Source organism: Collinsella sp. SGI.178 (assembly GCF_050313495.1).
Classification (GTDB): Bacteria; Actinomycetota; Coriobacteriia; order Coriobacteriales; family Coriobacteriaceae; genus Collinsella.
The window spans coordinates 1-115343 of the sequence record NZ_JBNPLM010000001.1 but is presented as its reverse complement, the minus strand read 5'-3'; the positions used below and the strand labels follow the sequence as shown (position 1 = coordinate 115343).

General features: G+C 61.0%; 82 protein-coding genes and 2 tRNA genes (1 of these 84 running past the window's edge). 61 read left to right on the top strand and 23 right to left on the bottom strand.

Going from position 1 to position 115343, the window contains the following annotated elements; all coding sequences use genetic code 11:
* The 5 genes from ACQRAQ_RS00420 to ACQRAQ_RS00400 all read left to right on the top strand — a co-directional run.
* On the top strand, window positions 1-868 hold the 3' portion of the coding sequence (locus ACQRAQ_RS00420) for a DNA-directed RNA polymerase subunit alpha (protein WP_154516055.1). The gene continues 74 nt to the left of window position 1, outside the view; 868 of the gene's 942 nt are visible here — the last part of the coding sequence; the start codon falls outside the window, past its left edge; its stop codon occupies window positions 866-868.
* Between the two features lie 30 nt (window positions 869-898).
* Window positions 899-1381 (top strand): 50S ribosomal protein L17, encoded by a 483-nt coding sequence (rplQ, locus tag ACQRAQ_RS00415; RefSeq protein WP_427727167.1) that lies wholly within the window; start codon window positions 899-901, stop codon window positions 1379-1381.
* 92 nt (window positions 1382-1473) lie between these two features.
* Window positions 1474-2298, top strand: a complete 825-nt coding sequence (gene truA / locus ACQRAQ_RS00410; RefSeq protein ID WP_427747848.1) for a tRNA pseudouridine(38-40) synthase TruA — start codon at window positions 1474-1476, stop codon at window positions 2296-2298.
* Between the two features lie 35 nt (window positions 2299-2333).
* On the top strand, window positions 2334-3494 hold the full coding sequence (locus ACQRAQ_RS00405; RefSeq protein WP_427793376.1) for a glycosyltransferase: 1161 nt from the start codon (window positions 2334-2336) through the stop codon (window positions 3492-3494).
* Window positions 3495-3626: 132 nt separating this feature from the next.
* Window positions 3627-4064, top strand: a complete 438-nt coding sequence (locus ACQRAQ_RS00400) for an arginine repressor (RefSeq protein ID WP_154516043.1) — start codon at window positions 3627-3629, stop codon at window positions 4062-4064.
* Between the two features lie 172 nt (window positions 4065-4236).
* On the opposite strand, the gene ACQRAQ_RS00395 is transcribed toward ACQRAQ_RS00400, so the two are convergent.
* Complete coding sequence (locus ACQRAQ_RS00395) at window positions 4237-6417, bottom strand: transglycosylase domain-containing protein (RefSeq protein ID WP_427793375.1); 2181 nt, start codon at window positions 6415-6417, stop codon at window positions 4237-4239.
* A gap of 160 nt (window positions 6418-6577) precedes the next feature.
* Here ACQRAQ_RS00395 and ACQRAQ_RS00390 point away from each other — a divergent pair, with 160 nt between their 5' ends.
* From ACQRAQ_RS00390 to ACQRAQ_RS00375, 4 genes are all read left to right on the top strand, one after another.
* Window positions 6578-8536, top strand: coding sequence for a U32 family peptidase (locus tag ACQRAQ_RS00390; protein ID WP_427793373.1), 1959 nt, complete (start codon window positions 6578-6580; stop codon window positions 8534-8536).
* Between the two features lie 96 nt (window positions 8537-8632).
* Window positions 8633-9844 carry a tyrosine--tRNA ligase gene (gene tyrS / locus ACQRAQ_RS00385; protein WP_427793371.1) on the top strand — a complete coding sequence of 404 codons (1212 nt, stop codon included), beginning with the start codon at window positions 8633-8635 and terminating at the stop codon, window positions 9842-9844.
* A 357-nt stretch (window positions 9845-10201) separates the two neighbouring features.
* Window positions 10202-12022, top strand: coding sequence for an adenine deaminase (locus ACQRAQ_RS00380; RefSeq protein ID WP_427793369.1), 1821 nt, complete (start codon window positions 10202-10204; stop codon window positions 12020-12022).
* Window positions 12023-12219: 197 nt separating this feature from the next.
* Complete coding sequence (locus tag ACQRAQ_RS00375; protein WP_427793368.1) at window positions 12220-13014, top strand: Cof-type HAD-IIB family hydrolase; 795 nt, start codon at window positions 12220-12222, stop codon at window positions 13012-13014.
* 118 nt (window positions 13015-13132) lie between these two features.
* Here ACQRAQ_RS00375 and ACQRAQ_RS00370 read toward each other — a convergent pair whose 3' ends face one another.
* The 3 genes from ACQRAQ_RS00370 to ACQRAQ_RS00360 form a co-directional block, all read right to left on the bottom strand.
* Complete coding sequence (locus ACQRAQ_RS00370) at window positions 13133-13975, bottom strand: Cof-type HAD-IIB family hydrolase (protein ID WP_427793367.1); 843 nt, start codon at window positions 13973-13975, stop codon at window positions 13133-13135.
* Between the two features lie 87 nt (window positions 13976-14062).
* Window positions 14063-15481 (bottom strand): citrate synthase, encoded by a 1419-nt coding sequence (locus ACQRAQ_RS00365; protein ID WP_427727403.1) that lies wholly within the window; start codon window positions 15479-15481, stop codon window positions 14063-14065.
* 74 nt (window positions 15482-15555) lie between these two features.
* Window positions 15556-15843 carry an ACT domain-containing protein gene (locus ACQRAQ_RS00360; RefSeq protein WP_006235289.1) on the bottom strand — a complete coding sequence of 96 codons (288 nt, stop codon included), beginning with the start codon at window positions 15841-15843 and terminating at the stop codon, window positions 15556-15558.
* 349 nt (window positions 15844-16192) lie between these two features.
* Here ACQRAQ_RS00360 and rpmE point away from each other — a divergent pair, with 349 nt between their 5' ends.
* The 18 genes from rpmE (at window position 16193) to ACQRAQ_RS00270 (ending at window position 33894) form a co-directional block, all read left to right on the top strand.
* Window positions 16193-16618 (top strand): 50S ribosomal protein L31, encoded by a 426-nt coding sequence (gene rpmE / locus ACQRAQ_RS00355; protein ID WP_154516018.1) that lies wholly within the window; start codon window positions 16193-16195, stop codon window positions 16616-16618.
* Between the two features lie 191 nt (window positions 16619-16809).
* Window positions 16810-17913 carry a hypothetical protein gene (locus ACQRAQ_RS00350; protein WP_427793365.1) on the top strand — a complete coding sequence of 368 codons (1104 nt, stop codon included), beginning with the start codon at window positions 16810-16812 and terminating at the stop codon, window positions 17911-17913.
* Window positions 17900-18172 carry a hypothetical protein gene (locus tag ACQRAQ_RS00345; protein WP_427793364.1) on the top strand — a complete coding sequence of 91 codons (273 nt, stop codon included), beginning with the start codon at window positions 17900-17902 and terminating at the stop codon, window positions 18170-18172. Before ACQRAQ_RS00350 ends, ACQRAQ_RS00345 begins: the two co-directional genes overlap by 14 nt.
* A gap of 156 nt (window positions 18173-18328) precedes the next feature.
* Window positions 18329-21136: a preprotein translocase subunit SecA gene (gene secA, locus ACQRAQ_RS00340; RefSeq protein WP_427793362.1), complete on the top strand. Its 2808-nt coding sequence runs from the start codon at window positions 18329-18331 to the stop codon at window positions 21134-21136.
* On the top strand, window positions 21136-22284 hold the full coding sequence (prfB, locus tag ACQRAQ_RS00335; RefSeq protein ID WP_427717736.1) for a peptide chain release factor 2: 1149 nt from the start codon (window positions 21136-21138) through the stop codon (window positions 22282-22284). Before secA ends, prfB begins: the two co-directional genes overlap by 1 nt.
* 163 nt (window positions 22285-22447) lie before the next feature.
* Window positions 22448-23338, top strand: coding sequence for a YitT family protein (locus tag ACQRAQ_RS00330; protein WP_427793360.1), 891 nt, complete (start codon window positions 22448-22450; stop codon window positions 23336-23338).
* 207 nt (window positions 23339-23545) lie between these two features.
* Window positions 23546-24376 (top strand): transketolase, encoded by an 831-nt coding sequence (locus ACQRAQ_RS00325; protein WP_154516003.1) that lies wholly within the window; start codon window positions 23546-23548, stop codon window positions 24374-24376.
* Window position 24377: 1 nt separating this feature from the next.
* On the top strand, window positions 24378-25319 hold the full coding sequence (locus tag ACQRAQ_RS00320; RefSeq protein WP_427793358.1) for a transketolase family protein: 942 nt from the start codon (window positions 24378-24380) through the stop codon (window positions 25317-25319).
* A gap of 450 nt (window positions 25320-25769) precedes the next feature.
* Complete coding sequence (gene ftsE, locus ACQRAQ_RS00315; protein ID WP_427727416.1) at window positions 25770-26987, top strand: cell division ATP-binding protein FtsE; 1218 nt, start codon at window positions 25770-25772, stop codon at window positions 26985-26987.
* The gene (gene ftsX, locus ACQRAQ_RS00310) at window positions 26974-27894 is read left to right on the top strand and encodes a permease-like cell division protein FtsX (protein WP_154515997.1); all 921 of its coding nucleotides are present in this window, start codon (window positions 26974-26976) and stop codon (window positions 27892-27894) included. Before ftsE ends, ftsX begins: the two co-directional genes overlap by 14 nt.
* Window positions 27895-28162: 268 nt before the next feature.
* Window positions 28163-30298, top strand: a complete 2136-nt coding sequence (locus ACQRAQ_RS00305; RefSeq protein ID WP_427793356.1) for a ribonuclease R family protein — start codon at window positions 28163-28165, stop codon at window positions 30296-30298.
* A 315-nt stretch (window positions 30299-30613) separates the two neighbouring features.
* The gene (locus tag ACQRAQ_RS00300) at window positions 30614-30973 is read left to right on the top strand and encodes an arsenate reductase family protein (RefSeq protein WP_427727422.1); all 360 of its coding nucleotides are present in this window, start codon (window positions 30614-30616) and stop codon (window positions 30971-30973) included.
* A gap of 310 nt (window positions 30974-31283) precedes the next feature.
* Window positions 31284-31357, top strand: a tRNA-Gln gene (locus tag ACQRAQ_RS00295).
* 17 nt (window positions 31358-31374) lie between these two features.
* Window positions 31375-31451, top strand: a tRNA-Glu gene (locus ACQRAQ_RS00290).
* A gap of 95 nt (window positions 31452-31546) precedes the next feature.
* Complete coding sequence (locus tag ACQRAQ_RS00285) at window positions 31547-32464, top strand: hypothetical protein (protein WP_427727424.1); 918 nt, start codon at window positions 31547-31549, stop codon at window positions 32462-32464.
* Window positions 32454-32924, top strand: coding sequence for an SsrA-binding protein SmpB (gene smpB, locus ACQRAQ_RS00280; protein ID WP_006235325.1), 471 nt, complete (start codon window positions 32454-32456; stop codon window positions 32922-32924). The genes ACQRAQ_RS00285 and smpB overlap by 11 nt, the downstream gene beginning before the upstream one ends.
* Before the next feature lie 232 nt (window positions 32925-33156).
* On the top strand, window positions 33157-33660 hold the full coding sequence (locus tag ACQRAQ_RS00275) for a flavin reductase family protein (protein WP_427747711.1): 504 nt from the start codon (window positions 33157-33159) through the stop codon (window positions 33658-33660).
* Between the two features lie 90 nt (window positions 33661-33750).
* Complete coding sequence (locus ACQRAQ_RS00270; RefSeq protein ID WP_035137395.1) at window positions 33751-33894, top strand: rubredoxin-like domain-containing protein; 144 nt, start codon at window positions 33751-33753, stop codon at window positions 33892-33894.
* A gap of 469 nt (window positions 33895-34363) precedes the next feature.
* On the opposite strand, the gene ACQRAQ_RS00265 is transcribed toward ACQRAQ_RS00270, so the two are convergent.
* Window positions 34364-35620, bottom strand: a complete 1257-nt coding sequence (locus ACQRAQ_RS00265; RefSeq protein ID WP_427717762.1) for an Nramp family divalent metal transporter — start codon at window positions 35618-35620, stop codon at window positions 34364-34366.
* A 523-nt stretch (window positions 35621-36143) separates the two neighbouring features.
* Between ACQRAQ_RS00265 and gltB the strand changes: the two genes are divergently transcribed.
* The 5 genes from gltB (at window position 36144) to ACQRAQ_RS00240 (ending at window position 46750) form a co-directional block, all read left to right on the top strand.
* Window positions 36144-40841, top strand: coding sequence for a glutamate synthase large subunit (gene gltB, locus ACQRAQ_RS00260; protein WP_427793354.1), 4698 nt, complete (start codon window positions 36144-36146; stop codon window positions 40839-40841).
* 5 nt (window positions 40842-40846) lie between these two features.
* On the top strand, window positions 40847-42328 hold the full coding sequence (locus ACQRAQ_RS00255; RefSeq protein WP_427793352.1) for a glutamate synthase subunit beta: 1482 nt from the start codon (window positions 40847-40849) through the stop codon (window positions 42326-42328).
* Window positions 42329-42752: 424 nt separating this feature from the next.
* A complete protein-coding gene (locus ACQRAQ_RS00250) occupies window positions 42753-43460 on the top strand; it encodes a hypothetical protein (protein ID WP_427793350.1) in 708 nt (235 codons plus the stop codon).
* A 351-nt stretch (window positions 43461-43811) separates the two neighbouring features.
* Window positions 43812-44888: a hypothetical protein gene (locus ACQRAQ_RS00245; RefSeq protein ID WP_427793349.1), complete on the top strand. Its 1077-nt coding sequence runs from the start codon at window positions 43812-43814 to the stop codon at window positions 44886-44888.
* Window positions 44889-45379: 491 nt separating this feature from the next.
* Window positions 45380-46750: an amidohydrolase family protein gene (locus ACQRAQ_RS00240; protein WP_427793347.1), complete on the top strand. Its 1371-nt coding sequence runs from the start codon at window positions 45380-45382 to the stop codon at window positions 46748-46750.
* A 90-nt stretch (window positions 46751-46840) separates the two neighbouring features.
* Here the strand turns inward: ACQRAQ_RS00240 and ACQRAQ_RS00235 are convergent, their stop codons facing one another.
* The 4 genes from ACQRAQ_RS00235 to ACQRAQ_RS00220 form a co-directional block, all read right to left on the bottom strand.
* A complete protein-coding gene (locus ACQRAQ_RS00235) occupies window positions 46841-47314 on the bottom strand; it encodes a hypothetical protein (protein WP_427793345.1) in 474 nt (157 codons plus the stop codon).
* Window positions 47315-47460: 146 nt separating this feature from the next.
* Complete coding sequence (locus ACQRAQ_RS00230) at window positions 47461-47730, bottom strand: metal-sensing transcriptional repressor (RefSeq protein ID WP_229778266.1); 270 nt, start codon at window positions 47728-47730, stop codon at window positions 47461-47463.
* 51 nt (window positions 47731-47781) lie between these two features.
* Window positions 47782-48003 carry a heavy-metal-associated domain-containing protein gene (locus ACQRAQ_RS00225; RefSeq protein ID WP_427793342.1) on the bottom strand — a complete coding sequence of 74 codons (222 nt, stop codon included), beginning with the start codon at window positions 48001-48003 and terminating at the stop codon, window positions 47782-47784.
* 147 nt (window positions 48004-48150) lie between these two features.
* Window positions 48151-50493 (bottom strand): heavy metal translocating P-type ATPase, encoded by a 2343-nt coding sequence (locus ACQRAQ_RS00220; protein ID WP_427793340.1) that lies wholly within the window; start codon window positions 50491-50493, stop codon window positions 48151-48153.
* A 638-nt stretch (window positions 50494-51131) separates the two neighbouring features.
* On the opposite strand from ACQRAQ_RS00220, the gene ACQRAQ_RS00215 reads away from it, so the two are divergent.
* The 3 genes from ACQRAQ_RS00215 to ACQRAQ_RS00205 all read left to right on the top strand — a co-directional run bounded on the left by ACQRAQ_RS00215 (window position 51132) and on the right by ACQRAQ_RS00205 (window position 55513).
* Window positions 51132-53336, top strand: coding sequence for a DEAD/DEAH box helicase (locus ACQRAQ_RS00215; protein ID WP_427793338.1), 2205 nt, complete (start codon window positions 51132-51134; stop codon window positions 53334-53336).
* A gap of 973 nt (window positions 53337-54309) precedes the next feature.
* Window positions 54310-54513, top strand: coding sequence for a type II toxin-antitoxin system RelB/DinJ family antitoxin (locus tag ACQRAQ_RS00210; protein WP_117734431.1), 204 nt, complete (start codon window positions 54310-54312; stop codon window positions 54511-54513).
* 88 nt (window positions 54514-54601) lie between these two features.
* Window positions 54602-55513, top strand: coding sequence for a CPBP family glutamic-type intramembrane protease (locus ACQRAQ_RS00205; RefSeq protein ID WP_427793337.1), 912 nt, complete (start codon window positions 54602-54604; stop codon window positions 55511-55513).
* Here ACQRAQ_RS00205 and ACQRAQ_RS00200 read toward each other — a convergent pair.
* Complete coding sequence (locus ACQRAQ_RS00200; protein ID WP_427793335.1) at window positions 55510-57654, bottom strand: YgiQ family radical SAM protein; 2145 nt, start codon at window positions 57652-57654, stop codon at window positions 55510-55512. The two genes, ACQRAQ_RS00205 and ACQRAQ_RS00200, sit on opposite strands and share 4 nt — an antisense overlap.
* Before the next feature lie 250 nt (window positions 57655-57904).
* Between ACQRAQ_RS00200 and ACQRAQ_RS00195 the strand changes: the two genes are divergently transcribed.
* The 4 genes from ACQRAQ_RS00195 (at window position 57905) to ACQRAQ_RS00180 (ending at window position 63176) form a co-directional block, all read left to right on the top strand.
* A complete protein-coding gene (locus tag ACQRAQ_RS00195) occupies window positions 57905-58621 on the top strand; it encodes a YoaK family protein (protein WP_154515938.1) in 717 nt (238 codons plus the stop codon).
* A 229-nt stretch (window positions 58622-58850) separates the two neighbouring features.
* Window positions 58851-60017 carry a lactaldehyde reductase gene (fucO, locus tag ACQRAQ_RS00190; protein ID WP_154515935.1) on the top strand — a complete coding sequence of 389 codons (1167 nt, stop codon included), beginning with the start codon at window positions 58851-58853 and terminating at the stop codon, window positions 60015-60017.
* Between the two features lie 604 nt (window positions 60018-60621).
* Complete coding sequence (locus ACQRAQ_RS00185; protein WP_427793333.1) at window positions 60622-61665, top strand: M42 family metallopeptidase; 1044 nt, start codon at window positions 60622-60624, stop codon at window positions 61663-61665.
* Between the two features lie 137 nt (window positions 61666-61802).
* The gene (locus ACQRAQ_RS00180; RefSeq protein WP_427793332.1) at window positions 61803-63176 is read left to right on the top strand and encodes a hypothetical protein; all 1374 of its coding nucleotides are present in this window, start codon (window positions 61803-61805) and stop codon (window positions 63174-63176) included.
* A gap of 8 nt (window positions 63177-63184) precedes the next feature.
* Here ACQRAQ_RS00180 and mnmA read toward each other — a convergent pair whose 3' ends face one another.
* Window positions 63185-64450, bottom strand: a complete 1266-nt coding sequence (gene mnmA, locus ACQRAQ_RS00175) for a tRNA 2-thiouridine(34) synthase MnmA (RefSeq protein WP_427793330.1) — start codon at window positions 64448-64450, stop codon at window positions 63185-63187.
* 18 nt (window positions 64451-64468) lie between these two features.
* Window positions 64469-65407, bottom strand: a complete 939-nt coding sequence (gene cysK, locus ACQRAQ_RS00170; RefSeq protein ID WP_154515926.1) for a cysteine synthase A — start codon at window positions 65405-65407, stop codon at window positions 64469-64471.
* A gap of 252 nt (window positions 65408-65659) precedes the next feature.
* On the opposite strand from cysK, the gene ACQRAQ_RS00165 reads away from it, so the two are divergent.
* Complete coding sequence (locus ACQRAQ_RS00165) at window positions 65660-66088, top strand: RrF2 family transcriptional regulator (RefSeq protein ID WP_154515923.1); 429 nt, start codon at window positions 65660-65662, stop codon at window positions 66086-66088.
* 137 nt (window positions 66089-66225) lie between these two features.
* Here the strand turns inward: ACQRAQ_RS00165 and ACQRAQ_RS00160 are convergent, their stop codons facing one another.
* Window positions 66226-66591 (bottom strand): phage holin family protein, encoded by a 366-nt coding sequence (locus ACQRAQ_RS00160; RefSeq protein ID WP_427717799.1) that lies wholly within the window; start codon window positions 66589-66591, stop codon window positions 66226-66228.
* A 326-nt stretch (window positions 66592-66917) separates the two neighbouring features.
* Here ACQRAQ_RS00160 and ACQRAQ_RS00155 point away from each other — a divergent pair, with 326 nt between their 5' ends.
* The 12 genes from ACQRAQ_RS00155 (at window position 66918) to ACQRAQ_RS00100 (ending at window position 89971) form a co-directional block, all read left to right on the top strand.
* The gene (locus tag ACQRAQ_RS00155) at window positions 66918-67217 is read left to right on the top strand and encodes a YerC/YecD family TrpR-related protein (protein WP_154515917.1); all 300 of its coding nucleotides are present in this window, start codon (window positions 66918-66920) and stop codon (window positions 67215-67217) included.
* Between the two features lie 240 nt (window positions 67218-67457).
* Window positions 67458-70556 carry a PD-(D/E)XK nuclease family protein gene (locus ACQRAQ_RS00150; protein WP_427793328.1) on the top strand — a complete coding sequence of 1033 codons (3099 nt, stop codon included), beginning with the start codon at window positions 67458-67460 and terminating at the stop codon, window positions 70554-70556.
* A gap of 3 nt (window positions 70557-70559) precedes the next feature.
* A complete protein-coding gene (locus ACQRAQ_RS00145) occupies window positions 70560-74183 on the top strand; it encodes a UvrD-helicase domain-containing protein (RefSeq protein ID WP_427793326.1) in 3624 nt (1207 codons plus the stop codon).
* Between the two features lie 263 nt (window positions 74184-74446).
* Window positions 74447-78250, top strand: a complete 3804-nt coding sequence (gene dnaE / locus ACQRAQ_RS00140) for a DNA polymerase III subunit alpha (RefSeq protein WP_427793324.1) — start codon at window positions 74447-74449, stop codon at window positions 78248-78250.
* A 162-nt stretch (window positions 78251-78412) separates the two neighbouring features.
* The gene (locus ACQRAQ_RS00135; protein ID WP_427793322.1) at window positions 78413-81886 is read left to right on the top strand and encodes an SNF2-related protein; all 3474 of its coding nucleotides are present in this window, start codon (window positions 78413-78415) and stop codon (window positions 81884-81886) included.
* Between the two features lie 165 nt (window positions 81887-82051).
* Window positions 82052-82414: a desulfoferrodoxin family protein gene (locus tag ACQRAQ_RS00130; RefSeq protein ID WP_427793320.1), complete on the top strand. Its 363-nt coding sequence runs from the start codon at window positions 82052-82054 to the stop codon at window positions 82412-82414.
* A gap of 117 nt (window positions 82415-82531) precedes the next feature.
* Entirely contained in the window at window positions 82532-84517 is a 1986-nt protein-coding gene (locus tag ACQRAQ_RS00125) for a hypothetical protein (protein ID WP_427793318.1), read from the top strand.
* Window positions 84518-84811: 294 nt separating this feature from the next.
* Entirely contained in the window at window positions 84812-85333 is a 522-nt protein-coding gene (ruvC, locus tag ACQRAQ_RS00120; RefSeq protein ID WP_035137351.1) for a crossover junction endodeoxyribonuclease RuvC, read from the top strand.
* Window positions 85333-85953: a Holliday junction branch migration protein RuvA gene (gene ruvA, locus ACQRAQ_RS00115; protein WP_427793317.1), complete on the top strand. Its 621-nt coding sequence runs from the start codon at window positions 85333-85335 to the stop codon at window positions 85951-85953. The genes ruvC and ruvA overlap by 1 nt, the downstream gene beginning before the upstream one ends.
* Window positions 85953-87020, top strand: a complete 1068-nt coding sequence (gene ruvB, locus ACQRAQ_RS00110; RefSeq protein ID WP_427793316.1) for a Holliday junction branch migration DNA helicase RuvB — start codon at window positions 85953-85955, stop codon at window positions 87018-87020. The genes ruvA and ruvB overlap by 1 nt, the downstream gene beginning before the upstream one ends.
* A gap of 146 nt (window positions 87021-87166) precedes the next feature.
* On the top strand, window positions 87167-88834 hold the full coding sequence (locus ACQRAQ_RS00105) for a formate--tetrahydrofolate ligase (protein ID WP_427717820.1): 1668 nt from the start codon (window positions 87167-87169) through the stop codon (window positions 88832-88834).
* A 180-nt stretch (window positions 88835-89014) separates the two neighbouring features.
* Window positions 89015-89971 carry a hypothetical protein gene (locus ACQRAQ_RS00100; protein ID WP_427793314.1) on the top strand — a complete coding sequence of 319 codons (957 nt, stop codon included), beginning with the start codon at window positions 89015-89017 and terminating at the stop codon, window positions 89969-89971.
* 18 nt (window positions 89972-89989) lie between these two features.
* On the opposite strand, the gene ACQRAQ_RS00095 is transcribed toward ACQRAQ_RS00100, so the two are convergent.
* The gene (locus tag ACQRAQ_RS00095; protein ID WP_427793312.1) at window positions 89990-91171 is read right to left on the bottom strand and encodes a cation diffusion facilitator family transporter; all 1182 of its coding nucleotides are present in this window, start codon (window positions 91169-91171) and stop codon (window positions 89990-89992) included.
* 218 nt (window positions 91172-91389) lie between these two features.
* Here ACQRAQ_RS00095 and ACQRAQ_RS00090 point away from each other — a divergent pair, with 218 nt between their 5' ends.
* Window positions 91390-92727, top strand: a complete 1338-nt coding sequence (locus ACQRAQ_RS00090) for a hypothetical protein (protein ID WP_427793311.1) — start codon at window positions 91390-91392, stop codon at window positions 92725-92727.
* A 222-nt stretch (window positions 92728-92949) separates the two neighbouring features.
* On the opposite strand, the gene ACQRAQ_RS00085 is transcribed toward ACQRAQ_RS00090, so the two are convergent.
* From ACQRAQ_RS00085 to ACQRAQ_RS00060, 6 genes are all read right to left on the bottom strand, one after another.
* Complete coding sequence (locus ACQRAQ_RS00085; RefSeq protein WP_427793310.1) at window positions 92950-93132, bottom strand: hypothetical protein; 183 nt, start codon at window positions 93130-93132, stop codon at window positions 92950-92952.
* 157 nt (window positions 93133-93289) lie between these two features.
* A complete protein-coding gene (locus ACQRAQ_RS00080; protein ID WP_427793308.1) occupies window positions 93290-93469 on the bottom strand; it encodes a hypothetical protein in 180 nt (59 codons plus the stop codon).
* A gap of 48 nt (window positions 93470-93517) precedes the next feature.
* Complete coding sequence (locus ACQRAQ_RS00075) at window positions 93518-93709, bottom strand: hypothetical protein (protein WP_427793306.1); 192 nt, start codon at window positions 93707-93709, stop codon at window positions 93518-93520.
* Between the two features lie 207 nt (window positions 93710-93916).
* Window positions 93917-94135, bottom strand: coding sequence for a hypothetical protein (locus ACQRAQ_RS00070; RefSeq protein ID WP_427793305.1), 219 nt, complete (start codon window positions 94133-94135; stop codon window positions 93917-93919).
* A 29-nt stretch (window positions 94136-94164) separates the two neighbouring features.
* Window positions 94165-94953: an ADP-ribosylglycohydrolase family protein gene (locus tag ACQRAQ_RS00065; RefSeq protein ID WP_427793303.1), complete on the bottom strand. Its 789-nt coding sequence runs from the start codon at window positions 94951-94953 to the stop codon at window positions 94165-94167.
* Between the two features lie 142 nt (window positions 94954-95095).
* A complete protein-coding gene (locus ACQRAQ_RS00060; RefSeq protein WP_427793302.1) occupies window positions 95096-95548 on the bottom strand; it encodes a helix-turn-helix domain-containing protein in 453 nt (150 codons plus the stop codon).
* Between the two features lie 197 nt (window positions 95549-95745).
* Here ACQRAQ_RS00060 and ACQRAQ_RS00055 point away from each other — a divergent pair, with 197 nt between their 5' ends.
* Complete coding sequence (locus ACQRAQ_RS00055; RefSeq protein ID WP_427793300.1) at window positions 95746-95982, top strand: hypothetical protein; 237 nt, start codon at window positions 95746-95748, stop codon at window positions 95980-95982.
* 127 nt (window positions 95983-96109) lie between these two features.
* On the opposite strand, the gene ACQRAQ_RS00050 is transcribed toward ACQRAQ_RS00055, so the two are convergent.
* From ACQRAQ_RS00050 to ACQRAQ_RS00040, 3 genes are all read right to left on the bottom strand, one after another.
* A complete protein-coding gene (locus ACQRAQ_RS00050) occupies window positions 96110-98563 on the bottom strand; it encodes a phosphatidylinositol-specific phospholipase C (RefSeq protein WP_427793298.1) in 2454 nt (817 codons plus the stop codon).
* Between the two features lie 298 nt (window positions 98564-98861).
* Window positions 98862-99455: a hypothetical protein gene (locus tag ACQRAQ_RS00045; protein WP_427793297.1), complete on the bottom strand. Its 594-nt coding sequence runs from the start codon at window positions 99453-99455 to the stop codon at window positions 98862-98864.
* 356 nt (window positions 99456-99811) lie between these two features.
* Window positions 99812-101302: an InlB B-repeat-containing protein gene (locus ACQRAQ_RS00040; protein WP_427793296.1), complete on the bottom strand. Its 1491-nt coding sequence runs from the start codon at window positions 101300-101302 to the stop codon at window positions 99812-99814.
* A 449-nt stretch (window positions 101303-101751) separates the two neighbouring features.
* Between ACQRAQ_RS00040 and ACQRAQ_RS00035 the strand changes: the two genes are divergently transcribed.
* The 7 genes from ACQRAQ_RS00035 to ACQRAQ_RS00005 all read left to right on the top strand — a co-directional run bounded on the left by ACQRAQ_RS00035 (window position 101752) and on the right by ACQRAQ_RS00005 (window position 115282).
* Complete coding sequence (locus ACQRAQ_RS00035; RefSeq protein ID WP_427793294.1) at window positions 101752-102384, top strand: cyclodeaminase/cyclohydrolase family protein; 633 nt, start codon at window positions 101752-101754, stop codon at window positions 102382-102384.
* Between the two features lie 2 nt (window positions 102385-102386).
* Entirely contained in the window at window positions 102387-103241 is an 855-nt protein-coding gene (locus ACQRAQ_RS00030; RefSeq protein ID WP_427793293.1) for a bifunctional 5,10-methylenetetrahydrofolate dehydrogenase/5,10-methenyltetrahydrofolate cyclohydrolase, read from the top strand.
* Window positions 103242-103340: 99 nt separating this feature from the next.
* Complete coding sequence (locus ACQRAQ_RS00025; protein ID WP_427793292.1) at window positions 103341-104864, top strand: C69 family dipeptidase; 1524 nt, start codon at window positions 103341-103343, stop codon at window positions 104862-104864.
* A gap of 147 nt (window positions 104865-105011) precedes the next feature.
* A complete protein-coding gene (locus tag ACQRAQ_RS00020; protein WP_154515830.1) occupies window positions 105012-105428 on the top strand; it encodes a hypothetical protein in 417 nt (138 codons plus the stop codon).
* 8 nt (window positions 105429-105436) lie between these two features.
* Window positions 105437-107200: an ABC1 kinase family protein gene (locus ACQRAQ_RS00015; protein ID WP_427793291.1), complete on the top strand. Its 1764-nt coding sequence runs from the start codon at window positions 105437-105439 to the stop codon at window positions 107198-107200.
* Between the two features lie 666 nt (window positions 107201-107866).
* Window positions 107867-114382, top strand: a complete 6516-nt coding sequence (locus ACQRAQ_RS00010; RefSeq protein WP_427793289.1) for an InlB B-repeat-containing protein — start codon at window positions 107867-107869, stop codon at window positions 114380-114382.
* A gap of 9 nt (window positions 114383-114391) precedes the next feature.
* Complete coding sequence (locus tag ACQRAQ_RS00005; protein WP_427793288.1) at window positions 114392-115282, top strand: DUF4430 domain-containing protein; 891 nt, start codon at window positions 114392-114394, stop codon at window positions 115280-115282.
* The last annotated feature ends 61 nt before the right edge of the window (window positions 115283-115343 follow it).

Genomic DNA, 115343 nt, shown 5'->3' with positions numbered 1-115343 from the left:
GCTCGAGCGCGGTTACGGTGATACGCTGGGCAACTCCCTGCGTCGCGTTCTTCTGTCCTCGCTCGAGGGTGCCGCCGTCGAGGCTATTCAGATCGATGGTGCGCAGCACGAGTTCATGACCATCCCTAACATGGTCGAGGATGTCACTGACATCGTCCTGAATGTCAAGGGTCTTGTCTTCAGGGCTCTCGGCACGACCGACGAGGCGACCGCCACCATCTCGGTTGACGGCCCCTGCGAGGTCACCGGTGCGGACTTCTTTATTCCGTCCGAGTTTGAGTTGGTCAACCCCGAGCAGCACATCGCTACGCTCACCGAGGGTGGCCATCTCACCATGAGCATGCGCATCGGCTATGGCCGCGGCTATGTCTCTGGCGAGGCCAACAAGCGCGACAACGATCCCATCGGTGTGATCCACGTCGACTCGCTGTACTCGCCGGTATCCCGTTGCGCCAAGCTCGTTGAGGCTTGCCGTGTCGGTCAGCACACCGACTACGACCGCCTTGTCCTCGAGATCGAGACCAACGGCTCCATCGCCCCGCGCGACGCCGTGGTCCAGGCTGCCAATATCATCAACCAGCATATGGCTGCCTTTATGAACCTTGCCGAGACCCCCGAGGTCGAGGAGGAGGTTTCGATCTTCGCTCCCGAGGTCACCAACGACAACGCCGAGCTGGACAAGCAGATCGAGGATCTGGACCTTTCTGTCCGTTCCTACAACTGCCTTAAGCGTGCCAGCATTCACTCGGTCCGTCAGCTCGTTGAGTTCTCGGAGAACGATCTTCTGAACATCCGCAACTTCGGTGTTAAGTCGATCGAGGAAGTGAAGGACAAGCTTGAGTCCATGGGCCTGAGCCTGAAGGCTTAATGCTTCGCATATTTGAGGAGAAACTAGACCATGCGTCACAACGTTAAGAAGGGCCTGAAGCTCGGCACCGATGCGAGCCACACCAAGGCCATGAAGAAGAGCCTGGCCAAGGCCCTCTTCGAGAACGACCGCATCAAGACCACCGAGACCCGCGCTAAGGCGCTGCGTTCGGTTGTCGAGCCGATCATCACCTGGGCCAAGAAGGGCGACCTGCACTCTCGTCGTCTGGCTATCGCCAAGCTCGGCGATAAGCAGCTCGTTGCCGAGATCTTCGACAAGGCTGCTCAGGGCATGTGGCAGGATCGCAACGGCGGTTACACCCGCATCATGAAGCTCGGTACCCGTAAGGGCGACAACGCTCCCATCGTTATCATGGAGCTCGTCACCGAGCCTTGCACGCCCAAGGCCAAGAAGGCTGCTCCGGCCCCCAAGAAGGCCGCTGCTCCCAAGAAGGTCGAGGCTGTCGAGGAGACCGCTGCCGAGGAGGCTCCTGCTGAGGAGACCGCTGAGTAGACAATTCGTCTGCATAGGCTATATTCGAGGGGTACGTTCGCGTACCCCTCTTTTTTTGTCGCGATATCGTTGTTTGTTTGTTGGGAGCGCCCATGACCGCGCCGTCTGATTTCAATTTGACTCCAGAGCTCGATGCCACGTTGGTGTTTCGTGTTGCCTATGACGGCTCGTCCTATAGCGGATTTGCCGAGCAGCCAGGGCAGACGACGGTTGCCGGAGAGCTGCGTCTTGCCATAGAGACGCTCTTGCGCCGCTCAGTCGATTTGACGTGTGCCGGGCGCACCGATGCAGGGGTGCATGCGGTGGCCCAATACATCAGCGTGCCCGTTACGGACGCAGAGCTCGCTTTAACGCGCCGCAGGTGGCTGCGAGCTATGGATGCGCTGCTGCCCAAAGATATCGCCGTTAATGAGGTCTACAAGGCCCGTAAGGGCTTTTCTGCGCGTTTTGACGCACGTTCTCGGACCTATACCTACCGCATTGCCGATCGCGATGCGCGTCCGGTGCTATCGCGTGGTGCGGTATGGTGGCATCGTTATCCTTTGGACGTGGATGCGATGGCAGCCGCCTGCCCAGCGCTTTTGGGCGAACAGGACTTTAAGAGCTTTTGTAAGGTCGCTTCTGCCGTGGGCAAGCCAACGCATCGTTGCGTGATGCGTGCCGAGTTTGGCCACGAGGTCGCCTTTGGCGAGGATATCCTCACGTTTACCATCGAGGGCAATGCGTTTTTGCATTCGATGGTGCGCACCATCGTGGGAACGCTCGTCGAGATCGGCATGCATCGCCGCGATCCCGAGTGGATGCGCGAGGTGATTGACGCTTGCGATCGTACTGCTGCGGGTCCCACGGCGCCGGCGTGCGGCCTTACCTTTATGGGCGTAGATTATGACCCCGGCGAGCTCGTCGCGCTCGAATAGGGGAGAAGCGAGAGCCATCTAAGTATGCTGCTCGTGTGGGCGAGCCGTGTGCAACATCTGTTCTTGGCGTGCAGCGCATCAGGCGACTCATTGCGTTTATTGCCGGGGTGTACCATGAACGGCAGTTGATTATTGTTGTCGAGAGGATGGATAACTTGCTTCGACGTGGCTCGCTTCCGCGACTTTCGGTGATCCTTGTTGTGGAGGGTTCGCCCAGCTACGCGATGCGCGCACTCGAAAGCGTCCAAAACCAAGACCTCTACGATATGCAGATTGTCGTTGCATGTCGCAACGCTGCGCCGGGCGTTCGTCATTCGCTCGATGTTGCCGCGGGCAGAGATATTCACATCGATTTGATAGACGTTGACGATCCGTCGAGCGGAGCTTGCCTTCGCGAGGGTTTTGCCGCTTCGCGCGGGGCCCACATTATCGCAATGAGCGCCGATGAGTGGTTTGCGCCGCACGCGTTTTTGGCAATGCTCGATGTCGCTTGTGAGACCTCGGCAGATATCGTATTTCCCTCGGTGTCGCTCGATCGCTACGATACGCATCGGGAACGCCATTCTCGTATGTTGGACGCGCAATCCATTGCCCTTGCCGACGATGGAGACCGGGCTTTAGGCCTGGCCAAGCTGGTCGAGAGCGGTCTGGTTTGTCAACATTCCGGCGTGATGTATGAACGCTCCCTGTTTGAGTTGTCTCTGCAGCATGCCGAGTCGTATCGTGCGATCGCCTTTTTGGCGCCTGCCCTTTCGCATGCGGAACGCGTATTTGGGTGCGCCGAAGCTTGTTTCCATACGGCCGCGCCATCGGTTGCGGATTCATTCGACCCCACCATGTTCTCGCGACTTTCCGACGACGCCAAGGCGCTTGAAGAGCTTTGCGTGCCATTTGACGCAATAGATGACGATAACCATCTAAAGCTGGCCTGCCAACGGTTTTACTATGGCCGCTTGGTTGCTTGTATCGAGAATTTGTGCCTGAGCCCCCATGGGGTGTCTTCAATTGAGCGCACGGCACGATTGCGTGATATGCTCAACGACGTGCGGACCCGCCAGATGGCGGTGGCCCTTAAGGGAGAGCGCCGAGGCCTTGGGCTTTTGTTTGGGCCGATTGCCAACGTTAAGCCTATGCGCTGCGTTATGTATGCGCATCTGGCTGCTTTTTTGAACAGAACGGGCGCAAGGATAGCCTAGCTGTGTCATATTCGAAAATAATTTGCATAGAATTGTTTCGAAATGCGTTCTTATTCACAAATAGCCTCAAATAGCGCTAAACTATTCAATCACTGATAGATTGTCTTCGCCATCTATGGAGTGAGGTTTTATATGGCTAAAAAACGCAACGGGCGCCAGGATGCCATCAGAGATATCGTGCGCAATAAAGACGTGCGTACGCAGCGCGTGCTGGTGGACGAACTCCGCGCCATGGGCTTTGATTGCACGCAGGCGACGGTTTCGCGTGACATCGCCGATATGGGGCTGCGCAAACTGCCCGAGGGCATCTATGTTCTGGCTGAGGACCTGCACCTGCAGCGCATGGTCTCCGAGCTGGTTACCGGTGTGTTGCGCACCGACAACCTGGTTATGATTAAGGCTCAGCCCGGCACCGCCTCGGGCATTGCCGCGGCTGTCGATGCGGCCGAGCTGCCCGATGTGCTCGGATCGCTTGCCGGCAATGACACGATTTTGGTTATCGCTCAGACTGCCGAGGATGGCGAACGCCTCGAAGCGCTGATTAACAAGCTCAGCGCCGCGCGTAAATAGCTTTACGCGCGTATACAACGCCAGCTAAGACGGTGGAAATACAGGGGCGTCGGTTTTGAGCCGACGCCCTATTTGTGACGGTGCTATCGTGGCATCTCGATTGCGCGCGATATGCCATGTATGTCCCAGCAAAAAGCGCCCGAGCATTTGAGCTGCTCGGGCGCTTTGCTATCTACTGACCTGTGGAGGGATCGGGGGTCGGGCTAGGGCTGGGATCGGGGGTCGGGCCAGGGTCGGGGCTGGGGCTGGGATCGGGGCTGGGGCTGGGGTCGGGAGTAGGGGTGGTACTGCCGCCATCGCCTTCGCCGCCGGTGTTGCCGCCCTCGTTGCCGCTCCCGCCGGTGGTCTCCGTCTCTTCTTCCTCGTCTTCGTCCTTATCCTCGTCCTCTTCCTTCTTCTTGTTGTTTGTGCCGTAGAACTTCCAGACGTTATTGTTCTTGTACGTGGGAGCCGTTCCGGTCGGGAACTCCTCGCGCTCGGCGCCCGCAAGAACGGTGTTCATGAACTTCTTAAAGACGGGCAGGTTGGTGCTGTCGCCCAGCAGGTCCGAACCGTACTTTTGGATGGGAATCTCGCCTGCGGAATAACCGGTCCACAGGGCGCATGCCAGTTGCGGCGTGTAGCCGCAGAACCACAGGTTGGTGGTGTTGTCAGTGGTGCCCGTCTTGCCGGCATAGGGCTGGTTGACGCTCAGCGCGCCGGCGGCACCCGTGCCGCTGCCCTGCATGACGCCGGATAGAACGTCGGTAACCGCGGCAGCCTCACCTTCGGTGAGCACCCGCGTGGGATTGTCGGTGTGCTGGTACAGAACCGAGCCGGTACGCGAGTCGATCTCGGTGATGGCGATCGGCTGGCGATAATAGCCGCCGTTGGCAAAAGCGGCGTAGGCCGATGCCATCTCGAGCGGTGAGATGGACCCGGTGCCGAGCGTCATGACGGGAACGTCCTCGATATTGTCCTTGGCGGGATCGATGCCGAGCTTTTTGACGAGCGACATGATCTTGTCATTGCCGATGGCTTCGGCCACCTGAATATAGCCGGTGTTGGATGAGTATGCCGTTGCCTGCTTAAGCGTGATGTTGCCATAGCTCTGGTTGCCATAGTTTTGCACCTCGGTCGTGGTGCCCTTGGCCTTGAGTGGCGAGTTGCAGTTGAGAATGACGTTGGGGTTCATGCCGTTTTGGATGGCAGTTGCCAGCGTAAAGGCCTTAAACGTGGAGCCCACGGGGCGCTTTGCCGTAGCGTGGTTCACGTGATTCTCGTCGGCGTTGTAGTCGTAGCCGCCCACCATGCACTTGATGTAGCCGGTCTTGGGGTCAACGACAACCATGCCCATGTCCAGGCCATCGAGCGAAAGCGTGTCGAGCTGGGCGCGCACAGCCTCCTCGGCCACCTGCTGCATGGTGGGGTCGATGGTGGTCTTAACAGTCAGGCCACCCTTAAAGAGCACGTCGGTGGAGAACTCCTGCTCGAGCAGCTGCTTAACGTAGGAGACAAAGTAGGGCTGTGAGTATACGTCGACACCGCTGCCCGAGATCTCGGTCACGTTGAGGGTGATGGGCTCAGCCTGCGCGGCATCGTGCTCTTCCTGCGTGATGTGGCCCAGGCGCAGCATGTTGTCGAGCACCTTATTGCGGCGGGAAAGCGCCAGGTCGGGATTGACCGTGGGGTCGTACTGTGAGGGCGAGTTGGGCAGACCGATGAGCAGCGCGGCCTCGCTCAGGGTGAGGTCGGAAGCACTCTTGGAGAGGTAGGTCTCGGCGGCGGCCTCGATGCCATAGGCGCCGTGGCCATAGTAAATGGTGTTGAGGTACATCATGAGGATCTCGTCTTTGGAGTACATGTCCTCCATCTTGATGGCGATATAGGCCTCGCGCACCTTACGCTCGATGGTCGAGTCGAACTGCTCCTCCTGCAGGATGGTGTTGCGCACCAGCTGCTGGGTGATGGTCGAGGCTCCTTCGTGGCCGCCGGCAAGGGTTGCCACCGAGGCACGCGCGATGCCCAAGAGGTCGATGCCGCCGTGCTCGTAGAAACGCTCGTCCTCGACGTCGATCGTGCCCTGCAGGACGTACGGAGAGACCTGGTCCTTGGTGATGGACTTGCGGTTTTGGGTATAGAAGCTGGCGATCTTGTTGCCGTTGCAGTCAACAATCTCGGTGGGCTCGCTGACCAGATAGGCGTTGGCGTCGGTGTAGTCGGGCAGGTCGGACAGCCAGCGGTTGACGTTGCCGATCATACCGATGCCAAATGCTATGCCCGCGATGAGCAAAAAGCCCAAAAGCGAAAGCAGGATGACGGGCAGAGCGTGCGTCTTAGAGCGACCGTGTCCCTGTCGTTGGCGAGGACCCATATGTTGACCTCCAAGTATGTCGTGCCAGGCGGCGGGTGTGCGTCGGGCAGGATGGACATAAGTTATTACACGATAAACCAATCGAGCCGCGCGAAGCCTCGTGTATGCTGGTTGACGGCAATTAACAGAGCGATTGCATACCTTGGTAAGGAGTTTGCCGATGGCGATTTGGGCGACTGAGCCTAGCAGACAATGCGGGAATGGGACGCCAACATCGGGTCTGGCACTGCCCGAGCTGTTGGCTCCGGCTGGCGGGCTCAATCAGATGCTCGCCGCGATCGCGGCAGGTGCCGATGCCATTTATGCCGGGTTGAGCGGATTTAACGCCCGCGTGAGTGCGCACGGGTTTAGTGATGACGAATTTGCGCGCGGGTGTGCCGTGGCGCACGCCCATGGTGTGCGCGTGTACGTGACGCTCAACGTATTCGTGTTCGACGACGAGCTGTCCGAAGCCGTGGCACTGGGGGCACATGCGCATGCGCTGGGCGCCGATGCACTGATCGTGGCAGATGCGGGCCTAGCCCGCGCGCTGCATGCGGCAATTCCGGGGGTCGAGATTCATCTGTCCACCCAAGCGGGCGTCCATAGCAAGGGGGCCGTGCGTTTGGCGGCTGACGAGCTGGGGGTCGAGCGCGTGACGACGGCGCGCGAGCTGACCGTGGCAGAGATTGCGACGCTCTGCGCTACCGGTGTGCCCATCGAGGTGTTCTGCCATGGCGCCATATGCATTGGCTATTCGGGCGCGTGCGAGTTTTCGGCCCTGCGGCGCGGACGGTCGGCGATGCGTGGCGACTGCACGCAGCCGTGCCGCCTGGCATACGATTTGGTGGATGAGGCTGGGGAGGGCGTCGTTGCCGTCGAAGGCGATCGTCTGCTCTGCCCGCGTGACTATCTGGGCATTGCTCATTTACCCGAGCTTGTTGCTGCCGGGGTGGCGTCGCTCAAGATCGAGGGGCGTATGAAGAACCCCGACTACGTCTACAACGTGGTGCGGGCGTGGCGCCGGGCGCTCGATATGCTGCGTGATGGCGCGTGGGATCCCGATGCCGTGCGGGCGCTCGAACGTGAGCTGGGAAGGTCGTTTAACCGCGGGTTTACCGACGCGTATCTGCGAGGCCGCTCGGGCGCGGAGCTTATGAGTTTTGAACGCGCGATCAACCAGGGCGTGCGTGTGGGCCGTTTGGTTGCCGTGGGACACGAGGAAGTGACCGTCGAGCTCGATGCCGCCGTGGCGGCGGGCGATACGCTCGAGATCAGGTTTTACCCGGGCGCCGACGCGCGTCCCGATGTACCTAAACGCTGGCCGCAAGTTCCCTGCCCGGTGGATGCCGAGGCGGGGGAGCGCATCGTTGTCCATTGCAAGCGCAAGGTCGACGCAGGCTGCGAAGTGTATCTGATTCGCAGCGCTGGTGTGCTTGAGCAAACGGCGGCGGCACTGGAGCGCATGCGGGCCGAGGCCGATGCGGTCGTGCTTGCGAAACGCGCTGTCGAGACGCTGCCGTTTGCGGGCGTTCTGATGGATAGCGGAACGCAGCCGGAAGAACCTGCAGAGTCTGTCGCCGCTCGCTTGGTCTTTGCCTGGCAGCTGATGGACCAGGACCCGAACGAAGAGCTCGACTTGTCCGATGCGACTGTTGTGCTCGACGAGGTCTGCCGTGTGGGCGATATCGAGCGTACTCGGTCGCTCATGCAGCGCGCCGGCCGCATCGTCTGTCGTAATCTGGGACAAGTGGCGATAGCTCGCGAACTGCGCGTCGTCTTTGACGTGGCAGCGCCGGTGTTCTGTGCGAACCGGGCAACGCTCGCCTGGTTGCGGGGGCTTGGGGCGCAGCGCGTGTTTTTGCCTGCCGAACTTGTCGCTCACGATGCGAAACGCGTTGCCGAGCTTGCCGCCTGTCCTGGCGTCCTGGGCCCCGTCGATACCGATCGTCCCGAGCTCATGGTGTGCGAGCACTGCCTGCTGACCGCCGAGGGCATCTGTGCCACCGATGCGACGGGACAGGCCTGTTGCCGCGACTGCTTGCGTCGCCGGCAGACGCGCTATCTGGTCGATCGTGACGGTACACGTCTGCCAGTTGCCATCGACGCATGCGGCAGGACGAGGATTTTCCTGTCGTAGGTGCCGCGTCGCGTCAGTTTGTTATCATATGAGAGTTTATGGACTTCCAGCACCGCCGTTTTCGGCGAGGGTGCTATAGCAAAAGGAGGATACCCAATGCTGTCTGTTGACGAGCAAATGCGTATCATCACCTCGGGCGCCGCGAAGATCGTCCCCGAGGCCGACCTTCGTAAGAAGCTTGAGAAGGGTGAGCCCCTCAACATCAAGCTCGGCGTCGATCCCACCAGCCCCGACCTGCACCTGGGCCACGCCGTGCCCCTGCGCAAGATGCGCCAGTTCCAGGACCTGGGCCACAACGTCACCCTGATCATCGGCAACGGTACCGCACTGATCGGCGACCCCTCGGGCAAGAACTCCACCCGCCCGCAGCTTTCTCAGGAGCAGATCGAGGCCAACGCCGAGACTTACGTGAGCCAGGCCATGAAGATCTTGGACCCCGAGAAGACCACCATCGTGCACAACGGCGACTGGATCTTGTCGATGGACCTGGCCGGTCTGCTGCAGGTGTGCTCCAAGTTCACCGTCGCCCGCATTCTTGAGCGCGATGACTTTACCAAGCGCTATCAGTCCCAGACGCCGATCGCCCTGCACGAGTTCCTGTATCCCGTGATGCAGGCATACGATTCGGTCATGATCAAGGCTGACGTGGAGATGGGCGGCACCGACCAGCTTTTCAACCTGCTCGCCGGCCGTGAGCTCATGGAGAAGATGGGCATGGAGCCGCAGATCGCGCTCACCATGCCGCTGCTCGAGGGCACCGATGGCGTCCGTAAGATGTCCAAGTCCTATGGCAACTACATCGGTCTGACCGACGCGCCCAAGGATATGTTCGGCAAGACCATGTCCATCCCCGACGAGATGATCGGCAAGTACTACCGCCTGGCGAGCTCGCTCACCCCGGCCGAGGTCGACAAGATCGACGCTGCCCTGGCCGATGGCTCTGCCGATCCCTATGAGCTCAAGCGCGCTCTGGGCCGCGACCTGTGCGACACCTACCACGGCGCCGGTGCCGGCGACGAGGCTCAGGCCGAGTTCGACCGCGTGTTCAAGGAGGGCCAGCTCGCCGACTTCCCCGAGAAGCATGTTGAGCTGACCGTAAACGACGATGGCCAGATTTACCTTGCCGGCCTGCTCAAGGACCTGGGTCTTTCGGCCAGCGCCGGTCAGGCCCGCCGCGACATTGACGGCGGCGGTGTCAAGATCAACGGCAAGGCCGTGGCTCCCAAGAGCTACAACATCGACCCCAGTACCCTCAAGCTGGGCGACACCCTCTCCGTGGGCAAGCGCAAGGGCTTCAAGTTGATTTAGTTACGCGGTTTTACCAAACCGCGTAACAGCTCGACGCTGCGCGGGCTCCAGAGCGACAACTTGTCATTCAAAGAGGACGGCATGACCAGAAGGTCTATGCCGTCCTCTTTTCATGCCAATTTGTTCGCTCTGGAGTCCGCTCGCTGTCCGTCCTCCACCTACGGCGTTGTCCCGGTTGGCACTTAGGAACGTTTCTTTTTGGTGCAAAGCAGCCTGTCCCCATTGCGCCAAGTGGTGTGTGCCGTTAAGCAGAGGGGCGTATTGCTGGCCCATCGTTTGGGAATACAATGGCTATTGGCTTGCTGCGGTGAAGGTCTGTCCGCTCCGCAGCTTTTTTCTACGGTTAAAGGAGTATGTATGTCCGTTGAGGTCATGAGGTCTGTGATCGATGCCGCCGAGGGCCGCGTGCCCGTCGACACGCTGTTTGCCAACGCACAGATCGTTGATGTGTACGGTCAGCGCGTGGCGCCCGGTAGCGTCGCCGTCAAGGACGGCGTGATCGTCGGTGTTCTCTACGATGGTCGAGATGACGCTGCTGGCACGTACGAGGCAGCTGAGGTCATCGACTGTCAGGGTCGCTATCTCGCACCCGGTTTTATTGACGGACACTTGCATATCGAGTCTTCGAACATCCGCCCTGCCGAGTATGCGCGCATGGCGGCGACGCGAGGCACCACCACCGCTATTGCCGACAGCCACGAGATCGCTAACGTTTCCGGCCTAGACGGCCTGCGCTTTATGATTGAGGACGGTTGTCGCGCGCCCATCTCCATCAAGTACATGATGCCTTCGTGCGTGCCCGCACTGCCCGACGAGCAGGCCGGTGCCGTCATCACTGCTGCCGATATGCAGGCGTTTTTTGCCGAGCATCCGGGCGACGTCTTTGGTCTGGGCGAAATGATGAACCTGCCGGGTGTCTTTATGGCCGACCCCGAGACCTGTGCTCGCATCGATGCTGCCAACCAGACGCCGTCCAAGCAGGTTGACGGTCATGCTCCGCTTGTTGCCGGCAAGGATCTCAACGCCTATGCCGCGGCGGGTATTATCGCCGACCACGAGTCGACGATTCCCGAGGAAGCGCTCGACAAGCTATCCCGCGGCATGTATGTCATGCTGCGCGAGGGCACCTGCAGCCATGACCTTGCCAACCTGTCGCCTATGCTGCTGGAAAACCCCGCCCGTGCTCGCCGCTGCTGCTTTGCGACCGACGACCGCGCTCCCTCCGACGCGCTTTCGACCGGCATGATCGACAACGCCTGCCGCGTGGCCATCGAGGCCGGCATCGACCCGGTGGTCGCCATCTCCATGGCGTCCCTTTCCACGGCCGAGGCCTTTGGCCTGGACCACGGTTGCCGCGATCCGCATGAGCTCCGCGGCGCCATCGCTCCGGGCAAGCGTGCCGACCTGCTGGTGCTCAACGATCTGACGTTTGCCACGGCCCCGCATCGCGTATATGCCGCCGGTGCTCTGGTGGCGCAGGATGGCACCTTTGTGGGCGAGATCGCACCCGAGATGGCTGAGGTTGCAGCCCTTGCCGACGAGCTGCGCGCCTCTGTTAAGCTGCCGAAGCTTTCGCTCGACGTTTTCGACTATGCCTTTAAGCCGGGCGAGGCTGTGATTGACGTGGTGCCGGGTAAGGCCATCACGGGTATGGTTCGCCCCGAGAGCGCCGAGGGCCTGCGCCGCATTATGCTGATTGAGCGCCATGGCCGCGGCGTGTCGCTGCAAGCCGAGGGCGTCGACGGTGACGGCCCCGCTGGCCTGGGCCTGGTCGGCAAGCATATCGGTCGCGGCTGGGTGCGCGGTTTCACCATCACCGGTGGTGCCATTGCCTCCACGATCGGCCACGACTCGCACAACGTGTGCGTGGTGGGCGACAACGCCGCCGATATGATGGCTGCTGTTGAGGCCGTGGGCCAGGGCGGTCACGTGCTGGTGCGCAACGGCGAGGTCGTGGCGCGCATTTCGCTGGCGCTCGGTGGCCTGATGAGCGAGGGCACGGCCGAGGATGTCGCGGCGCAGCACGACGACTTTATGGTCAAGGCGCGCGCCATGGGTATTGAGCCGCCGCTCGATCCCATCATGGGCATCATCTTCCTGCCCCTGCCGGTCATCCCGACGCTCCGCATCCGCCCCGAGGGCATGTTCGACGTCACGACCTTCACCTACGCCGACTAATCATCGGGACGTTCTTAAACGACTAGCCGTCGGGGTGGCGTGTCGCCTGACGCCGCGACCGTGGGCTCTCTGGCGCGCGTGAGCTATTTGCCAGGTCTATGTAACGTTTATGACTGCGGGGTCTTATTTGAGCTCCCTTTGGGTACGTTGGAATCGGATACACGTTTGATTCCAGCAAGCCCGAAGGGAGCTTTTCTATGTTTAAGCTGATTGCATCCGATATGGACGGCACGTTGCTTGATGAGAATAGCCAGGTACCGCCCGAGACATATGAGCTGATTGAGGCCCTGCGCGAGCATGGCGTGCATTTTGCCGCGTCGTCAGGCCGCCGCTACGATCGCCTGTGCGAGTTCTTTGCGCCCGTTCGCGACAAAATGGACTTTGTCGCAGCTAACGGTGCCCAGGTCTACGCCGACGGCAAAATGGTAGGCCGTGAGGTGTATTCGCACCTGGCGATTCGAAAGCTAGCCCAGGCCGTCGCGACGTTTCCCAATCTGCATCTTGCACTCTTTGACCGAACCAAGTCCTTCTTGCTCGATGACGAGAGTAAGTTCGTGCGCGAGGTGGATAAGGACCTTCCCAATGCTGAGCGCATTTGGGAGCTGCCCGATCCCAGCGTAAATATCATCAAGGCGAGTATCTTTTGCGATGATGGTGCCGTTATGGACAGCGCTTACGTACTGCAGCGCGAGCTCGGCCAGTTCTTTACCTTTGCGCCTTCGGGCAACGCGTGGATCGATGCCATGCAGCCCGGCGTGTCGAAGGCCTCTGGCATCGCGCAGCTCGCGGAGCATTACGGCATTGGGCGCGATGAGATCATGGCATTTGGCGACTCGATGAACGACTACGAGATCATTCGCTTTGTCGGCACGGGCTGCGCGATGGAAAACGCGCGCCCCGCGCTCAAGGCGGTTGCTGATCGCGTCGTAGGCTGCAACAGCGACCACGCCGTTCAGCAGGAGCTCCGTCGCGTGCTGGAGAGTCTCGCCTAATTCGGCAGATGGGGACAGTCCTTGCAGCGCCCCGCGAAGAGTGCCCCCAACGACTACTGTGACCAGGGTAGCTAAAAAAGCCCCGTCCCAAATTAGCTACCCTGCCGGGTTGCTGCTGCTAGGCGAGGGCGGCCATGATGGCGCGGGCGACGCCGTCGTGGTCGTTGTCGTATTCGGTGATGGCGCCGGCGGCTTCGCGGTCCTCGGGCTCGGCATTGATCATCGCCGTACCGTGGCCCGCTACCTGCAGCATGGGGATGTCGTTGATGTTGTCGCCGAACGCCCAGGCGTCGGCGAGAGGCTCGCCCAGATGCTCACATAGCCAAGCCAATGCCGTTCCCTTGGTGGCGCCCCCGCCCATGACCTCGATATTCATGGCGTACGAACGCGTGACCTCAATGCCTTCGAGCGTGTCGAGCGCCGCCACGATAGCATCGCGGTCGGCTGAGTCGTGCCAGTACATGGCGATGCGTTCGAGCACCTCGACCTCGTCAATTTTGCTGTCGATATCCATGTCGATCGGCGTTCGCGTGCGCTTGAGCGATGCCGCGATGTGAGGATCTCCGCCGCAGAATTCGTCCAGGCGCGTGTAGAGCGAGCGGGGGAGGAAGCACTGCCCGTCCGCGAAGATATCGAAGGTCACATCGTGGCCGGCGGCAATGCTATGGACGCGGTGGGCGATGGCGCGGTCGAGCGGTCGGCTCAATATGCACGTGGCGCGTGAGGCATCGGTGGGCACATCCTCGTCGAGCTGCCAGACGCTAGCACCATTGGCGCAGACCGCGTAGTGCACGGCGGGATGGGCGAGGATGGCCTCAAAGACGCCCGAAAGCGGACGCCCCGTGCACGGTACAAACTCAATGCCGCGACGTGCGAGCTCGTCGAGCATCGCCCAGGTGGCGTCGCTCATCTGCTTGTCACTCGTCAACAGTGTTCCATCCATATCGGAAAAAACAATCATTCGATACAGCCCTTTCTGCTGGCATAAAAAGCGTGGCCGAGGGCGGTGATGCCCTGGCCACGCTCGTGTTCTATAACGGTGCGCGTCCTAACGGTCGGCGAGTGGCTTGTACTCCAGTGGCTCGATCACCGGACGGTATGCCGGGCGAATAATACGGTGTGCGCAGAAGAGCTCTTCCATGCGGTGTGCCGACCAGCCTGCCATGCGGGCCACGGCGAACATCGGCGTAAAGAGCGTCTCGGGTACGCCGAGCATCTTGTAGATAAAGCCCGTGTACAGGTCAATATTGGCGCAGATAGGCTTGGTCATGCCGTGGTCGCGCATGACCTGGGGCGCCAGGCGCTCGATGCGCTCGATCAGCGCGAATTCCTCGCCCAGATCTTTCTTGGCGGCGAGCGAACGTGCGTAGTGGCGGCAGACCTCGGCGCGCGGGTCGCTGAGCGTGTAGACGGCGTGTCCCATGCCGTAGATGAGCCCCGTGCCGTCAAAGGCCTGCTTGTCGAGAATCTTGCTCAGATATGCAGCGACCTCGTCATCGTCTTCCCAGTTGGAAACATGCGCGCGAATGTCCTCGTGCATGGATACGACCTTGGCGTTGGCACCGCCGTGACGCGGGCCCTTGAGCGAGCCGATAGCCGCGGCGTAGGCGGAATACGGGTCGGTGGCCGAAGACGACAGCACGCGGCAGGCGAAGGTGGAGTTGTTGCCGCCGCCGTGCTCGGCGTGGAGCATGAGCATCACGTCGAGCAGCATGGCCTCGTCGCGGGTGAACGCCATGCCGCCGCGCAGGACCTGCAGGATGGTCTCGGCGGTGGAGAGACCGGGCGTGGGGTGCGGCACGTGCATCTCCGAACCGTGGCACTTTGCGATCGATGCCATGTGCGCAAAAGCGGCGATGCGGGGCAGACGTGCCAGCATGGAAATGGCAACGTCGATCTCGTGCTCGGGTGTGATTACATCGGGCTCGGCATCGAAGGCATAGAGCAGCAACACGGCGCGCTGGAGCACGTTCATGATGCTCGAGGATACCGTGGTCATGGGGAACACGCGGACGTATTCGTCGCTCAGGTGCCTAAAAGCACCCAGGCGTTCGCAAAAACCGTCAAGCTCTTCCTTGGTGGGCAGAGAGCCCGTGATGAGCAGGTAGGCGACTTCTTCGTAGCCGTAGCGGTTCTCGGCCTGGGCATTGTTGACCAGATCTTCGATGCTGTAGCCACGAAGCGTGAGCTTACCCTGATCGGGCACAGCCTTTCCGTCGACCTTGTTGTAACCATGCACATCCGAGATGCGAGTGAGGCCTGCAACCACACCCGAGCCATCTGCATTGCGCAGGCCGCGCTTGACATCGTGCTCGACAAACAGCTCCTCGTCATAAGGGTCGGTCGGCAGGCCGTAGTATAGATTTTCGCTTTCGGGCGAAATCTGGCGGCTTGCTTCGTAGTCCAAGACCAGGCGGCTCAGGTGGTCGTCGAAGCGGTAATAGATTTTCTTGGCGTCGTAGGCCATGCGCGCTCCTCTCCGGGCTATGTGGCGACGTTGCGCCTGGGCGCACGTTGGGCCGTCGTCACGCAGCCTGTTCGCTACAGGCGGTACATAAAGTTAAAGACGTCCTCGCGCTGGATGGACACGTTGACGCCCGAAAGCTCGCCGGCCTCGGCCAGGGCCTTCTGCAGCTCGGCGAAGTCGAGCTTGGACTCGGCGGTGTCGGCCAGCATGGTCATGGTGAAGATGTCCTCGATAATGGACTGCGTAATGTCGCGGATGTCGACATTGGCTTCGCCCAGGACGCGGGTGACGCCGGCGACAATGCCGGGGCGGTTCTTGCCAAGGACGGTGATGACGATACGGGAGGACGAGATCTCGGCCATGGGAAACCCTTTCGCGTGTTAGCGGCGCGCGGCGGCGCTCCGCTACGGTACAGTGTTCATCATTGTACCTGTCCCGTGCAAAAAGGGGCACCTTTGCTGCGGCGTTACACGTCTGCAACATGGAGCGCTTGTCTCGTAGGGTGTATTTTTGGCACCCTGGACAGCTCGGGCGGCTCTGTTGGCGCCGCGATCGGGCAGATTCGCCTGTGCACTCCGGCGTAAAGACCGTGAACCTTTTGTGGGACGCTCGACGCCGTGGTAACATAGCCGAGTTTGTTGTCTTGGTCGGAAACCAAGACGCCTTATGCGCTGATCGGTAACCAGCGCCTGACCAATAAGGAGTCCTACCATGAAGCAGGGTATCCATCCCCAGTATGTCGAGTGCACGGTGACGTGCTCCTGCGGCAACACCTTCAAGACGCACGCTACCGTGTCCGAGATGAGGGTCGAGCTTTGCAACGAGTGCCACCCGTTCTACACCGGCCAGCAGAAGTTCGTCGACACCGGTGGACGCGTCCAGCGCTTCGCCGACAAGTTCGGTGGCGCCGCTGCCGCCCAGCTCAAGAAGGCCGAGGAGGCCAAGGCTGCCAAGGCCGCCAAGGCTGCTGAGGCCGAGGCCGCTCGCAAGGCCGCCGCTGAGGCTAAGGCTGCCGAGAAGGCCAAGCGTGCCGCTAAGTTTGCCGAGGAGGCTGCCAAGCAGGCCGCCGAGGCTCCCGCAGAGGCTCCCGTCGAGGAGGCCGCTGCCGAGGCCGAGACCACCGAGGCTGCTGAGTAAATAGCTCGCCGAGGAATCGCTCGCATTCATGGCAAAAGGGCCGTGCATCCAATTGGGTGCACGGCCCTTTTCTTATCGACGCAAAGTAGCACGTCCTCTTTGCACCGAACGGTGGGGATTTTTCGTTTGCCCAGATAAAACCTGCCAAAATAAACCTGTCCCTTTTTGGCAGGTAACCGATAGGAGGCTACGTGGACACATCGACGTCCTTGGGCAATCGCGAGCTCGCGGTGGCAAAGAAGCGTGCGCTCGATGCTGCCTATTTTAGGAAGGGTATCGCTGTCGCGGCGCTTTCGAGCTGCATGTATGCGCTGTACACGGCCTTTGTTACCGCCGGTCAGCTCTTTGGCGTTTGGGCCGGTTGGTTCGATGCATTTGCTCCCTCCGGCCTTTTGGCGGTATTCATCTTGCCCACAATCGCCTCGGGCGTCAATGACGTGCTGAGTGCCGTCTGGGCCACGTTTTTCACTGCCGGTCAGGGCAAACTCGCCGACCTAGGCCGCTGTATCGCCTCAAAGCCCGGCGTCATCGTTATCGCCGCCGCCTTCATTGGCGGGCCCATCGCTTCTGCCGCCTACGTTATCGCGCTTTCGCAGGCAGGCACGCTTGCCGTGCCCATCGCCGCGCTCAGCCCCGCGATCGGTGCGGTGCTCGCCCGCGTGCTCTACCGACAGCCGCTTAGCCCCCGTGTCGTCACCGGCATCGTTGTCTGCGTGGTCGCCGGCGCCATGATCGGTGGCGCCGGCCTGAGCGGGCAGGCATCTTCCGGCATGGCGCTTGGCCTGGGCCTGGCGCTGTTAGCCGCCCTGTGCTGGGGCGTCGAGGGATGCGTGGGCGGCCGCGCCACCTGCATGATCGATCCTCAGATCGCCATCAACATCCGTCAGCTTGTCTCGGGGGTCGGCAACCTGTGCTTGGTACTGCCGGCCCTAACCATGGCATGCGGAGAGCCCCTTGGTCAGAGTTACGTCCTTGTCGCCCAAGCGCTCACCGACAAATCCTCCGTCGTGTTTTTCGCCTGCTCCGGTTTTGCCGCCTACTTTTCGTTTATGAGCTGGTATCGCGCCAACTCCATGTGCGGCACGGCGCTGGGCATGGCCATCAACGGCACCTATACCTTTACAGCGCCGCTGTTTACGTGGATTATCGTCGGCCTGGTCTTGGGCTTTGACGGCTACGCGCTTCCGTCCGTCGCATGGGTGGCGGCCGTCGTCAACCTCGTCGGCATTTGCCTGATCGCCGTGAATCCCCTCGACATGGTTAAAAAGGACGGTGATCGGGATGCTTCCGCTTAACTATGCCCTGCTCGATTATTTTGTTTGCCATGACGAGGCTTGCGTCGACGATGTGATGGCCGATCTCGCGGCCGAGTACGCATCGTTTGCCGCCTTTGCAAGGCCGCGCATGCAGGAGGCGCTCATGACCGCGCACAAGAATGGCCTGATTGACGAGGCGCGCTTTGATTTGGATGCCGAAGGCGAGCTTCGCGTCTACTATCGGGCGAGCGCCGAGCAGCGCAAAGTTATCGGTGCTTATCTGGGCCGTAGCCATTAAAAATAAAACGCCCTTTTTGGCAGGTCGGTCGTAGTTATTACGTGGGGGATGAGGTCGAGCGTATAGCGTGCGCCCCGTTTGGCTAAAGTACAACTATCTGTGTTTAACTCGCCCAGTGCAGTGCGCTACGGGCGATGGCCAAAAAAGGAAAACCACATGGGATTCATGTCAAAGCTGCTGTCCTTTGGATCCGATAAGGACCTTAAGCGCTACTACAAGATCGTTGACCAGATCAACGGGCTTGAGCCTCAGTTTGAGAAGATGACCGAGGAGGAGCTTCGCGGCCAGACCGATAAGTTCCGCGAGCGTTATGCTAACGGCGAGTCGCTTGACGACATGCTCCCCGAGGCCTTTGCCACCGTGCGCGAGGCTTCAAAGCGCATCACGGGCATGCGTCACTTTGACGTACAGCTCATCGGCGCCATGGCGCTGCACGAAGGTCATATCGCCGAGATGAAGACCGGCGAAGGCAAGACACTCGTCTCCACCCTGGCCGGCTATCTTAACGCCATCGCCGGCAAGGGCGTGCATGTCGTTACCGTCAACGACTACCTGGCAAAGCGCGACTCCGAGTGGATGGGCCGCATCTACAAGTATTTGGGCATGACCGTCGGCCTGCTGCAGAACAACATGCCGCTCGAGCTTAAGCGCCCGGCCTACCAGGCCGATGTCACCTACGGCACCAACTCCGAGTTTGGCTTTGACTACCTGCGCGACAACATGGTCACCCGCCCCGAGCAGCGCGTCCAGCGCGGCCACAGCTACGCCATCGTCGACGAGGTCGACTCCATCCTGATCGACGAGGCCAGGACCCCGCTGATCATCTCGGGCGCCGGCACCAAGTCGGCCAGCACCTACAAGGACTTCGCGCGCGCCGTGCGCGGGCTGGAGCGCGGCGAGGACGTGTCGCACGATATGCTCACCGCCACCGAGGACGTGGAGCCCACGGGCGACTACGTCATGGACGAGGCCAAGCACACCATTGCCGCCACCGAGCGCGGCCTCAAGAAGATCGAGCGCCGCCTGGGTATCGAGGACATCTACGCCGACCTTTCGGGCCAGCTGGTCAACCACCTGCAGCAGGCGTTGAAGGCCCAATACATGTTCCACCGCGACAAGCAGTACGTCGTTACCAACGGCGAGGTCAAGATTGTCGATGAGTTCACCGGCCGCATCATGGAAGGCCGTCGCTATTCCGAGGGCCTGCATCAGGCTATCGAGGCCAAAGAGGGCGTGCTCGTGCGCGAGGAGAACCAGACCCTTGCCACCATCACCCTGCAGAACTACTTCCGTCTGTATGACAAGCTCTCCGGCATGACCGGTACGGCGCTTACCGAGGATGCCGAGTTCCGCGAGATCTACAAGCTGCCCGTCGAGGTCATCCCCTCCAACAAGCCCGTGCAGCGTGTCGATCACGAGGACCTGGTGTACCGCACCATCCAGGCCAAGTACAACGCCGTTGCCAATGATGTCGAGCAGCGTCACGCCAAGGGCCAGCCGGTCCTGGTGGGCACCGTCTCCATCGAGAGTTCCGAGAAGCTGTCGGCCGCCCTTACCAAGCGCGGCATCGCGCACGAGGTCCTCAACGCAAAGCACCACGAGCGCGAGGCTCATATCGTTGCCCAGGCCGGACGCTACGGCGCCGTGACCATCGCTACTAACATGGCCGGTCGTGGTACCGACATCCTGCTGGGCGGCAACCCCGACGAGCTGGTGCGCGAGCGCCTTGAGTACGAGGGCCTGACCATGGAGGACGTGACGCCCGAGCAGCTCGAGCAGTTTAACGCCGAGGCCAAGGAGACCTGCAAGGCCGAGCGCGAGCGCGTGCTTGCCGCCGGCGGCCTGACCGTCATCGGCACCGAGCGCCATGAGTCCCGCCGTATCGACAATCAGCTGCGTGGCCGTTCTGGCCGTCAGGGCGATCCGGGCGAGACCCAGTTCTACCTGTCGCTCGAGGACGATCTTATGCGCCTGTTCGGTGGCGACAAGATGGACCGCGTCTCCAAGATGATGGTCACGGCAGAAATGGGCGACGACATGCCCATCCAGCACAAGATCATCTCCAAGGCCGTCGAGAGCGCCCAGCACAAGGTCGAGAGCATCAACTTCTCCATGCGCAAGAGCGTTCTTGAGTACGACGACGTGATGAACAAGCAGCGCCAGGTTATCTACGCCGAGCGCAACAAGATTCTGGACGGTAAGGACCTGACCGACCACATCACCGAGGTCATGCACGACACCGTGTACCGCTGCGTGCAAGAGTTTTGCGCTAAGGACAGCCACGACGGCGAGCGTGACCTCGATGGCCTGCGCAAGTGGGTTGTGGAGCTGACCGGCCATATCGATACGCCCAAGTTCCCCGACGAGGATTACGAGGCCCTTGCTGCCGATGTCCTAGCCTACGTCGAGAAGTGCTACAACATGAAGGCCGAGCGCTTGGGCGAGGACCTCATGCGCGAGCTCAATACTCAGGTTATGTTGCGCGTTATCGATACCCGCTGGATGAACTACCTGCAGGAGATGGACTATCTCAAGACCGGTATTGGCCTGCGCGGCTTTGGTCAGCGCGACCCGCTGGTTGAGTACAAGACCGAGGCCTATGGCGCGTTCCAGGTACTCGTCGACACCATGTACGAGGATTACCTGCGCACCGTCCTGCGCATCGAGATCAAGGCCGCCCCGCAGGCTGTGGAGCGCAAGGAGGACCCCGCGCTCGAGGGTGCGCGCTTCTCCGGCCCCGCCGACGTCGATGGCGACAACGGCAACTCGGTCCTGCGCAAGGAGGCACGGGCACAGGCTCGCACGGCCGTCCAGGGCGGACCGGCAGCTGTCAACAACGGCGCTAAGGTGACCACCTACCGCAAGTCCGAGAGCGACGACCCGTATGTCAACGTGGGTCGCAACGAACCGTGCCCTTGCGGCAGCGGCAAGAAGTTCAAGTACTGCCACGGCAGGAATCGTTAATGGCGGATGCTTTAGAGGTAACGCCCGCCGAGCTGGACGCGTTTGCGGACCGGCTCGGCGAGGTTGAGTCGTATCTTCATTTGGACGAGAAGCGCACCCACGTGACCGAGCTTGAGGCCAAGAGCGTCGCTCCCGGCTTTTGGGACGACGCCGATGCCGCTCGCGCCACGATGGAAGAGATTGCGCGCGCCAAGGAGGATATCGCCGCCGTGGATACCGCGCGCGGCGAGCTCTCCGATGCCCGCGCGGCGCTGGAACTTGCCGAGGAAATGGGCGATGACCCCGATGCCGCTGCACTGCGTGAGGAGGCTGCCGCCACGGCTGATCGTCTGGCGCGCGCCATCGATGAGCTCGAACTTTCGAGCTGGTTTACCGGCGAGTTCGATCACGGTGACGCGATTGTGACCATCAAGCCCGGACAGGGCGGCTTGGAGGCGCAGGACTGGACCTTCATGCTCTTTAAGATGTACATGAAGTACTGCCAGCGCCGCGGCTGGAAGGTCACCATCAACGATTGCCCCGCTGCCGAGGTCATTGGCATTGATCGCGCGACCTTTACCGTTGAGGGCAAGGATGCCTTCGGTATGCTTCGTGCCGAGGCCGGCGTTCACCGTTTGGTGCGCATTAGCCCCACCGATGACAAGAAGCGTCGACAGACTACGTTTGCCGGCGTCGAGGTCATTCCGGTGCTGCCCGACGATATCGATATCGAGATCAACCCCGACGATATCCGCGTCGACGTGTACCACGCAAGCGGCCCGGGCGGCCAGGGCGTCAACACTACCGACTCCGCCGTGCGCGTGACGCATTTTCCCAGCGGCATTGTAGTGACCTGCCAAAATGAGCGCAGCCAGATTCAGAACAAGGCCGCGTGTATGCAGATTCTCAAGGCCCGCCTGTACGAGATTGAGCTCGAGAAGCGCGCCGAGGCGCTCGACGAGATCCGCGGTCCCAAGACCACGATTGGCTTTGGCAACCAGATCCGCAGCTACGTGCTCTATCCGTATCAGATGGTCAAGGACCTGCGCTCGGGCGTGGAGACCAGCAACGTCGACGCCGTTCTCGACGATGGCGACTTGGATCCGTTTGTGATCGGCTACCATCGCTGGGCTACCGGCAATGCTGATGCGGAGTCTCCGTCCGCTTAAGCCCCGGGTGAGTCACGGACCGACACTAAACTCTGGACAGGGCGGTTTTATATCCAGAGCAAACCCGCCGCGGGGTGGTTTTTCCTCGGCGAATCGGTAGAATCAAATACGGTAAGAAGTTCAAAGCGCACCCAATGGGGTGCGCTTTTTTGAGGGAGGTAGCATGGCGTATCGTCTGGATATCAAGCGCATTCTTTCAATGAACTTCTTCCACGATCTGCCCCAGATCATGCTTGGGTGCGCTTTGGCGGCCATCGCGACCGACCTGTTTTTGATTCCCAACGGTCTTGCCGCCGGTGGCGTTACGGGCCTTGCGACTATTATCCAGGCGGTCGGTGCCGCGCGGGGCGTGTCGCTGCCCGTCGGTATCCAAACCATCGTGATGAATGCCTTGCTGTTGCTGGTCGTCATGCGCGAGGGCGGCATGTTCTATGTGGTACAGACGGCGACAGGCTTTGTGCTACTGGGCTTCTTTACCGACCTGTTTGCCCCGTTTGTAGCGCCTCTGGCAGATGCAGACCTGATGCTTCCCGCTATGTGGGGCGGCATTATCACGGGCATTGGTTACGGCATGGTGTTACGCGCCGGCGCCAACACCGGCGGCTCCGACACCATCGGCCAGATTATCTCGCGTAATACCTCGCTGCCGGTGGGTTCGACCGTCATGGCGATCGATGTCGCCGTATGCGCGGCATCGGCCCCTGTCTTCTCTCTGGAGAACGCGCTGTATGCAGGGCTTTCGATGGTAATTAGCGGCTATGTGATCGACGCTGTGGTCGATGGCGGCAACAAGCGCCGTATGGTGCTCATCATCTCGGACAATTTTCCCGATATCGCGGCCGATATCATGTATGGCCTGGGTCGCGGCTGCACTAAATTAAAAGCGACCGGTATGTATTCGGGCGCTGAGAAGCCGGTGATTATGGTGATCGTTAGCCGCCGCGAGCTCAATACACTCAAGACCATCGTGCGTGAGCGCGATCCTCAAGCTATCGTGACGGTCGCCGACGTTACGGAAGCCTTCGGCGAGGGGTTCAAGGACATTAACGCGTAGGGCAGACTGCGCTCCATCCAAAAGACGTTCACATTGATAAACCGATTCATCAGCGGGTCTGCCAGCTAAATTATTCAAATAATGATAAAAACTCTGGTAAAGCCTTCAGTTTCCAGCATAATGAATGGCGCACGTGCATTGCGGCTGGGTTGGGATTACCTTCTGCGCCGTGCGCATCTTGTCTAAAGAGGATGAAAGGAAGGCACAATGAGCGACGAAGAGCTCAAAAAGGTTGCCAATGAGGTAAGGAAGGGCATCGTCACCGGCGTGCACGCTGCCAAGTCCGGCCATCCGGGCGGTTCGCTCGGCTCTGCCGACATCATGACTTATCTGTACTTTGAGGAAATGAATGTCGACCCGGCCGATCCTCGCAAGGCCGACCGCGACCGCTTTGTGCTCTCCAAGGGCCATTGCGCTCCGGGTCTGTACGCCGTGCTCGCCGAGCGCGGATTCTTCCCCAAGGAGGACCTCGAGACGCTGCGCCATATCGGCAGCCACCTGCAGGGCCACCCCAACATGAACGACACCCCGGGCGTCGACATGTCCACCGGCTCGCTGGGCCAGGGCATCTCCGCCGCCGTGGGCATGGCCGTCGCCGCCAAGCACTGGGGCGATACTTACCGCACGTACGCCCTGCTGGGCGACGGCGAGAGCGAGGAGGGCCAGGTCTGGGAGGCCGCCATGTTTGCCGGCAATCAGCAGCTCGACAACCTCTGCGTGATCGTTGACCACAACGGCCTGCAGATTGACGGTCCCGTCGAGGAGGTCAACGATCCCATGCCGCTCGCCGACAAGTTCCGCGCCTTTAAGTTCCACGTGGTGGAGCTCGCCGACGGCAACGACTTCGGTCAGATTCGCGCCGCCTTTGCCGAGGCTCGCGCCACCAAGGGTCAGCCTACCGCCATTATCGCCGAGACCATGAAGGGCAAGGGCGTTTCCTTTATGGAGAACCAGGTTGGTTGGCACGGCAAGGCCCCCAACGATGAACAGTTTGAGCAGGCCATGGCAGAGCTCACGGCCGCCGGAGAGGAGCTCTAGGATGGCAGACGTCAAGAAAATCGCCACGCGTGTAAGCTACGGCGAGGCCCTCGTTGAGCTCGCTGCCGAGCACGACGACTTTGTGGTCCTCGACGCCGACCTGGCCGCCGCCACGCAGACCGGTAAGTTTAAGGCCGCCTGCCCCGACCGCTTCTTTGATGTGGGCATTGCCGAGAGCAACCTGATGGGTGTCGCCGCCGGTATCGCGACCACCGGTCGTACTGCCTTCGCGAGCACCTTTGCCATGTTTGCCGCCGGCCGCGCTTTTGAGCAGGTCCGTAACTCCATCGGCTATCCGCACCTCAACGTCAAGATCGGCGCCACGCACGCCGGTATTTCGGTGGGCGAGGACGGTGCCACGCACCAGTGCTGCGAGGATATCGCCCTTATGCGTGTTATCCCTGGCATGACCGTGATTGTCCCGGCCGACGACGTGGAGGCCCGCGCCGTGGTCCGCGCCGCCTACGAGTGCGACGGCCCCGTGTACATGCGCTTTGCCCGTTTGGCCTCGCCGGTCATCAACGACCCCGAGACCTACAAGTTCGAGCTGGGCCGCGGCATCGTCATGCGCGAGGGCGCCGATGTGACCATCATCGCCTGCGGCCTGATGGTTGGCGAGGCTCTCGAGGCTGCCGAGCAGCTCGCTGCCGAGGGCATCGACGCCGAGGTCATCAACATGCACACCATTAAGCCCATCGACGCCGATCTGATCGTCAAGAGCGCCGCCAAGACCGGCCACGTCGTGACCGTCGAGGAGCACTCCGTGATCGGCGGCCTGGGCAGCGCCGTTGCCGACGTGCTCTGCGAGCAGTGCCCGACGCCGCTCAAGAAGATTGGCGTCAACGATACCTTTGGCGAGTCCGGCCCGGGCGCCGAGCTCCTGCACAAGTACGGCCTGGATGCCGCCAACATCGTGGCAACCACCAAGGAGTTCTTGGCCTAGGGCAAGACGAGGCAAAGTATCGCTTTAGCAACCGTAAGCAAGCCAGAACAGGGGCGCCCCCAAAGAGGGCGCCCCTGTTTTTGTCGGCAACAAACAAATCAGGCCCGCACCAAGCAAGGGCTTCCTCCGGGAAGCGGACCCAGACCAACAAAGTGCAACTCAGCCCTTCCAACTTTGTATATGCAGCACCCCAAGAAAAACGCGGCGACTCCTTAGTAGCCGCAGGCCGCGCACAGGGCTACCTCCCAAATCATTCCGCAGGACGGAGGAGTCCCCGCAGCGCGAAGCGCGCAGCGGGGACTCCGACATGTCCGAGGACGATTTGGGAGGTAGCCCTGTGCGCGGCCGGTGAGACCAAAACCCTGCCATGCTTCTTATGTGCAGTGAAGCTAATGCTGCTAAAATACAAAGCGCTCATGTAGTTTAAACGCACGATGATAAGGAGCACCAGTGGGTAACCACTTCCGTACCTCCGGTGCGGGCGATGAGGCCCCCAAGACACGGCAAGGTGTCCCGGGCACACGTTTCGCCACTCCGGATTCAGAGGGCCAGCATATTGCCCAGGCCCCCGCACAGCCGGCAGATCAGGCACGGCCGGCATCCGATCCCTTTGCCTACAATCCCACCAGCGATGTCGAGCTTTCTGCCGCTGCGGGCTTTGAGCCCGTCCAAAAGGTGACTGCTCGCGTGAACCAGCCTCAGACGTCAGCCGAGCCTCAGCCGACCATGGCGGGCATTCCCGATCCCATGGTTCCTGCTACGCCCGTGCCGCAGCCGGCGCAGTCCGGCCTCTTTGCCGGCATTCCCGATCCTACGCAGCCCGCTGCGCCCATGGTCGAGAATGATCAGGCTGCCGAGGTCGCAAGTCTTGACAACGCGCTCAACAACCCCGATTTTACGTCGGTGTTCGCGCCTATCGATCCGCAGGCAAGTCGCAAGAAGATGGCCAAGCAGGCCGGTGTCGAGCCCGTCATTCTGATGGAACATGTCACCAAGATCTACCCGGCACAGCCCAACAAGCCCGCACTCGACGACATCAACATCGAGATCTATCCGGGTGAGTTCGTCTTCTTGGTCGGTCATTCCGGATCGGGTAAGACCACGCTGCTTTCCACGCTCAACCGTGATGTCAGGCCTACGAGCGGTCGCATTTTGGTCGCCGGTCAGGATCTCATGAAAATCAAGAACCGCAAGGTTCCCTTCCTGCGCCGCCAGATTGGCGCCGTGTTCCAGGACTTTAAGCTTCTGCCGCAAAAGACCGCCTATGAAAACGTGGCGTTTGCCCTGCAGTGCATAGGCAAGCCCAAGGGCGTCATTCGCAGCCAGGTGCCCGAGGTACTGCGTCTGGTCGGTTTGGCCGATCAGATGGACTCGCTGCCCGATCAGCTTTCCGGCGGCGAGCAACAGCGCGTGGCCGTCGCCCGCGCCATGGTCAACCGTCCGCCGCTGCTGATTTGCGACGAGCCAACGGGCAACCTCGACCCGGCAATTTCGCTCGGCATCATGAAGCTGCTCGAGCGCATTAACCGCACCGGCACGACCGTGATCGTGGCTACCCACGATCGCGAGATGGTCGATAGTATGCATCGTCGCGTGATCGCCCTCGAGGGCGGCCACGTAATCCGCGACCAGGAGAGGGGAGGTTACGGCAACTATGGCACCAACTAACGTGGGCTATTCGCTCAAAGAGGCAATGAGCCACTTCTTCCGTAACTGGACCACCTCGCTCGGCGCCGTCATCACGATTTTCCTTTCGCTGTTTATCATCGGCCTGTTCATCATGGGTTCCGCGATGCTGAACTCCGTGATCGGCACCGTTGAGGACCAGGTTGTTATCAACGCGTTTATTAGCGATGACGCCGACCAGGCCGACGTCCAGGCTTTCGAGAGTGAGCTCAAGACGTGGAACAACGTTAAGTCCGTGACCTATAAGGACAAGGACGACGCGCTGGCCGAGTACACGAGCAAGATGTCGGGTAACGCCGACGCCACTCTGAGCGCACTTGATGGCCAGAATCCGCTGCCTGCTTCGTTCGCGATCGAGATGGACGATCCGTCCCAGGTCGAGAGCACGGCCAAGAAGCTCAAGAAGAACTCCGATTTCCAGAAGATCGCGGATGACGGTGACGTCGATGCGAGCGTTCTGTACGGTCAGGAGGAAGTGAGCCGCCTGTTCCAGGTGACGAACTACATCCGCATCGCTGCCGTTGTGCTTGTTGGTTTGCTGACGTTTATCGCGTTCATCTTTATCAACAACACGATTCGCCTGTCGATTACGGCTCGCCGCCGCGAGATTGCTATCATGCGCTTGGTGGGCGCCAGCAATGGCTTTATTCGCGGTCCGTTTATCACCGAGGGCGTGCTGCAGGCCGTTTTGGGCTCGCTGCTTTCCATCGGTGTTTTGGAGCTGCTTCGCAACCTGTTGGTTCCGCGTCTTCAGGAGAGCATTGGCTGGATGTCGTTTGCGCTGCCGATGCAATACTACCTGGTGACGTATGCCGCACTGATTCTGGTCGGCGTGATCATCGGTCTCTTTGGTTCCGCCATTGCCATGCGTCGCTACCTGCGCGTGTAGACACAGCTGGAATTAGTTTTGCTAACGGGCCGTCCCGCTCTGGGGCGGCCCGTTTTTTGATTCCCGTGCGACGGAGGAAAAGGGCTCACCGGCAGTTCGGCTTGTCTCGATAATTCGATTTTCTCCGTCACATAGGGATCATGACGCGAGGTGCGTGCCCCGTTGTTGATTGGGTAGACTCTTTGATGCGTGCGGTTTAGGCCTGCACGGTGTTTTGACATGATGCGGTTGCGCCTGCGGGCCCCGCAACAGATAGTAAGGAGGCGCCATGGGGCGCAATAACAAACATAAGCGTAGCGCTCGCAACAAGCGCGCGCCGGTGCGTAGCGAGCGGCGTCCCAGCCTGACGGGCCGTGTGCAGCTCCATGAGCACAGCGCCTATGTTGTCACCGATAATGGCGACTATAAGGTTATGGGTCGCGGCAAGCGCGAGATTATGGACGGCGACATCGTGGCCGTGAGCATTAAGACCGGACCGCGCGGCGATCGCCGTGCCGTGATCGAGGGCGTTGTCGAGCGCGCGGCCATAAGCGTGGTGGGCACGTATCAGACGGCAGGCCCCCTCGGTGTGATCGAGCCGCTTGATTCGCGTCTCAAGGCCGATTTCTTTATTTTGCCCGAGGATACTTCGGCGGAGCGTTTGGGCGTGCATCCGGGCGATGCAGTCGTCGCACGCATTTTGACCTATCCGACACGCCTGGAATCGGGCACCGTGACTCTTGAGCGCCGCATTGGCGGCGACGATGCGCCCGACTTGGGCGTTCAATATGTCATGGCTCGTTACGGCTATACCGATAGTTATCCCGAGACCGCCCTTGCCGAGGCCGAGGAGCTATCGCTCGACGTGGCGACAGCTCTTAAGGACCCACTTCGCCGTGATCTGCGCGACCGTTTTATCATCACGATCGATCCGGTCGACGCGCGCGACTTTGACGACGCCATCTCTTTGGAGCGCACGACGCAGGGCGGCTACAAGCTGGGTGTCCATATCGCCGATGTATCGCATTATGTGGCCTGGGACGGACACATCGACCTAGAGGCTCGCCATCGCACGACGTCGGTGTACCTTGCCGATCGCGTGCTTCCCATGTTGCCCGAGCGCCTGTCGAATGACCTGTGTTCCTTGCGCCCCGACGAGGATCGCCTGGCGTTTACCGTCGACATCGAGCTCGATGCGCAGGGGCACGTCCGCCACTACGATCCGTATCCTAGCGTGATTCGCTCGCGCGTGCGCATGGACTATGACGGTGCCGAGGCACTGCTGGTGCGTGCCGGTGCGGTGGAGTACTCCGTGTTGGAAGGTGCCGCCGAGGATGTTGCTGCAGCCGAGGCGTCGCGCGAGGAGGCGCTTGAGCGCGGTTTGACTTGCGAAGAGACTGCCCGCGACTACGACGTGGATCTGAGCGATTTCCTAGTTGCTGCCAACGAGCTTGCCGAGCGACGCCGTCGCATTCGCCGTGCGCGCGGCTCGGTCGACTTTGACACGGCGGAGATTCGCGCTTTGCTGGACGAGGACGGCATTCCCGTGCAGATCGTGGCCCGCGAGCGCTCGTGTGCCACGTCGCTCATCGAGGAAGCTATGCTGCTTGCCAACGAGTGCGTTGCCGAGTGGCTGGCAGACCGCGATATTGAGGCATGCTATCGCGTGCATGAGGATCCCAGCCCCGACAGCTTGCACGGGGCCGCTGTGGCGCTGGCGCAGCTGGGTATCATCGACGATCGCCGCGCGGCCGGCATTGCCCTGGGAAGTCCCGATGAGCTGCAGGCGGCGGTTGACGCTGCCGCTGGCACGGCAAATGCCCCGCTTGTCAACACGTTGCTATTGCGCAGTATGCAGCGCGCGCTGTACAAGCCGCGCAACGAGGGCCACTTTGCGCTCGCCGCGCCGTGCTACTGCCACTTTACGAGCCCTATCCGACGCTATCCGGACCTTGTTGTCCATCGCGTGCTCAAATTGCAGCTGGCGTATGAGCAGCTGGGCGGCAAGGATGCCTTGGTGCGCACGCCGCGGCTGATCGGCAGGGGTCGCGAGTCGCTGCCGCGCATCTTGCCGCAGATTTGCCGTGCATGCAGCGATGCCGAGCGTGCGGCCGACGCCGCCAGCCATGCGACGCAAAAGATTAAGATTGCCCAGTATTACGAGGATCGTCTGGGCGAGCGCTATGCCGGAACCATTTCGTGGGTCAGCAGCATGGGCTTCTTTGTGCGCCTCGACCTGACACAGGTCGAGGGCTTGGTCTCGATTAAGAGTTTGGGAAGCGAGTGGTTCGAGTTTGACGAGGACGCGCTCACGTTGACGGGTGCCGACACGGGGCGCCGTTTTGAGTTGGGGCAACGCGTGATCATCGAGGTCTCGCGTGTCAACACGACCCGCGGGCACTTGGACTTTAAGCTCATCCATTAGTTTGACCAGAAAAAACTTGGTTGGCGACCGGGTGCATAAGATTTTTGTTCCCGGCAGGCACTTCGACATTATTGACCTGGGTTTCGATGCTGCGGGCGATGTCACCGCTATCGTGCTGGTGCTGCTGGTGGCCGCGTTGGCGCGTTATGCCACTCGTCCCATCGGCGCCCATGCAAGACGTGTCTGGATACCCAAGATACTACCGGCATCGTTGGATACTCTTTATGGCAACCGGTTACAATGTCAACTGTCGATACGCGCCATCGACGCTTCGGCGCTTACCCAGACATGCGTCTTTACGAAGAGGAGATTCCTGTGGCAGTGCTATTTGTTGAGTATCCCAAGTGCTCTACCTGTAAAAAGGCTAAGGCATGGCTGGATGAGCACGGGGTTGAGTATATCGATCGCGATATCGTAGCGGATAACCCAACAGCCGAGGAGCTTTCCGCGTGGGTTGCGCGGTCGGGATTGCCGGTGCGACGCTTCTTTAACTCGTCGGGCATGAAATATCGAGAGCTTGGTCTGAAAGCGCGCCTGGATGCGGGTATGACGGACCAGGAATGCTGCGAGCTGCTGGCGACTGACGGCATGCTGGTTAAGCGCCCGCTGCTGGTGGGCGACGACTTTGCGATCCCCGGCTTTAGGGAAGCGGCTTGGACCGAGGCATTGCTGTAGCGACTGCGGGGAAGCTGTATCCCGTTTTGGATGCCGATTTTGGGATACAGTTTTCGCTGACAGGCTTGCTCCGGTCAGTTTTTGAACCGCGGCCACCCGTGCGGGCCGAAGAGCTATGCGTGCTTGTCGAAGTATCGCTTCGCCATCCTTTGTCCATAAGGGGCAGATGTGTCGCTTCACAGGTCCTTCACGGGTTGGCTAAAATCAGGCCAATTTTAAAAAAGTCAAAATAAAGACTTGCGTCATCGCGATGCTTCCCGTATATTTCTTTCTTGCGCAAAGGCACAGCCGAGCGCAGCGATGCAGTCATTGGGATGTCGTCTAATGGCAGGACAGCGGATTCTGGTTCCGTCAATGGGGGTTCGACTCCCTCCATCCCAGCCATTGCATTTGCTACATATGGCCCGTTCGTCTAGCGGTTTAGGACGCCGCCCTCTCAAGGCGGAGATCACCAGTTCGAATCTGGTACGGGCTACCAAAAATTGAATGCCCGGGCCTCGCAAGAGACCCGGGTTTTGTGTATACACCGCATGTGTGGAATGAGCCGCGTTTCACCTGGACCGAGGAGTTGCCATGGACCTGCCCATCAGCCTACAAGACATTACGTATGCCGAGAATTACCTGGCGCAGGGAGACCTGGCCACGGCGACGCCGCTGCTGGAGCGTTTGGTGGAGCTCGCCGAGGAGTATATCGATGCCGAGTGCAAAACGGAGGAGAACCGCCAGTACTTTAGCTTCGATAGCAAGTTTGAGCGCCTGGCCTACCGCCGCGTGGAAAAGGATCCACGCGAGCTGGTGCAGGTCGAGGTGCCGTTTGACCGCCTGTACTCCGACATGGCGTTTGCCTACATCCGTCAGCAGGATTATGTGAGCGCTCGCAATGCCTTGATGCAGGCCGTGCGCTGGGACCCCATGAACTGCAACTACCGACTGGATCTGGCCGAGCTGTTCCGTGCGCTCGAGGACAAGCAGGAGTGGGCTTCGCTTTCGTTTTCGGTGCTGGAGCGTGCGAGTGACGGCAGGTGCGCCGCCCGCGCCTACGCCAACTTGGGCCAGTACTTTTTGGAGCCCGAGACCGAGAACGTCTCGGCGGCCGTGGGTTGCGCACGTCTGGCGCTGCGCTTGGCCCCTGGCGATTCACATACGACGCGCTTGCTCAGCAAGATCCATGCCACCTATCCGGATGCCGCCGACGAGAGTGATGAGCATGTGATGGGCGAGCTGGCGTTGCAGGGCGTACCGACCTCGCCTTCGGCCGAGATTGCCATTTGTCTGATTATGTGTGCGACCGACGCTGCGGGCGACGGTGACAAGCAGGAGGCTACACGCCTGACGGTCCGTGCCCGCGACCTGGTGGGCGAGGAGGCATGCGCGGCGATCATTAAGCTGGTGCGCGAAAGCGATGCCGAGCTCAACGCCGAGCGCAAGGCCAAACGCGAGGCCGCGAGCGGGAAAGCCGATGACGCCGAGGAGGCCGGCGATGCCCAGTAAGCGCGAGCGCAAGCTCATCTCCAAGAATCGTTCGGCGCATCACGAATACTTTATCGACGAGACCTTTGAGTGCGGCATTGAGTTGAGCGGTACCGAGGTCAAGTCGATTCGCGAGCGCGCCTGTCAGATTACCGATACTTTTGCGCTGATTCGCGGCGGCGAGTGCTGGCTGGTGGGTTTGCACATCCATCCCTATAGTCACGGTGGCGTGTGGAACCGTGATCCCGATCGCCGGCGCCGTCTGCTGCTGCATCGCAAGGAGATTGATTTTCTTGACGGCAAACTGCGCAACCGCGGCTATGCACTGGTGCCGCTCGAGCTCTACTTTAATACCGATGGTCGCGTTAAGCTGCTGTTGGGCCTGGGCCGTGGCAAAAAGCTCTACGACAAACGCGAGGACATGGCCAAACGTGACGTTCAGCGCGAAATCGATCGCGCGCTTAAGGAGCGTAATCGCTAAGGGTTGATATCCGGGCGGGCGGGGATGTTCATCCATCACTGTTGTCGTACTCCCGGTCTGCTCCTCGCAAGTTGCGGTGGAATAGTTCCTGTTTGTTGGGTATCCAGGCTTAAACAGGGACTTTTTCACCGCAACTGCGTGTGGCTCATTTTTCTTACCGTTCTGACACATATGTCTCATTGTGGGTATATACGTCTGCAAGGCTCAATTCCGAGTTAGGGGAGTGATCGTTTTGGATAAAGCTGCGTTCTTTACGATGCCGTGCGGGCTGTATGTGGTGAGTGCCGCGGCAGATGGATCGCGCGCCGGCTGTATTATCAACACCGCAGTGCAGGTGACGTCCACGCCGCCGCGCATTTCGGTTGCCGTGAACAAGGAAAATGTCACGTCTGGCGTTATCTCGTCTGCCAAGGCCTTTGCGCTGACCGTGATCGATCAGACGGCCGATATGCCCTACATTGGTAACTTTGGATTCCGTACCAGCAGCAACTATGACAAATTTGCCAAGTACGAGACGCGCGAGACCGCACTGGGCATGCCCTATGTTCCCGAGCATGCGGCAGCCTTGTTTAGCTGCCGTTTGATCGACACAGTGGATGTGGGCACGCATCTACTGTTTATCGGCGAGGTCGAGGATGCCGAGCGCCTGAGCGACGAGACGCCGCTCACCTACGATTACTACCATAAGGTCCTGAAGGGCAAGACGCCGCCCAAGGCGTCTTCGTACCAAGGGTAGAAATGCGGTAAAACCGCTTGCATTATATTATTAAGAATATATACTAATTAAGCAAAGTACACCAGCAGCCACGTTCGAGAGGAGAACATCATGGCCGAGGAAAAGAAGACGTACAAGTTCGTGTGCACCGTTTGCGGTTACGAGGTAGAGGTCGACACGCCCGAACTGCCCGAGGATTACGTGTGCCCGGTGTGTGGCGTCGGTCCCGATCAGTTTGAGCTCGTCGAGGAGTAGTTCGTAGAAACACGACTTGCAGCAACATGTAGCTCTGTCCAAGGGCCCCGGTCGGATATCCCGGCCGGGGCCCTTTTCCTCCGTCCCCAAGGGATCACGGCTGCTATTAGCCGATCCTGTCTGTTGTGAGTCCGGCCGACCTTTTGTTTTAACCTGCAACATCTAACGGCTCAAAACGGGTCTTCCTGTTACAGAACGAGACAAACCAAAACCATCATTCTCAAAATCTCAATCTATAACATTTAGGCACGTAAAACCCCTCTACTTGTTACAGATCGAGACAAAAGGTTGGGGCTGAAGAAATATCTCGATCTGTAACATCTGGGCGCGGAAATTGGGTCCACTTGTTACAGATCGAGACAAACTGAAACTATCTCTCAGAAAATCTCAATCTGTAACATCTAAGGGCTCAAAGCGGCCTCATGTGTTACAGATTGAGACGTTATATCTGGACAGTCACGCCATCCCATTACATCCCCGTTAGCAGCACGATGTCGAGAATCGTCACGATGACACCGATCCCTACGAGCAACGCGTTGAGCGGGCGCGAGTTGGCGTATTTGCCCATGACGCGGGGCGAGCTGGTGAGTCGTATGAGCACAAAGACCGTAATCGGCAGCTGAAGCGACAACAGTGCCTGACTCCAAATGAGACCCTCAAAAGGATTCGGGACGATCAGGCACGCCGCCACTGCGCCGACGAAACAGGCCGCCACTCCGATCGAGGAATGTCGGTCGTGGATGTCGTATTCCTCGTCGAATATGCCCGCGGTGATGGTGCCCGCCGCCATGCCCGCCGTCACGCTACTCGATATGCCCGCAAACAGCAGTGCCACCGCAAAGATGGTCGAGCTTGCCGGGCCCAGAATGGGGGAGAGCGTGGCCGCTGCGACGGCGAGGTCGTCTACGACAATGCCGTGCGCAAAGAAGGTCGTTGCGGCCAGGATGACCATGGCCGAGTTGATTGCCCAGCCCACACCCATCGAAAAGAGCGTGTCGAAGAGCTCGTAGTGCAGGCGTTCTTCGATAACCTGCTCGCCTTGGCCTTCGAAGTGCATGGATTGGATGACCTCGGAGTGCAGGAAGAGGTTGTGGGGCATAACGACCGCGCCTAGGACACTTACGATAATCGCGACTGAGCCGGTGGGCATACTGGGTGTAATCCAGCTTGTGGCGGCTTGCGGCCAGTCGACCTTGACCAGCAGAAGCTCGGCTAAAAACGAAAGTCCCACCACGCCCACGAAGGCGATGATCCAGCGTTCGGCGCGTTTGTAGGAGCTTGTCATGAGCATGACAATCGATGCCGCCGCCACGATGATGCAGCCGGCACGTACGGGCAGGCCAAAGAGCATTTGAAGTGCGATCGCACCGCCCAGGACTTCGGCCATGGCGGTGGCGACCGTGGCTAGATACGCGCTGCCGAGTATCGCACGCCCGACGAGGCGGGGCAGGTGGCGCGTCGTGGCCTCGGCAAGACACATGCCCGTGGCGATGCCCAAGTGAGCCGCGTTGTGTTGCAGCACGATGAGCATGATCGTGGACAGCGTGACGATCCACAGCAGCGCGTAGCCAAACTGCGAGCCGGCGGCCATATTGGAGGCCCAATTGCCCGGGTCGATAAAGCCGACGGTCACGAGCAGCCCGGGGCCGATATGCCGTGCGATGTCGAGTCCGCCGTGGCCGCCGGTGCGCGGGGAGCCAAAGTGATGTTTGAGATGGTCGATCATGGTGCACTCCTGCGTGCCGTTTGTTTGACGCCGCAAAGGATACCCGTTTTAGGCTCGAAATCTGACCATGACTAACAAAATTGTTGTATTTGAATAGGATGGTAAAAGGGGGTTGCCGAAATGTCTTGATCTGTAACAACTAGGGATGGAAATTGGGCCTAGGTGTTACAGATCGAGACAGGAAGAAATGGTCCTATGGATAATCTCGATCCGTAACAGCTGACCGCCAAAACCGGCCCCTCGTGTTACAGATTGAGACATTCGTAACCGTCTCTCGAGAACATCTCAATCTGTAACAGTTAGTCGTCGAAATTGGGTCTTCCTGTTACAGATTGAGATGTTTGAAGCGGTGAGCTTACAGGCCGAACCTGGGGCCCTTGTTCTTGCCCTTGAGGTCGGCGGTGTCCACTCGTAGGGCGTGCGTTACGCAATTGTTTCGAAACGGGCGGGAAACACAATGGGTCGGCGATGCTTCTAGTATGCCTATTCAACTGACTGTCTAAATATCTAGGGGAGGATCGCGATGCAGGCAGATTCCGCTCAGCAGCAGGGCCTTTATCGCCCCGAATTCGACCACGATGCATGTGGCATCGGCGCTCTTGCCGATATCAACGGTGAGCGCCACCACCAGATTCTGGACGATGCGCTGTCCATTCTGGTCAACTTGGAGCACCGCGGTGGCACGGGACTCGAGAAGAATACCGGCGACGGCGCCGGCATCCTGTTCCAGGTTCCGCATCACTTTTTCCGCAAAGAGGCTCAAAAGTGCGGCCAGATTCTGCCGGCAGAGGGCGACTATGGCGTGGCCATGCTGTTCTTCCCGCAGGACGACAAGGGCGTAGAGGATGCCCGCCGCGTGTTTGAGGAAGGCTGTGCCGAGGCCGGCGTGCCGCTGCTCTTTTGGCGCGAGGTGCCGGTCGACCCTCACGATCTGGGCGAGACGGCCCGCGCCTGCATGCCCACCATCCTGCAGGCCTTCCTGGGCCGTCCGGACGACACGCCCGCCGGCGATGCCTTTGAGCGTCGCCTGTACGTGTGCCGCCGTACCATCGAAAAGAAGGCCGACGCCGAGTTTGCCCTGCGCGACAAGATCTTCTATGTGTGCTCCATGAGCTCGCGCACCATCGTGTACAAGGGCATGCTGGTCGCCACGCAGATGCGCCGCTTCTTTATCGATCTCAACGACGCCGCCGTCAAGACGGCCGTGGCGCTCGTCCACTCGCGCTACTCCACCAACACCACACCTAGCTGGGAGCGCGCACATCCCAACCGCTTTATTATCCACAACGGCGAGATCAACACCCTCAAGGGCAACGTCAACTGGATTCGCGCCCGCGAACCTAACCTGTACAGTCCCGTGCTGCAGCATGATCTTGAGCGTGTGATGCCCATCATCAACCGCGAGGGTTCCGACTCCGCGATTCTGGATAATGTACTCGAGTTTTTGGTCATGAACGGCCGTCCGCTCACGCGTGCCGCGTCCATGTTGCTGCCCGAGCCGTGGGACCACAACGACAACCTGAGCGAGGAGCGTCGCGCCTACGATGCCTACCAGTCCATGCTCATGGAGCCCTGGGACGGCCCGGCGGCCATCGCCTTTACCGACGGCCGTACGCTGGGTGCCGCCCTCGACCGCAACGGCCTGCGCCCGGCTCGCTACTACGTGACGCGCGACGGCCGCTTTATGCTGGCAAGCGAGGTGGGCACCATCGAGGTGCGCCCCGAGAATATCCTGACAAGCGGTTGTTTGGGACCGGGCCAGATGCTCGAGGTCGATTTTGCCCGCGGCCGTGTGATCTACAATGATGAGCTGCGCGCCCGCTATGCCAAGGAAAAGCCCTACCGCGATTGGATTGCCGAAGAGACGCTGACCGTTGACGCGCTCGACAAGCCCGCCGCGGCAACGCCCGCCGAGGATGCCGAGGTGCCTGCCGCCGTGCGTATGGCCAAGCTCGGCTACCACTGGGATGATGTTGACGAGGTCGTGCGCCCCATGGCCCAGCAGGGCAAGGCCCCGCTCGCCTCGATGGGTATCGATGCGCCGCTGGCCTGCCTGTCCAAGAAGACGCGCTCGTTCTTTGACTACTTCTATCAACTGTTCGCCCAGGTCACGAACCCGCCGATCGACGCCCTGCGCGAGCATATGGTCACCTCGACCACGCTCTACCTGGGCAACCACGGCAACCTGCTCGAGGACTCTCGTACGGCCTGCCAACTGGTGCGTCTGGAGCGCCCGCTGCTGAGCGAGGAGGAGTTCGACCGCATTTGCGCGATTGACCGTGTTGGCTTTAAGACCCGCCGTTTCCGTGCCGTTTACCGCCGCGATGCCGGCGAGGGCGCGCTGCAGGCTGCGCTCAAGCAGCTTGCAGAGGACGTTGAGGCTGCGGTCCGCGACGGCGTGAACATCGTGGTGTTGAGCGATCGCGCCGGAGCGGACGAGGTACCCGTGCCGTCGCTGCTCGCCGTGGGCTGCGTGCACAACCACCTGATCCGCGCCGGCGTGCGTACCTTTGCCGACATCGTGGTGGAGTGTGGCGACGCCGTGTCTCCGCACGACTTTGCGGCGCTGGTGGGCTACTCCGCGAGCGGCATCTATCCGTACAACGCGCATGCGTGCATTCGCGACTTGGCGGCGCACGGCGATCTGGACGTGACAGCCGAGCAGGGCATCGCCAACTACAATAAGGCTGCGACCGCCGGCATCGTTTCCATCATGTCCAAGATGGGCATCTCCACGGTGCAGAGCTACCATTCGGCGCAGATCTTCGAGGCCGTGGGCTTTACGCCGGAGTTCGTCAACGCGTACTTCGCCGGCACGGTGAGCCGTGTGGGCGGTATGGGTGTCGAGGATGTTGAGCGCGAGCAAAACGAGCGCTACGACGCCGCGCTCGCTATCCTTAAGAGCCCGGCTCCCGATCAGCTGCCCACGCTGGGTCTGACCAAGTGGCGCCCGCTCAGCGGCGAGGATCACCTTATCGATCCGCAGACTGTCTACTTACTGCAGACCGCCTGTCGTGAGGACAGCTACGATACCTTTAAGGAGTACAGCGCCCGCCTGCACCGCACCGGCCGTGCCGTGCGCCTGCGTGACTTGCTCGACTTTAATGCCAACGGCCGCACGCCGGTTTCGCTCGACGAGGTGGAGCCCGCGCGCAACATCGTCCGCCGCTTTAACACCGGTGCCATGTCGTACGGTTCTATCAGCAAAGAGGCGCACGAGTGCATGGCCATCGCCATGAACCGCCTGCATGGACGCTCTAACTCGGGCGAGGGCGGCGAGGATCCGCGTCGCGAGACCCCGCTGGCTAACGGTGACTCCAAGAACTCCGCCATCAAGCAGGTGGCAAGTGCGCGCTTTGGCGTAACGAGCCGCTACCTGTGCAGCGCCTTCGAGATTCAGATCAAGATGGCCCAGGGCGCCAAGCCCGGCGAGGGTGGCCACCTGCCCGGTAAGAAGGTCTACCCCTGGATCGCCGAGGTCCGTCAGTCCACGCCCGGCATCGGCCTGATCTCGCCTCCGCCGCACCACGACATCTACTCCATCGAGGACCTGGCAGAGCTGATCTTTGATCTTAAGAACGCCAACCCCGGTGCGCGCGTGTCGGTCAAGCTGGTCAGCGAGGCCGGCGTCGGCACCATCGCCACCGGTGTGGCCAAGGGTGCCGCCGACAAGATCTTGATCAGCGGCCACAATGGCGGCTCGGGTGCCGCGGCGCGCGATTCCATTTGGCACGCCGGCCTGCCGCTGGAGCTCGGCCTTGCCGAGGCTCAGCAGACGTTGCTGCAAAACGGCCTGCGCTCCCGCGTGGTGCTCGAGGCCGACGGCAAGCTCATGGATGGCACCGATGTTGCCGTCGCCTGCCTGCTGGGCGCCGAGGAGTTTGGCTTTGCGACCATGCCGCTCATCTCCATGGGCTGCCTCATGCAGCGCGACTGCCAGCAGGATACCTGCCCGGCCGGCATCGCCACGCAAAACTGTCGCCTGCGTCGCGGCTTCCGCGGCAAGCCCGAGCACGTTGAGCACTTTATGCTCTTTGTTGCCGAGCAGCTGCGTGAGGTCATGGCGAGCCTGGGCTTCCGCACCGTCGACGAGATGGTCGGCCATCCCGAGTGCCTGCGCCAGATCGAGGTACCGGGCAACCGCAAGGCCAACCTGCTTGATCTGTCGCCCGTGCTGGCGAGCGCGACCTGCGAGTTCGGTGCCCATATCCCGGGCGCCGACGGTCGCCACTTCCTGCCGCAGATGGCTGCGGACAGCGAGCTCGACAAGACGCTCGACTCCACGTTGTTTGTGCCCTATACGGCCGATGCCCGTGCGCACCTGCGCCCGATTCGGTTCCGCGCCGATATCGCCAACGTCAACCGTTGCGTGGGCACCATCCTGGGCAATGCGGTGACCAAGGCGCATCCCGAGGGCCTGCCCGCCGGCTCCATCACCATCGATTGCGATGGTTCGGCCGGTCAGAGCTTTGGCGCCTTTCTGCCGCGCGGCATTACGCTCAACGTGTGCGGCGACGCCAACGACTACTTTGGCAAGGGCCTTTCGGGCGGCGAGGTGTCGGTGCGCCCCAACCCGCATGCGACCTACAAGTTCGACGAGAACATCATCGTGGGCAACGTGGCGTTCTTTGGTGCCACGAGCGGACGCGGCTTTATTAACGGCCTGGCAGGCCAGCGCTTTGGCGTGCGTAACTCCGGTGCCACTGTGGTGGTCGAGGGCTGCGGCAACCATGGCTGCGAGTACATGACGGGCGGCTTGGCGCTCATCTTGGGCGAGGTCGGGCAGAACTTCGCCGCCGGTATGACGGGTGGCGTGGCCTATGTCTTTGACCAGTACGGCACGCTCGAAGCCCGTGTGAACCACGAGAGCGTGGAACTCAAGGCCCCGACGGCTGGCGAGCTGGCGCAGATTCGCGCGCTCATCCAGGAGCACGTGGACGCGACGCAGAGCCCGCGCGGCATTAAGCTGCTCTACAGCTTCGACTCGATGAGTAAGCACTTTGTGAAGGTCATTCCGACCGAGTACGAGCGCGTGCTGGCGATTGTCGCTGCGGCCGAGGCCGTGGGCAAGACGCATGCGCAGGCCGAGGAGTTGGCGTTTGACATCGTGACCGGCCGCGCGAGCGCCGCGGATGTCGCTCGCTTTGATGTCGCGGGCGGTGCAGCGGGCACTGCGCCCGTGGCTGTCAGCTCTGTTGCTTCGACCAAGAAGGAGGCGTAAGTGCCATGGGTAAGCCCGGTGCTTTTCTTGATATCGATCGCGTGACCCACGAGCTGCGCCCCGTGGAGGAGCGCAGCCGCGATTTCGATCCGCTGTATGTGGAGCTCGACGACGATGCGCGCCGCGCCCAGGCGAGCCGCTGCATGATGTGCGGCGTGGCGTTTTGCCAGATGGGTGCGAGCTTTGGCAAGGCGCGTCCGAGTGGCTGTCCGCTGCACAACCTGATTCCCGAGTGGAACGAGCTGGTGTATCGCGGTCGCTGGGACGAGGCGGCCGAGCGCCTGTCGCTCACCTCGCCCATGCCCGAGTTTACGAGCCGCGTGTGCCCGGCACTGTGCGAGGCTGCGTGCAACCTGGGTTCGGTCGACGGCCAGCCCACAACGATTCACGATAACGAGCGCGCGATCAGCGACCACGAATGGGCAAACGGCGGCCCGCGTCGCTTTGAGCCGGCAGGGGAGGACGCGCCCTCGGTCGCCGTGGTTGGTTCTGGCCCGGCTGGCCTGGTGGCTGCATGGGAACTTGCGCGTCGCGGTGCCCGCGTGACGGTGTTTGAGCGCGACGACCGCCCAGGCGGTCTGCTCATGTACGGCATTCCCAACATGAAGCTCGAGAAGTCCGTGGTCGAGCGCCGCGTGGCGCTCATGCGCGAGCTGGGCATTGTCTTTGAGCTGGGTACTGACGTTACGAACCCTGCGGTGGCGGCCAAGCTCAATGGTTTTGACGCCGTTGTGGTGGCTGCCGGTGCTCGTACGCCCCGCGGTCTTTTGGCTACGAATGTGGATGCCCCGGGCGTGGTGTATGCCGTGGACTACCTGACGGCTTCGACCGTCTCGGTGCTCGATGGCGGTGAGCCCGCGGTGAACGCGCGCGGCCTGGACGTTGTGGTCATTGGCGGCGGCGATACCGGCAACGACTGCGTGGGTACCGCGGTGCGCCAGGGTGCACGCAGTGTGCGTCAGTTTGAGTTCTTGCCGTCCGCACCCGATAAGCGTGCGGCGAGCAACCCCTGGCCACAGTGGCCCAACGTTAAGAAGACCGACTACGGTCAGCAGGAGGCTATCGCTGCCATGGGCGGCGAGATGCGTGCCTGGGGCGTGGATACGCTCGAGGTGCTGCTGGACAAGAAGGGCGCTGCCGCGGGCCTGCGCGTGGTCGATCTGGACTGGTCGGCCGGCAAGCCCGAGCGCATTGCGGGCTCCGAGCACGAGGTGCCGGCCCAGCTGGTGCTGATCGCCTGTGGCTTTACGGGTCCGGAGCACGGCGTGTTCGACGCTGTTGACGTGCCTATTGCCACGGCGGGCCGTCCGTTGCCCGTGATGGCCTCCGAGGACTCGCATCTTGCGGCTCGCGTGGATGGCGTTGCCGCGGATGCCGCGCCGGTGTATGTGGCCGGCGATGCCCGCAACGGCAGCTCGCTCGTGGTGAGTGCCATGGCCGATGCCCTCGCCTGCGCAGCCGAGGTCGCCGAGGCGCTGGGGCTGTAAGACAATCACGGAGTTACTCAACAATCGAATCGGCAAGGGCTGTTCCCAACGGCCGGCATATAAGGAACGTCCCCAAGTGCCGGCAGCTGGGGACGTTCCTTACGTGCCGGCATCCGGGGACACTCCTTGCGGGTTTGCGAGTTTTTTGCTCGTTTGCCGACGTTTGGCTGCCTACCCGTTGGCGTTTGCGCTCGTTGCGCTCTGCTGTTTATGTGGCGGCTTTAGTTGTTTGCGGACAGCGGCGCGGGTGAATCGTCTAGTTCTACCCGCGATTTTGTGGCAATTTGTATAATCTGCAAGTATCCCGTCAAGTGCTTGGTCAGCATCTGGTTTGCAGCCCGATGCCCATTTCGCCCGTGATGGCGGCGACCACCCGCCCTCCTCGTAAGCTCAAATTGAGGTTTATCAGTTTGAGGAGGATGCCATGGCTGATCATGTTTTGGACCGGGGACGTCTGGCCGAGGCCGTCGGTGACGATATTGCCGGCATGGCCCAGTTTTGGATGCTGCGCAAGTTTCAGTTTTTGGAGGCGGCGCGTACACAGTTCGAAGTGATAGTCGATCCATGGCTCAGCTATTGCGAGGAGCCCTCGCAAAATGAAATCATGGCCTATAACATGGCATTTACCGATTGGCTGCTGTTCGAGCGTCCCTATTACCATGGCAAGACGCTGCTTGAGCTGTATGTTGACGAGCCGCCGGCGTCGCTTTCGCCTGTCTCGCTCAGACGGCTCGAGCAGGTGCGCGACACGCACTATTTCTCTCGCTTTGGCATTTTGGATAAGGATCCCGCGACCGGTATGGTCGCGCTGCGTGACACGCGTACCGACCGTCGCTTTGACGTCTACGATCCGCATATCGTGCAAAAGGAGCACTGGCGCGATGGCGCGATTGCGGTGCGCCTCGCGTGCGTCGACGATGTCTGGCTGACGGCGGGGCAGCTCTACCTCTACGACATTGCGCGCCTGAGCGATACGGCGGTCGACGGGCCTGGCGCCGTGCATCCTGAGGACCTAGAAGATGGCTTCGATACCTCGTGTATCAGCTTCTTCTTACGGCTGGTTCGCGACATCATGGGCGCCCAGGGGCGCTACGTAAAGTCACTCAACATCTACAATCAGGAATGGGAGTAGGGGATGGGCCTTCGCAGCGCCGCCCGTCTATTTGTCTCGGTCTGTAACGTTTAGGGACAAAAAACCGGTCTACCCGTTACAGATCGAGACGAATGCTTGGGCGTTGCTGGTTTGTCTAAATCTGTAACGTTTAGGGGTCTGGAGAACGCCTAACTGTTACAGATCGAGATGTTTGGCGCCTATCTGGGGAAATGTCTCAATCTGTAACATCTACAGGCCAAAATTCGACCTAACTGTTACAGATCGAGACAAAGGTTGGCCGCGGTGCCGAACAATCTAAATCTGTAACAACTAGAGGCTCAAAGACTGTCTTCCTGTTACAGATCAAGACATTTGTCAGCGGAGGCAACGGTGACGATGGTCCATTTGTCTGACGTGGTGGTGATGAAAGTGTCTAATACCGTTTTCAAACACAAACATGCAGCACGTAGCAGCTTGGCGCGGAATAGGATGCTTGCCAGGCTCACGGAGGCGGCTGAACAAGGCGTGCTGCTTGCGACGCACGACAATGCCGAGCTCATGTGGCTGCGGCGCCATGTGGGCACAGACGATATTGCGGAGCCCGAATCGCACCTATTCTGTTTTCAGCATGAATGGGATGCGTTGACGCCGCCGGAGCGGGCTCGGTGGACCATCAAGGGGCTTGCGGAGTTTCATCCCGATTGGGCGTTTTGGGGGTATGACGCCGCGCTGATATGGGGTCTGGAGGTGCCGAATGATCTGCTCGGGCCGCGTTACTTGGTCAAGACGGGTTGTTCGGTGGCGTTGAGTACGGGATATAGGCTGCTGCGTCCGCAGGCGGCGGGTGCGCTTGAGCGCGTCGACGGCGTGCGAGTGACGCCGTTTTGGCGCACGGTGGAGGATTGTCTGCTGCGTGCGCCGTTTTCATATGGTCTGGCGATTGCCGATTCTGCGCTGCGGGCGAAGGGCATATCGCGCGACGACCTCTGCGAACGGCTCCAGGCCGATTGCGAGGGCAGACGCGGGTATCGCAGAGCTCAGGTGATTGCGTCGCATGCGGACGGGCTGTCCGAAAACGGTGGCGAGTCTCGGTTCCGAGCGTTCTTTATTGCATACGGTTTTCCGGTGCCAGAGTTGCAGGTGGAGTTTCGCGATCCGCTCGATTCGAGCCAGGTGTTTCGGGTCGATTATTTCTGGAGGCTCGAGGACGGGACGTGCGTGATTGGCGAGCTCGACGGAAGAGGAAAGTATACCCTGCAGGATGGTGGGGATCGGGAGTCGGTCGACCCGTTCGTAGCAGAGCGTCAGCGAGAATCTCATCTGACAATGCTCGGGCGCAAGGTGCTGAGGTTCACGTTTGATGAGCTCAAGAACCCGGGGAAGCTGGCTGAAAAGATGAGGCTGGCGGGTATTTCGCAGCGGGCCGATTTGGCTGAGGGATGGAAGCGTCAGTGGTATGGGCGCTGAGGGATACGACTAACGCGGATGTGGTTGTTCCGGACGAGTTTGTCTCGATCTGTAACAACAAGGGGCCGTTTGGCCTCGTAACTGTTACAGATCGAGACAAAAGGTTGGCTGCCGCTAAAAGATCTAAATCTGTAACATCTAGAGGCCGAAAACCCGTCTACATGTTACAGATTTAGATGTTTGACGACAGGGCTGGAGAATATCTCGATCTGTAACATCTAACGGCCAAAATTCGACCCAACTGTTACAGATTGAGACAAAGGCTGGACGCGGTGCCGAAAGATCTCGATCTGTAACATCTAGCTGCTAAAACCTGGTCTACCTGTTACAAATCAAGACGTTTTGCTGGAACGGCCGGAGCATTGCCGTGCTGTCTCCGTTTGCCCTCACATCTCTCTCGTCCCTCCGCTAACCGATATGTTCGACTTTAGTTTGCTGCATTAGGTGATAATGGACAAATGTTCAAGTTAATCGTGAGGGAGGAGCTCGATATGGCGTCTGCCGATCGTTCCACGTTGTTTATCAATGCGACCGTCCTGGATGGTTCGGAGCATATGGAGCCGCAGCCCGACATGGCCGTGGCCGTTGAGCGCGGTGTCATCACGTGGATGGGGCCGAGTGCTGTGGCGCAGGCGCCTGCAGGTGCCGAGGTCCTCGACCTGGCCGGGGCGTATCTCATGCCGGGCCTCATCAATATGCATGTGCATCTGTGCGGCTCGGGCAAGCCGGTTTCGGCGGGCGATGCGGGCGCGCTGATGAAGAAGCTCGATAATCCCGTGGGGCGCGCTATCGTGCGCCATATTCTTAAGGGCAGCGCCCAACAGCAGCTGGCAAGCGGCGTGACCACGGTGCGCGGCGCGGGCGACCCGCTGTTTGCCGATCTGGCCGTGCGCGATGCCATCGATGCCGGCAAGTATCAGGGTCCGCGTTTGGTGGCGCCGGGAACGGGCGTCACGGTGCCGGGTGGCCACGGAGCGGGCTTGTTCGCCCAGGTGGCCAACAGTCCCTCCGAGGCGGCCGAACAGGTGCGCGACCTGTATGCGCGCGGTGCCGACGTCATTAAACTGTTCGTAACGGGCGGTGTGTTCGATGCGACCGAGGTGGGCGAGCCGGGCGTGCTGCGTATGCCGGTGGAGGTTGCCGCAGCGGCGTGCAAGGCAGCGCACGATATGGGCCTTCCGGTTATGGCTCATGTCGAGAGCACCGAGGGCGTGAAGGCCGCGCTCGAGGCCGGCGTCGATACGATCGAGCACGGCGCTCCGTTGACGCCCGAGATCCTGGAGCTGTACCGCGGCGTCGCGGGAACTCAGCTCGAGGGGCGTGCGCCGAGTGTGACCTGCACGATCAGCCCCGCACTGCCGTTTGTGCTGCTCGATCCGGAAAAGACTCATTCGACCGAAACGCAAAAGAAGAACGGCGATATCGTGTGCTCGGGCATTATCGAGAGCGCTCGTGCGGCGCTGGAAGCCGGTATCAAGGTAGGTTTGGGTACGGATTCGAGCTGCCCGTTCGTGACCCAGTACGACATGTGGCGCGAGGTGGCCTATTTTGCCAAGTACGTGGGCGTGAGCAATGCGTTTGCGCTGCATACGGCTACGCAGGTCAATGCTGAGCTGCTGGGGCTGGGCGGCGAGACCGGTGCGATCGAGTGCGGCAAGGCTGCCGATATCCTGGTGACGCGCGAGAACCCGCTCGATGACCTGTGCGCTCTGCGCGAGCCGATGTACGTGATGTGTCGTGGCGATCTGGTGCGCAAACTCAAGGTGAAGCGTATTCCCGAGGTGGACGCCGAGCTCGACACGATTATGGCCATGCCAGCCGAGGCGCTTGCCGAGGAGCTTGCCCGCGACGGCGTGGCGTAGGTGTGACGGGGGCGGGCCCTTTGTCGCATTTAAAAAAGCCGAGGTCCCAGTGCGAGGCCTCGGCTTTTATTATGTCCTGCGGTATGGCGGCTACGAGCGCGTCTCCATCTTGGCGTGGCACTTGGGGCAGGTGACGCGGATCTTGCCTTTGCCCTTGGGGACGGAGAGCATCTGGCCGCAGTTGGGGCACTTGAGGTATGCCGTGGTCTTGCGACCCTTCCACATCTTCTTGGCCGTGCGCTTGGCACGCTCAAAGTCTTCCTTACTGGTGCCGGCCGCGCGTGAGGTGCTGGCCGCTGCAGCGCCGCCACCCAAGCTGGCGACAAACTTGCCCAAGCCGGGGACCTTAGCCGAGCCGGCGACAAAGGCCTCGTTCTCCTTGCGACGTGCGTCGATGTTTTTGGACAGGCCGCGCAGCACGCCGATCACGATGACGGCGATGGCGACCCAACTGAGCCACTGGATGCGGGCCATCGATCCGATCATCGCGATGACGATGCCCGCAAAACCCATCACGATGGTGAGCTCGTCGGCGCCATTGCGGCCCTTCATAAAGTCATTCATGCAAATTGCCTTTCATTCGATATGCCGCACGCCTTTATACCCGATTTAGAGCAAGGGGGACAGGTTAATCTGCACCAATGTGGTGCAAACATACCTGTCCTCGGAACATCAAGACGGTGCAAAGTGGTCTGTCCCCAATGCGCCGATTACTTAGAGAGCTTGTCGACGACGCGTTCGATCTCGGCGAGCTTCGCGGCTTTGAGGTCTTCGTCGCCCGATTCGATTGCCGAAGTCACGCAGCCCTCGATATGCGCCTTGAGCACGTCGGCGTTAATGCGCGCGAGGAGTGCCTGTGTGGCCATGAGCTGCGTGGAAATATCGACGCAGTAGCGGTCCTCCTCGACCATCCGCAGGATGCCGTCGATCTGGCCGCGCGCCGTCTTGAGCATACGGTTCACCGATTTGTGGTCTGCCATCATGGCGGGTCCTCGTTTCTGGTCGATGGGGTCGAATGCTTCTGGTAGCTGCTAGGCTGCGGTCACGGACAGGGCGTGGAACTTCTCGCCGGCGCTCTCGACGGCGGCAGCGAGCTGCTCAGCGGCCATGGTGTCGGCGCACTCCACCTGTACCGTCTGAGTCTCGTGATCGGCATCGGCGTCGGTCACGCCGGCAACGTTGAGCAGTGCCGTCTCGACAGTAGCGTCGCAGTGGCCACACATAAGGCCGGAAGTCTTAATTGTGTATCGCATGGGTATTCCTCTCTGTTATGTTGGCTTTCCCAGGCACCCGACCTTGACCTTTAAGCCGTCGCTCGCGTACCAAAGTACGCGTCGCTCCTCTTTCAGGTCAATCTCGGGCACCTGGAAAACCCGTTCTAAACGGATTTAATGGTGAGCCTATTTTGCCACTTTAGGCTTAAAGGATTTCAGGCGCAGAGCATTGGACACGACGCACACGCTCGACAGGCTCATCGCCGCGGCGCCAAACATCGGCGAGAGCTGCCAGCCGGTGAGGGGGAAGAACGCGCCCGCAGCGAGCGGAATGCCGATGCCGTTGTAGAACAGCGCCCAGAACAGGTCTTGCTTGATGTTGCGAATCGTGGCGCGCGAAAGCTCGATAGCGCGGGCGACGTCCATGAGGTCGCTGCGCATGAGTACCACATCTGCCCCTTCCTTGGCGATGTCGGCGCCGGTGCCGATAGCAAGGCCCACGTCGGCGCGCGCCAGGGCGGGGGAGTCGTTGATGCCGTCGCCCACCATGGCGACCTTGCCGCCCGCATCCTGCAGTTCGCGCACGTGGCGTTCCTTGTCGGCGGGAAGCACGTCGGCAATGACCTGCTTGCTGCTCAGTCCTACGCGGCGGGCGATTGCTTCGGCAGTGACGCGGTTGTCGCCGGTGAGCATATGCACGTCGACGCCGAGCGAACGCATTACAGCGATGGCCTCGGCGCTCGTCTCCTTGACCTCGTCAGCCACGGCAATGGTGCCGACAAGCTCGCCGTTCTTGGCAAAGAACAACGGTGTCTTGCCCTCGGCGGCAAATCGCTCCGCAAGTCCTGAGGGCACGGTGATACCCAGCTCGCTCATCAGGCGAACGTTACCGGCAGCGATGGCGTTTTGTCCCTCGCGCGCCGTAACGCCTCGTCCAGGCACGGCGGCAAAGTCCTCGACCATGCGCGCCACGATTCCGCGCGCCTCGCACTCGGTCATAATCGCCTCGGCCAGCGGATGCTCGCTCGAGCGCTCCAGCGCGGCAGCGAGCTTCAGTAACGCCTTTTCACTCATGGCGGGCGAGTCATCGGCGCGCGTGGCTACCACGATATCGGTCACGGCAGGTTTGCCGCGGGTGACCGTACCCGTCTTATCGAGCACTACGGTACCCACGCCGCGCAGGTTCTCCAGCGCCTCGGCGCTCTTAAACAGAATGCCCATCTCGGCGCCCTTGCCGGTGCCCACCATAATGGCGACGGGCGTGGCTAGGCCGAGCGCGCAGGGACAACTAATCACCAGCACGGCCACGGCGGAGGTGAGTGCCTCGTTTATGCTGCCGGTCAGTGCCATCCACACCGCAAAGGTCACGGCCGAGATCACGAACACCACGGGCACGAACACGCCGGCGACCTTGTCGGCCATGCGGGCGATGGGCGCCTTGGTGGCGTTGGCGTCCTCGACGAGCTGGATGATCTTGGCGAGTGATGTCTCGGCACCAACCCGCGTGGCGCGGAAGGTAAACGAGCCGGTGCGGTTGACGGTGGCGGCGTTGACGGTGTCGCCGGCGGTCTTTTCCACGGGGATTGACTCGCCGGTGAGCGCACTCTCGTCCACGGCCGAGCTACCCTCGAGCACCACGCCGTCGACGGGGATTGACTCGCCGGGGTGCACGCGCAGGACCTGGCCGGGAAGGATGCTATCGACGTCGACGGTGGTTTCGCTGCCGTCGTCGGCAACGACGGTCGCGGTTTTAGGCGCCAGATCGATGAGCGCCTCGATGGCGCCGCCGGTTTTGGACTTACTGCGCGTCTCGAGGTATTTGCCCACGGTGACGAGCGACAGGATCGTGCTCGCGCTCTCAAAATACAGATTGTCCATGCCTGTCATCATGGCCTCGTGCACCTGAGCTGTGGCCAGCTGGTCGGCCATGATGAACATGGCGTAGAGCGACCAGGCAATGGAAGCGGTGGCGCCCACGGCAATAAGGGCATCCATGGTGGGCGCGCCGTGCGCGAGCGATTTAAACCCGTTGATAAAGTACGCGTCGTTGACGTAGACGATGGGGATGAGCAGGACAAGCTCGGTGAGGGCGAGCGTCATGCTGTGGATATGGTCGGTGAAGATGCCGGGCAGCGGCCAGCCGAGCATGTGTCCCATGCCTATGTAGAACAGTGGGATGAGGAAGACGATCGAGACGATGAGGCGGGTGTGCATGGCAGAGGCGGCGGCCTCCAGCTTTTTGGTGGGCGACTCCATATGGGCGGCGCCAGACCTGGCTTGTGCGCTGCCGTTTGAGCCGGCGGCACCGGTGCCCGTGCTGACGGGTGAGGCCGAGTAGCCCGCGCGGTCGACGGCGGTGCAGATATCGTCGGGGGAGACCTGCGCGGGGTCGTAGTCGACCATCATGGAACCGGCGAGTAGGTTGACCGCGACGCTTTGGACGCCGTCGAGCTTGCTCACGGCACGGTCCACGTGCGCCTGGCAGGCGGCGCATGTCATGCCGCCTACGTCGAACTTATCTTGAGCCATGGACTCTCCTTTCTGTGGTTCGGTGTTGGAATTGTTAACCTCTCGATACTATACACCCATACCCCCTGGGGGTGTATGGCAAAAGTTGAAATGTATGACATTCCGATACGGGGGTCGACTGCCAAGTTAGCGCACCATCCTCGCCCTTCGTCTCAATCTGTAACATCTAGTTCCGTTTTTGCCGAGTTACTGTTACAGATTGAGACAAACAATTCGGCGGTTGCTTAACATCTCGATCTGTAACATCTGGCAGGGGAAATGACCTCTATCTGCTACAGATCGAGATGTTGTTTTGCGAGGTTTTGGTTTGTCTCGATTCGTAACGTGTAGACCTGGTTTTGCCTCGTAACTGTTACAGATTGAGACAATTGGCCCAGACCCGCCCCGTCCTCCCCGTCATCTGTGGTTTACGTGGGGGCATACGGAGTGCAGGTATACTAACCCGCGGCGAATCTGCTCCATCGCTTAGAGCTGCTGCGTCTGGACGGCGCGTGATATGGCTGCCAAAGCGATCGCCAGCGTGCTGAGCAACGTCCTCTCTGTGCGCACCCGTTTTTGTATGTACTAGCGCACTACCAAGCACGCCCGCGCGGCCGCATGCCGTGCCCCTTGCGCGTGCAGATAAGGAACAACAACATATGCGTAATTCTGTATCCGACGTCACCGACGCCGAGATCCTGGACGAGACCCGCGAGGCCATGGCCCAGGCTGCCTTCGATGCGGCCGACGAGGCCAGCGCCGCCGAGACCGTCGAGTCCGCTACCGAGAACCTGCCCGCCTTTGACGAGCTGGGTCTTTCGGACGAGATACTTCGTGCCATCGAGAACCTGGGTTACACAGCGCCGACGCCCGTGCAGGCCGGCTCGATCCCCGTGGTGCTCGAGGGCCGCGACCTGCTTGCCGCCGCTCAGACCGGCACCGGCAAGACGGCCGCCTTTTTGCTGCCGACCATGAACAATCTGGAGCACATCGCTCCTCCCAAACCTGTGCGCGAGCGCGGCGGCCGTAACCGTCGTCGCGGTGCTAAAAAGCCCGAGGGCAACGGCCGCGGCCCCGTGATGCTCGTCATCACCCCTACGCGCGAGCTCGCCCAGCAAATCGACGAGGTCGCGAGCAAGATCGCCGACGTCACCGGCCATGTTGCCGTGACCGTTGTGGGCGGCGTGAGCTACAAGCCGCAGACCGCTGCCCTCAAGTACGGCTGCGACATCCTGGTCGCAACGCCGGGCCGTCTGGTCGATCTGATCGAGCAGGGTGCCTGCCACCTGGATGAGGTAAAGGTGCTGGTGCTCGACGAAGCCGACCGCATGCTCGACATGGGCTTTTTGCCCGCCGTTCGCCGTATTGTGCGCGAGACGCCGGCCGAGCGCCAGACGCTGCTGTTTTCGGCGACCCTCGACGAGGAGGCCGTGGGCGAGATCACCGACCTAGTGAGCGACCCGGCCCGCGTGGAGATCGCGCCCGCCACGTCGACCGCCGACACCGTCGACCAGTTTGTGTTCCCGGTGTCCATCGAGGCCAAGAACAACCTGCTGCCCGAGTTCCTCAAAAAGGAAGGCCCGGAGCGCACCATCGTCTTTATGCGCACCAAGCACCGTGCCGACAGCTGCTGCCGTCGTCTGGAGCGCAAGGGCATCAAGGCTGCCGCGATCCATGGCAACCGCAGCCAGGCCCAGCGCGAGCGCGCACTTTCGGCCTTCCGCGACGGTACCGTCGACGTGCTGGTGGCAACCGACGTGCTCGCCCGCGGCATCGACATCAGCGACGTGCGCTACGTCGTGAACTTTGACGTGCCGGCCGAGCCGACCGACTACATCCACCGTATTGGCCGTACGGGCCGCGCCGGCGAGCTGGGCTGGGCCATCACGTTTGTGACCGAGCAGGACGTGGATGAGTTCTACGAGATCGAGAAGCTCATGGACAAGACTGCCGACATCTACGAGGCCGGCGACTTGCACGTGGGCCCGAATCCGCCCGCGGTTGACCCCGAGCGCGACCCTGCGGCCTTTAAGGTGAAGAAGAAGACCAAGCGCGGTAAGTCCAAGAGCAAGAAGAAGCTTGAGCAGGCGCGTCGCGACGGCAAGCGCAACGGCGACGATTACGGCGATGTGGCCGGTCGTTCCAACCGCGGTCGCGATGAGCGTCGCGGCGACAGCGAGCGCCCGAGCCGTCCCAAGCGCGGCGGCAAGACCCGCGTGCGCGAGGGCGTTCAGGCTCGCGTGGACGAGGCCGTGGAGAGCGTGGCCCGCGAGGTGGCTGCCGAGGAGCGTGCCGGTGCTGGTGCCGTCGAGCCGGCCCCGCGCGGCAACCGTGCCGAGCGCCGTGCCAAGCAGTTTCAGGGCGAGGCACATCGCCGTCGCCGCGAGGACGAGGACCGCGGTGGTCGTCGCCGTGTTGAGCGCGAGGACGAGGGCCGTGGCTCGCGCGGCGGCAAGCGCGGCGCGGGCGACCGTCGTCGTTCCGGTCGCGATGACGAGCGCGGCGGCCGCGGCGGCGAGTCCCGTGGCGGCAAGCGCTTTGAAGAGCGCGGCGGCCGCGGCGGTGAGCGTCGCGAGGATGCTCGCGGCAATGGCGGCCGCAGTGGCGCCGGCCGTTCTGGCGAGTCGCGCGATCGTCGCGACCCGCGTGCCAGCCGCGATCGTCGCGATGACTGGCGCAACTACGACGATACCCGCGAGGAGCGTCGCGGCGGCCACCGTGGCGGTCGCGGCGGCAACCAGGCCGGCTCCCGTGGTGGCCGTGCCGGCGGTCGCGATAACCGTGGCAGCTATGGTAACAATCGTGGCGGCAAGCGCGGCGGCAGCTCCCGTCGCCCCGGTGACGGCGGCGGCAAGCGCAAGTAACATACGCGTCGCGCGGTAAGGCGACACGAGTTTGGGCCTCGAGCAGACTATGCTCGGGGCCCTTTTAGTGGGCTCAGTATTAGGTGGGGCGAGTCTTCTTCGTGGAAACGCGCGGAGACGGTCGTGGCAAGAGATACGGACTATCGACCTAGTTGGAGATTCGCGTATGCGGGGGCCGACATCGACGCAGGGCATGAGGTTTTCTGCTGACGCGCGGCGGCTGCGGTGCCCGGGCGGACACGCCGGGGATTTCGCCCGCTGCCTGGCGCCCTTGCCGACATCCGGCTTTCGCGCTCGCATTCTTTTGGATGCGGGCGTGTTTTTCGTGGCGCGCACGGGTCCCCCGGGGCGCGCCGTGCATTTTTTGGGAGTTTTCAGCAAGCCGGGGTGACTGCATACGCGCCGGAATCGTCTTTTTGAGCCAGCGGGATCCTTCGGCAGGCGATTTGGGTTGGCAGACGGCGTCCGGCGCGGCGATACCGCGCGTTTCGCGTCGCGCCGTGCCCCAAAACGACGCCAATCGCGCGGCGTCCACGATTCGCGGCACCGCCTGCGGGGGCCGCGATGCTGAAAACTCCGGTTTTTGCACGGTACAAGCGGGGGTACGTTGGGGTGGGAAGGGGCGCCCCCGTCTTTTTATGCATGGCATAAGCGAAATTATGCAAGACAATAGGGCGCCATGCGTCGGATACCCAGCCTGGGCGCGCCATACGCCGACGCTTAGTCCCTCGATATCTCGGACATCATCACGCTCTAAATACTAACCCAGCAACAAATTAATCCGTCTTTTCTCCGTCCCCATGGGGCCGGGTGTGGTATTCTATCTGCCGGGTATAACTTAGGAATACCAAGTAATACCAACGCCGCAGAAACAAACTCCAGATGCGGGCCAATCGGGTTGCCTTCACAGCCCGTCGCCCAGCCGCGTGGCCCGCATCTATCCGCACTACCGTTGTTTCAAAAAGGAAGCGCCATGGCAGAACACATGACCCCGGTTGTCGCGAAGGTCTTGCCCGAGGAAAAGGCGGCCTTCGCGGCGGCAACCCAGCTCGTGGGCACCACGCCGTCCAACGCCATCCGCATGTTTATCGCCGCGTTCAATCGCTGCGGCACCTTCCCGTTCGACATATCGCCCAACGGGGCCTTTGGCACTGCACCCGATTCTCATCAACAATGACTGTCCCAAACTGCCGGTACTTGGGGACGTTCATTTTCTGCCGGCAGTTAAGGAACGTCCCCAAGTACCGGGTTTTGAGGAGGCTGGCATGCTCAATGCGATAGCGTGGGCGCTCGCCTGTTTTGGCGTTGTCGCTGCCGATATAGCCCTGAGCGTCGTTTTGTTCTCCGCCCTTGGCGTCGCATCGGTGTTCATGGGTTTTTCGATCGATGACCTCGACATTCAATTGCTTCAGGCCGCCGCTCAGACGGCGTCGTTTTTGATGGCGCTGCTGTGGTGGCGTTATCTGTGGCCGCGCTCGTTTATGGCGCGTTCGCAAAGCGAGCATCCGCTCGGCGGGGGAGCGCGTGGGGCGTGGAAACGCATCGCCTGCGTTATCGTGATCGGTCTTGCCCTGCAGGTGGTCGTTAGCTACGTGACCGACGCCGTGCTGTCGCTGTTGCCCGATGCCGCGGCCGACTACAGCGAGCTTGTCGAGGAAACGGGCATGGGCGATACCAGTCCTCTTGCCGTCCTGACCACGGTGCTCGGCGCGCCGTTTTGCGAAGAGCTCCTGGTGCGCGGTGTTATCTTTGAGTTTTCGCTGCGTGCGTTTAATCCCCAGTGCCGTCCGCTCTGGAAGCGCCGGCGTCGTGCGAGTGCGCAAGACGGCGCCATAGTGCCCTGGGCGGCCCCAAGCACGTGGGGTGTCGCCGCGGCGATTGTGCTGCAGGCGGCAATCTTTGGTTTTATGCACATGAATTGGGTGCAGGGTTGCTACGCGGGTGCCGCCGCCCTCATCTTTGGTTGGTTGCTCGTGACGACCGGAAAGCTCCGCTACACGATCCTGCTGCACTTTGCCTTTAATGCCGGGTCGTATCTCATGGGCATGCTGTGGTTTGTGAACACGCCGGTCGACGTGGCAATTACGGTCGCTATCGCCGGCGTCATCCTCGTTGAGGCAATGTGCTCGCTGCGCCACGCGTGTGGGATGGACGCAGCGAGCGCACTGCTGCCTTAGTTGCGGCGACCGCCTCCATTGGCACCCTGACGCCCCTGAGCCGCACGGTTGCGCCCGGCGGTGTTCTGCGCGCGCGACATGCCGCCTTGGCCCTTGCTGCCCTTGGGCCCCTTGGCTCCAGCGCCGCCAGCGCCACCGTGGCCCTTGCCGCCCTTCTTGCCGGTGCCATGTCCGCCGCCGGCAGATGTCTCGCCCGGGCGTGGCGGCACGGGGCGGATCAGGCAATGCTTGGTGTAGCCGATCAAATCGCGACGCCCGGCTTTCTCTAGCGCCTCGCGCACGAGCTTGTAGTTCTCGGGCTTGCGATACTGGATGAGCGCGCGTTGCATGGCCTTTTCGTGCGGGTCGCGCGCCACATAGATCGGCTCCATGGTGCGCGGATCCACGCCGGTGTAGTACATGCACGTCGACATGGTGGACGGCGTGGGGTAGAAGTCCTGCACCTGCTCGGGCATGTAGCCCATGTCTCGCACGGCCTCGGCAAGGTCCACGGCTTCCTTCATCGTCGATCCGGGGTGGCTCGAGATCAGATACGGCACCACGTACTGCTTGAGTCCGTACTCGCGGTTCAAGCGTTCAAATTTACGGCAGAATGCATCGTAGACGGCTCGGCTCGGTTTGCCCATCACGGACAGCACCGCGTCGCTCACGTGCTCGGGTGCTACGCGCAGCTGGCCCGAGACGTGGTGCTCCAGCAGCTCGCGCAAAAACTCGTCCGAGGCATCGGCCATGGTGTAGTCGAAGCGGATGCCGCTGCGGACAAAGACCTTCTTGACGCCCGGCAGCTGGCGCAGGTCGCGCAGCAGCTGCGTGTAGCCGCTCTCGTCGACCACCATGTTCTTGCACACGCTCGGCCACAGGCATCGCTTGTTCTTGCATACGCCGTGCTTGAGCTGCTTGTCGCAGGCGGGACGGCTAAAGTTGGCCGTCGGCCCGCCCACGTCGTTGATATAGCCCTTAAACTCGGGATCGCGCGTGAGCAGCTCGGCCTCGCGCATGATCGAGTCGTGGCTGCGCATCTGCAGCACGCGACCCTGGTGGAAGGTGAGCGCGCAAAACGAGCACTCGCCAAAACAGCCGCGGTTGGAGCTAATGGAAAACTTGATCTCGGCAAAGGCCGGCACGCCGCCCGCCGCGTCGTAATCGGGATGCCAATCGCGTGCGTAGGGGAGTTCGGCCACCTCGTCCATCTCGTCGGTGGTGAGCGTCGCCGACGGCGGGTTCTGCACCACATAGACGCTGTTGGGGTAGGGCTCTACCAGGCGATGTCCGGTGATGGGGTCCATATTCTGCTGCTGCACGTTAAAGCTGCGCGCGTAGTTGAGCTTGTCGGCGGTAAGGTCGTCCCAACTGGGCAGCAGGTCGTAGTCGTAGACCTCGTCGAGCGAACCCGTGCGGTAGACGGTGCCGTTGATATAGGTAATCTGATCGACGGGCAGTCCCGCGTCGAGCGCGTCGGCGATCTCGACAATCGCGTGCTCGCCCATGCCGTAGATGAGGATGTCGGCGCCCGAGTCGAGCAGTACCGAGCGCTTGAGCTTGTCCTGCCAGTAGTCGTAGTGGGCCAAGCGACGCAGGCTTGCCTCGATGCCGCCGATGATGATGGGGGCGTCCTTGAATGTCTGGCGGATGAGGTTGCCGTAGACCGTGACGGCACGGTTGGGGCGGTGTCCCTCCTCGCCACCGGGGGTATAGGCGTCGGTGTGGCGGCGGTGCTTGGTCACCGAATAGTGGTTGACCATGGAGTCCATGTTGCCGGCGCTGACGAGAAAGCCCAGGCGCGGCTCGCCGAGCACGGTGATGCTGGCGGGGTCGGTCCAGTCGGGTTGGCAGATGATGCCCACCTTGTAGCCGTGCGCGTCGAGGACGCGGCTGATGATGGCCATGCCAAAGCTGGGATGGTCCACGTAAGCGTCGCCGCAGATGTAGACAAAGTCGCACTGGTCCCAGCCGCGCGCATCCATGTCGGCGCGGCTGACGGGGAGGAACTTATCGCGGCCCGGGCGCCAGGGGCGGACAGGCGCTGCCGGGGCATGCGCGGGGCGCGAGCCCTGGGCTTTGCTTCCACGCTTTTGCTGCTGGCCGCGTTGGGCATGCTTGCCGTGCTGGTTGTGCTGAGCGTCCTGGGGCTTTTTTGCCACGATTCCTCCCGGTGTTTGTATGCTGCACGTAATTGTAACCAGTCTTTTTGGGACGGGGCTAAAAAGACTGGTGGAGTACACGAGGTGTCGGGTGTCGATGCCGCGCCCGCCGTTTGTTTCCAGATGGTGTATCTGCGCGTTGGGGAGTCCGTCTCGCGGGCGCGCCATGTTGTCAATGGGTTACAGTATGAACGGCGGCTATGTTTCCGCCAACGCACGAGAGGGTCGTCAACAAGGAGGGCGCACGACGATGCAGCGTGCCAAACAGATATCGGAGTCTATTGAGCTGGGCATCATCTTGGCGCTCGCCGGTGGCTTTATGGACGTTTATTCGTACATTGGGCGCGACCATGTTTTCGCCAACGCGCAGACGGGCAACATCTTGCTGGTGGGCGTGAGCATCTCGGAGGGCAATTGGGCGCTCGCGGGGCGCTATTTCTTCCCTGTGGTGTCGTTTGCCGTGGGCATTATGCTTGCCGACCTGGTACACGAACGGTTTGGCAGCGTGATTCACTGGCGCCAGGTGACGGTGTTCTTTGAAGCCGTCATCTTGCTGGGCGTGAGCTTTATCCCCGGTGGCGGCTACAACTTGCTCGCCAACTGCCTCATCTCGTTTGCCTGCGGTATGCAGGTCGAGAGCTTCCGCAAGATCCACGGTCACGGCATTGCCACGACCATGTGCATCGGTAACCTGCGCAATGCGCTGCAAAACGTGGACGACTACATCATCACCCACAAGCGCGGCTTTTTGGAAAACGGCCTGCTGTACTTTGGCGTGATCTTTACCTTTGTGTTTGGCGCTGTGCTGGGAAACTGGTGTATTGAGCGCATGGGGCTGCACGCTATTGCGGTGGCGAGCGTGCTGCTGTTCGTGGCGTTTGCCATCATGTTTATCGACCGCGAGCGCGACCTGCGTTTTCGCTGGAAGCGCGCCTGCGAAGATTGGAAAGAGGCCTGCCAAAAATAGCGGCAGGATGTGGCAAGGGGCTGACCCCTTGCCACACTGATCAATAATGGGGAGGGGACGGTCATCTCGGCCGCCCCTTTTTTGTTTAGTGGTCAGGCGGTGACGATACCAGTTGTTGAAACGCTTTAAATAATCTGACGTTCTCACGCGTTTTTCGCTTCAAAAGCGTTAGGATGGGACTTATAGCGTGGGGCGTAATGGGTGCCCCGCACACGATGGGAGGCTATCAATGGCTAATCGTTTCGTTCTCAACACTATTTCTTATCATGGTTCCGGCGCCATCAAGGAGATCCCCGGCGAGCTCCAGCGTCGCGGCTACAAGAAGATTTTCGTCTGCTCCGACCCCGATCTGGTCAAGTTTGGCGTTACCGCTAAGGTGACCGACGAGCTCGATGCCGCCGGCATCGCTTGGAGCCTCTACTCCGAGATCAAGCCCAACCCCACTATCCAGAACGTCAAGGACGGCGTCGAGGCCTTCAAGGCCGCCGAGGCTGATGCTATCGTGACCGTCGGTGGCGGCTCCTCTATGGACACTGCCAAGGCCATCGGCATCATCATCAACAACCCCGAGTTCGCCGATGTCCGCAGCCTCGAGGGCGTTGCTCCCACTAAGAACCACGCCGTGTTCACCATCGCCGTGCCGACGACCGCCGGTACCGCTGCTGAGGTGACCATCAACTACGTCATCACCGACCCCGAGAAGGTCCGCAAGTTCGTGTGCGTCGACACCAACGACGCCCCCGAGGTCGCCGTCGTCGACCCCGACATGATGGCTTCCATGCCCGCCGGCCTGACCGCTTCCACCGGCATGGACGCTCTGACCCACGCCATCGAGGGCTACACCACCAAGGGCGCTTGGGAGCTCTCCGACATGTTCCACTTTGAGGCCATCAAGCTGATCAGCGAGAACCTGCGCGACTCCGTTGCCGAGGCCAAGTCCGGCCAGCCTGGCTCCGGCCGCGAGGGCATGGCTCTTGGTCAGTATGTCGCCGGCATGGGCTTCTCTAACGTTGGCCTGGGCATCGATCACGCCATGGCTCACACCCTGTCCGCTCACTACGACACCCCGCACGGCGTCGCTTGCGCCATGCTGCTGCCGATTGCCATGGAGTTCAACAAGCCGGTTTGCGCCGAGCGCCTGGCCAAGGTCGCCGTCGCCATGGGCGTTGACACCACGGGCATGAGCACCGATGAGGCTGCCGACGCCGCTATCGCCGCCGTTAAGCAGCTCTCCGCTGACGTGAACATCCCGCACGTCTGCGAGGCCATGAAGGCTGACGAGATCGAGGTCCTGGCCAAGGACGCCATGGCCGATGCCTGCTTCCCGGGCAACCCGCGCGAGGCGACGCTCGACGACGTCATCGAGCTCTTCAAGAAGATCTGCCCGGCTGCCTAGCCCAGTTTGGTGGTCCTTCGCCCGTAGGCGTATGGTCTTTTGACTTGCCGCTGGCCCCGCCGCGCTACGCACGGCGGGGCTTTTTGTGCTGCGTCGATGTCTTGGGACGGGTAAAACTAAAGCATGCTGCCCGCTGCGGATAGGTGGTGCACTTCCCAGCGTGCATTTTTGGGAGTATTCAGCAAGCTCTTAAAAATGCATAACGTTTTGAAGGGTCCGTAGTGGCCCACAGGCGCCCATCGACAGCCATTGTGGGCGGGCTATCGATGAGTGGAGGGGGTTGTTACTGAGTTTCTGCTTTGCGACGACCTGCAACACTGCTGTAACCGCGTCGTTTTGTCGTTCGCGATGGGGTCGTTGGGGCCCACGGTGCTGAATACTCCGTTTTTTGCACGGCCCAAGGTGGGGTACCCTGAGACGAAGCAAAAAGATTCCTCATTTCTATGCAGATACCGATAGGATTTATGCAAGATTGGGATTGTAAGACGTGCGCGTGCACAAAACCGGTGCGGGGACGTCGGGAGGCGGCTCGGCTCCTAGGGCATTGACCGTGCAGAACGGTTAAAATCGGGACTCGGTCTTAGTTTTACTTGGAAGGACGCATATGGCTTCTAATATTGATGCTTCTCTAGAGGAGACGCTCTCCTATATCGCGGGACAGCTTAAGACGCTGACTTCTATTGCTTCGCCTACGGGCTATACCCGTGCGGCGACTGATTATCTAATGGAAACGTTGCGCGATATGGGCTTTGGCCCCGAGCGTTCCAATAAGGGCAACGTGCTGGTTGAGCTTGGCGGCGAGGGCGAGCCGCTTGTGTTGGCGAGCCATGTCGATACCCTGGGCGCCATGGTGCGCTCCATTAAGGACAATGGTCGCCTGCGTCCCACGACGCTCGGCGGGCATCAGTGGTCTACGGCCGATGGCGAGAACTGCACCGTCTACACGCGCGGTGGCAATGTGTACACGGGTGTGGTCCTCAATACCGAGCCTTCGGCGCACGTGGCCGACGAGCCGGTCAAGGCCATCGAGAAGAACATGGAAATCCTGCTCGATGAGAATGTCGACAGCAAGGATGACGTGCTTGAGCTGGGCATTCAGACGGGCGACATCATCGCTATGGATCCGCGCACCACGGTGACGGAGAGCGGCTATATTAAGAGCCGCTTCTTGGACGACAAGCTGTCGGCCTCCATTTTGCTGGGCTTGGCGCGTGCCGTCGCCGCTGGCGAGGTGACGCTTTCGCGCAAGGTTTCACTGCTCTTTACGGTGTACGAGGAGGTCGGCCACGGTGGCGCTTTCGTGCCGGCCGACACGCGCGAGATGATCAGCGTGGACATGGGCTGCGTGGGCGACGACCTGGGCTGCACCGAGCGCATGGTGTCGATTTGCGCCAAGGATTCGGGCGGTCCGTACAACTACGATCTGGTGACCACGCTGTCCAATATCGCGCGCGAGCTGGAGCTCGATTACGCCATCGACGTGTACCCGCACTACGGCTCTGACGTCGAGGCCACGCTTTCTGCCGGCTACGACATCCGTCACGGCCTGATCGGCCCTGGCGTGTACGCGAGCCACAACTACGAGCGCAGCCACATCGACGGCGTGCGTAATACCTACGAGCTGGTTCGCGCCTACGTTCAGCGCTAGGGGAGCAGCTTGCGACTCGGCTGACCAATCGCTAAAGCCCGATTTCTCGGGCTTTTTTCGCTTTAGGTCGTTTAGTATTATGATGTATGTAATCTATTAACTAAACGTGTAAATTACTTAACGAGGTGATGTGGTGTATGGATACGTCTGAGTACTTGTCTATGGGTGATGCTGCCCGCCTGCTGGGCGTTACGAAAGCCCGCATATCTCAACTTGCCGCATCGGGAACGCTCGCGTGCGATATTGTGGGCGGACGGAAGATGGTCGAGTACAATTCCGCGGTCGCTTATCAAAAGGTCCGCAAACGTGGACGCCGTCCTGCGGCCGATGTGGGGCGCAAGTTTACGCTGATGTCGGCCGACCATGAGGTCGCGCATCTCTCATTTGATCCGTCGCGCGAATTTCCCTTCGAAATCGCGGAGGTCCTCGATGCACAACGAATGCCGTTTGGCACGTGCTCGAGCTCTTCTCCTACGGTGAATAAGCGGGAGCTCAACGTGTGGTGGAGCCATCGGTCGGTGCCCGATGTTCGCCCCGGACTCGTCTCGCGCTATCGTGAACTGGGAATTGCCAGTGGCATCGAGGTCCCGGTTCGGTGCCTGGGCCTCTCGCTTTCGGATTGCTATTGGCTGCGGCCGGCAGAATGCGACGGGCTCAAATGGCGAAACCTCAATTACTTCGAGAATGATTTTGAGCGATCGGCGCCCGAGGGACGTTCGGGTTGGCTGGAGGGCATCGGTCTTAAAAATCCCGACAACACATCCGAGGGCGAGCTCCCTAAATCGTGGATGATTCGCAATGCTGTTCGCGTTCTGGTCAAGGGGTGCGGCATGGACGATCAGCGTCCCTTTAACGAGGCGGTTGCAACGGCTCTACATCGTCGCTTGTTGTCGGAGGGCGAGTTTGTTCCTTATACGGTTGAGCGGATGTTCGATGGCCCTGTGTGTCTGTGCGACGACTTTCTTGACGGCCGCGAGGAATACGTTCCGGCTGTTTACGTTAAGGGCGCACTTGGTAGCCAGCGGGGAAACTCGACATACGACCGGTACTGCCGCTTCCTTGGTAAGCATGGAGCAGACGAGGCTGCCGTGAGAAGGTCTATGTCGCAGATGATTGTCTGCGATGCCCTTTTGGCCAACAGCGATCGCCATTGGCGAAACTTCGGCATCATCCGCAATGTCGACACCCTGGAGATAAGGCCTGCTCCGCTGTTCGATAGCGGCAACTGCCTGTGGTACAACGTACCAACTGCCGTGCTCGCAGCTGGGGAGTTTGGGTTTTCTGCTAAGCCGTTTGGGCCCGACCCTTCCGTCCAGCTGGCGCTTGCGGACTCACTCGATTGGTTCGATTCATCGCGGCTCAACGGATTTGTTGATGAGGCGATCGAGATTCTTTCGCAGAGCGAATGGGCCACAGCGGAGGGCCGGCTCGAGTCCATTTGCCGCGGCCTCGAGCGTCGCGTTATCGAGGTGAATGCTGCTGTTGAAGTGCTTCGACACGTGCGGCGATAATCCTGCGGCTACTTGATGGCGGCAGTTACCGTGCCGCCGCCCAGGACGACGTCGCCGCGATAGATAACGACGGCCTGGCCGGGGGCGATGGCTCGCTGCGGCTCGTCAAAGGTCAGAAGCATCTGTCCGTCGGCGCCACGTGTAAGGGTCGCTGCCTGGTCCTTTTGACGGTAGCGGTACTTGGTGCCCACGCGAATGTCGCCGGACGTGAGCTCTGCCTCCATGCGGTCGGCAGGGGCGCTCCAGATCCAGTCGTTGGCCGTGAGTGCCGTCGCCGTCAGGTCCTCAGCCTCGCCCAGATGCACAATGTTATTGGCGGCATCGACGCCCGTTACATACACGGGGCGCGCCATCGCGACGCCCAGGCCCTTGCGCTGGCCGACGGTATAGCGCAGTGCGCCGTTGTGGCGTCCGACCACGCTGCCGTCGCGCCATACAATATCGCCCGGCTCGGCGGCATGCCCACAGCGGCGCTCGATATAGCCCGCGTAGTCGCCGTCCGCGATAAAACAGATATCCTCGCTCTCGGCCTTCTTGGCGTTGATGAAGCCCTGCTCGGCGGCAATGCGGCGCACGTTGCGCTCTTTGTCCAACCCTGCCAGCGGAAAGATTGTGCGTGCCAGGCGCTCTTGCGTGAGCGAATACAAAAAGTAACTCTGGTCCTTCTTGGAGTCTTCGCCGCGGTGCAGCTGCCAGGTGCCATCGGGCGCTTGGCTCGTTTTGGCGTAGTGACCCGTGGCAATGTAGTCGCAGCCCATATCGAGCGCCGCGTCGAGCAGCGCGCCAAACTTAATATGGCGGTTGCAGATGATGCACGGGTTGGGCGTCAGCCCCTTCTGATAGGCGGTCACGAAGCGCTCGATAACGTTGCGGTCGAAGGCCTGCTGTAGGTCGAGCACATGGTGAGGTATCCCCAGGCGATCGGCGACGGCCTTTGCATCGGCGATGTCACGGTCGACCTTGCTCATGCCCGTGACGGGATCGGGCGCAGGGCAGGTGAGGCGCATGGTGGCACCGACGCATTCGTAGCCTTGGCACTTGAGCAGATAGGCAGTCACGCTGGAATCGACGCCGCCGCTCATGGCGACGAGCACGCGCTTGTTGTGCATGGGGAGGTTCTCCTTGGTGGCATGTGGCCAAAAAAGAAAAGCGGCGCGGGAGGCTGGTTCCGCGCCGCAGACATTGTAGCAAGTTCGGACGTCTCGTGGGACACCCTGACGGGATGGGCTCAGACCGCCGGGAGAGAGAGGAGGCAGGTTCGTCCCTGAGCTCAACCTATGGGAAAAAAGGCTCTAGTCCTGGAACAGTGCCGTGGACAGGTAGCGCTCACCGGTATCGGCGAGCAGTGCCACGATGGTCTTGCCCTCGTTCTCGGGGCGCTTGGCTAGCTGCAGCGCGGCCCACACGGCGGCACCGGACGAAATGCCCACGAGCACGCCCTCCTTGTGGCCCACGGCGCGGCCGGTGGCAAAGGCGTCGTCGTTCTCGACGGGGATGATCTCGTCATAGACCTGGGTGTCGAGGACGTCGGGCACAAAGCCGGCACCGATGCCCTGAATCTTGTGCGGACCGGCCTGGCCCTTGGAGAGTACCGGGGAGGTGGCGGGCTCGACGGCGACAACCTGAATCTCGGGGTTCTGCTCCTTGAGGAACTCGCCCACACCGGTCACGGTGCCGCCGGTGCCAACGCCGGCGACGAAGATGTCGACCTTGCCGTCGGTGTCGTCCCAGATCTCGGGGCCGGTCGTGGCCTTATGGATGGCGGGGTTGGCGGGGTTCACGAACTGGCCGGCGATGATGCTGTTGGGGGTCTCCTTCTGCAGCTCCTCGGCCCTGGCGATGGCGCCCTTCATGCCCTTGGAGCCGTCGGTGAGCACGAGCTGTGCGCCGTATGCCTGCATAAGCTTGCGGCGCTCGACGGACATGGTTTCGGGCATGGTGATGATCACCTTGTAGCCGCGAGCCGCCGCCACCGAGGCGATGCCGACGCCGGTGTTGCCGCTCGTGGGCTCGATGATGGTATAGTCGCCGCCGCGCACGAGCTTGCCGGCCTTCTCGGCCTCGTCAATCATGTTCTTGGCGACGCGGTCTTTGACGGACCCGGCGGGGTTGAAGTATTCCAATTTGACGAGCACGCGAGCCTTGAGGTCCTCATCGGCCTCAAAGTGAGTGAGCTCCAAAAGCGGGGTGTGGCCGATAAGCTGATCGATGGACGTATAAACCTTGCTCATGGTGAACCTCCAAAGTGTTCAAATGACTGGATACCGTGTGGTTTTACGGTGGCCTAGTAGCTAAACCCATAAACCTTATAGGTTGTTTGTTTAGCTGTTGGCAAGCATAGTAGACACTAAAGCCTAGTAATGCAATAGGAAATAGGAGATTATTACGAGCTGATTAACCACCTTGACTGGAATGGGTATTTTCAAAGCCAATTTTTCGGCTAGAATTTCAACGGATTAAAAGACCGAAAGGCAGCACTATATATGTTGGTTTCTACTAAGGGCAGGTACGCCCTGCGCGTTATGGTCGACCTGGCCGAGCACCAGGCGGCCGGTCGCATCCCGCTCAAAGAGATCGCGGCGCGACAGGGGATTTCCGAGAAATATCTCGAGAACATCTTGGCTACGCTCGTGCGCGCCAACATGCTTTCGGGCATGCGCGGCAAGGGCGGCGGCTACGTGCTCACGCGCCCGCCCGAGCAGTACACGGTGGGAGAGATCTTGCGCCTGACCGAGGGCAGCCTGGCGCCGGTCGCCTGCCTGGATGGCGACTGCAAGGGCTGCTCGCGATCTGACGAGTGCCCCACGCTCGACGTGTGGAAGAACCTGGACAAGCTCATCAACGACTACCTCGACGGTGTGACGCTCGATGCGCTCGTCGCCCCCAACGGGGGCTACGACTACGTCATCTAGCCCCACCAGCCATTTGGGGACGGGGTAGAAATGGTAGATTCTTTTGTCCTCTGAGGCTTGACAAAGGCGAAGGCCGTCCATCGTTGCGATGGACGGCCTTCGTTTTGGCGTGTTGTGGCGGTCCGTATCCGGTTGCTTTAGTTCCTGGCGATGCTGTCGAAGATGCTTCGAGTGATGGACACCAAAATGCTACCCATAAAGGCCGACCCAAAGCTGGCAATGGAGATGCCCGCTCCCAGCAGATTTACCGATAGGTAGCTGGCAAGCTCGAGCATAAAGCTGTTGACTACAAGCTGAAAAATACCCAGCGTGATAATGGTGAGCGGCAGCGAGATGACCGTCAGGAGCGGCTTGACGAGCGAGTCGACGACGTTGAGGAACAGTCCCACAAAGGCAAAGCAGACCCAGGCGTCGGCCATGCCGAAGGGCTGAATGCCGGGGACGAGGAACGTGGCGATCGCGATAGCGATTGAGGTCAAAAGCCAGTTGAGCAAGAAGCGCATGGTGGGTTCCTTTCCGGTGCGCGTGACGTGTTGGTGGCGCGTAAGCTCGTTTGCCGCGGCGAATCGGATGGTTGCCTTGGCGTGCGCCTCTGCGTTGGGCGCCCATTGTCTCAGATATTCGTGGAGCTTGCATGCGCATTCGGTTTCAAAACGGCGTTCGTCCTAAAAAACGCGCCGCTGACAGAGAGTCTTGTCACTTTAGTTTGGTGGTGTGCTAAACTGCTACGGGCAAAAGCTACATGCGTTGCCCTATTGCATTGAATGGGCGAACGATGTCCGGTGCCAGTATCAACTTCGATGCCTTTTGGCGGGTTTGGCGGTGATCGATGAATATCGAGAACATGTTTGACAAGCCTGATGTCAAGCAGCTAGTCCACGCATTTAGTCTTTTGGACGACGAGAAAGATATTCAAGCGTTTTTGACCGATATCTGCACGCCGCGCGAGATTTGCGATCTATCGCAGCGTCTGCAGGTCGCGCGCTACCTGGACGAGGGCGAGCCCTATGTCGAGGTTCAGGTCCGTACCGGCGCTTCGTCCACCACGGTGAGCCGTGTATCCAAGGCGCTCAACGGCGAGTACGGTGGCTACCGCAAGATCCTCATTAAGCTGGAGGATGGCGAATAGGCCGCGGCAAAACGAATTGTGAAAAACCGCTCCTCCGGGGGCGGTTTTTATATGCCGAATAATTGGTGCAAAGGGGCCAGGTTCGCTTGCACCAACGGACGAGTCCGCCCCCTTGGCACCAACGTGGTGCAAAGCGACTTGTCTCCAAAGCGCCAAAAGATGAAGCTGCGGTGGCAATGTGTCCGCTTGGGCGGGTAGGATGGATGCATTGATTATTGCGAACAGTTTGAGTGGAGGGCCATGCCTGTTCGAATCTATACCACTAATGCCGGCACGGATTTGAGCGATGCCGAGTCGGCGCTGCTTGCCGACCTTATTGCCCGCCACGGGCGTGCCGTGCTGCTGGCGCCAACGTTTGCCGAGCTCGACCTGTGCCGTCATGATGCGGCGGAAGCCGGCGTTTCGCTGGGCATCGATTACAAGACGCCCGCGTCGTGGCTTCGCTCGCTTTGGGAGCTTTTGGGCGACGGGCGCGGTTTCGTCGACAACCTGCAGCGCCAGATGCTGTTTTCGGACATGGTCACGCGTCTCGATGATGTCGACCTGCAGCCGCTTTCGCGCAGCCAGGGCACGGTGCGCATGCTTGCGCGCATGGCCCGCGATGTGCTGCCAGGTGTGGCGGGGACAGCTGCCGAGCGATGCCGTGGCAACAATTGCCGGCCTGGGCCAAAAAGCGATGCCGAGGCTCGTGTGTTCGAGCTTTTGCGTGCCTACGCGGGCGGTCTGGACCGTCGAGATATGGTCGAGCCCTGCGAGGCGGCTGACATTATGGCCAGCGCTCTGGCCGATAATCTGCCGGTGTGCGCCCGTGCCGTCTGTGTACGCGGCGTCACGTCGTTTACGCACGGTCTGCTCGAGCTGCTGTCTGCTGTGGCGAACAGTGGGGGAGAGGTCGTCGTGCTGCTTGCTCGCGAGCAGGCGGCGATGCGCGAGGAACTTGCCGCGGCATTTGATGCCAGCGGTGTGCTGTTTGAGGTCGCGCCGCTGGGGGAGGACGCCGTCGCGTCTGATGCCGCTTGTGGAACCACCGCTCAGCCTGCCTTTATTGAGGTCGCGGGCCCCCACGCCCGTGCTCATGCTTATGCGGACGCAATTGACGATCTGGTAAAAGCGCGCCAGGGTTTCGGGGCCGACGATACCGCCGGCCTCTCCGCCGACCCCGTACGCGTGCTCGTTGTTTCTGCCCGGGCACCCCAGCTGTTCGGTGAGCTTGCCTCTCGTCTGGCGGCTCGTCATATCGCTGCCGAGACAACTGAATTCACGGCGTTTTCCCAATCCATTGCGGGCAGGCAGCTTGCGGCGCTTGCCAGCTTGATCGAGCGCATGAAGGCGGCCGATGAGGGTGTGGCGTCAAAGACCGAGTGGTGGCCCGCGCCGGAGCTTACCGACTGGATCTACAGTCCGCTTTCGGGCACTGATGCCGCCAATGCCCGTATCTTCGATAAGAATATGCGTCTCTCGCGTAGCAAGACTACCGCGGGCGTTAAGAGCCTGCTGCAGAGCGTGCAAGGCCAGGTGAGGGGCGCACGCAAGGCGGCGAGCGACGAAAACTGGTTTAAGAACGTACCGTGTGTGGTCTCGGACGTGTTCCAGGCACTGTGGCGCGACAAGCCCGTGACGGCGCTCAAGGCCATGCTTGCCGTTGCCGAGGCGTTGCCCGATCGCTCGCTGGGCAGCTTGGATGGCCAAGCTCGTCGCCAAGCGGAGGCGGTCCTGCTGCGCCACGCCATTGACATCCTTATGAATGGCGCCCGCGCGCTCGACGTGTCACAGGCCGCGACCGTGCCCGTGCTCGATGGCATTCGCACCAAGGTGGACAAGCGTAGCACCGCCTACGATTACGATACCTACGAGGTTGACCGTGCGCCACGTGCCCAGGTTCGCTTTGCCTCGCTTGCCGATGCGGCGGCTCTGCGCCCCGGCAGCTACGATGCCGTGCTGTTTGCCGATGTCGATCTGGACAGCTATCCGCTCTCACACGAGGAAGGACCGCTGGCCACGTTGGCTGCGAGCCTTGGTCGCGAGGGCGTGACGCTTGAGCCTGCGGCCTTGTTGCGCGTGCGCTTTGGCCACGCGATGGAGGCGGCACGTGGCCCGGTTGCGCTTGCGCGCGTGACGCACGATCGCCAGGCGCGCGAGTGCTATCCGGCTGCCGTGTGGACCGAGTTGCGGGCGCATGCCGAGGCCACCGGTGCCGCTCAGGTGACATGCGTGGGCGAGGGCGATATCGTAGGTGATTTTGACCCTGCAGCCGGCAAGGGCCTCAAGCGCGAGCGCGTGGCATGCGAGGCTCCTCAGCATTTGAGCGAGGCGGCCGTGCCATATCTGGTCTTGCGCCATCGGGACGGCGAGGGCGAGGACGCGCCGCTTGTACCGCGTCTGACGTCTGCCTCGCAGATCGAGGCCTATTCCACCTGCCCGCTGTGCTGGTTTGTCTCGTATCGCGTTAAGCCCCAGTCTATCGACGCGGGTTTTGGCAACATGGAGAAGGGCAACTTTGTCCACGACGTGCTGGAACATCTGCATGCCCGTTTGCCCCAAGAGGGCATGGAGCGTGTGACGCCCGAAAACCTGCCGCGTGCGCAGGAGCTGCTGCACGAGGTCTTTGCCGAGACCTTGGCCGAGCACGCCGGCAAACGTGGCAACGAGGGCCCGCTGGTGCCGCTCTCACCGGTGGAGGAGCGTCAGGTGGCCGAGATCTTGCCGCAGCTGGAGGGCGTGCTTGCCTACGAGTCCGAGGCGCTTGCCCCCTTCGCTCCGCGCTACCTGGAGTTTGCGTTCAACGAGCTCCAGGTCGAGTATGCCGGCTGGCCGCTCGGCGGGCGCATTGACCGCGTGGATGTGGATGCCGAGAATCGCGCTGTGGTGATTGACTACAAACATCGCACGGGCGTTGAGGAGTTTAAGCTCGCCGACCCCACGGTGCGCGACGAGGAATCGGGCACGGCGCCCATCGACGATCCGCGCTGGTTGCCGCCACATACCCAAACGCTCATCTACGCCCAGGCCATGCGCCGGGCGCTGGATTTGGATACCCGTGCGGCGCTCTATTTTTCGACCAAGGGCGGCAAGCCCGCGTTGCGCGGTGCCGCGAGCGCCGAGCTGCTCGAGGAGGAGCGTGGCGACGGTCGCATCCCGGGCCTTAAGAAAGGTTTTCCCGGCGAGGGTGGCAGCATGGACTTCGACGCCCTGCTCGATCGCGTGGAGGCCGGCATCGCCGAGCGCTTGCGCGAACTCGAGGCGGGCAACGTCACTGCTGTCGACCCGGCGTCGACGCAGGCCGCGCATGCCCGCTGCTCGTATAACCACGAAGGAACGTTTGTAAGGAGGGACGTGTAGACCATGGATCTTTCGACCTTGATGCCGCAACAGCTGCAGATCGTCAAGACGCTCGACCGTCCGCTGTTTGTCTCGGCGGGCGCCGGTTCGGGCAAGACCTTTACCCTCACGCGCCGCATCGTCTACGCGCTCTCGCCCGAATCCGGTCCGTTCGTCGAGCATCTGGACCAGGTGCTCGCCATTACCTTTACCAAGGATGCCGCGGCCGAGATTCGCGATCGCGTGCGCCGTGCGCTTATCGACGAGGGCATGGACGAGGAAGCGCTGACCGTCGACGACGCGTGGATCTCGACCATTCACGGCATGTGCTCGCGTATCCTGCGCGCACACGCGCTGGAGTTGGGCATCGACCCCGAGTTCACGGTGCTCACCGATACCGACGAGCTCATGGACCAGGCTGTTGAGCATGTGCTGGCCCGCGCGACGGCACCCGATGCCGCCCCCGAGCTCGCGGCATCGCTCAAGGCCCTCTACGCCTGGTATCCCATGGCGGGCGAGGGCGTTCCCTTTGGCGCCGGCACGACCATCAAGGGTCTGGTGCGCGACCTGCTGGAGCTCTCGAGCCAGCTGCCGGGCGGTATGGACGACGTGTGCGTGGCGCGCGGCCAGGCCGATACCTCGGCGCTCGCCGATGCCTATCGCGCGGCGCTGGGCGCAAGCAAGGCGGCGACCGAGAAGGCGCAGACGGCGCTCGACGCCATCGACGCGTTCGAGGCGAGCGGCAAGACTATGGCCGATGCGGCGCGACTCATGATGTCGTGCACCATGCCGCGCGCGAGCAAGGCGTTCCCCAAGGAGCAGGTCGAGCTGCTCAAGGCCGAGGCCGCCGATGCATTTATCAATATCGTGCTTGCCTGCGGTGCCCCCGCGCTCGATGCACTGGTGGGCTTGGCCCGCTCTGTAGAGGCCGAGTATCGCGCACTGAAGGCTGCCCAGTCCGCCCTCGATAATAACGACCTGCTGCGCATGGCCTACGAGGCCCTGCGCGATTACCCTGCCATTCGTGCTGCGTACGAGGGCCGCTTTAAGATGGTCATGATCGACGAGTTTCAGGATACCGACCAGATGCAGGTCGACCTGATCCGTTACCTGACCGGCGCGGGGGAGCGCGCGCTGTGCACCGTGGGCGATGCGCAGCAGTCGATCTATCGCTTCCGCGGCGCCGAGGTCGAGGTGTTCCGTCGTCAGGAGCGCAAAGTGGAATCGACGGCGTCCGCGGCGACTGCCGTGGCCGACACCCCCGCCGGCGAGCTCGTCAAGCTCGTGCGCAACTTCCGCAGCCACGACGAGGTGCTGCGCTATGTGGCCCGTGTCTTCGACGGCGACGACGGCGGCCTGATGCAGGGCTTTTTGGATCTTGAGGCGAGCGACGGCCGCAAGGACACGCTGGTGGCGGATGCCTCGCGCCGCCAGGCCCTCTTTGTTGCCGGCGGCAGTACGCAGGAGCGCACACAGGCCAAGGCCCGCGCGATCGCGGAGCGATTCCGCGCGCTTGCCGATGCCGGCCAGCCCCAGGGCGGCATGGTGCTGCTGCTGGGCCGCATGACCAACGCAGACGTCTACGCACAGGCCTTCCGTGACCAGGGGCTCGACTGCGTCATCGCGGGCGGCTCGGTCTTTGCCCAAGCTGCCGAGGTGCAGACGGTGCGCGCCCTGGTTTGCGCCCTCGCCAATCCGGCCGATACGGCACAGGGTCTTATGCCACTGCTGGCCTCGCCGATGTTTGCACTCGGCGCCCAGGAGTTCCTGGCGCTGGCGACCAAACTCGACGATCAGACGGGCGAGACGTCGCGCCGCAACATCGATGCGGGCATCATGAGCGATTCCGATGTGCCGGGCTTGCAGGGCTTGCCGCTCGTGACGCGTGCCCGCGAGGTGCTGCGCTACGCACTGCGTCGCGTGGGGCGTGATTCGTTCGCCGCCATCGCGCGCGACGCGGTCAATGCTTCCGGCTGGTTCGTGCGCCTGGCGCAGCGCGGCCCCGAGGGCAAGGCCATCGCCGCCAACGTGCTCAAGGCGCTCGATGCCGTGGCCGAGGCGGAGGCCGAGTTCGGTAACTCGCCGCGCTCCATTGCGCTTGCCTTCGATCGCTTCCTGGCGGGCAAGGAGGCCCCGGGCGCCCTCAACGAGGGGGGCGACGGCGCGGTGCGCATCATGACGGTTCATGCCTCCAAGGGTCTGGAATATCCGGTCGTGGCGGTCGCTGAGTGCTTTGGCGTGCGTAAGTCCTCGGGTGCGGCACAGATGGGTCGCGTCGAGGGCGGAGCGCAGGTCGTGGCGCTGCCGGCACGCTTCGACGGCGTTAAACTCGCGGACGGTACGTTCGTAAAGGGCGATGACGTCAAAAAGCAGTTTGAGCATGCGTTTAAGGGCAAGGGCACGTCGCTGTGGCTACCGCCGGAGCTCATGGAGGACGTCTGTGCGACGGGTTCTCCCGCCGAGGCATTTGCCCGCCTGCGCAACGACGACCTGCAGCTTTCGCTCGAGGAGCGGGCCCGTTTGCTCTACGTTGCCATGACCCGTGCGCGCGAGCTGGTGATCTTGGCGATGGATGCCGGCGTGGGCCGTGGCAAGGTGACGGCGCCGACCTTCGATGTCGAGACCGATCTGACCTACGACGTGCTGCGCCGCATTCTGCCGACCGACGCTCTGGACATGCCACAGCTCGATGCCGACCGCCTGGTATTCGACAACTCCCAGCCGGGCGACTACGAGCTCATTTCGCTTTCGGACTTTACCTTTGGCGAGCAGGCGTTTGAGGCCAACGCTTCGCTGGATGCCGAGGGCAGGCTCGTTCGTGGCGATACCGATGTCGCCGATAATGCTGCGCACTCAACCGTGCCCGGTCCTGCCGACCCCAAGCCCGATTCGTTTGAACTCGTATATCCCCAGGCGGCGGGCGTGCGCATGGGCACGTGTCCGTTCCCGGCGCGTGATTCGTACAGCTATTCGTCGATCGCCGCGGTGCTCCATGCCGAGACGGAAGACCGTGCCGCCGAGGCGCGTGTTCCCATGGACGAGGCAGGCGACGATGCCGAGTCGGATGGCTCGGAGATGGCCGATGCAGACGTGGCTGCTGTCGAGCCCGCCGGCAACCCCATGGCGCTGGGCTCGGCGTTCCATGCCGCCTGCCAGTGGCTCATCGAGATGGGTGCCGATGCGCTGCCCGCTGAGCGTGCCGATGCGCTGACGCGCCTGTGGTGCCTGACGCCGGAGCAGCGCGAGCGTTTTGACGTTGCCCTGAATCGCTGGCTCAGGTCGTCGGTCCGTGCCGAGCTTCTTGCCTGGCCGTGCGTCCGTGCCGAAGTGCCGTTCTTCTCGCTGGGCTGCGAGGACAAGGACATTGCCCGCTACGGTGCATATGCCGAGGGCGCCATCGATGCGCTGGCGACCGACCCGGCCGATCCGTCACGCGCACTGGTCATCGATTACAAGACGGGTGGCACGCCGGATGAGACACCCGACCAGCTGCTCGAGAAGCACGCCCTGCAGGCGCGCGTCTATTCGGATGTTCTGCATAAGGTGGGCTTTAAGACGGTGACCGTCAAGTTCGTCCGCGTGGAGCAGACGGCCCCAGCTGTCTTAGTCGAGCTCGCCGAGCCCCAGGTGGTCACCTACAACCTCTAACCCTCAGATAACGTGCGGTGGAATCCCTCCCGATTCCACTGCAGCTCAGGGGTAGCTAATTTGGGACGGGGCTCTTTTAGCTACCCCCATACATCGGTTGAGATGTATTCCGACCCCGACTCGTTCGCCGTCAGTCAAAGGGTAGCTAAAAAAGCCCCGTCCCAAATTAGCTACCCGTGTGGGTTTGGCTAGGTTCGGGCGCTGTCCGTGCCGTGGGGTAAAATCGTTCAGTCAGAACACGAACCCGCATCGGAGCTCATCACATGGCATTCGTCCATCTGCACAACCACACTGTTTTCTCCATGCTCGACGGCGCAACCCGTATCCAGGATATGGTCAACCGTGCCGTAGAGCTGGGCATGCCCGCCGTGGCCATTACCGACCACGGCTACATGTATGGCGTGCCCGATCTGGCGCTGGCCTGCGACGCCGTCAACCACAACACGCCCGAGTACAAAACGTGGAGCCACGACAAGGCCTTCTTGGAAAAGGACCGCCGCGACGAGCTGGTGGAGCCCGATCCCGAGGCAAACCCGCGCGAGCATGCCCAGTATGTGAAGGACATGGCCATGTGGGACGAGAAGGGCAATATCGACGAGCTCAAGCCGCCTCTGGTCATCAAGCCCATCTTTGGCTGCGAGGTCTACTTTACGCCGGACGAGACGCTCGCCCGCGACCACAAGCCCGAGCTCTACCACATGATCCTTCTGGCCAAGGACCAGGAGGGCTACGTCAACCTGATGCAGACGGTCTCCGAGGCCGCCGTGCAGGGCTTTTACTACAAGCCGCGCGTGACGCTCGACAACCTGCGCCGCCACGCCAAGGGCATGATCTGCACCAGCGCCTGCATCGCGGGCATCATCCCCAAATACATCGACCGCGGTGACATGGAGGGCGCCATCAAGTGGGCCGAGACCTTCCGTGATACCTTCGAGCCTGGTGACTTTTACATCGAGATCCAGGAACACGGCATCACCACCGATAACGGCCTGACCGACGAGCAGATGGACCGCACGCTCATTGATATCGCCAAACAGGTGGGCGTCAAGGTCATCGCCACCAACGACTTCCACTACCTGCGCCGCGAGGACGCGCCCGTGCAGGACGTCATCATGTGCATCGGCATGAACGCCAAGGTCGACGACCCCAACCGCATGCGCATGACCGGCTCGGAGTTTTACATGAAGACCGAGGAGGAGATGCGGGCGATGTTCCCGTATTGCCCCGAGGCCTGCGACAACACGCTCGAGATCGCCGACAAGTGCTACGTTGAGCTGGACTGGGACTCCATCATCCTGCCGCGCTTTCCGCTGCTCGATCCCGGCGAGACGCACGAGAGCCAGTTCCGCCGCGAGTGCGAGAAAGGCCTGCGCCAGCACTACGGTGACGACTGGGCCACGCGCGAGATCGGTGGCGTCAACATCAAAGAGCGCTTTGAGTACGAATACAAGGTCATTTGCGACAAGGGCTTTGCCGCCTACTTTTTGATCGTCGCCGAGTACGTGCAATGGGCCAAGGACAACGGCATCGGCGTCGGCCCCGGCCGTGGCTCGGCCGCCGGCGCTATCGTCGCCTACGCCATGAACATCACCGCGTTCGACCCGCTCGAGAACGGTCTGATGTTCGAGAGGTTCCTGTCCCCGCAGCGTACCGAGATGCCCGATATCGATATGGACTTCGACGATGAGCGGCGTCTCGAGGTCGTGGAGCACGTTCGCCAGCTCTACGGTCCCGAGAAGGTCACCCACGTCATCACCTACTCGACCATTAAGGCCAAGCAGGCCATCAACGACGCCGCGCGCGTCCTGGACTACCCGGTCTACATGGGCCAGCGCCTGTCCAAGATGGTCTCGAGCGACCCCAAGGTCAAGCTCAAGCAGGTGCTCGAAAAACAACCCGGCAAAGAGGATCTGTTTAACCCCGACTTTGCCGAGGCCTATAAAAAGGACGACGACGCCCGCCGCATCATCGACACGGCGCTCTCGATCGAGGGTCTCACCCGTGGCGAGGGCGTGCATGCGTGCGCCGTTCTGATCTGCCGCGACCCCGTCAACGAGCACGTGCCCACCAAGCTCGACACCAAGGGCGGCGTCGAGATTACCCAGTACGAGGGCCATACCGTTGCCGACATGGGCCTGCTCAAGATGGACTTCTTGGGTCTGCGTACGCTGACGGTTATCTCCAAGGCCAAGGCAAACATCAAAAAGAACTTCGGCATCGACATCAAAGAGGAAGAGATTCCCTTTGACGATCCCGAGATCTTTAAGCTCATGGGCTCCGGCCACACCGCCGGCGTCTTCCAGGTCGAGTCCGCCGGCATGACGGCCACGATCAAGAACATGAAGCCCACCGAGTACAAGCACGTTGTGGCATTGATCGCCCTGTACCGCCCGGGCCCGCTGGGCGCCGGCATGGTTTCGTCCTACATCAACCGTATGAACGGCAAGGAGCCGGCCGTCTCCTACGACGACCGTCTGGACGACATCTTGGGCGAAACCTACGGCACCATGGTCTACCAGGAGCAGGTTATGCTCATCTCCGTCGAGATGTGCGGCTTCTCCAAGGGCGAATCGGACTCGCGTATCCGTAAGCCCGTGGCTAAGAAGAAGATCAAGCTGCTCACGTCGACGGTACTCCACTGGGAGGATGGCTCGGACGAGACCACCTACGACCACTGGATGAACGGCGCTATCAAGAACAACTACACGCGCGAGGTCGCCCAGAAGATTTGGGACGATGTTCTCGAGTTCGCGTCCTACGCCTTTAACAAGTCGCACTCCGCCGGCTACGCCATCTTGGTTATGCAGACGGCGTGGCTCAAGGCGCACTATCCGCACGAGTACATGGCGGCCGTCCTGACGTCCTATACGGGCAAGACCGACAAGATCGTGCACTACGTCTCGGCATGCCGTCACGACGGCATCCCCGTGCTTTCGCCAGATGTCAACGAGTCCGGTACCGAGTTCACGGCTACCAAGGAAGGTGTGCGCTTTGGTCTGGCCGGCATCCGCGGCGTGGGCACCGGCGTGGCGCAGGCGATTATCGCCGAGCGCGAGGCGGGCGGTCCGTTTAAGACGCTGCATGATTTTGTCGAGCGCGTGGACTCGAGCCAGGCCAACCGTCGCGTGATCGAATCGCTCATCAAGGCAGGTGCCTTCGACTCCACGGGGTATCCGCGTCGTCAGATGATGCACTTTGTGGACAAGAACAACCCCGAGAACATCATCGATGCCGCGGCAAAGCGCCAGAGGGATCGCGCGAGCGGCCAGACGTCGTTCTTCGACATGTTTGGCGACGTTGAGGGCTCGGGCTTTGAGGTGATCGTACCCGATCCGGATGGCCAGGAATGGGACCGCCACCTTAAGCTGAGCCAGGAGAAGGAGGTTCTGGGCATCTATGTCTCGGACCACCCGCTGCGCCCGTTTGAGTATGCGCTCAGCAAAGCACGCGACTTCTCGTTTTCGCAGATCGACACCGGCTACGAGGTGCAAAACCCCACGGGCGGCACCATCAACCAGGAAATTCCCGAGGGCAAGGCGCTGTGGTGGGCCGGTATGGTCTCGAGCGTGTCCAAGCGCGTGACCAAAAACGGCGACCCCATGGGCATCGTGCAGCTCGAGGACATGGAAGGCGAGGCCACGGTCGTGGTGTTCCCCAAGACCTTCAAGGAGGCCGAGGGGTATCTGTACGGCGAGGTCGACCCCGAGACCGGCGCGCAGCTGTCCGATGCGTTTGTGCGCATTAAGGGCAAGCTCGAGCGCTCGGACCGCGGCGACCAGATCATCGCGCAGGAGATTGTGCCGCTTGAGCTCAACGAGGAGAACAACAAGCCCAAGGTGTTTGAGGTCATGGTGCCCAACAGCCGCTTTAGCCAGGGCAACATGGCGCGTCTTGCCACGGTGCTCACCGCCAACCCGGGCGGCGACCGCGTAGAGATCTTTATCGAGCAGGCGGACGGGCGCGTGCTGCGTGCCGAGGTACCTGCTAAGGTCAACGCACGCTCGATTCCGCTGTTGGCCGAGGCCAAGGCCATCGTGGGTAACCAAGGTCGCGTGACGGTGATCTAAGGACGCCGTTGGCGGGGTAGCTAATTTGGGACGGGGCTTTTTTAGCTACCCTTTGGCTGACGGCGAATGAGTCGGGGTCGGAACACATCTCAATCGACATATGGGGGTAGCTAAAATAGCCCCGTCCCAAATTAGCTACCCGGCGCGAGATTGGAGGAAGCGATGGCGCAGGGGACGTTTGTGCAGACGCTTCGTAAGGAGGCGGCGCTCAGCAGTACCTTTATGAAGGGGCGTTCGCTCATGCTCAACGGCGCCGTGCTGTCGTTTGAGGACTCCGGCTCGCGCTTCTCCAAAAACGTGAATATCGAGGGTACGGTGCGTGGTTCGCGCGGCGACCTGTATAAGACGCACGTGACGCTCGATATGGACGAGCACGAGGTTGTCGACTACGACTGCGATTGTCCCGCCGCCTTCCGCTATTCCGGCATGTGCAAGCACGCCATCGCCACGGCGTTGGCGTATCTGGATGCCAGCGGCGCCGAGCCCGTCGAGGGTTTGCGCACGCCGGTCCGCACGTTTACGGTGTCGCCCGCACAGTCCAATCAGCCCACACGCCCCGCGCCCAGCGCATCTGCGGTCAACCCCAACTTTCCCTTCCCGGCGCCCGTGCCCACGAGCCCGAGCCTTGTGGCAGCACTTTCCGATCTTTCGGACGCGCGCATGGACAAACTCGTGGCCATGCGCCGCAAGCTCGCTGGCACCATTGATCCCGATGCGCCCAAAGCAGTGCTGGAGCCCTCGCTGGTGCCGTACTACAATCCGCTGTTTGCCGATCGCTTTAGCTGGGCGCTTGAGTTTCGCATCCGCTGCGGCTCGGTGTCCTACGTGGTTAAGGATATCGACGGCATGGCCGATGCCTATGAGCGCGGCGGTACGTTCTCCTATGGCAAGAAGCTTACGTTCCTTCATGCGCCCGAGGCTTTCGATGATGTATCGGCAAAGCTGCTCGACTTTGTTGCAATGACGGTCGCCTACCTAGGCGATATTACGAGCTCGCGCTCGGCATCGTACGACTTTGCCCGCAGCGGTTTTGTCGCCGAGCGTCAGTTGCCGGTATCCGAGTATTCCATCGTGTCCGTGCTGGACCTGCTGCGTGGCAGGACCATGTCCTTTGAACCTGCTTGGTCGCGGGGGACGACGACGCACCGCGCCTACGAGGTGGCAGTCGAGTCGTTGCCGGAAGGGGAGGGCGAAGTTCCGGCTAAGCGCCCGCCACTGATTGCTGCCAAGATTGTGCCGGCAGCCGGGGGCAGCTACGACTTGCGCCTTCCGGCCGATACGTACTGCTTTGCCTCGGGCGACGTTGCCTATCTGGTCGATACGCGCCGCGCGCGCCGTACCGACACGGCGTTTGCCCAACATGCCGCGCCGTTCCTATCGCACTTGTTGCCCTGCCTCACACCGGTCCATATCGCCGCCGACCAGGTGGGTGAGTTTTGCCGCATGGCGCTGCCTATCTTGCGCGACTACACCGACCTTACCGCGCCCGCTGTGCTCGATACCGTGGCGCCCGAGCCAAGCTTTGCCATGGCGATCGGCGTCGACGATGGCCTTGTGACCTGCAAAATTACGGTTACCTACGGCGACTGGTCGGCAGATCTCTTTAGCATGGGCGCTCCGGGCAGCCCCTTCGAAGAGCAGCGCCCGGGCGTGCCGCCGCGCGACGAGGTGGCAGAGTTTCGCGTTATGGACACGGCGGCTCTGTATTTCGACTTTTACGAGGGTGGCCTGGCGTTTGAGGAACGCGATGACGAGAGTCTGTTCCACTTGCTGACTGAGGGCCTGTCTGCCCTGTCCGAGCTGGGCGAGGTCATGCTCAGCGACCGTCTGCGCCAGATCTCGGTCCGCCCTGCGCCCAAGCTTTCAGTGCGCGCCACCGTCAAGAGTAACCTGCTCGACGTCGAACTGGGCGCGAGCGGCCTTTCGGCGGCAGACCTTGCCATCTACCTCGATTCCTACAAGCGTCACCAGACGTTTGCTCGTCTCACGTCGGGCGACATCATTCGCCTGGACGAGGGAGCGCGCGCCGCGTTTGGCCTTGCCGAGGATCTGGGGGTCGATGCTGTCGACCTGCTCGACGGCGTGTCGCTTCCCGCGTCGAGTACCCTGTTCGTCGACAGCATGCTTGCGCGCACGCCCGCGCTCGAAGCCGATCGCGACGCTGCGTTCCGTCGCACCGTCGAGCGCCTGGACACGCTCGGCAAGATGGACTTTACGGTGCCGGCCTCGCTCAAGGCCACACTGCGCGGCTACCAGGTTGACGGCTACCAGTGGCTCGGTTCGCTCGAGCATCTGGGCCTTGGCGGCATTTTGGCCGACGACATGGGCCTGGGCAAAACGCTCCAGATGATCGCGCATATCCTGGCGCGCGTGGAGGCGGGGGACACTAAGCCCACGCTCGTGGTATGTCCCGCATCGCTCGTGTACAACTGGACTGCCGAGCTGGAGCGCTTTGCCCCCTCGATTGATGCGTGCGCCATTGTGGGCGCTAAGGCCCAACGTCGCGTGCAGATAGCCGGCGTGGCCGAGCATAACGTGGTCGTAACGTCGTATGACCTCATGCGCCGCGATATCGACGAGTACGTCGAGCAGGACTTTGCCCGCGTGGTGCTGGATGAAGCCCAGTACATTAAAAACCCACTCACGCAGGTGGCTCGCGCCGCAAAGCGTCTGCCGGCCGCTGTGCGCTTTGCCTTGACGGGCACGCCCATCGAAAACCGCTTGTCCGAGCTCTGGAGTATCTTCGACTTTTTGGTGCCGGGCCTGCTCGGCACGCGCGAGTCGTTTGCCAAGCGCTTCGAAAGCCCGGTCGAGCACGCCGAGGGTGACAGCGCCGCTCGCCTGCAGGCGCTCGTGTCGCCGTTTGTGCTGCGCCGCGTCAAGGAAGACGTGGTGGCCGACCTGCCCGAGAAGATCGAGGACACGGTGATGGCGCAGCTCGCCGGCGAGCAGCGCAAGCTCTACCTGGCCAACCAGGACCGCATTGCCCAGCAAGTGCAGCACCGCGAGGCCGGGGAGTTCAAAAAAGATAAGCTCAAGGTACTTGCCGAGCTCACCAAGCTGCGCCAGATCTGCTGTGATCCTCATCTGCATTACGCGGACTACAAGGCGGGAAGCGCCAAGCTCGATACGTGTATGGAGCTCGTCCACGGCGCGCTCGACGGCGGTCATCGCATCTTGCTATTCAGCCAGTTTACGGGCATGCTCGATATCATCGGCAAGCGCCTGGCCAAGGAGGATATCGCCTTCCTTAAGCTTACGGGCGCATCGTCTAAAGAGAGCCGCGCCAAGATGGTTGCGCAGTTCCAAGCGGGCGAGGTGCCGGTGTTCTTGATTTCGCTCAAGGCGGGCGGCGTGGGCCTTAATTTGACGGCTGCCGACGTGGTCATCCACTACGACCCGTGGTGGAACGTGGCGGCGCAGGACCAGGCGACCGACCGCGCCCACCGCATTGGCCAGCAGCACACCGTGACCGTGTACAAGCTCATCGCCAAGGACACGATCGAGGAGCGCATCATGCAGATGCAGGAGTCCAAGCGCGATCTGGTCAACAGTGTGCTCGGCGGCGATGGCATTTCGTCGGCGCTGTTTACCCGCGAGGACGTTCTGGCGCTGCTCGGTGGCGACGGTCGCTAGCTGCGCGTGGGATGGGGCTGCCGGGCTGGGCCAGGTCGCCGGTTCGTCCTGGCCCGACCGCTTGCCTCACCCGTTATGTGTTCATTTGTAATGCCATGGATGGTTCGGCGCTCTTTGGGCATAAGAACCATTGAGAACATTGGCACATCAGCAAAGGAGAACATCATGGCGAAATTCTTTAAAGACTCCGATGGCAAGCTCGTTGCCGCTCTTGGCGACGACGTTGCGACCCCTGCCGGCTGCACGGAGCTGACGGCAAACACCGAGGATGCGGCGCACGAGAAGCACGTGCCTGTTGTCGAGATCGAGCGCGACGGCCACGGCATTCGTGCGCGCGTGGGCTCGACGGAGCACCCCATGCTGCCCGAGCACTACATCGAGTGGATCGCGCTTGAGGCCGAGGGCCGCCTGGAGGTCCATTACCTTGAGCCCGGCATGAAGCCCGCGACGTTTTTCGCTGGCGGCTCCAAGACCGGTACCGTCTATGCCTACTGCAACCTGCATGGGCTGTGGTCCGCGACGTTCTAGGAGCGCGCCCCCGCTCGGGGTATCATAGCTAGCATATGCACATGCAAGCGCCGGCTGCATTATGCGGCCGGCGCTTTTACTACGGTTTCGATGGTTTACGACGGAAAGGGCTGGGCCATGAAGCTCGCGCTTGCACAGATCGATATGCGCCTGGGTGATATTGAGGGCATTTGCGGTCGCATCGAGGACCAGGCTCGTCTGGCCCACGAGCGCGGGGCGCGCGTGCTGTGCGTCCCGGCTCCGCTCTTTATGGGTGCTCTGCCCGGCGGCCTGATGGGTACTGCCGACTTTGAGCACGACATGCTGACAGGCCTGACCGGTGTTGCCGAGCGTATCCAAGAGCTCGATATGATCTGCATCGTGCCCGCGGCGGTTTCGTTTGAGGGCCAGCCGCTGCTCGACTACATGATGCTCAAGGACGGTCATGTGGTGCCGGCGCGATCGAGCATTGCCCTGCAGCGTGGCGAGAACAACGACACGCGTTGGGCGCCGCCGGTGTTCGACGTGGACGGCGTGCGCATCGCCGTGATTTTTGACTTGGACCGCGAACTCGAGATGTTGCCGACCGGTGTTGACCTCATTGTGTATTTCCAATTCAACGCGTTTGACATGACCGACCGCGAGACTGCCGCCATCGCCGCCGTTCGCAGCGGTGCCTACCGCAAGATCGCATCTAAGCGCAGCGTGTGGTTTGCCTGCATGGCGCCGGTCGGTGCGTACGACGAGTCGGTATATACCGGCGGTTCGTTTGTGCTCGACGACTGCGGTCGCGTGGTGGCCCAGGCGCCGTGTTTTGAGGAGAGCCTGCTGGTTCAGGAGATTCAGCGCGGCGTGATGCTCGATGCCCTGGAAGATCACGAACTGCTCGAGTTTCGTTCCGAGGAGTGGCTGTGGCAGGCGCTGGTGCTCGCCGTGCGCGACAATGCCCGAGCTCGCGGCGCGTCGCGTGCTGTGGTGGCACTCGAGGGTGACTTGCCGTCGTCCCTGCTGGCGGCACTTGCCGTTGACGCTCTGGGCCCGCGTAATGTGATTGGCCTTGTGCTGGGGCGCAACCGTATCTTTACGCCGGCTCAGGAAGAGGCCGAGGCCGCCCGTTGCGCCGCCGTCCGCGCGATTGCCGAGCGCCTGCACATTCGCACCGTCGAGCGCGATGCACCGGATGCGGCGCGTGTGCTCGATCGCGACGTGTCGGCGGGCGATGCCGAGCGTCTGCGCTCGCGTGCGCTGGGCCTGATGCTCGAGGATACGGCGCTCGAGCTGGGCGCCATGGCGTTGAGCCCGCTCTCCAAGACCGAGTACGCGCTGGCGGCGCCCGCGCTGTCCGGCGGCTACCAGGGCGACTTTGCGCCCTTTGGCGATGTGTACCTGTCGACGCTTGAGTTTGTGGCGCGCGTACGCAACCGCACGTCTGCCGTGGTGCCCCAAGAGCTCGTGACGCTCAACGCGGTGGAAGATTGTATGGAGCGAGTGCTGGCGCAGGCGCTCTCGACGCTCGACGGTCCGGTCGATATGCTCGACCGCGCGGCACAGCTGCTCGGCGGGCTTGAGCCTGGTGAGGTCGATGGCGCGCTCGAGGCGCACGTGGACCGCAATCGATCTCTCGACGACATCCCGATGGCCGCTGGCAAGCCTGAGGCCTGCTCGCTGCTGCTGATGCTCGTTCGACAGGGTGAGGCTGCCCGTCGCATGTTGCCGCCGGCGCCGATCGTTTCGGCCCGTTCGTTTGCCGAGCGCGCTTGGCCGTACATGCTTGCGTGGTCCGATTTGGGGCTCAACGGCAAGGAGCGCATGACGGTCGATTCACTGGCGCGCGCCGAAGTGCGCCGCTTTGCCGATAGCGATACGGGCGATCGCATGCGCGGTGAGATGATGGGTCTGTTGGGTGAGCTGTTGGGTATTTCGCCCGAGCAGATGGAGGAGCTGCGCTCTGAGGACGGTCAGCGTCGTTTGCACGAGGGAATGAAAAAGTTCGAGGGCGAGGTCCAGGACGCCATCGAAAGGATGATGGGCGGCCAGGGCGGACCGCAGGGCGGGTCCCAGGGCACGCCGATGCCACATCCGCCGGTGGATCCCCGTCAGTTTCCTTTTTTCTCGCAGAACTAAACTGGGGATGGGGCAAAGGTTACGCGGTTTTGCCAAACCGCGTAACGAGTCGACGCTACGCGAGCCCCTGCCGGGCCATCTGCCGCTCAAACCGTCGCTTGCGTACAGAAGTACGCGGCGCTCCTCTTTCGCGACACCTTGCCACGGCAGGGACTCGCTCGCTGACTTATGCTCAACCTATGGTTCGACCTTGCTTGCCAGATACGGTCGCTGTTGTGTTATTCTAGAACAGACGTTCGTGAATAGTGCGTGGGGCCTTGCCTTGCGCTGCGCTTGTGACGAGGGGAGGTTGGCTTGGTTATCTTGGGTATCGACCCTGGTTTGGCCCATACGGGGTGGGGGATTATCGAGGAGCGACGTGGCGAGGTTCGCTGTCGTGCCTATGGCTGCATCGAGACCAGTGCTGGAAGTCCGCTCGCGGTGCGCCTGTCGCATATCGCCCGCGACCTCAAGGGCGTTGTCGAACGCTATCGTCCCGATACCGCTGCTATCGAGAGCATCTACTTTGGCGCTAACGTTCGTTCGGCCATCCCCACGGCGCATGCCCGCGGCGCTGCGCTTGTGGCGCTTTCGGAGTGCGCGCTCGAGATTGGCGAATACACGCCTATGCAGATTAAGCAGGCTGTTGTGGGCACCGGCGCCGCAGATAAGCGACAGGTCGCCTACATGGTGCGCACGCTTACGCAGCTCGATCACGACCCGCACCCCGACCATGCCGCCGATGCCCTGGCCTGCGCCATCTGCCACGTTAACCTCAGCCGCACCCGAGCGCTTACCGGCGGCGAGTTCTATCAACAGAGAGGAACCGGATACTGATGATCTCCCAGCTCCACGGAACGCTTGTCGAGGCCACGATGAGCTCTGCTGTCGTCGATGTGTCGGGCGTGGGCTTTGAGCTCGGCATCTCGGGCAGCACTGCGGCCACGTTGCCGACGCCCGGCGGCGAGGTCCGCCTCTACACGCGTATGCAGGTGCGCGAGGACGCCATGACACTTTTCGGATTTGCCTCCAAGGACGAGCGCACGATGTTTGACCGGCTCGTGTCCGTCTCGGGCGTTGGCCCGCGCTTGGCGCTCGCCGTGCTTTCCACCTATACCGTGGGGCAGCTGTATTCGCTGGTGATGGCCGAGGACGACAAGGGCATGGCCAAGGTACCCGGTGTGGGTAAAAAGACAGCTCAGCGCCTCATCTTGGAACTCAAGAGTACCTTTGCCAAGGATAAGGGCTTTGTGCCGGTCGACGTGATTCCCGGACAGGTTGCGATGCCCGTGCCCGCTGCCGCTCCCTCGGCCATCGATGATGCTCGCGCGGCACTCCTTTCCATGGGCTTTAGCCCGCAGGAGGCCGATGTCGCTCTGAGCGGGTATGATGGGCAGGATATGCGTGTCGAGGATCTGCTCGGCGCGGCGCTTAAGCGACTCGGAATGGATGCGTGATGTGGGAAGCCGATGACTCTCAGGACCTGTGGGCGACGCCCGGCAACTCGCCGGCGGCATCCATGGCGCATGGCGAGCGCATGGTGGGCTCGGAGCTAACGCCCGAGGACCTCGATGTCGACCGTACCCTGCGTCCCCAGCGCCTGGACGACTACTGCGGTCAGGAGCATATCAAGCTGAGCCTTCGCGTGCTGATCGAGGCGGCGCAGAGCCGTGGCGAGACGCTCGACCACGTGATCTTCTCGGGCCCTCCGGGTCTGGGCAAGACCACGCTGGCCACCGTTATCGCCAACGAGCTGGGCGCTCAGATTAAGACGACGAGTGGCCCGGCCATCGCGCGCACCGGCGACCTGGCGGCCATCCTCACCAACTTACAGCCGGGTGACGTGCTGTTTATCGACGAGATCCACCGTCTCAATCGTTCGGTCGAGGAGGTCCTGTATCCCGCGATGGAGGACTTTGCGCTCGATATCGTGATTGGCAAAGGTCCGGCGGCGCGCTCGATTCGCCTGGATATCCCCAAGTTTACGCTGGTGGCGGCAACGACCCGCTCGGGTATGCTGACCGGCCCGCTGCGCGACCGTTTTGGCATTTCGTATCGCCTGGACTACTACACGGTCGAGGAGCTTGCCCAGATTGTGACGCGCTCGGCAACCATTTTGGGAGTGACAATAGACCATCCGAGCGCGCTCGAGATCGGCTCGCGCTCGCGTGGTACGCCGCGTCTTGCCAACCGCTTGCTCAAGCGCGTGCGCGATTACGCCCAGGTGCGCGGCAACGGTCCTATTGAGCTTGATATCTGCCGTCAGGCGCTCGAGTTCTTTGAGATTGATGAGCTTGGTCTGGACTGGATGGACATTCGCATCTTGGAGACGCTCGCCAAGACGTTCTCCGGCCGTGCCGTGGGCCTGACGACCCTTGCCAGCGCGGTGGGCGAGGATCCGGGTACGCTCGAAGATGTCTACGAACCCTACCTGTTGCAGTGCGGGTTGATGATTCGCACGCCGCAGGGTCGTCAGGCAACCCTGCGCACATTCGAGCATTTGGGTATCGAGCCGACCCTGTAGGAATGGGCTTGTTTTAGCGCATCTGTAGGCTATCGCTGGGCATTGGATAAACATATCGCCGTTCATCGGTTATGGGCGTTTTACTATTGCGCGCCCGTGCTATGCTGAATTGGTCTTTTTCTCATCCGGTAACGAAAGGACCGCCCATGCCTACTGACATCGAAATCGCACGTTCCGTCACGCCGCTGCCCATTACCGAGGTGGCCAAGAACGCCGGCGTCGACGTAAAGCACCTGATTCCGTACGGCTTCGACAAGGCAAAGGTCGACTATTCACTGCTCAACGAGCCGACCGATCACCAGGCCAAGCTTGTCCTCGTGACCGCTATCAATCCCACGCCTGCAGGCGAGGGCAAGACCACCACGACCATCGGTCTGGCCGACGGTCTGCGTCGTCGCGGCGTCAAGAGCGCCGTTGCCCTGCGCGAACCTTCGCTCGGTCCCGTCTTTGGCGTAAAGGGCGGTGCCGCCGGCGGCGGCTGGGCCCAGGTCATCCCCATGGAGGACATCAACCTGCACTTTACCGGAGACTTCCACGCTATCGGTGCCGCCAACAACCTGCTGGCCGCCATGCTCGACAACCATATTCAGCAGGGCAACCAGCTCGGCATCGATGTTAAGCGCATCACCTGGAAGCGCGTCGTCGACATGAACGACCGTCAACTGCGCCATGTTATCGATGGCATTGGCGGCAAGGCCCAGGGCGTGCCGCGCGAGGACGGCTTCGATATCACCGTTGCCTCCGAGGTCATGGCGATTCTGTGCCTGTCCACGAGCATCAACGACCTCAAAGAGCGCTTGGGCGAGATCGTTGTCGGCTACAGCTATGCCGGCGAGCCCGTCCGCGCCCGCGACCTCAAGGCTCAGGGCGCCATGGCTGCGCTGCTTAAGGATGCGCTCAAGCCCAACCTGGTGCAGACGCTCGAGGGCACGCCCGCGTTTGTCCACGGCGGTCCCTTCGCCAATATCGCCCACGGCTGTAACTCCATCATGGCCACCCGCATGGCCATGCGTTTTGGTGACGTCGCGATTACCGAGGCCGGCTTTGGCGCCGACCTTGGTGCCGAGAAGTTCCTGGACATCAAGTGCCGCATGACGGGCGTTCGCCCCAGCGCCGTCGTGGTCGTCGCCACCGCCCGCGCGCTTAAGTACAACGGCGGCGTTGCCAAGGCCGACCTCAACGACGAGAACCTCGAGGCCCTTAAGGCCGGCATGCCCAACTTGCTGCGTCACGTCGACAACATCCAGAACGTCTATGGTCTTCCCTGCGTGGTCGCCATCAACCGCTTCCCGACGGACACCGAGGCCGAACTTGCGCTCATCGAGTCCGAGTGCCAGAAGCTCGGCGTCAACGTTAAGCTGTCCGAGGTTTGGGCCAAGGGCGGCGAGGGTGCGCTCGACCTGGCCGATGAGGTCATGCGCCTGATTGAGCAGCCGAGCGAGCTCAAGTTTGCCTACGAGGACGGCGCCGATGTGGCCGACGCCCTGGAGGCCGTTGCCACCAAGGTCTACCGCGCCGATGGTGTCGACTTTACGCCGGCTGCCAAGCGCCAGCTCGCCGAGCTGCGCGAGAACGGCTTTGGTAACCTGCCGGTGTGCGTCGCCAAGACCCAGTACAGCTTTAGCGATAACGCCAAGGCTCTGGGCGCGCCCGAGAACTTCCGCATCACCGTGCGCGAGCTCAAGGTTTCCGCCGGTGCCCACTTTGTGGTCGCGCTGACCGGCAGCGTTCTGACCATGCCGGGTCTACCCAAGGTTCCCGCGGCCGAGAACATCGACGTCGACAACGACGGCAACATCACCGGCCTGTTCTAAGCCTGCTGCTCATAGCCGCTTGCCCGCCCCGCCGCGCCTACCAAGGCCCGGCGGGGCTTTTTGATCCTTAGGCCCGCACATGTCTTGTAGATACCGGCGGGCTTTGCCCATCATAGGCTTTTGCGCGGGTAGAATGCATGGATAACTTGATGCTTACGGGCGACGGAAAGGAAACGTTGCATGGACCAGGACAAGACGACTGTGATGGGCGGATATGGCTCCGCACAGGCCGGTGGTAGCGCCGACACGACCCGTATCGTGCCGAATCCCGGCTACGCTGCCCCCGACACGACGCAGGTGTCGGCCGATCCCACGCGCGTTGTGAATTACGGAAACGCGGCGCAGGACCCGCATGGTGTCTCATCGCAGAACCCCTACGGCAACGCGGCGGTAGACCCTTATGATGACCTGCTGCAAAATCCCATTCCACAACCTCAGCAGACGACATATATGCCGCGCACGGCACAGCCGCGCTACGAGTCGCACGACCGATACGCGCGCGAGCCGTATCGTGAGTATCCCAAGTCCATCCCCCAGTATGGCGAGGACGAGGAGAAGAAGCCTTCGCGTTCGTCGAGCGTGATTAAGAAGATCCTCATCGTGCTGGCGATCTTCTTTGCCTTGTCGGTTGTGTTTGCCATCGTGTCGGGCATGCTCAACAAGCGGGGCGCCACGACTGATACCACGGCCGAGCAGACCGAGACTGCCCAGTCCGGCACCGTCGACCTGAGCGATATCCCGGGTCAGTACTGGTCAAACGCCAAGAAGCTCCTCAAGTCGCGCGGGGCCGATCTTTCGAATGCCGTGATTCTGACCGACGACGGCTCGACGCCCGTCGTCGATGCCAACTGGGTCGTCACATCTGCCTACTATAACAACAACGGTAACCTCGAGATTCAGCTCACGCGCAAGGATGGCTCGTCGAGCAACGCGTCCGGCGACCAAGGCGCCACGGACAGCTCGAGCTCCAACACGCTGGAGGACCTGAGCAACAAGGCGCAGGAGCTTGGGGATAAGGCCCAAGAGCTGGGTGACACGGCTCAGAATCTCGGCGATACTGCGCAGAACCTGGGCGATATGGCAACGAACGCCTGGGATGCCCTGCAAAATGGCATTTCGGGCGCGCAGGGGAACTAGCGGCCGAGCGGAGCGGGGCTACAGCTGTTCGGCCGGACGGTCGGGCGAGCTAAAGCCCGAGTCAAACGTGACAACGCATGATGCATCGGGCCTGCGCTCGTGCACGATATGCGTTACGCGCTCCAACAGCTCGTCGTCGGAGATGCGAAAACCGTCGGGACGCACCAGGTCAAATGACACAAAGCCATCGTGTTCGTGCAGGTCGTGGATGGAGAGCGCGGGATCGATCTGCATGACGCCACGCTTGACCCAGCCGCGTAGGTCGTCACCGGTGGTGGCGATGGGGTCGCAGTGCAGCGTGATGTCGATGCCCATCTGGCGTTTAATATCGTGTTCGATGGTGTCCAGGATCTCGTGGTGCTCAAAGGCATCGCCCTCGCCGGGCATTTCCACGTGTGCGCTGGCAAACTGACGGCCGGGGCCGTAGTCGTGCACCATGAGGTCGTGTGTGCCCAAGACCTGGGGGTACGACATGATCCTGTCGCGGATTTCCTGGACGAGCTTGGGGTCGGGCGCTTGTCCCAACAGCGGGCTGATGGCGTCGCGCACCAGGCCCATGCCGCTGATGCAGATGAAGATACCCACACCCAGGCCTGCCCAGCCATCGAGGTCAAAGCCGGTCGTCTGCGAAATAAGCGCCGCCGCCAAGACCGAGCCCGAGGTGATGACGTCGTTTTTGGAGTCCTGCGCCGTGGCGATGAGCGTCTCCGAGTCGATGCGGTCGCCCAGCGCGCGGTTGAATGCGGCCATCCATAATTTGACGAGCATGGACAAGACGAGGGCGGCTAGGGAGACCAGCGTGTAGGCGGTGGGGGAGGGCTTGATAATCTTGGAGATCGATTCGAGCACCAGGTTGATGCCGACGGCACAAACGAGGACGGCGACAAACAAGCCGGCGAGGTATTCGTAACGGCCGTGGCCATAGGGGTGGCCTTCGTCTGCCGGGCGGCTGGCAAGGCGGAACCCGAGCAAGCTCACAATGTTGCTCGAGGCGTCGGAGAGGTTGTTAAAGGCATCGGCGATGAGCGAGACAGAGCCGGCGAGCAGACCCGCGATGCCCTTGGCCAGGCACAGGGTAATGTTGAGGCCAATGCAGATGAGGCTTGCGGCAAAGCCCGCGTTGGTGCGACAAGATGCATCGACCGGCTCGCCCTCGCTGCCAGGAACAAGTGTATGTACCAGCCGATTTACAAATAGCATGGCGTACCTCCTCGCATCCTCGTTTAAGGGGATAGTGTAGCTCGCATGGGCGCGCCGTGCGCCGATGCTCAGAAAATGCAGTAATGGTCTGCTGGAGCTAACGAGCGGGGCTTTTTGTCCGACCGGGTGCTTCATTTTGGGCCACATGGGTATGGGCTTGTGCCTGCCTGCTCGACATACTTAATGTCGACAGCCCCTGCGTAAAGGAGGACGTATCCATGGACGAGATGTTTGCCATTAAATGCCAAAACTGCGGCGGCCCCATGTACTCACACCAGGCTCAACGCAGCTTTGAGTGCGCCTATTGCGGCACGGTCGTTCCGTGGCAGGCCGATGCGGGGGAGCCCAGGAGCGCCCTGGGCATTCGCCATGCGCCGCTGACGGTTGTCGATGGGCTGCTTAAGCTCACCCATGTGTCGCAGCTCGAGCGCCCGGTGGACCCCGACTGGTATTTCTTTCATGCGCACTGGCGCAACCAGTCGGTTCTGGAGCATCTACTGTGGGAGGACCGCGGCACGGCGCAGGAGTTCCAGGAGGCCACGCACGTGAGTATCCCGTGCCCCTTCTGCGGCGCATCCTTCGAAGGCGAGTCGACCCAGCGCGTGTTTGAGTGCCCGTCCTGCGGCAATAAGATCGGCGTTGCAGACCTACTCAAGCCCGGTACCTTTAGCAAGCGCCTGACCATGGGCGTTGGTGCGGAGTATGTACCCGAGCAGGGTATTCCCTGCGAAATCTCGCCGCAGCAGGCACGTGCTAACGCACTTCAGCTGGTGCACCAGTATGCGGAAGCCTTTGCCGGGCACGACGTGGAAGATGCGATTCAAAATGACATGATGCTCTTCTACTTTCCCATGGCGCTCGCGGATTTGCGCATGATGGCGTCCTTCCCGGGCAAGGGGCTGAGCAAGGAGACCTTGGTGTACTACGAGGTGCTCGACTGGGCATATCCGCGGGCAAACTACCTGGACGTTCGTCTTATGGGCATTTTGGAGCCGTGGGACTTTGGCAAGGTGGGGCCGTTCGATCCTGCCATGCAGGAAGGCGACTTCCGCGTTGTCTCCGTCGATGCGTCTACCAAGGACCAGGTGGTCATTGATAAGCTGGCGCTCGATGTTGCCGGCAACGATGCCGAGGCGGTGCTGGGGCTCAATAAAAAGAGCATCCGCGCCTGGGCGCGCAAGGCCCGCAAGCATAAGGACGGCCTGGTGATGGTGCCGGTCTACTTTGTCGACCGTCCCGCGTCGGACAGCCGCGATGGCGAGCAGGTGCGCATTGCCGTAAACGGCCAGACGGGCCGCGCGGCCGCGGTGGTGTTTAGCGACAAGCGCGAGACGCATGTGGTGGCACCGCTCAATCCCAACGTGATGCTGTCGAGCGAAAGCACCGTGCACGCCACGCCCATCGAGGTCAAATACGTTAAATCGCCGTTTCTGTACCAGATCGTGCGCCATGGAGGCGGCGGGCAATCGCGTCAGGTGGCAGCGGTGGCTGAGGGCTCCTACCGAGAGGAAAAGCCCAAACGCCGCGGCCTGCTGGGTGCGCTATTTGGGAAGTAGGGGAGTAGTACCGGTTGTTGCTGTAACTTGAAGATTAGGGCTACGGGGCGGCTCGCAGGGGTGCGGGCCGCCCCGTTTTTGTGCGGCGGCAGGACCCGCAGGCACTCCATTAAACGCTCACGCTCATAGCACGAACGTTGAGCAATATCATGCTTGCCGATGTCTCCTAAAAGTGCCTGTCCGTTGTGGCGGCATCAAAAATAGAGGGGCTCTGAAACTGCTCTAGTAGACCGCTCCGGGTTCAGGCTTGATCTTGGACGGCTTGCCGGTTTTCAGACACTTCTCTATCTCGGCGATAGGGTCGCGCATGCAGTAAGCGTGGCACCTCTCATGGAAGGTCCGCTCGTACTCACGCATGAGACGGTCCAGTTTCGCGCTGTCCTCCTTGCTGAGGTAGATATACATATCAGCTCCTTCTCAACTGGTTCGGCATATCATTGTTATGGAGTGGTATCAACCAAGCTCGTTCGGGTTGATTCTTCGTTTCCACCCGTTTTGGAGCAGCGTTGATTTGGTTGGTAATCAACCGGCGATATGTGGCGGGTGCGGTTGGAACTATGGACTAAAGCCAGACTTCAGGGTCCTGTTTCATGAGTGTCGGGGTCCCCGTTTTAAGAGACTCCTCGAGTTTCGCGTAGACTTCGTCGACACTGCCGAACCATGTCGGTTTATAGCCGAAGCGTTCCTCGAACTGGCTCGCGAGCTCGTCGACCTGTTCCCATTTGTGCGTTTCGATAGCCATCGCAGCCCCCTTCAATCATCTCATCGTTTTGGAGTGGTGCCAATATTCTTAGCCATTGACGGTCCTGACGCCGTGCTCGAGTTCCCAGTCGATACTGCGCTTCCATGCCTCCTTCCACGTTTTCGGCGGGTTTTCTCGCTCTTCCTCGAGCAGGGCCTCGAGAGCCTCATCCGGAACGTTAGAGAGTCTATCCGGTCGGTCATCGACTCCAAAGGAGTCATAATCTATAGCTTTTCCCATATGATGCCATGGCTCCTTTTGTGTTCGTGCGCGGCAGCGATAACGGCGACGCATCATCCTGTTTCCTTTTTATCGAGGCCTTTTTTAGGATGATGACCGTTCGGTAATCAAGCTTCGCTGTTGAGAAATGACCGTATTGCGGCAATGTAGTGCGGAAGAGCTTCGTCGAAGCGGCGTCCTCTAGTCAGAGGATTTTGTTGCCGCGACTCATGGCTGATTTGCGTCCTCGATTATCTCGCGCAGCCTCGGCATGTACTCGTCCGTGATGCTCTTGAAATCGAGGCTCAATTTGAAGTTGAGCGTTCCCGGTTTCGGAGTCGGAAGGGCGTCGAGCCTTTCGCACATCTCGTCGAACAGCGCGTTGTATTCATCGGCTTGCTCCTGGGTGACGTCATATTCTCTTCCTTGAATAATTAGCGTAGCCATTTATCACTACCCATTCTGTGATGCGCGATCTAAAACAGGCAGTTCTCAATCAGCTCCTTGCCGCGTAGGGTGTCTATCCACTCCTGTGGAATTGCGTCCATGCCGTAGGCCGTGCCGGCGAGGGCGCCTGCGACGGCTGCGGTGGTGTCGGTGTCGTCGCCTAGGTTGACGGCGGCAAGCACGCAGTCTTCGTAGCTGCTGGTGTTGACGAAGCACCAGGTGGCTGCCTTAAGCGTGTCGCGCACGAAGCCGCCGGATCTGATTTCGTGCTCGGGCGCGCTTTTCAGCTGCAGCGCCCACGAGGGGAGTGCGCCGCTCAGCACGTCTCTCATCAGCTCGATAAATATGACGCATGTGTCGGTCGATGTTCTATGAGCGTGGGTGATTGCAGAGACCTCACGGATCTCTTCGTCCGTCGCATCGGTGAACGCCAGGGGCGCGATGCGCATGAGCGAACCGTTGCCGTTGTCGCGCTCGCCGGAGCCTCCTTTGCCGGTACGCAAGGCGCGGGCGGTCGTGCCGCCGTAATCGAAAACGCCGTCGATCGTATATTCGCCACGGGCAATCCAGCTTACGAACTTGTCGCGCATGTCTGCGGTGTCGATATGCCCGAGCTCCCTAATCGAGTCACAGGTAGCAAGCGTCATAGATGTGTCGTCGCTCCAGGTGCCGGCGGGTTGCCCATGCGTGCCATAGCCAATCATGTCGGTGCATTCGAACGTGCCGCGAGGCATAAACTCGTATGGAACGCCCAGCGCGTCGCCGACGGCAAGTCCGTAGATGCAGTCGCGCAGTGTTGTTTTCGGTCTGTCTGTCATGGAGTACTCCTCTTATACTTTGGATTGAGAATGCGCGGCAATCAGCGGCAATGTGTCCAATTCAATTCGGGACGCAGCGAGTCCCGGATTGGGAGAGCTTGTTAACAAATCTGGCAAATGAAAAACCTGCAACGCTATTGCTTTAGACAGCAATAGGGGCCTCTTTTGGGCGTCCTGCCTTTGGTGCATCGGCGAGTCGTGCCTCGATGGAAGCTTTGGACACCATGCGCTTGGTGCCGTCCTTCCATGAATCCAACAGTCCTGCATTTATCAGTTGCGATACCCGTGCTGAGCTAACGCCGAGCATACGAGCGGCATCCGCTGCGGTGACGGCGGGGATGTCGCCGAGTTCGCGGCTGACGGCCACGGCGATAATCTTGCCACCGTGCTGCGGCTCGTGGCCAAAGTCCGGCGCGGGAAGATCGACGCCGCCCATTAGGTGGTCATCGACCATGCATGCGAGAAAATCAGCGGCGCTTTCGACAGCGTCGTTTAGGTCGGAGCCAAACGTCCCTCCTCCGCCCAGCGAGCCACATGGCACAGCGTCGACAACGCCGTCCGAATCAAAGAACTCGAATTCCCATACGTAAACCATGTAAGACCTCCTCCGATGCCGGCGATTTGAGGAACATCCTAAGAGCTCACCAAGCGCATCAAACACCTTTATTGATTCTAGTTTGAAGCCTCGTGCGGACACGATTTGGTGCTCTGCGCAAGACCGCGAAAAGGGTTTGCGGTGACTAAAATGTGGCCATAGAGGCAGTTTTAGCGAACCCCGCGGGAGTGACGCGCATGGACAACAACACTTTGCTGTTCCAGGACAAAGGTTCGGGTAGGTTTAAAGACGTTAAGATCTACCCCAACCGTATTGAGGTGCTCAAGAAGGGCGCTTTCGGCGGCAAGCACACCGAGATTGTCTATCTTAAGGACATTACGGGCGTCAATAGAATCAAAGGCCGCGATGTTTTCCTACGTAACAGGCTGTTGACTGCTTGTGTCTTTAGCCTGAGCAGCCGCTCCCAGGCCTAGGAATTTGTCAACGCGCTGAACATGTTGATGTAGCATATGGCGGCGTTCGGGCCACGGTAAAAATCGGGGGCGCAGAACGGTATCCTGCGCCCCCGATTGAGTCGATGTGTCCAAACGGTCGGCTTGCCTATTCGCTAGCGCCTTCGCTGTCTTCGCGGTCGTTGACAAGCATTGCTGCGCCGGCGACCGTTGTAGCTACGGCGGCGGCAGCGAGCCCGGCGGCAATGCCAGAGCCGTCGCCCGTGTCGGCGAGCTTTCCGCCCGAGCCCTTGCCCTTGTTGCCCTTACCGTTCTTGTTCGCGCTGCCCGCGTTGGCGCCGGCGCCGCCTGCACTGTCCGAGGCCGCTACGGTAAAGCTTGCGGCTCCGTCGCTGGCGAGCGTGTAGTTCTGCGCCGCGTCGCCCAACAGGTCTTTTTTCGCACGCACCCAGTACGTTCCCGCGGCAAATGCCTCGCCCTCGGCCATCGCCGTTCCCGGAGCGCCGTTTGCATCGTGCATAAACTCGAGTTGGGCGGTGCAGGCATCGTTTTCGAGCTTGCCCTCGAGTGACGCCGTAATCTTGGCGCGCACGTCCTCGCCGGCCTTAAGGCCCTCGAGCCCCTTAAAATGGGGTGTCAACGCGCGCGGATCGATATCGATGGGCACGGAGCCCCGCAGCGCCGTAACGGTCTTGTTGCCCAAGGCGTCGACATCCACATATACGATTTCAAACACATGGCCCGAAGCCGCCACGTTGAGTACGTTGCTGCTGTCGACGAGGCGGAAATAGCCCTCGCCAGCGGTCTTGCCATCCTGGAGCGAGGCATCGCTCAGCGAGTCGCCGTACGTCATGCGCATGCGGGTCGGGAGGTGGTACGAAGCCGTCTGCTTGTGCTCCGTATCGTAATTGCGCTGATAGATGCTCCGGGCCAGCGCTGCATCAACAAAGTCGGATGCGATGATGCCAATGTGCTTGAGGTAATCTGGCTCTGTTTCCTCGGTGCCGTCGGGATTGATGTACGGGCTCTTGTACAGATGCTCGTTGACCACTCGCGCTGCGGTAAAAGGGTTGTTTTGCGTGCAGCTGGTGTAGTTGATAGACCAGCAGCGCTCCGTTGCCTTCTTCGTTGTTCCATCCGCGGCAGTGATATCTACGGTGTTGCGCTCGAGTTCGGACGCTGCCTTCAGGGCGCTATCGACCCATGCTATCTTACTGGATCCCGTGCAGCTGTAATGGTCTTGGGCATATACCTTTGTGCAATAGGGCTCTATGTCGCCCGCATTGCCCGTAGTCTCAAAGCCTCGCGCGTCTTGGACGAGACACATAGAGGAGCTGTCGGAGTGTGCTGCGATTTTGTCGTCCCATTCGGTGAGGTCGAGGCCCCATGTGTGGCCGCTTACGCTGCTGCCGGCGAGTCCAAATCGACGCAGCAGGACGATCTTTCCGCGCGCCTCGCGCAGTGTGGGAACGCGGCTCGACGTGTAGAACAGATCGGGATTCTTGTCCATAACCTTGGCGAAAGCCGTCGTAGCACTTTCGTCGGTGGCTTCGTTGTTGCCTCGTGACACAAGCATGATGAGCGCTTCTGACGGGTGTTCGTTCAAAAATGTTTTGAAGTAACCGATGACATCGGAGAGCTGCATATAGTGCCCGTCTTTTTTGAACAGGTAGCATCTTCCATGGACGATACCGGGGTCGTCGTCCTCGTTGTTCCCTCCAAGTCGGATATCAAAATAGCGAATGCCTTCGAGCAACTGCGTGGGTATGTAATCCTGCTGGCACTTTACAAGCGAGGTTTGGGGCTCGGTGTCGTTGTCGACGCTGCAGGTGCTCGAATCATGCGTGCCCGGGATGCTCAGCTCGTCGAGGTATTTGTTGTTGTCGACGTATTTCATCCAACATGGTCCGTCGACGTAGCTGCTATACGTGGTCCAGTCGATACTGCTAACTGTGGTATTGGTCTTGCCCATGCTGTAACCGACAAGTTCGAGTTCCCACGGAATGCTCTTCCTCTTGTGGCAGATCTTGTTGTCGTCTTGGTCTTTGCCGTCCTTTTCTATGGCCAGGTAATTAATGTCTTTGTCCTCGTTTGTGCGGTCTCGGATGATGTAGGTTCCGTCTTGCTGGCGGTCGAACGCAAAAGAGCGGCTGGGCTTGTCGTCATGCTCGCCACTCCATACGTGGATGACCTTTCCATCTTCGTCCGAGTCGCCATCGACCGACCAAATGCTGTAGCCCGTCTTCTTGTGCTCTTCGAAATTGAGCAGGGTGCGGATGGCATACCATTTTGTATTATCTGTATCGGTCGCTACGTGCTCAAGGATGAGCTTGCTGGACGTGCCGTCATTAAATAGGTGGCAGACGTTGCCGATGACGTTGCCGTCTTCGTTGACGCTCGCGGTGCGAAAATAGCCCGCGGGGCGAAGGCGAATGACGAACTTGTCGAGGCTGGCCGCTGGATCGGCCGTGCCGTCCGCAAAGGCTGTCCGCGGACTAATGCCCAGCATGGCGGTTTCGGGCAGGCTTGCCAGAGGCGACAACGCTGCAAGTCCAAGGCCCAGCGTAAACGCTCGGCGACTGATGGCGTGATGTTCGGTCATAACTCCTCCATTCGCAGGGTGCGGCTGCGCGCTCGTTGTGGTCACTATACTGCCCAGACGTTTAAAGAAGCCGGTTTAATTGTCTGCGCGGCGCAATAAATCGGCGGGCGGACGTGTTGGGGTACCTGCCGTTTTCGTACTGTTGCCACATTTGGGGTGGTTCCGGCATCCTCGCGTTCGTCGGCTACCGGCATAAGAAAGGGAGGGTCGGTTTACCGGCCCTCCCTGGGTACGAAGCGCTGGGGCACCGCCGCTTGTTAGCACTGCACTCGTGTTTCCCGTTGCGCTCGCCAGTCGCTTAGCGCTTGATCTCGATATCGTCGAGCTTGACGTCCATGGCCTCGGTCTTGGCCTTGGCGATGTCATCGGCAAACTCCAGGGACTTCATCATGGTCTCGACGGCGTCCTTGTGCTCTTCGGCGTTGTCGATGCGCACATACACGCTACCACCGTCAACGTCGGTGAAGTACTCGGTCGTCACACCGCCGGAGTGCGTGAAGTAGGCGCTGCGCCAGGTCTTGCCGTTGTACTTAACGGGGTCGCTCTCGGTCCATCCGGAGTTGGCCTTCCACTTTGCCTCGTAGTCGAACAGCTCGTCGGCGTTCTTGTCAGAGTCGAAGACAGGGATGAAGCGATCGCTGGCGTGCTCGCTCTCGGTGAACTTAAACTGGGCCTTATCGGCGGTGTCGCCAGCGACGTCGGTGATCTCGACGCCCTCGGGGACCTCGACCTTAAACCAGATGAAGTCGGTCCTCATATCCACGGCTGGTTTTTCTGCTCCACCGCCACCGCCACTGCCGGTAGCGCCACCGCTTCCGCCGCAACCCACCAGGGCAACTGCAGCAAAGAGACTGATGCAGAGGGTGAGAATCGCAAAGGCCTTCTTTTTCATGGTCGTGTCTCCTCATCTGTAACCGCCCATGGATTACCTGCCTTTACTGTACGCGTGGACGGCTCGCTAGGGTGGGCCATGTGTCCCATTCTGATGGCTGGATTTGCGCCGTTAAGTGGCAATATGCCCGGGCGCAAAAGAGGGGAGAGCCGGCCTTTCTGTCCTTCCACTGGTTCCATGTTTGGTGCGGTGGGGCAGAGCGTAGCCGGGGGCTGCGAATCTTGACGACGGACGCATCCGGTTGGTCATCGTGGGTGCTTCGCCACAGCTTTTTGTGCAAAAAGGGGGCCGCACCTTTTGCGGTGCGGACCCCTTTGCGTTGCAACAAGTTGCTGCGGCGTGTTTCGAAGTTGAAATTACTTGCGAACCTTAGACACGACAGCGCTGGTGACAAAGCAGGCGATTGCCATGATGCCCATAGCAGCGACGATGTTGGCGGAGGCGTCACCCGTGTTGGGCAGATCCTGCTTGTTTGCCTTGGTCTTATTTGCAGGCTTGCCGGCAGGCTTGTTGTCGGAAGGCTTGTTGTCGGAAGGCTTGGGCGCGGGCTCGTCCTTCTTCCACTGGGCGAACAGCGTCACGGGAGCGGAAAGCTCAACCTTATCGCCCGCGGCATAGCTTGTGCCGGAGCCGTCCTTTGCGGTGTTCCAGCCCACGAAGGAGTAGCCCTTGCGTACCGGCTGCTCGGCCGTAACCTCGGCTTCGGTGACGCACGTAACGGCTGCGAATTCGGCAGTCTGCTCATCCTCGGAACCGTTCAGGTCGTAGGAGAGATCGTAGGCCTTCTCCTCGAACTCAGGCTTGGTGAAGCCGCAGTACTTGCACTTAGGGGTTCCCGTGCGAGTCCAAGTACCGGCATTGTCAGAGGCCCACTCGGTGTAGGTGACATTGAATTTGTTGTCGTGCTCGCCGTCGGTGTAACTGTGGGTGAGCATCGTCTTGTTGGACCACACCTTCGTGCCGTCGATGGTGACATCGGTACGGCCGGTGTTGTTGCCCGGCTTGCCACCAAAGCCAAAGAGCTGAGAGCAGGTAGTGTTGTCGCGCGCAGCCGTGACGGTATTATTGCCAGTAATGTTGAGAATGTACTTATACTCACCCATATTCGAGTCGTTGATATTCAACGCCTGCTTGCCATAACTCATTGAGTTAAATTTGCAATTATTCACGTTAACGGTAATGTCATGGCTGCCGGCACCGGCATCGGTGTAGACATTAATAACCTTGCCACTGGCATTAAAGGTGCAGCTGTCAAACGTCATGGTCGGCGAGCTGTACGTCCAGATGGCGTAATCGCCATTCGGGGCGTTGAACGTCGTGTTCCTGAACTCGGCGGAAGAATAACCCCAGTAGAACGTCTTGCCATTAACAATGCAGCTGTCGACCACGGTTTTGTCGGCACGAATGAAGCCAAGATAGTTCGCGGAGCCGGAGCGCATCGTCATGTTCTTGAACGTAACGGTACCGGCACCGTCAAAGGAATAGTCACCGTTGTACTCGGTGCCAAAATTATCGGGGTTGGGAACCTCCGCACCGATGTTCCATGCGGTCTTGTCCGCGCCCAAGCCCTCGAACGTAAGATTCTTGCCCTTGGTGTGACCCACGGAGCTCACGCCGTAGAGGGTATAGTTGCCCTTGCCGAGCTTGATGGTGTCGCCGCTCTGCGCAACGGCGGTAGCGTCGGCAAGTTTAGTGTAGGTTTTACCGGTGGGTATACCGCCGCGTTCAATGGTGATCGATCCGGGGGCACCGTCTGCGAAAGCAGGCGATGCTACGCCCATCGTGACGAGCGCAACGGCAAACAGCGCTGCGACCGCACGAGAGGCCGTTTTCAAAAACGACTTCATGCTGAGACTCCTTCGACTCTAAAAGTATTAAATCAGCATTAATATTATAGAACTTCTGACATTTTACTAAACCTCTATTTCGCACCTTTATCGGTACGCCAATCTTTCTTGCGCTTCTTGCATATTTATTCCGCATACTTGCGTCTTTGTTGCATCGGATTGTGCAACAAAGACGCATTCGTTTTGCCGGTGTGGTTTGCGCGATGGCACTTGGTGTGTCTATGGCCCAATGGGCTGGGCGCAAGACTGACCTTGACAGGGGGTCGGGATTGATTGCTTGGCGATAAGCGCAGCGATGTTGCGCCTATCGCCCGCCATAGAAAAGTGCGATAACTGGGCGCACTGACGCGAATGCTCTTATGGGCTAGACTAGGCACCACGAAATACACGATGCGTTCGGGCGGCGCCGACTGTCCGATTAGCTTGGCAAGCATTGAGGGTGCATGCACATGAGCCAAGAGATGATGGATAAAACCTGTCGCGGATTTGCCGAGGCACTTGCTGCGCGCGAGCCGGTTCCCGGCGGTGGCAGCGCGAGCGCCTTTGTGGGCGCGCTGGGCGCCTCGCTTTGCGGGATGGTCGCGCGCTACGGGGCAACCAATCCCGCGCTTGCCGATCGTGCAGATGACCTGACACGCGCGTTTGCTCAGGCTGATGAGCTGGCCGATGAGCTTGTCGAGTTGGTTGCCGAGGACGTTCGTGCCTACGGGCAGGTGTCCGCGGCGTACGGTATTTCGCGCGAGGATCCGGCTCGACCGGCTGCGATTCAGGATGCGCTGCACGTGGCGGCTATGCCACCGTATCGCATTATGGATGCCTGCGGGCGCGCGCTGGCGCTGCTCGAGGACATGGCGGACAAGGGGTCGCGCCAGCTGCTGTCCGACGTGGCTTGTGGCGCCGTGTTCTGCCGCGCCGCCATGCAGGGCGCGAGTCTGACGCTCTTTGCCAACACTACGTCTATGAAAGACCGGGCGCGCGCCGAGGAGCTCGAGGCGGCGTGCGATGAGCTGCTGGATACGTGGCTGCCGCGTGCCGATGCGCTGGCGCGCCGTGCCGCCGACGCAGCCAGGAAGAGGGGATAGCCATGGCAGAGCTGCTCAAAGGTGCTCCCGTTGCCCGTACTTTGACCGAGGAACTTGCCGCTCGCTGCGTTGCTTTGCGCGAACGCGGCGTTGTGCCGACGCTGGCCATCGTTCGTGTGGGCGAGCGCGAGGACGATCTGTCGTACGAGCGCGGCGCCCTCAAGCGCTGTGAAAAGGCTGGCATTGAGGCTCGCCGTGTTTTGCTTCCTGCCGATGCTTCGCAGGATGAGTTGTTGGCGGCCATTAAGGACATCAATGCCGACCCCGCCGTTCATGGCTGCCTAGTGTTTCGCCCGCTGCCCGCTGGGCTTGACGAGGATGCGGTTGCCGCGGAACTCGATCCCGCCAAGGATGTCGACTCCATGACGCCGGCCTCGCTGCTCACCACGCTTTCGGGTCGTGGCGAGGGCTTTGCTCCCTGCACGGCCGAGGCCGTGTTGGCGTTGCTGGACCATTACGGTGTTGAGCTGGATGGGGCCAAGGTCGCGGTCGTCGGTCGGTCTCTGGTGATTGGCCGTCCCGTTGCCGCCATGCTTACGGCTCGCAATGCCACGGTGACGACGTGCCATACGCACACGCGCGACCTTGCTGCCGAGTGTCGTGCGGCTGATGTAGTGGTTGCGGCAGTTGGACGCGCGCGCACGATTGGCGCGGATGCGGTTCGCGAGGGCCAGACGATCATCGATGTGGGCATTAACTGGGACGAGGCCGCCGGCAAGCTGGTCGGGGATGTCGATTTTGATGCTGCGGAGCCGATCGTTGGCGCCATCACGCCTGTGCCGGGCGGCGTGGGGGCTGTAACCACCGCGATTCTCGCCAAACACGTGATCGAAGCGGCCGAGCGCGCATCGAAATAGGCTTTTGACCACGGGGGCTGCCGAGGCTGTGGTTTCGCCCTTTTTGCACCGAAGCGATACACTGTTGCCGTTTGATTTCTTCGCTCAAGGAGGATGCGCATGCCGTGCACAACGATTTTGGTCGGTAAGAACGCGAGCTATGACGGGTCGACGCTGGTTGCCCGCAACGAGGACTCGTCCAATGGGGTGTTTGAGCCCAAGCGCATGCGCGTAGTGCATCCCGACGAGCAGCCGCGTGTCTACACGAGCGTCCTGAGCCACCTGACCGTTGAGCTGCCCGACAATCCCATGCGTTACACAAGCGTCCCCGACGTTGTCCCGGGTCATGGCATTTGGGCCGAGGCCGGCTTCAACGAGCTCAATGTTGGCATGTCCGCAACCGAGACGCTCACCACCAACGAGCGCGTCCGCGGCGCCGATCCGCTCGTGGATTTCGTGCCCGCCAAGGGTAACGAGGGCGAGGACGGCTATGTGCCGGCGCAGCCCGGCGGTTTGGGCGAGGAGGACATGGTGACCCTGGTGCTGCCATACGCCAAATCCGCCCGCGACGGTGTGCGCATTCTGGGCGACCTGCTCGAGCGCTACGGCACCTACGAGAACAACGGCATCGCCTTTAGTGACGTTGACGAGATCTGGTGGCTCGAGACCATCGGCGGCCACCACTGGATCGCCAAGCGCGTACCCGACGACGCCTATGTGACCATGCCCAACCAGCTGGGTATCGACAGCTTTGACTTGGACGACGCCGAGGGCGCGCAGGTCGACCACATGTGCTCGGCCGACCTACGCACCTGGATGGCCGAGTGGCATCTGGACCTGACGTTGGGCGTTAAGGGCGACGGTCCCGCCGCGGTCTTTAACCCGCGCGAGGCCTTTGGCTCGCACAGCGACAGCGACCACGTCTACAACACGCCGCGCGCCTGGTACATGCAGCGCTGCCTCAACCCCAGCGATGTGTGGGACGGTCCCGACGCCGACTACACGCCCGAGAGCGACGACATTCCCTGGAGTCGCGTGCCCGAGCGCAAGGTGACCCTCGAGGACATCAAGTACGTGCTTTCGAGCCACTACCAGGGCACGGAGTACGACTGCTACGGCAGCAAGGGTACGCCCGCCACGCGCGGCGCCTATCGTCCCATCGGCATCAACCGCAACAGCCAGCTCGCCGTGCTGCAGCTGCGCCCCTATGCGCAGCCGGCGTATCGCGCCGTGCAGTGGATGGCGTTTGGCTCCAACTCGTTTAACGCGCTTGTGCCGCTGTACGCCAATGTCGAGACCATGCCCGAGTACTATGCCGACACGCAGGCTCGCGTGACGTCCGAGAATTTCTATTGGGCAAATCGCCTGATTGGCGCCTTGGCCGATGTCCGCTTCCATGAGTGCGGTCGCGCGGTCGAGGATTATCAGGAGAAGGTCGGCGGCATGGGCCACAAGCAGATTCACGACGTTGACGCCGTTGTCGCCGTACTGCCCGAGGCCGAGGTGCCCGCCGAGCTCGCCCGCGCCAACGAGGCCTTTGCCGAGCTTGTGCGCGTGGAGACCGATGCCCTGTTGGGCAAGGTGCTCTACACCACGAGCTGCGCCATGAAGAATTCCTTCGCGATGAACGATAACGTAAGGTAAAGATAACCTTGCAACGAGCGAGCGAGGCAAACGCCGTCAAAGGCTTTGCCTCGCTCGATTTCTATCCCGGTGACAAACGATTTTGTGTCGTTTGCCCAATCTTGGGTACAAGTAGGCCAAGGAAGTTGTTCACGATTGGAGCCAACCATGGTTATGAAATTCGATCAGCTTGTTAACGGTGCCATCAACGTGGGCTTCGGCGCCGCCGCCGTTGCCGTCGAGGGCGGCAAGAAGGTCCTCGACGACCTCAATGCCAAGGGCGAGCAGGTGCGCAAGGACGCCGGCACCCCCGATATCGCCCGCAGCGTGTCCGACATGTTCGAACAGGCCGGCGGCACCATCTCCGACCTTACCGAGCGCCTGGGCATGCAGGGCGAGACTGCGGCCCAGCGCGTGCTCGACGAGCTCATCCTCGCCCGCGTGCGCGTCATGACCGCCCCCGAGCGCACGGCCTTTTTGGCCCATGTGCGCGACATCGTCGATTCGGTCGAGGACAACGTTACCTCGGTGCCCGTCGAGTCTGTTGAGCCCGACGATGCAGAGGACGCCGAAGAGGCCGAGTAGCAGCGCAGATGGCAGATTCCACCACCGATTACAACAATCTAGATCCCTTGGGTGACGAGACGGCGGTTGTCGACGAGGTCGATGCCGCCGTCTCGGGCGCTCGCAAGAAGCCGCGCGCTGTCGATATGGTCCCCGAGGAGCCCGACGCGATGGCGCCGGACGAGGAATACCAGCTCACGCCGGCAGGTCGTCGTGAGCGCATCGGTCAGATCGTTCGCCTGATCAAAAAGTACCGCGTGTGGGATAACCTCACGCCGGTGCGCCTGCGTCGTCTGCTCGAAGAGCTCGGCCCCATGTTCGTTAAGATGGGGCAGATTCTGGCTAACCGCTCCGAGATTTTGCCGCAGCGGTTTTGCGACGAGCTGCGCCGTCTGCGCTCCGACGTAGAGCCGGTGCCGTATGAGGTAGTGCTCCGCTGTTTGGAAGAGGAATACGGCCAGCGCCTGGGGCAGATATTCGACGCGATTGACCCCAACCCGCTCGGTAGCGCGTCGCTCGCGCAGGTGCACCGCGCCCGTCTGGTGACTGGCGAGGACGTGGCCGTTAAGGTGCAGCGCCCCGGCGCGCAGCAGGTGATGGCTCAGGACATCGACATCATTCGCTCGGTGGTGCGCATCGTTTCCAAGTTCGTCAACACTGATCAGTTTGTGGACCTGCATGGCGTGGTCGAAGAGCTGTGGACCTCGTTTCGCGAGGAGACCAACTTTTTGGCCGAGGCCAAAAACCTCAACGATTTCTATGACTTCCACAAAAGCGTGCATGGCGTCTCGTGTCCCAAATCCTACTTGGACCTTTGCACCGAACACGTCGTGGTCATGGACTACATCGACGGCATCTCCATTGCCGATCCCGAGCGCCTGGTGGCCGAGGGTTATGACTTGGAAAAGATTGGCGCCGCGATCGTCGAGGACTACTCGACGCAGGTGCTCGATGATGGCTTTTTCCATGCCGACCCGCATGCGGGAAACATCATCCTCAAGGACGGCATCGTCTACTTTATCGACCTGGGCATGGTCGGGCGCATGTCGAGTCACGACCGCGGTATCGTCAAGGACATGATTTTCGCCGTGGCCGAAGGCGACGTTCCCAAGCTCAAGGATTCGCTTATGCGCTTTGCCGTGACGCGCGGCGATTCTGCCGAGCTCGACCATTCGGCCTTTTTGTCCGACTTGGACTTTATCGTCGCCGACTTTGCAGGGCTCGATCTTAAGGACCTGGATATCGGCGAGTTTTTGACCTCGCTGTTAAATCTGGCGCGCAAAAACGACGTTGAGCTGCCGAGCGTGGTGACGATGTTCGCGCGCGGCATGGTGACGCTCGAGGGTCTGCTGACCGAGTACATGCCCGACGTCAACATGATCCAGATCATCCAGACGCACATCAAAAACGAGAAGAGCACCTATGCGCGCGTCCGCGAAATGGGGCACGATCTTGCCGCGAGCAGCTATCGCGCGGCAAAAGGCTCGCTCGAGGCGGCCGAGTATCTGGGCTTGGCGTCGCGCATGCTCACGCGCGGCCAGCTTAAGGTGAACACGCAGATCATGAGCAGCGATAAGGCGCTGCGACAGCTGGGTGGAATTATCGACCGCATGTCGATGGCAATTGTGATCGCCGGCCTGTTTATCGGCTCGTCGGTTGTGTACTACGCGCGCATCGAGCCGGTTGTGTTCGGTATCCCGGTCATTGGCTTTATGGGCTACGTGAGTGCGCTGGTGCTGGCGCTGATGCTGGGCCGCGAGATCTGGCGCAACAGTCACGGCGGCAAGCGTTAATGGCCCCTGGGGGACGGAGGAAAACGGATCATTTTGCCTTGCGTCGCGCCGGCGTGGGCTGGTCCGGACAAAACTATGCCGGTTTACGGGGCTGGAGCGCCGAACCTCGAGCATACCGAAATTCGCGCTTTTAAAACCGCAGGTAGATGAGTCGTTGGTTTTCGAAAATGGCAGATATGGTTGCGAAGTGCTGAATCAGCCCCGTAAACCGGCATAGTTTTGAAACGGGCTGTTCTTGCAAGGTCCGACGGCAGTCCTTCCTATCGCAAACCATAGCTTTTACCTTGGGCTTCGCCTGCGTGCGGGGCCCTTTTGCGTGCTACCATACCGACAGTAATAATCGATGGCCTAGATGGTGGTGCGGAGACGCACGAATGCGCGGTTTTCCTGCGCGTTTGGGAGAATCGGGGTGCAAGTCCCCGGCTGTACCAGTAACCGTAATTCCTCTTGGCCCGGGATGGCCGCGCCGCAGATCGGACGGCGCGCCCGGGTCGGTAAGGTTAAGTCGGATCGCCTCCCATCTTGTACGCGGCCGCGGCGCATGCCGCCGGTACGCGTTGGGCTCTGGAGGGAAGGGGGACCCCGATGGGGGTACTCGAGCGCAATGTGCGCGATGACGTGGGGCAGCCGCTGGGCAATGCTCCAAGTGCAGACAGTAGGAGACAAATGGATATGTTTGAGGACGAGTGCCAGCGCGCCTCGTGGCGTCGTCATGGAGCGATTGCGCGCGGCGTAGCCAAGCGCGGTCTGGTGGCGTTCCTGGCTTTTGCCATGGCTTTTGGTACCACGCCGGCGCAACTTTGGGCCGAGGGTGCCGAGGGCATTGCCGAGTCTGTGGCTCAGGCTGCGACGGGCGGCGAGGGCGCGGCGGCCGACGAGGGCGCCGCTGCCGGAGATACCGGTGCGAACGGTGCGGCGGCGAGCGCTGCTGCCGATGGAGCCGACGCTGATCAGGGCGCAACTGCGAGTGCCGCGAATGGCGATGGCACCGCTGCAGACAGCGCGACTGAGTCCGAGAGCTCTCCCGCGGTGCCTGCTGCTTCGGATCAGAAGAACGCCGTTGCCGCTGCGTCCGCCACGACGCTTTCCAGCGAGGCCAAGGTCTTCATCCAGGATTCCAAGGATGAGGGCAACTCGTATTCCACGAAGTCGGGCGCGCTCAGCGCGGGCGATACGCTCTGGGCAAATATGTACGATGAGGTCGAGGACGACTGGTACGGCACTTCGACTGAGTCCGTTGCCAATCCCGGCACCTGGACTTACACCTGGCTCGCCGGCACGACCAGGGCCAGCAGCAATGTCGCCGACTACACCGAGGTCGTAGGCCACGAGCAATCGCTCACCGTCACCGCCGCGATGGAAGGCAAATACTTCATCTGCAAGGTAACGGTTGATGGCAAGGATTACTTCGGCCCCTCGGTTTCGTACGGCTCGGGTATCAATGCCAACAACATCCCCGGTCCCGTGCTGGGCGCCGGTCAGATGGAGCTTAACAGCGTCAAGCTGAATAGCGACACGCCGAGCATAGGCGATACCCTGACGGCGACTCCGTACATAAGCTATTATCAGCAAGCCCCCGCCGACGCCAAGGTTGCCTACACGTGGTCCGCTTCTACCTCGCAGTACTCGGGCTTTACCAAGATCGAGGGCGAGACGGGCGCTTCCCTCACGGTAACCGACGACCTTGAGGGCAAGTACATCAGGGTCGAGGCCAACGCTGGCGTCAACACGGTGAACAAGACCACTTCCAGCAAGGTCAAGCAGGCCGGTGCGGTTGAGATTTCGGCCGTGTCCATCGTTAACACCAAGGACAACACGAGCGTCTTTGCGGTGGGGGATACCGCTAAGGCCCGCGCCAAGGAGAAGGGCGGCGCGTACGGCGCGTTCGTCGACGCGAGCAAGCTCAACTTCCAGTGGCAGAGCTCTGACACTAAGAGTGGCACGTATACCGACATTGCGGGCGCCACGGGTGAGACCCTCGAGCTTACCGACGCTTTGGGTGGTAAGTACCTCAAGTGCAAGGTGTCCTCGAAGATCGGCTCTTCGAGCTTGACCAACTCGACGGGAGCTCTCGTCGCTGCTGCTGGTTCAATTAATGTCACGAGCGTGACTATGAGCCCGACTTCGGGCAAAGTCGAGGTCGGTTCCACGATTACGGCGACCGCCAAGGCGGGCTCCACCGACGTTACCTCCGACTCGCATGTCACGTGGCAGTGGTACAAGGGCAAGTCGAATACCGCCAGCTCGTGTAACACGCCTATCGAGGGTGAGACCGGTAACACCCTGACGGTGACCGCCGCCCTTAAGGGTTGGTACGTCGTGGCCAAGGCCAACGGCGGCTATGGCGAGCAGAAGCCGTACTATGCGGCGGGTCCTGTCTCCGTCGCTGGCCAAGTTGAGCTTTACGACGTGCAGTTCGAGGGCTCTCCCGCCACCAACGGCGTACGTGTGGGTGATACGCTCAAGACTAAGGTGCGCAAAAAGGACGGTTCCAACTATCATTATATCGACCGCACCGATAATGTGACCTACCAGTGGCAGTATGCAAACAGCAGCTCGAGCTACGACTCCGCCTATACCGATATCCCCGGTGCTACCGAGGCGACCTATACCGTTGACGCCGCCTATGCTGGCAAGTACCTGCGCGTGAAGGTTACGAGCGAAAATACCGTCTCCAGCACGCAGAAGAAGAGCTCCTACGGCGGCACGCAGTCCGTTGCCCCGCTCGGCCCCGTGACGCTTAAGGGTCAGTACAAGCTGGCGGGCATTGAGCTTGCCGATAAGAACGTTACGCTGAGCGTGGGTTCAAAGATCACGCCGAGCGTGCAGGTTCCGGGCAGCTGGTCGGGCTCGACGAAGGACGTGCCCGACGATGCCGATCTCACCATGGCGTGGTATGCCAAGGGCGAGGGCGATGCCGATTGGACAGAGCTCACCGACGGCATCGATACGACCGACGGCAGCCTGACTCTTACGGATGCACTTGTCGGCAAGAGGATCAAGGTCACGGCGAACGCTCTCGACAACACGGTTGAATGGGTTTCGTCGGACAGCGTTACCGCGGCGGGGAAGTATAACCTGCTGCGCGTGACCACTACGCCGCAGATCAATAGCGATTCGACCCATCTCGTCTCGGGAGATAGCGTTAAGGCGACGGCGCAGGCTAAGCGCGCCGACGGTTCGGCCACCAACGGTATCGACGTCACCGGTCAGGCGACTGTTGCCTGGTATGCGGCGGACGATGCGAAGGCTCCGGAGGCCGACTGGACGCTGCTGTCTGATATGTCGGGCGCCGAGGCGACTGTCTCGGCTTCTGCCGCGGGCAAGTATCTGAAGGCTGTCGCCACGAGCGGCAGCTCGACGGTCGAGCTCGTCTCTGCCAACTCCGTGATCGCCGCAGGCTCTCTTGAGGCCGCAGTTCAAAAGCTCAACGATTCCAATAAGCAGATCTCCGTTGATTACAGCGCTAAGGGCGGCAACGTTAACGACGCGCTGAAGGCGCAGCTTGCCGATCTGGGATTTACCGACGTTGACGTTAAGGTCTCCGAGGGTGGCGTGCTCTTTAAGGCCGAGGATGCTAAGGCCACGGTCGGCATCTCCGACGCCCAGGATAAGACCAACGGCGATGTGACGTTCTTCTACATCGACCCCAACGACTACACCGGTTACAACATCGACGGTCTGCGTAGCGCCGATGTGGTGTTTGAGCTGTCGCGCGATGGCAAGACTGAGCCTTACCAGCCCAACAAGTCGGTACAGGTTGCTTGGGACGAGGCTAAGCTGCAAGACCTTCTTGACAGTGCTGCCGACTCCCTGCAGATTGGCTACGCGGCGGGCGAGTCCGCCGATGGCGTGACCCAAAATGTCACGCTTCCGCACAAGGCGGGTTCCGCAAAGAAATTCTCTGTTGAATGGACAAGCTCCGACACCGAGCGCCTGTCTGTTTCTGGTGTTAGCTGGGAAGATAAGACGGGTAAGGTCTCGCGCGCATCGAGCGACCGAGACGTGACGCTGACCGCCAAGGTTACGGTTACGAATGGCGACATCAAGCTTGCCGGATCGCACGACTTCACGGTGACCGTCAAGGGCGATCCCGAGAAGGTTGCCGCCGACAAGAAGGCACTGCAGGCGAAGGTCGATGCGGCCTTTACCTACGACAATATCAAGTACTACGGCACCAAAACGGTTGCCGACAAGGACGGCCTAACCGCCGACCTGCAAATGCCACAGCCCAAGAACCTTGGCGTCGACGGCAAGTATTACAAGGTCGAGTACTCCGCCAGCACCGATGACATCACGTTTAACGGTTACAAGGGTACGGTCTATCAGCCGCTGCCTGGCGCCGAGGCAGCGAAGACCAAAGTCACCCTTACGGTGACCGATAAGTCCAACGCCGAAGTCACGGCAAGCAGGACCCTCGACTTTGCGATTTCTCCGCAGAATCAGGACGAGCTCAATGCCGAGTTGTTCCACCTTAGCCTTGCGAAGTCTTCGTTCTACTTGGGTATTCTTGATGGCCAAAATGCCTCCAGCGTGACGGGCAACCTGCATGCGCCACTCAAGGTGTATGGCCAGGGATATGCGGTTAATTGGTGCTATTCCACCGAAGAGGCTTCGGGACATTACGGCTTCGTGTTTAGTGAGCTCCCCGGTGGCACGGAGAACACCTATCGTTTGCTCAAGTCGAGCAAACCGAGGGTTATCGCGCATGAGAACCTTATCCTCACTCAGCCCGAATACAACACGAAAGTCACGATTAGCGGCCGTCTGAAGAGCGAGCGTTTTGCCCGTTATGCCGAGCGCTATCCCGACAACTCGGACTACGCGGTGCTTGCCGGCTTGGATGTTTCTGCGACGGTAAACGTCAAGGGAACGACGGGGCTCGACAACCCGAACGAGGGCAAGACCATTACGGTGACGGCCAAGGTCACGGGCGTCTCCGCAAGTGATGCCGACGGCAACTACACCGAGCAATCGGTGGTGCCCTTGACCGAGCTTACGCTTCCCGCCGACGATGACACGACGGCCGAGTCGGTACTCGAGCAGCTTATGACGGCTGCCGGTTGTACGAACCTCGAAGCAAATGCATGGGGTCTTACGAGTGCGACGATGCCCGATGGCCGCGTGTTGAGCACAACGAGCGCCGCGCCGTACAGCTACTGGTCGTTCTTTGTGAACAATGGGTACGCGAGCGTCGGCGCTCCGAGCTACTACCTCAAGAACGGCGATTGCGTCGAGTTCCGTTACGTTAAGGGCGATGGCATACAGAAGCCTTCGTCGGCGCCTGCCACCAATCCTGGGGCTGAGCATCCCGATGTCGATACGGCATGGAATGGCTTTGCGAACGGTGGCTCGGGATCCGCAACGGATGCCCTTACGCCTACGACAAAGACCGATACGCCTTCCTGGGCGCTCAACCTTTTAACCGAAGAGCAGCAGAAGGCAGGTGCAAGCGCCTCTGCGTCTGACCCCATTGTCGCGAACGGAAAGGTATACCTTGTCACGGGCGCTTCGGTATGGGGTGGAAAGACGTGGAATGCTGTCCTGAATGAGATTGATCCCGAGACGGGTTCCGTTCTGCGATCTCTTGAGCTCGGCTCTTCCATGGATACCACCTGCCGTCCTGTTATTGCGCAAGGCATTATTTTGATTCCGCTTTCCGGCGGCTATCTGCAGGCTGTTTCGGCGAAAACGTTTGAGACGCTTTGGTATTCCGATGCGTTTACGAAGCAGAACCTGTCTTCGTTGACCGTTGACGGCGACTACGTCTATATCAACACCCTTGATTATTGGTCTGCCAATGGCAATGACGTGCAAAACGGTACGGTCAGGCGCATCAATATTCACACGGGCGCCATCGCCGGTAGCGCCTCCGTCACTGACGGAGGTTACTACTGGTCTGGCGGCCTGATGGTAAATGGCTACTACGTTGTCGGCAGCGACTTCGGCCAGGTGCGCGTGTATTCCGCCGATCTGTCGAAGCTTGTCGCCTCGTTTAAGCTATCTGGTGGCAATATCCGCTCGGCGCTTACCGTCCACGATGGCTATGTATACGCCGTTACGCGCGATGATGGCACGTTGCACAAGCTGACTATTGGTTCGGATGGCTCTATTACCGAGGCCGGGAAGGTGCAGTTTGCCCCATACTCGACTTCAACGCCCGTGTTTAGCGGCAAATATGCCTTTATTTGCGGTGCGACTGCGAACAATTGGAAGGCTAAGGGCCTGCTGTCGATCATCGATCTTTCTGATATGAGCGTGAGGCAGATTACGAAAGCCGATGGCGAAGAGCTCGGCTTTGAATCGAAGAGCACGCCGCTCGTCTCGACGCGTGATGGCGAGACGTACGTGTACTTCACCCTAAATGGCGCCAAGGGAAACTGGCCTAACTACACTTCGGGCGGCGGCGTGTATATGTACAAGCTGGGCGATACCGAGGCGACCGAAGTGTTTGTTCCCGGTTCTGGTTATGCAAACTACTGCATGGCGTCGGTTGTCTGCGACGAGTTCGGTAACCTTTACTACACGAACGACTCAGGTCACTTGTTCTGTGTGAAGTCCCAGGCCCATCGCGTTAAGTTTGATGCTCGGGGCGGCTCTGCGACTGGCGATCAGACGCCTGCTTCTGGCTCGACCGTCACCAAGTCGGCCGATCCGACGCGTGAGGGCTACACCTTTGGTGGCTGGTATACCGATGAGGCTTGCACAAAGGCGTATGACTTTAGTGCCGCGGTGACGGCCGATATGACGCTCTACGCCAAGTGGACCAAGAATGCTGTTAACCCTGGCGGTAACGGTGGCTCTGGCTCCAATGGCAGCTCGGGTAATGCCGGTGCTGGTTCTGGCTCCGGTAACGGCACAAATGGCCAGCAGACTGGCGGTGCTGTTGCTCCGGGCCAGAAGCCGGTGTCCACCACGACCAAGACCGAGACCAAGGACGGCAAGGATTCCAAGAAGGATTCCGACAAGTCCGACAAGAAGGACAGCAAGAAGTCTGACGAGAAGTCCGGCAAGTCCAGCTCCAAGTCCGATACGGGATCGGCTGCCGCGACTACCGCTAAGAAGTCCGCTGAGGCCCCGGCACAGCAGTCTGGCTTCAACCCGCTCGCCATTGTCGGCGTAGCGGCCGGCGTGATCGGGCTTGCGGTCATTGGCGTGTTCGTGTTTACCAAGCGCCGGTAGGTGAGAGCTGTGTCCAATAAACCTCAGGACGCCGACTCCAAGCAACCCGACTCGTCGTTCATTCAGCTCGACGATGCTAAGCAAAAGGGCGCCGCCTCGGCGGCGTCCGCCTCTCGGCGCAAGGCGCTGCTTGGCTCTCTGACGGCCGTCTGCATCGCGCTGATTGTCGTCTCGCTGGGCTTTGTTCACCCTTCCGCCAGCGGCGCCTGGTCCATCGATTGGATCGCTCGGGCCGTGGCGGGGAGGAGCGTTGCCGGCTCTGGCTCTATCGCTTCTCGCAAGATGGAGACAGCGGGCTCCTCGTCTTCTGACGCTGTGGACTCCGAGTCCAAGGACTCGAATGAATCGGATTCCAAGGACGCTTCCGAGTCTTCGGACAAGAAGTCAGACAAGGATTCGAAAGAGAAGAAGTCCGAAGGCAAGGGCGGCAAGAAGTCCAACAACGCGTCTGCCGGACAGGGCTCCGAATCCGCTGGTGGATCGAGTTCTTCAAACGGCTCCTCTTCGGGCGGCGGCTCGGCGACCGGCGGTGGGTCTGCATCCAACAGCGGCAACGCTTCTGCGGGTAATCAGGGCGACCCGCAGCAGCCTGGCTACATTACTGTGACGGTCTCTGTGACGTCGAGTGCCGTGGGTAACCCGGTGTCTTCTGGCGGTACGTTCACCTTCAACGAGGGCGCTACCCCCTACGATGCCCTGTGCGCACTGGGCCTCTCTGTAAATGCGCACGGCTCATCGTACGGCACGTATGTCGCCGCTATCGGTGGTTTGGCCGAGAAGGAGCACGGTGGTACAAGCGGCTGGATGTACTCCGTCAACGGCGTAACGCCCAACACGGCGTGCAGCAACTACGTTCTCTCCAATGGCGACAGCGTGGTCTGGTATTACGTAACGGGCTAAATGCCTCGACATAACACGCCAAACGGGCGGTTCGGACCAACATCCGAGCCGCCCGTTTTTA

What these genes read in the sequence shown, in the direction of transcription:
- ACQRAQ_RS00065 (WP_427793303.1), bottom strand. Translation starts at nt 94,953, where the DNA reads ATGACAGACAGACCGAAAACAACACTGCGCGACTGCATCTACGGACTT.
- ACQRAQ_RS00145 (WP_427793326.1), top strand. Translation starts at nt 70,560, where the DNA reads ATGGATCTTTCGACCTTGATGCCGCAACAGCTGCAGATCGTCAAGACG.
- smpB (WP_006235325.1), top strand. Translation starts at nt 32,454, where the DNA reads ATGCCCAGTAAGCGCGAGCGCAAGCTCATCTCCAAGAATCGTTCGGCG.
- ACQRAQ_RS00255 (WP_427793352.1), top strand. Translation starts at nt 40,847, where the DNA reads ATGGGTAAGCCCGGTGCTTTTCTTGATATCGATCGCGTGACCCACGAG.
- ACQRAQ_RS00035 (WP_427793294.1), top strand. Translation starts at nt 101,752, where the DNA reads ATGAGCCAAGAGATGATGGATAAAACCTGTCGCGGATTTGCCGAGGCA.
- ACQRAQ_RS00305 (WP_427793356.1), top strand. Translation starts at nt 28,163, where the DNA reads ATGGGGCGCAATAACAAACATAAGCGTAGCGCTCGCAACAAGCGCGCG.
- rplQ (WP_427727167.1), top strand. Translation starts at nt 899, where the DNA reads ATGCGTCACAACGTTAAGAAGGGCCTGAAGCTCGGCACCGATGCGAGC.
- ACQRAQ_RS00185 (WP_427793333.1), top strand. Translation starts at nt 60,622, where the DNA reads ATGGCTTCTAATATTGATGCTTCTCTAGAGGAGACGCTCTCCTATATC.
- ACQRAQ_RS00020 (WP_154515830.1), top strand. Translation starts at nt 105,012, where the DNA reads ATGGTTATGAAATTCGATCAGCTTGTTAACGGTGCCATCAACGTGGGC.
- ruvB (WP_427793316.1), top strand. Translation starts at nt 85,953, where the DNA reads ATGTGGGAAGCCGATGACTCTCAGGACCTGTGGGCGACGCCCGGCAAC.
- ACQRAQ_RS00250 (WP_427793350.1), top strand. Translation starts at nt 42,753, where the DNA reads ATGGCTGATCATGTTTTGGACCGGGGACGTCTGGCCGAGGCCGTCGGT.
- ACQRAQ_RS00070 (WP_427793305.1), bottom strand. Translation starts at nt 94,135, where the DNA reads ATGGCTACGCTAATTATTCAAGGAAGAGAATATGACGTCACCCAGGAG.
- ACQRAQ_RS00105 (WP_427717820.1), top strand. Translation starts at nt 87,167, where the DNA reads ATGCCTACTGACATCGAAATCGCACGTTCCGTCACGCCGCTGCCCATT.
- ACQRAQ_RS00075 (WP_427793306.1), bottom strand. Translation starts at nt 93,709, where the DNA reads ATGGGAAAAGCTATAGATTATGACTCCTTTGGAGTCGATGACCGACCG.
- ACQRAQ_RS00360 (WP_006235289.1), bottom strand. Translation starts at nt 15,843, where the DNA reads ATGGCCGAGATCTCGTCCTCCCGTATCGTCATCACCGTCCTTGGCAAG.
- ACQRAQ_RS00025 (WP_427793292.1), top strand. Translation starts at nt 103,341, where the DNA reads ATGCCGTGCACAACGATTTTGGTCGGTAAGAACGCGAGCTATGACGGG.
- ACQRAQ_RS00100 (WP_427793314.1), top strand. Translation starts at nt 89,015, where the DNA reads ATGGACCAGGACAAGACGACTGTGATGGGCGGATATGGCTCCGCACAG.
- ACQRAQ_RS00230 (WP_229778266.1), bottom strand. Translation starts at nt 47,730, where the DNA reads ATGGCAGACCACAAATCGGTGAACCGTATGCTCAAGACGGCGCGCGGC.
- ACQRAQ_RS00180 (WP_427793332.1), top strand. Translation starts at nt 61,803, where the DNA reads ATGGATACGTCTGAGTACTTGTCTATGGGTGATGCTGCCCGCCTGCTG.
- ACQRAQ_RS00015 (WP_427793291.1), top strand. Translation starts at nt 105,437, where the DNA reads ATGGCAGATTCCACCACCGATTACAACAATCTAGATCCCTTGGGTGAC.
- rpmE (WP_154516018.1), top strand. Translation starts at nt 16,193, where the DNA reads ATGAAGCAGGGTATCCATCCCCAGTATGTCGAGTGCACGGTGACGTGC.
- ACQRAQ_RS00325 (WP_154516003.1), top strand. Translation starts at nt 23,546, where the DNA reads ATGAGCGACGAAGAGCTCAAAAAGGTTGCCAATGAGGTAAGGAAGGGC.
- ACQRAQ_RS00195 (WP_154515938.1), top strand. Translation starts at nt 57,905, where the DNA reads ATGCAGCGTGCCAAACAGATATCGGAGTCTATTGAGCTGGGCATCATC.
- ACQRAQ_RS00210 (WP_117734431.1), top strand. Translation starts at nt 54,310, where the DNA reads ATGGCAGAACACATGACCCCGGTTGTCGCGAAGGTCTTGCCCGAGGAA.
- ftsX (WP_154515997.1), top strand. Translation starts at nt 26,974, where the DNA reads ATGGCACCAACTAACGTGGGCTATTCGCTCAAAGAGGCAATGAGCCAC.
- ACQRAQ_RS00365 (WP_427727403.1), bottom strand. Translation starts at nt 15,481, where the DNA reads ATGGCCTACGACGCCAAGAAAATCTATTACCGCTTCGACGACCACCTG.
- ACQRAQ_RS00160 (WP_427717799.1), bottom strand. Translation starts at nt 66,591, where the DNA reads ATGCGCTTCTTGCTCAACTGGCTTTTGACCTCAATCGCTATCGCGATC.
- ACQRAQ_RS00390 (WP_427793373.1), top strand. Translation starts at nt 6,578, where the DNA reads ATGGCGATTTGGGCGACTGAGCCTAGCAGACAATGCGGGAATGGGACG.
- ACQRAQ_RS00400 (WP_154516043.1), top strand. Translation starts at nt 3,627, where the DNA reads ATGGCTAAAAAACGCAACGGGCGCCAGGATGCCATCAGAGATATCGTG.
- ACQRAQ_RS00080 (WP_427793308.1), bottom strand. Translation starts at nt 93,469, where the DNA reads ATGGCTATCGAAACGCACAAATGGGAACAGGTCGACGAGCTCGCGAGC.
- ACQRAQ_RS00155 (WP_154515917.1), top strand. Translation starts at nt 66,918, where the DNA reads ATGAATATCGAGAACATGTTTGACAAGCCTGATGTCAAGCAGCTAGTC.
- tyrS (WP_427793371.1), top strand. Translation starts at nt 8,633, where the DNA reads ATGCTGTCTGTTGACGAGCAAATGCGTATCATCACCTCGGGCGCCGCG.
- ACQRAQ_RS00010 (WP_427793289.1), top strand. Translation starts at nt 107,867, where the DNA reads ATGGATATGTTTGAGGACGAGTGCCAGCGCGCCTCGTGGCGTCGTCAT.
- ACQRAQ_RS00040 (WP_427793296.1), bottom strand. Translation starts at nt 101,302, where the DNA reads ATGAAGTCGTTTTTGAAAACGGCCTCTCGTGCGGTCGCAGCGCTGTTT.
- ACQRAQ_RS00205 (WP_427793337.1), top strand. Translation starts at nt 54,602, where the DNA reads ATGCTCAATGCGATAGCGTGGGCGCTCGCCTGTTTTGGCGTTGTCGCT.
- ACQRAQ_RS00055 (WP_427793300.1), top strand. Translation starts at nt 95,746, where the DNA reads ATGGACAACAACACTTTGCTGTTCCAGGACAAAGGTTCGGGTAGGTTT.
- ACQRAQ_RS00165 (WP_154515923.1), top strand. Translation starts at nt 65,660, where the DNA reads ATGTTGGTTTCTACTAAGGGCAGGTACGCCCTGCGCGTTATGGTCGAC.
- ACQRAQ_RS00045 (WP_427793297.1), bottom strand. Translation starts at nt 99,455, where the DNA reads ATGAAAAAGAAGGCCTTTGCGATTCTCACCCTCTGCATCAGTCTCTTT.
- ACQRAQ_RS00265 (WP_427717762.1), bottom strand. Translation starts at nt 35,620, where the DNA reads ATGATCGACCATCTCAAACATCACTTTGGCTCCCCGCGCACCGGCGGC.
- fucO (WP_154515935.1), top strand. Translation starts at nt 58,851, where the DNA reads ATGGCTAATCGTTTCGTTCTCAACACTATTTCTTATCATGGTTCCGGC.
- ACQRAQ_RS00095 (WP_427793312.1), bottom strand. Translation starts at nt 91,171, where the DNA reads ATGCTATTTGTAAATCGGCTGGTACATACACTTGTTCCTGGCAGCGAG.
- ACQRAQ_RS00125 (WP_427793318.1), top strand. Translation starts at nt 82,532, where the DNA reads ATGAAGCTCGCGCTTGCACAGATCGATATGCGCCTGGGTGATATTGAG.
- ACQRAQ_RS00215 (WP_427793338.1), top strand. Translation starts at nt 51,132, where the DNA reads ATGCGTAATTCTGTATCCGACGTCACCGACGCCGAGATCCTGGACGAG.
- ACQRAQ_RS00330 (WP_427793360.1), top strand. Translation starts at nt 22,448, where the DNA reads ATGGCGTATCGTCTGGATATCAAGCGCATTCTTTCAATGAACTTCTTC.
- ACQRAQ_RS00060 (WP_427793302.1), bottom strand. Translation starts at nt 95,548, where the DNA reads ATGGTTTACGTATGGGAATTCGAGTTCTTTGATTCGGACGGCGTTGTC.
- ACQRAQ_RS00220 (WP_427793340.1), bottom strand. Translation starts at nt 50,493, where the DNA reads ATGGCTCAAGATAAGTTCGACGTAGGCGGCATGACATGCGCCGCCTGC.
- ACQRAQ_RS00130 (WP_427793320.1), top strand. Translation starts at nt 82,052, where the DNA reads ATGGCGAAATTCTTTAAAGACTCCGATGGCAAGCTCGTTGCCGCTCTT.
- ACQRAQ_RS00090 (WP_427793311.1), top strand. Translation starts at nt 91,390, where the DNA reads ATGGACGAGATGTTTGCCATTAAATGCCAAAACTGCGGCGGCCCCATG.
- truA (WP_427747848.1), top strand. Translation starts at nt 1,474, where the DNA reads ATGACCGCGCCGTCTGATTTCAATTTGACTCCAGAGCTCGATGCCACG.
- ACQRAQ_RS00380 (WP_427793369.1), top strand. Translation starts at nt 10,202, where the DNA reads ATGTCCGTTGAGGTCATGAGGTCTGTGATCGATGCCGCCGAGGGCCGC.
- ACQRAQ_RS00240 (WP_427793347.1), top strand. Translation starts at nt 45,380, where the DNA reads ATGGCGTCTGCCGATCGTTCCACGTTGTTTATCAATGCGACCGTCCTG.
- ACQRAQ_RS00320 (WP_427793358.1), top strand. Translation starts at nt 24,378, where the DNA reads ATGGCAGACGTCAAGAAAATCGCCACGCGTGTAAGCTACGGCGAGGCC.
- ACQRAQ_RS00395 (WP_427793375.1), bottom strand. Translation starts at nt 6,417, where the DNA reads ATGGGTCCTCGCCAACGACAGGGACACGGTCGCTCTAAGACGCACGCT.
- ACQRAQ_RS00285 (WP_427727424.1), top strand. Translation starts at nt 31,547, where the DNA reads ATGGACCTGCCCATCAGCCTACAAGACATTACGTATGCCGAGAATTAC.
- ACQRAQ_RS00235 (WP_427793345.1), bottom strand. Translation starts at nt 47,314, where the DNA reads ATGAATGACTTTATGAAGGGCCGCAATGGCGCCGACGAGCTCACCATC.
- dnaE (WP_427793324.1), top strand. Translation starts at nt 74,447, where the DNA reads ATGGCATTCGTCCATCTGCACAACCACACTGTTTTCTCCATGCTCGAC.
- gltB (WP_427793354.1), top strand. Translation starts at nt 36,144, where the DNA reads ATGCAGGCAGATTCCGCTCAGCAGCAGGGCCTTTATCGCCCCGAATTC.
- ACQRAQ_RS00085 (WP_427793310.1), bottom strand. Translation starts at nt 93,132, where the DNA reads ATGTATATCTACCTCAGCAAGGAGGACAGCGCGAAACTGGACCGTCTC.
- ACQRAQ_RS00345 (WP_427793364.1), top strand. Translation starts at nt 17,900, where the DNA reads ATGCTTCCGCTTAACTATGCCCTGCTCGATTATTTTGTTTGCCATGAC.
- ACQRAQ_RS00270 (WP_035137395.1), top strand. Translation starts at nt 33,751, where the DNA reads ATGGCCGAGGAAAAGAAGACGTACAAGTTCGTGTGCACCGTTTGCGGT.
- prfB (WP_427717736.1), top strand. Translation starts at nt 21,136, where the DNA reads ATGGCGGATGCTTTAGAGGTAACGCCCGCCGAGCTGGACGCGTTTGCG.
- ACQRAQ_RS00050 (WP_427793298.1), bottom strand. Translation starts at nt 98,563, where the DNA reads ATGACCGAACATCACGCCATCAGTCGCCGAGCGTTTACGCTGGGCCTT.
- cysK (WP_154515926.1), bottom strand. Translation starts at nt 65,407, where the DNA reads ATGAGCAAGGTTTATACGTCCATCGATCAGCTTATCGGCCACACCCCG.
- ACQRAQ_RS00030 (WP_427793293.1), top strand. Translation starts at nt 102,387, where the DNA reads ATGGCAGAGCTGCTCAAAGGTGCTCCCGTTGCCCGTACTTTGACCGAG.
- ACQRAQ_RS00370 (WP_427793367.1), bottom strand. Translation starts at nt 13,975, where the DNA reads ATGATTGTTTTTTCCGATATGGATGGAACACTGTTGACGAGTGACAAG.
- secA (WP_427793362.1), top strand. Translation starts at nt 18,329, where the DNA reads ATGGGATTCATGTCAAAGCTGCTGTCCTTTGGATCCGATAAGGACCTT.
- ACQRAQ_RS00135 (WP_427793322.1), top strand. Translation starts at nt 78,413, where the DNA reads ATGGCGCAGGGGACGTTTGTGCAGACGCTTCGTAAGGAGGCGGCGCTC.
- ruvA (WP_427793317.1), top strand. Translation starts at nt 85,333, where the DNA reads ATGATCTCCCAGCTCCACGGAACGCTTGTCGAGGCCACGATGAGCTCT.
- ACQRAQ_RS00375 (WP_427793368.1), top strand. Translation starts at nt 12,220, where the DNA reads ATGTTTAAGCTGATTGCATCCGATATGGACGGCACGTTGCTTGATGAG.
- ACQRAQ_RS00150 (WP_427793328.1), top strand. Translation starts at nt 67,458, where the DNA reads ATGCCTGTTCGAATCTATACCACTAATGCCGGCACGGATTTGAGCGAT.
- ACQRAQ_RS00225 (WP_427793342.1), bottom strand. Translation starts at nt 48,003, where the DNA reads ATGCGATACACAATTAAGACTTCCGGCCTTATGTGTGGCCACTGCGAC.